This window comes from Microbacterium kyungheense, from assembly GCF_006783905.1.
Lineage (GTDB): Bacteria > Actinomycetota > Actinomycetes > Actinomycetales > Microbacteriaceae > Microbacterium > Microbacterium kyungheense.
Genome location: NZ_VFPE01000008.1, coordinates 1 through 115,343, shown reverse-complemented (window position 1 = coordinate 115,343; position 115,343 = coordinate 1). Strand labels below are relative to the sequence as shown.

Here is a 115,343-nt window from a genome sequence, read left to right as displayed (position 1 = left end):
CCCCGCCCGACTCGGCCCGAGACGATCTCCTCCGCCAGATCCGGCAGACCCTCGACGGACCCGACCGGACCAGCCTCCGAAGGGCGAAGGATGACCGCGCCTACGCCCTGCGCGGGTTCAAGTCCGGGATGGAGCACTCCCAGCGTTGGGTGGCCGATGCCGTGACTCGATATGTGGGCGCGGTCACGGCGGAGGCGGCGGCGAACCGGGTCGAGGCCCGGGAGGTCAGGGCTCTCCTGGCCGCTCTCCTCGCCCTTCACGAGCAGGAGAGCGGGAAACACATGGAGCAAGACACATCGGAGGTTCGAGCATGACGCAACGCACATCCCCGGCGCGGGGTAAGACTCAGACGCAGATCCGGGCGGAGGCGCGCACCAGGGAGTCGAAGGCTCTCGATCTCCGCCTCCTCGGCTACTCGCACGATCGGATCGCACGGGAACTCGGCTACGCCCACCGGAGCGCCGCCAAGAAGGCAATCGATCGGGCTCTCGCGGGGATCCCTCGCGAGGCGGCGAAGCAACTCCGCGACATCGAACTGGAGCGGCTGGATCTCGCCCAGCGTTCCCTGGCAGATGGGATCGTTCGCGGGAACCTCGGCGCGATCGATCGGCTCCTGCGGATCATGGACCACCGCGCGAAGTTGCTCGGGCTGTACGAGCCCCAGGCTGACTCGGGCATCGCTGAGGTCGCGGCGGTCCTCGGCGCGTGGCTCGGGAAGGTCCGCGAGGAGGACGACGCGCTGGACGCCGATCTGCCGGATCGGGAGCCCCAGACCCCCCAGGACCCCCTGGAAGGCGAGAACGCTCGGCAGAGGCGAGCAGGGAGCGTCTGAGATGCATGTACGAGGTTCAGGCGGCAGAGATCCGACGAGATACGTAGATTTATCCACATATCCACAGCCCTATCCACAGATCAGGAGATCATCATGACCACGAACTACCCCGGCGCTTTCAGTCGCCATCAGCAGGAGACACGCTCAGCGATCACGTTCCAGGATCGCAACCTCACGCGGAAGGCTCTCATCGCCCGCCAAATCGGACTGCGCCAGAGCGCGAACGCGAACCTCGCCGCCGTCATCCCGACCGTCCCCGAGATCCCCGGCTCGTCGCGGGCCGAGATCCTCGAAGCCCTCCGCCCGGGAAACGCCGATGAAGTAGCGGTCGCCCTCCACCAGCGGGAGCGCATCCAGGCGGATCTAGACCGTGGTCGTCGCCCCGAGCAGATCGTCGCCTCGGGGGATCTCCGAACGGTCGTCGCTCTCCTCGACTGGCTCCCGTCGATGCCTGGGGTCAAGGACTCGCCGCACCGCGAGGACATCGAGGCTGAGATCGGCGCGCTCGCGTTCGATCGCCTCGCCGCCCTCGGCCATGAGCCCGCCGCCCAGCGGATCCAGGCCGAGCAGGAGAGCGCCGGTCCGGCCGCATGGGCTCGCGTGCTCACTGAGGCTCAAGCGGGCGAGATCAGCACGGGCGCGTGGACGGCTCTCTACCGCGCCGACCCCGAGGGCTACCAGGAGGCCCAGGCGGCAGAGGTTCCCGGGCTCGGGGATGAGGTTCGCCGGTTCGATATCTCGGCGGCTCGGGAGGTCGAGGCGAGCGCGGGCGTCCAGGGCATCCGGTAGTCGTTTGCCTGATCGAGAGCCCTTGTGTCTGCGGATGCCGGGGGCTTTCGACTGCCGGCGCTACTCCTCGGGGGTTCCCCCGTTCTGCACCGCGAGCCTCGACCGGCTCAGGCGCATGGTCACGCTCTCCGGGATCTCCCGATCTCCACACGCGGCGACGTAACGCTCCAGGAATGCGAGTTCATGGGGATAGTCCCGGAGACGGCGAAGGACCACTGAGATCTGCTCGGACGGCCACGGATCCGGAACCTCGCCGGTCACGACGCTCTCGCGCTCTGCGGCGTAGATGCATTGCTCCAGGAGATCTCGGGCCTCCTCGAACCGCTTCTGCCGCTTGAGTTCGGAGATCGAGGGCTTGAGGAGCGGCCAATACTGCCCCTCGACCTCGCCCGCGGTCCGGCGCGCTTCCTTGTGCGCTTCCCGAGCCTCACGCTCTGCGGCCTTGCGTGCTTGCTCGGCCTCGCGCTCGGCGTAGTAGGCGTCGGCCTCTTGACGCTCTGCGGCGTAGTCCTTCTCGCTCTCGGTCTCCCCGGAGAACGCCAGGGTCACGCGGCCACGCCAGGTGCCGTCATCGTTGCGCGCCCAGACTCGGGCCGGGACGGTGGCGACGTTCCCTCTGCCGACTCCCCGGCAAGCCCTCATGACGGAGGCGCTGACCTCCTGGGGGACGTGGCCGACCTGCTCGCCCATGACGACGACACGGACGGCGTTGGGATCGTACTTGTTGTCGGGCTCGGGGATGAGCCACGCGGTTTGCATCGTCACACCACCCTCGGGGCGTCCGAGGCTCCGGAAGATCTTGCCGATGCCGTCGCGGTAGTAGGCCTCTCCGGAGACTTCGAGATCCTCCCCGAAGCCGATCGGGACCTCGCGCCCAGGAGCGGATGCTGGTGATGAGGGCTGGGCGCGCGGAGCGGGTGTGGGCTCCATCTTCGTCTTGTCGCCGCCGAACAGTTTGGACAGGAACCCACCGGCCATTGGTGCCTCTCGTTGGGGGGGATGGAGGTTGACCCCACGAGCCGAGTGTAGTGATCACTAGGGAAGGGACCTCGGCCCTACTGTGGGAAACGTGACGCGACCGTGGAGTAACCGCCAGATGCGGCGTCTGGGTGACGCGCTACGAGACGGGACGCCCATCCCGGACGGGTGCCCCACGTACGACGAAGTCGTGCTGTGGTACGTGGATCTAACTGTGATGATCCAGGATCGGATCAGCCGCATCGACTGGTCACCGCTGCTCGGTCCGGAGACACCGGAGATCACTTCCAGGGTCAAGACGATTGGCACCCTCCAGGACAAGTTGCGTCGAACACCGGAAGCGCCTCTCCAGACGATTCGAGACATCGCTGGTGTTCGTTTCGAGGCCATGATGAGCACAAGTGTTCAGGACGCAGTCGTTCAAGCGATCTGTGGACTGTTCGAAGATGACGCGACCGCTGTCGTGAAAGATATGCGTCGGGACGATCACTTCGGCTACCGGGCCGTGCACATCGAGTTGCGCTTCCATACGATCGCGTGGCGCGCAGAGATTCAAGTCCGGACCGCTTTGCAGGGCCAGTGGGCCAATATGTACGAGATCACGGCTGACATTCTCGGTCGAGAGATCCGCTACGCGAGTCCAGAAGAAGGCACGGTCGCGTACGGCGTCGTCACGGCAATGCGTGGGATCTCGACCGAGACCATCGCTGTAGCCGAGGAACGCTTCGACGCAGTGATCATGCAGGAAATCTTGGTCGAAGATCTGGCTCGGCTTGGCAACTCAGCCCGCCTCCAGATGGAACAACATAAACTAGAACAACTGCGTGGTGAAGCAGAACCGCTTACACTGTCGCTAACGTCGCAACTGGAGCGGATTACTTCGTTGCTTCAAGACATCAGAAAGCCGGGGTCATAGGGTGTCGGGATTCCTCCTCGTCTATCACCGCAAGTCTGGTCGGCTCGAACGACTCGAAGAGTTCAGCGGCCCACAGGGGGCCAGGGATGCGCTTCGCGAGCGCCTCCGTGTTGAGAACGAGAACGTTGACCCCGATGTCGAGGTGGTCTCGCTGAACAGCGACTCTGAGGAGACTCTGCGTCGGACTCACTCGCGTTACTTCGACGCCGCTCTGGTCTGACAGGACGGTCGCATCGCCTCGTGCCAGAGTCGTGCCACTAGGGGGCACAACGTGCCACAACTGGGCGGTATCAACCGACATGACCGAGGCCCAAGATCCCCGTAATTCTGCGGCATCCCGGGCCTGCGGATGAGCCATAGCGCCTGCTTTGCAAGCAGGATGTCAGGAGTTCGAATCTCCTAGGCTCCACAGACATGCGACTTCCGTCACGGGGGTCGCATTCTTCTTGCTGCGAAGCGTCCGGACGATCGATCGGATGCCGCGGACGCACGGTCGGGTGGCCCGGCCGCTCTCGCACGAGGCTGGAACCATGACGACCACTGCCACGATTCCCGTGACCTCCCCGGCGCTGCCGCGCCTGCGCTACGGCGCCCTCATTGCGATGATGGCCATGAGCTTCCTGCTCGTGACGGCGGAGTTCCTGCCGGGCGGCGTGCTCACCGAGATCGCGGCCGATGTCGGCGTGACGCCCGGTCAGGCGGGCCAGATGGTCGCGGTCACCGCCCTGGCGGGACTCATCGTGGCGCCGACGATCGGGCTGGCGCTGCCGAGACTGGACCGGCGGTCGCTGCTGGTGTGGATGGCGATCGGCGCGACGGTGTCGAACGCGATCGTCGCCGTCGCCCCCAGCCTTCCCCTGCTGCTCGTCGGCCGGGTGCTGCTGGGCGCCGCGCTGTCAGGCTTCTGGGCGATGTCGATCACCGTCGCGGCGCGCATCGCCGGACCAGAGCGCCTCGGACGCGCGGTGATGTTCACCTCGGCGGGCACGTCGCTGGCGACCGTGGCCGGAGTGCCCATCGGCGTGATGCTCAGCGAGGTGCTGGACTGGCGGGCGGTGTTCGTGTTCGCCGCCGCCGCGACCGCGGTGCTGGCCGTGCTGCTGCGCATCCTGCTCCCGTCGGTCCCTGCCGAGGCTTCGGCGTCGCTGTCGACCCTCGTCGGCACACTGAAGCTGCCGGGCATCGGACTCGGCGTCGCCGGCCACGTGCTCGTGGTGCTCGGCCACTTCCTCGCCTTCACCTACATCCGCATCGCGCTCGATCGCGTGCACGATGCCGGGCAGCAGATCGACGCGACGGCCGTGATCGTCCTGCTGGCGGTGTTCGGCGTCGGCGGGTTCGTGGGCAACATCCTCATCGGCATGATCATCGACCGCACCTACCGGGTGTTCGCCGTCGTCTCGCCGCTCGTGATGGCGCTCATGACGCTCGCCGTCATCGTGGCCTCGGGTGCACCCGTGCTCGTCGGCGTCGCGGCGTTCGCGTGGGGCTTCTTCTTCGCCTCGTGGCTGCTCATCGTGAACACGTGGGTGGGGCACCGCATGCCGGATCGGCTCGAGGCGGGCGGCAGCATCGTCGTGGTCGGCTTCCAGGCGGCGATCATGCTGGCCGCGGGGGTCGGCGGGCTGCTGGTCGACGGCCTGGGAATCGTGACGGTGTACCTCACGGGAGCCGTGATCCTGGTGCTGGGCGCCGTGCTGTTCGGGCTCTCGAACCGCGCGAGCGCTCGCGCATAGTCGAAGGATGCCGGCGGCGCCTGCCGCCGGCATCCACCCTGCGTCAGGCCGACACCGGCTGATGCGTCGAACGCCACGCCGACGGCGTCGTGCCCACGCTGCGGCGGAATGCGCGGCTGAAGCCCTCGTCCGAGGCGTAGCCGAGTTCGCGCGACACGGTGCTGACGCCCAGGCCGCGCGACAGCAGCTCCTGCGCCGCGCGCATCCGCACGGACGTCACGTAGCCGGCGGGCGACCGGCCGAAGCGGACGCGGAAGCGCTCCGCGAACACGGAGCGCGACATCGCACCGAGCGCGGCCAGTGCGTCGACGGTCCACTCACGACCGGGGTCGGCGTGGATCGCCGCGATCACCCGGTCGAGGAACGGGTCGCCCGCGGCCGCGGGCCAGCCGTCGGGGGCACAGCCGCCCGCGGCCCACGCGCGGATCGCCGAGATCAGCACGGTCGCCGCCATCATGCGGCACACCGCGAGGTCGCCGCCGCGGGTGATGAGCTCGTCGTCGGCGTCGACGCCCATGTAGGGCAGCATGGCCGCGGCCGCCGGCTCCTGGTCAGCGAACGCGTACACGACGGCCGCGTCGGGCAGGAGGCTCGCCAGATGCGCGACCTCGTCGACGAGGTCCAGCTCTGCCAGCAGCAGGCTGACAGGTCCGTGCGCCGTCAGGGTTCCCTGGGCGCGGCCGCTGGTGAGCAGGATGTCGCCTGCGGCCACCGATCCCGGCGCACCCACCGTGAGGCGCGTGCGGACCTCGCCCGACAGGACGTACGCGTAGGTGATCGCGCCCGGGTCGAGCACGACCGGCTGGCCGTCATGCAGGTGGAACCGGCGCTGGCGGCGGATGCGGACGTCCACCGCGGCGAGCAGCCGCTCGAGGGCGTCGTCGTCGGCGACCGCGCGGCTGTGGCCGCGCGCATGCCCGGTCGGATCCATAGGGTGACGAACCGTCCGTCCCGACGCGGTATTCCTCGCGCGGGCACCGTTCTCACACAGGCGGGTGGCGCATTAGGGTGAAGCATGGACCTGCGCGTCGCGGCGTACGCGGTCATCCTGGACGAGGATGACCGGGTGCTGCTGGCGCACTGGAACGAAGGACGCCGCGCTGCGTGGACCATGCCCGGAGGCGGACTGGAGCCCGGCGAGGATCCCGAGCGTGCGGCCAGCCGCGAGGTCCGGGAAGAGACCGGCTATCGCGTCGCGGTGGGCGAGCTGCTCGGCATCCATTCCCGCGTCATCCCCGCGGGACGCCGGCTGACCCCCGGGGTCACCGAGCCCCTGCACACCCTGCGGATCGTCTACCGCGCCCGCATCACCGGCGGGCGCCTGCGCAACGAGACCGACGGCTCGACCGACCGCGCCGAGTGGTTCCCCCTCCGCGACGTGCACGGGCTCCAGCGGGTGAAGCTCGTCGACATCGCCCTCGAGCTCGCCGGCGTCGTGATCCCGACGCCGTGAAGGGTCCGGCCGATCAGCCCAGCGGCTGCGAGATGTCGGCGACGGTCGCGCCGTACGCGGCGATGAGGTCGTCCGCCTCGACGAACATGCTGTACCCGTGCGCGCCCGCGCCCATCGCGACCCGTCGACCGGTGATGTCGGCATCCGCGTAGACCGGCCAGTCGTTCGTGCTGCCGACCGGGACGATGGTGCCGCGCTCATAGCCGGTGGCGGCCAGCGCGCGCTCCTGATCGGGCAGCTGCAGCTTGTTCACGCCGACGACGGCGCGCAGCTTCGGCCACGAGATCGCCCGGTCCCCCGGGATGAGCGCGAACAGGTACGTGTCGTCCGAGCGCTTGACCACCAGGGTCTTCACGATCCCCGACGGGTCGATCCCGAGGATCTCTGCGGCCTCGTTGAGGCTGTTCGCGGCAGGCCGCTGCGTGATCTCGATCTCAAGACCGCGATCGGATGCCGCCTTCCTGACGCGTGCGATGCCCTCCGGTTCAGGCATCCGGGGCGCGCAGCGGGTCGTCGGCGACCCAGAGCTCGTCGTCGGCACGCAGCGTCTGCCATGCGGCGTACAGGACGCCCACCGCAGCGGCGACACCCAGGATGATGGCGATGACGCCGCCGGCGCCCATCCCCTGCTTCTGGGGTGCGACGCGGTCGACACGCGCGGACAGGTACTTGCTCGCCTCGCGGGCGTACTTGTCGGCCTTCTTGCCGTACTTCTTGGTGTCGGGCAGCTCGAAACCGCGCCCGCTCGCCAGGCGGGACCGCTGCTCATTGGCGGCGTCCCACACCGACAGCGCCGATCCGACCACGGCGCCTGCGGCCGGGATCACGGTGCCGTTGAAGACCTGCTTGCCCTTGTCGACGTACGGCGCGGCGTACCGGTCGTAGTTGGCCTGCATCTGCGGGGCGACCCGCTCTCGGCCGTAGTTGCCCAGCTGGCGGCCGGCCTCGCGGGCCACGGTGGCGGCCTCGCCGACCAGCACCTGCTGCGCCTCCCACAGGTTTCCGGCCTGCTTCTGCAGCTTCTCGAGTTCCTTCTTGCGCTTGCGGCTGAGGCTCACGGTGCCCTCCCGTTGTTGGGGATGTCGGTCTCCCCATCTTGCCAGACCGCCGCCGAGACGGGAGGGGTTGCAGGGAACTCTGAGACAATGTAAAAATGCCGCTTCACACCGCAGTCGCAACGATCCACACCAACTACGGCGACATCGTCGTCAACCTGTTCGGCGACCAGGCGCCGCGCACGGTGCAGAACTTCATCGGCCTCTCCGACGGGTCGCAGGCGTGGACCCACCCCGCCACCGGCAAGCCCGGCGAGGGTCCCCTGTACAAGGACGTCATCTTCCACCGCATCATCTCGGGCTTCATGATCCAGGGCGGCGACCCGCTCGGCCAGGGCGTGGGCGGACCCGGCTACAACTTCAACGACGAGATCTCGGGCGAGCTGACCTTCACCGAGCCGTACAAGCTCGCGATGGCCAACGCCGGACTGCGCCGCAACGCCATCACCGGCCAGGCCGAGGGCACCAACGGCTCGCAGTTCTTCATCACGGTCCCCGGTCAGGGCGGCCGCGGACCGGAGTGGCTGCAGGGCAAGCACACGATCTTCGGCGAGGTCGTCGATGACGCGTCCAAGGCCGTGGTCGACACCATCGCCGACGTGCCGACGGCTGCGGGCGACCGTCCGGTCGAGCCGGTGGTCATCGAGTCGATCGACATCGCCGCGGTCTGAGCGCGGCCCGCGTGACCACCGACGACTTCCGCGGCAACGCCGAGAACTTCTGCTACCGGCATCCTGATCGCCAGAGCTTCGTGCTCTGTCAGCGATGCCTGCGCACGATCTGCCCCGAATGCCAGACGCCGGCCGCGGTCGGTGTGATCTGCCCGGAGTGCCTGCGCGATCAGCAGAAGGGGCAGTCGCCTGCCCAGCGCAAGGCGGAGCGCCGGTGGTCACGCCCGCGGGCGGCATCCGTCGTGGCCGACGGCCGGCCGGTCGTGACGTACGCCATCATCGGCGTCACCGCGTTCGTCTATCTGCTGCAGCTGATCCCGGGGTTCGGCAGGACCGTCGAGAACGCCCTCCTGTTCTACGCGCCCATGCTCTACCCCGGGCTCACCGGCATGTTCGAGCCGTGGCGGCTGCTGACCGGTGCCCTGGTGCACTCGAGCTTCTGGCACCTCGCGCTGAACATGCTCGCGCTCTTCATGATCGGACGGACGCTCGAGCCGCTGCTCGGCCGCATCCGGTTCCTCACGCTGTACGTGCTGTGCGCGCTCGGCGGCTCGGTCGCGGTCACGCTGCTCTCGTTCGCCACGCCGGTCGTCGGGGCCTCGGGTGCGATCTTCGGTCTGTTCGGAGCGCTGCTGATCATCGGCCGGCACCTCGGCGCGAACATCGCAGGGATCGCGCTGGTGATCGGCATCAACCTCGTGATCGGCTTCGTCCCGGGCATGAACGTGTCGTGGCAGGCGCACGTGGGCGGTCTGGTGACTGGCCTGCTGGTGGCGTTCATCTTCACCCGCACACGCGCCGTACGGCAGCGCGGACTGCAGACCGGACTGCTCATCGCGGTCGGTGCGGTGCTCGTGGCACTGCTGTTCGTACCGGTCCTCTTCCCCGCCCTGGTGCTCGCCGCCTGATTATCCCCAGGAGTTATCCACAGGTTCATCCACAGCCTGGGGAGAATGACACGGGTGTAATTCACAGCTGTTAACAGATCTGTTAACAACTGCCGGGATGCCTCGGATCGCGGCATCCAGGCACGAAAAAGCCCCGGTCAGCCATGACCGGGGCTCTTCTCGTAGGGTTTATCGCCAGCGCGTCGTCATCAGGAAGCCGACGAAGGCGATGCCGAAACCGATCACCAGGTTCCATGCACCGATGTCGGGAATCGGGAACGCCATACCGCTGAGGTAGAAGACGAGGATCCAGATCAGTCCGACGAGCATGAGGCCGATCATGATCGGCTTGAACCACACCGGGTTGGGTGCGGATTCGCCTTCTGCGCGCTCGACGAGCGAGTCGTCGTCTTTGCCGGGTCGTGCCATGCACAAGAGTCTAACTGCCAGCCGGACCACAACTATGCTGTGCGAGAATCCCCCTGTGGATGAAGCGGTCGCCATGTCCCGGGGCGCCGCCCGGACCAAGGCGCGCCCCCGGCGGCGCGTATCGGTCGCGGGCGTCATCGGCGAGCTTCTCATCACCGCCGGCGTCATCGTCCTGCTGTACGTCGTGTGGCAGCTGTGGGTCGGCGACATGATCTACGGCGCCGAGCGCAACGCGTCCGGAGCCGCGCAGTCCGAGCAGTGGCAGCAGGAGTGGCAGCAGCAGAATCCGCAGGCTGTCGCACCGACGCCCGGAGCCACCGGATCGGATCCGGTGACCGCGCCCCCGCCCGTCATGGCCGAGCCCGGTGACGGCGAGAAGTTCGCCGTCATGCGGATCCCCCGCTTCGGCTCGGACTACGCCGTCGACATGGCCGGCGGCGTCACCCGCCCTCGCACCCTTGACCCGATCGGCATCGGCCACTACCCGGGCACCATGATGCCCGGGCAGCCCGGGAACTTCGCGCTGGCCGCGCATCGCACCACGTGGGGCAAGCCGTTCAACCGCATCGCAGACCTGCACGTCGGCGACGCCATCGTCATCGAGACCGAGGCCGGCTGGTACACCTACCGGTTCCGCACGCTCGAGTACGTGAAGCCGAGCGCCGTCGAGGTGCTGCTGCCGGTGCCGCAGGTGAAGGACGCCCCCGCAGAGACCGCGTACATGACGATGACCAGCTGCAGCCCGATGTACGCGATGACCGAGCGCATCGTGGCCTACAGCGTGTTCGAATCGTTCACCCCCCGCACCGAGGCCGGGCCTCCGGCATCCCTCCAGGCGGTGAGCTGATGTACGGGGCTCTGTGGCGTGGCCTGCCCGGACCCTGGTGGGTCAAGGTGCTGATCCTCATCGTGCTCGTCGCGGCCGTGTTGTACGGCCTGATGTTCTACGTGTTCCCGTGGGCGAGCCAGTTCATCGTGCCGCAGGAGGTCACGGTCGGGCTGCCGCTGCCCGGCGTCGGCACCGTCGCCGGAGCATGACCGCCGCGCGCGCCGCTGCGCCCATCCTCGTCATCGACAACCACGACAGCTTCGTCCACACGCTCATCGGGTACCTGCACGAGCTGGGCGCCGACACCGACCTCGTCGAGGCGGACGCGATCGACGATCCGCACGCCGCGATCGCCGGCAGGAGCGGCGTGCTCGTGTCACCGGGGCCGGGCGCACCCGCCGACGCGGGCGCGTCGATCGCCGTCGTCCGCGCGGCGGCGGCGGCCGGCATCCCACTCCTCGGCGTCTGCCTCGGCCACCAGGCGATCGGCGAGGCGTTCGGCGCGACGGTCGACCCTGCCCCCGAGCTCATGCACGGCATGACGTCGGCGGTGCACCACGACGGCTCGCCGCTGTATGACGGACTCCCCGACCCGTTCACCGCGACGCGCTACCACTCGCTCGCGATCGTGCCCGAGACCCTCCCCCGCGACCTCGTGGTCACCAGTCGCACCGCGGGCGGCGTCATCATGGGCGTCGCGCACCGGACCGCCCCGATCGTCGGCGTGCAGTTCCACCCCGAGAGCGTCCTCACCGAGGGCGGTCACCGACTGCTGGGCAACTGGCTGGCGTCCGTGGGATTCGTGGATGCCGCCACTCGAGGCGCGCGGCTCAGCCCGCGCCGCTGAACCCGACGACCCCCGACGGCAGGGCTCAGGCGCCCGTGCAGACCGTGAGCGAGATCTGGGAGTGCACCGGCACATCGCCTGGCGGCAGCGACTGCGCCGACACGGTGGGCGGATCGGTCGCCTTGCAGCCCGGATCCTCCTGCGTGGTGACGGTGAGCCCGGCATCCTGCAGCTCGCGCGTGGCCGCGTCCGCCGTGTACCCGCGGACGTCCTTGATCGTCACGCGGCCCGATGCCACCACCAGGTTCACGGTCGCGCCCGCGGCGACGCTCGTGCCGTCCTTCGGGTCGGCCGAGATGACCGTCCCCGCGGCGAGATCCTTGTCGTTCTGCGGCGTGATGGTGCCGAGCACGAGTCCCGCGTCGGTGATCGCCTGCGTGGCGGCATCCTGTCCGAGTCCGACGAGCGGCGGCACGTCGGTCATCTGCTGCCCGCTCGAGACGTAGACCTTCACCTGCTGGTCGCGCTCCACCGAGGTGCCCGCCTCGGGGTCCGTGCGGATCACGTTGCCCTCGGCCACGTCGGAGCTCTCTTCATCGACGCGGATCGCCCGCAGATCCTCTGCGGCCAGCGCCTCGTTCGCACTGTCGTACGTGAAGCCGGTGACGTCGGGCACGCTGCGCACGCTCGGCGTCTCGGCCGGCTGGATCGTCAGCACCCAGAACAGCAGAGAGATCAGCAGCACGGCCAGCACCGCGACACCCGCCCAGATCCACGCGACCGGCGGGCCGGCCTGGGTGCGCTTCATGGTCGTGTCGGTGCTCAGCTGGCGCAGCGACCGTGCGGTCTCGGCCGCCTGCCGGGGGTTCGGGCCGTACAGCTCGCTGGTGAGGGCGCCCACCTGACGCTTGCTGGGCTGGCGGCCGTCGACGGTCGCGTCCAGCGCCTCGCGGAAGCTCGCGGCGTCCTGGTAGCGCTGGAACGGATCCTTCGCGAGAGCGCGCAGCGCGACCGTGTCGAGCGTGCGCGGCACGGTCTCGTTGACCTCTGAGGGAGGCACCGGCGCCTCGCTGACGTGCTGGTACGCCACCGCGACGGGCGATTCCCCCCGGAACGGCTGGCGGCCCGTGAGCAGCTCGTACAGGACCACCCCCGTCGAGTACACGTCAGCACGGGCGTCGACGGGCTCGCCCTTGGCCTGCTCGGGCGAGAAGTAGGCGGCGGTGCCGAGGATCTGCGTGGTCTCGGCGACCGTGGACGAGCTGTCCGACACGGCACGGGCGATACCGAAGTCCATGACCTTGACCTGGCCGGCGTCGGTCACCATGACGTTGCCCGGCTTGATGTCGCGGTGGACGACACCCGCGCGATGCGAGTACTCGAGAGCCTCGAGGATGCCGTCGACGTAGCGCACGGCATCCGTCACCGGGACCGGGCCGGCCGAGATGATGTCCTTGAGCAGCCGGCCCTTGACGAGCTCCATCACGATGAACGGCACCGGACGGACGCGCCCGTCGGGGCTCGTGAGCGAGTCCTCCCCCGCGTCGTACACGCGCACGATCGTCGGGTGGGCCATCCGCGACGCGGCCTGCGCTTCGAGGCGGAAGCGCGTGCGGAACGCGTTGTCGTCGGCGAGCTCGCGGTCAAGGATCTTGATCGCGACGTCGCGGCCGAGCGTCAGGTCATAGCCCTTGTAGACGCTCGCCATGCCGCCACGGCCGATGGGCTCGTCGACGCGGTAACGCCCCGAAAGCACATGCGGCTCAGCTGTCACGGTCACTCCTGCCTGGAACAACAGCCAGACTAGCCGAGGCCGAGCGGGTCACGTGTCGCGTGACCCGCTCGGCCGGACTCACGGCGTCGGCGTCGGCGACGGGTTCGGCGCCGGGGCCGCGGTGATCACGCCGCTCGCCTCGGCGGAGGGGCTCGTGCGCTCCTGGCCGTTGCCGTTGCCCGTGCAGGTGACGGTGTAGCTGACGATGAGCGAGGCTCCGGCGGCGCCGGTCACCTGCACCTGGCCGCTGCGCTCGTTCGGACCGAAGGCGGCCGTGGACTGCCCCGTGTTCGGGAAGACGCCCTGCGTCGCGGTGAGGTTGTACGCGCTGACGCTGCCGGTGCCGGACGGGCAGCTGTAGCCGGACCACTGCACGGTGACCGTCTCGCCCTCTTCGATCGGGGTCGACAGCGTGGGCGCAGCGGGCGGGTCCATCGGCACCTGGCCGGCGTACACCGTGAGCTCGATGACCGTGGCCAGCGGGACGTTGCCGGTCGGGGCGACCGCGTAGACCTTGCCTTCGCTCGCCGAGTCCGGTGCGGCGTTGCCCTCGGTGCAGCGTGCCCCGAATCCCAGCTCGTCGAGTGCGGCGGACGCGGTGGTGCAGTCCTGACCGACGTAGTCGGCCGCGACGACGTTGCCCGTGGTCGCGGTCGGCGTCGGCGTGTCTTTGGGCGTCGCCGAGTGCGACGGCGTCGACTTCTCGGGACTCGGCTCGTTCTGGTTCGCCACGACGGCCCAGATCGTGCCGATCAGAACGAGCAGCAGCAGGGCGATCAGCGCGATCAGCGGCCACGTCCACGGGCTGCGCTTCTTCTTCTCGGGCGTCTCTTCGGCGACGGCCTCGCCCGGGGCGGGCATCAGCTTCGTCGCGGCCGAGGTGTCGCTCGCACCGAGCAGCTGCGTGGCGGCCTCGCCGGCGACGGCGCCGCCGGCGATCGCGGGCACTGCCGCGGCGGCTGCCGCGACATCGCCGCGGCGGAGGGCCGTGGCCGCCCGTGCGACTGCTGCGGCGGATGCCGGGCGCTCCTCGGGCTTCTTGGCGATCATCGCCATCACGAGGTTCTGCACGGGCGCCGCGACGGTCGCCGGAAGCGGCGGCGGCTGCTCGTTGATCTGCGCCATCGCGATCGCGACCTGCGACTCGCCCGTGAACGGACGCTTGCCCGCCAGGCACTCGTACGCGACGATGCCGAGCGAGTAGATGTCGGTCGCCGGCGATGCCGGGTGGCCGGACGCCTGCTCGGGCGACAGGTACTGCACGGTCCCCATGACCTGGCCGGTCGCGGTGAGCGGCACCTGGTCCGCGATGCGGGCGATGCCGAAGTCGGTGATCTTGACCCGGCCGTCAGGCGTGATCAGCAGGTTGCCCGGCTTGATGTCGCGGTGCACGAGGCCCGCCGCATGCGCGGCCTGCAGCGCCGCCGAGGTCTGCGCAACGATGTCGAGAGTCTTGTCGGTCGACAGCGACCCGTCCCGTTCGAGGATGGTCGAGAGCGCCTCGCCGGGCACCAGCTCCATCACGAGGAACGCGCTGCCGTTCTCTTCGCCGTAGTCGAACACGCTGGCGATGCCCTCGTGGTTGACCAGGGCCGCGTGGCGGGCCTCGGCGCGGAAGCGCTCCAGGAAGCCCGGATCGCCCATGTACTCGTCTTTGAGGATCTTGATGGCGACGGTGCGGCCGATGACGTGGTCGGTCGCCTCCCAGACCTCGCCCATGCCGCCGATCGCTATGCGCGAGTCGAGTTCGTAACGGCCGCCGAAGGTCACGCCCTGCGTCGGTCTCATTTGCCCAGCACCGCCTCCATGACCTTCTTCGCGATGGGAGCGGCGATCGTGTTGCCGCTGCCCGACTGTCCTTGCCCGCCGCCGTCTTCGACGACCACGGCGACGGCGACCTCGGGGTTGTTCGCGGGAGCGAACCCGGTGAACCAGAGCGTGTACGGCTCGTTGCCCGTGTTCTCCGCCGTTCCCGTCTTTCCGGCCACGTCGACGCCGTCTATTCTTGCACCCGACGCCGCGCCGTCACTGACATTGGCCACCATCATGGCGACGAGCTCGTCGGCCAGGGCGGTGTCGAGGGCGCGACCGAACTCGGTGTCGTCGTACGTCTTCTGCACCGACAGGTCGGGTCCGATCACGCGGTCCACCATGCGGGGGTTCATGACGATGCCTCCGTTCGCGATGCCGGCGGCGACCATCGCCATCTGCAGCGGGGTCGCGGTGACCTGACCCTGGCCGAAGCCGCTGAGCGCCGTCTGCGCGTCGTCCTGGATCGTGCGCGGGTAGCCGGAGGCCGTCGAGGTCAGCGGGATGTCGAAGGACTGGTTGAACCCGTACTTCTCGGCCTCTTCGCGGATCGCGGTGTCGCCGAGCTCGACCGCCAGCTCGGCGAACGGGATGTTGCAGCTCAGGCGCAGCGCATCGGCGAGGGTGACGGTGTCGCCCGGACCGCACGCGCCGCCGCTCGCGTTGTGCACGATGCTGCTGGACTGCGGCAGCTGGTACTGGGCGGGGTTGGGCAGCGTCGACTGCGGCGTGTAGTCGCCCGACGCCAGGGCGGCCGAGGCGACGACGAGCTTGAACGTCGAGCCGGGCGGGTTGAGGTCGCCGGCGATCGCGCGGTCCGACAGCGGCTTGCCGGGATCGGCCACCAGCGCGTCGTATGCCTGGTTGACGGCGTCGGTGTCGTGCGAGGCGAGCACGTTCGTGTCGTAGCTGGGGCTCGTCACGAGCGCCAGCACCCTGCCCGTCGACGGCTCGATCGCGATGATCCCGCCCTGCAGGTCGCCGAGCGCCTCGAAGGCGGCGCGCTGCACGTCCGCGTCGAGCGACAGCACGACGTTCGACCCCCGAGGCGGCTGACCCGTGAAGATCCGCTCGACGCGCGAGAGGAACTGCGAGCCGGCCGTGCCGCTCAGCTCCTGGTTCATGGACTGCTCGATGCCCGTGCCCGCATTAGGGCCGAGCGCGGGGTTGATGTACCCGGTGACGGGCGCCCACATCTCGCCGTCGGTGTACACGCGCTGCCAGCTGTACACGTCGTCCGACGGCACCGATGTGGCGATGGCGGCGCCGCTGGCGATGATCGAGCCGCGCTGCACCTCGAACGAGTCGTACAGCGATCGGCGGTTCGACGGGTTCGCGGCCAGCTCGTCGCTCTGCACCACCTGGATCCAGCTGGCCGAGCCGAACAGCGCGAGGAACATGACCAGCATCAGGATGCTGAGCCGTCGCAGCTCCTTCGTCATCAGCCGATCACCACCCGGGGCCGGCTGCGGACGGCGTCCGAGATCCGCAGCAGCAGCGCCACGATGATCCAGTTCGCGACGAGCGACGAACCACCTGCCGCGAGGAACGGCGTGGTCAGGCCGGTCAGCGGGATGAGGCGCGTGACGCCGCCCACCATGATGAACACCTGCAGCGCGATCGTGAACGACAGCCCGGTCGCGAGCAGCTTGCCGAAGTCGTCCTGGCCGGCCAGGCCGATGCGGATGCCGCGGCTGGTGAACACCATGTACAGGCACAGGATCGCGAACACCCCGATGAGGCCGAGCTCCTCCCCGAGTGCGGGCAGGATGTAGTCGCTCTCGGACACGGGCGTGAGGTACGGCCGGCCCTGGCCGAGCCCGGTGCCCAGCAGCCCGCCGTTGGCCATGCCGAAGATGCCGTTGACCAGCTGATAGCTCGCGCCGTCCATCAGGTCGGGGTTGAAGGCATCCAGCCAGATCGTGAACCTGTTGCCGACGTACGGCAGGAACCGGGATGCCACCCACGCGCCGCCGGCGGCGAGCACGACGCCGATGAGCACCCAGCTCGTCTTGCCGGTGGCGACGTACAGCATCGCGACGAACATGCCGAAGATCAGGAGGCCGGTGCCGAGGTCGCGCTGCATCACGATGATGCCGAGCGAGACCAGCCAGATCACCAGGAGGGGGCCGAGCTCCCGGGCGCGCGGCCAGGTCAGGCCCAGGAAGCGCGAACCCGTCGATGTCAGGCTCTCGCGCGTGCGCACGAGGTAACCCGCGAAGAAGATGCCGAGCGCGATCTTCGCCAGCTCGCCCGGCTGGAACGAGAAGAAGCCGAGCGACACCCACACGTCGGCGTTGGCGTCGGTGCCGAGGCCCGGGATCACCGGCAGGATCAGCAGCACGATGCCGACGAGGCCGAAGATGTATGTGTACCGGAACAGCACGCGGTAGTTGCGCAGGAACATCACCACGAGGATCGCGGCCACCAGGGCGATCGCCGCCCACGCCAGCTGCCGCGTCGAGAACGCGTCCCAGCCGTGCCGGTCGCGGGCGATGTCGATGCGGTAGATCATCGCCAGGCCGATGCCGGTCAGCAGCGTCGCGATCGGCACGACGAAGGGATCGGCATCCCGCGCGCGCAGGCGCAGCAGGATGTGCAGGGCGATCACGAGCGCTGTGAGGCCGCCGCAGTAGACCAGGAACGTCCAGTCGATGGCGCCGAGCGCGCCCAGCTGCACGAGGGCCACCGCCGAGCCGTTGATCACGAACGCGAAGATCAGCAGCGCGAGCTCGCGGTTGCGGTGCGTCTGCGGCACCCGGATGCGCCGCAGCGCACGGATGACGGCGGTGTCGGCCGAGACCGCGTCGGCGGGAGTCGTCACAGGCGCACTCATCCGCTTCCTCCCGCCAGATCACTGATGTCGGCGACGATACGGCGTGCGTCTTCGAGAGAGCTGGCCGAGATCGTCCCCACCACCGTCGCACGGGCGAAGTCCGACAGCGAATCCAGCGGGATCTCGGTGTCTTCGTACGGCGTCGACAGCGAGATCGGGCCGATGTTCTGCTGCACGCCCTGGTAGATGACCACGGTGTCCTCGTCGGCGCCGACGAAGAAGCGCGTCTGCGTCCACTGGTAGCCGAGCCACACGGCGCCCGTGATGAGCACGAGCACGAGGGCCAGGCCCGCGATCCAGCCGATACGGCGCCGGCGGGAGCGCCGCCGGTCCTCCTCGATCAGCTCCTCGAGGAACTCGGGGGCCGGCTCGAAGTGCGTGGGCTCGTTCGCGGCCTGGCGGTTGGGGTGCAGCCAGCTGGCGCGGCGCGGCGCGGCCGCCGGCACCTCGACCCCCGCCGGATTCGAGGCCGACCCGACGATCGTGGCCGTTCCCGAGAACACCGGATGCTGCCCGCCGACGTCGACGATCACCATCGTGACGTTGTCGGGGGCACCGCCGTCGAGGGCCTGCTTCAGCAGGATGTCGGCGGTGCGGCCGGGCGCGAGGCCCATGCCGAGCGCCTTCGCGGTGTGGGCGTCGTCGACGACGCCCGACAGGCCGTCCGAGCACAGCAGCCAGCGGTCGCCGGGCTGCGTCGGCATGATGAACGTGTCGAGCTCGGGGTCGGGGTCCATGTCGCCCAGCACCCGCATGAGCACGGACCGGCGCGGGTGGTAGCGCGCCTCTTCGGGCGTGATGCGGCCGGAGTCCACGAGACGCTGCACGAACGTGTGGTCGGTCGTGATCTGGGTGAGCGTGTCGTCGCGGTACAGGTAGATGCGCGAGTCGCCGATGTGCGCGATGACCGCGTAGTCGTCGACCATGATCAGCGCGCTGACCGTCGTGCCCATGCCGGCGAGCTCGGGCCGGACGTGCACCGTGTCGATCAGGTCGACCGCGGCCTCAGAGATCGCGTCGCGCAGCGCCTTCTCGGCCCCCGCGGTCGTGTCGTAGGGCTTGTCGAGCGCCTCCAGGCGCGCGATCGCGAGGCTCGAGGCGACATCGCCGCCCGCGTGGCCGCCCATGCCGTCGGCGACGACGAACAGGTTGGAACCGGCGTAGCCGGAGTCCTGGTTGTTGGAGCGGACCTTGCCGGTGTGCGAGATCGCAGTGCTCGAGCCCTGGAAGACCATGTGCGCGGGGTCCGCCCGCTACTTCCGCAGCTCGAAGGTCGTCGCGCCCACCTTGATCGGGGCGCCCACCTTGATCGGCACGGGCGAGGCCACCCGGGCGCCGTCGTGCCACGTGCCGTTGGTCGAGTCGAGGTCCTGGATCATCCACTGATCGCCCCACAGCACGAGGCGCGCGTGGTGGCTCGACGTGTAGTCGTCGCGGACGACGAGGCCCGACTCGCTGGAGCGGCCGATCGTCAGCGCCTCGTTGCCGAGCGGCAGCTCGAGGCCGGCCTTGGGGCCGCTCGTGATGACGATGCGCGACACCGTCGAGGTCGTGGCGGGACCGCCGTCAACGTGCGGCGCCGGCGCGGCGGGTGCGGCGACGGGGGCGGTGGCCGCCGAGGCTGCTGCCGCGGGCGCAGCGGCCCCGGGCGCCGCCGCCGCAGCGGCATCCGGCATCCTGCGCACCTTCACGCCGAACAGGTCGGCGCGCAGCGAGTAGACCACCGCGAACACGAAGGCCCACATCAGCACGAGGAAGCCGATGCGCAGCAGCAGAAGGGTGAGCTCGCTCATGCCAGCGGACCGCCTTCGCTGAGGTCGAACCGGCGCGTGGAATCGTCGACGGATGCCGGCGGCCGCGGTGCCGCGGCCTGCGCGACCACGCGGAACACGATGTCGGTCCGGCCGATGCGCACCGTCGAGTCGGGCGGCAGCGCGGCCTCGGTGATCTTGCGTCCGTCGAGCATGGTGCCGTTGGTGGAGTTCATGTCGCGCACCATGGCGCGCTCGCCGTCCCAAAGGATCTCGACGTGCTTGCGGCTCGTGCCGGAGTCCGCCACCGTGATGTCGGCGTCGCTGCCCCGGCCGATGACGGTGCGCGACTTGCTCAACGGGATGCGGCGGCCCTCGACGTCGACGACGCCGCGCCACGCGACGCGTCCGCCCTGCGCGGTCGTCGATTCGACCCGCAGCGTGCCGGTGCTCAGCTGGTCGTCGCGGCGCAGCGCGATCGTGACGGGCCCTGCGAACGAGTAGCCCTGCGCCTTCGCGTGCTTGTGGACGAGCGTGTCGAGCTCGTGCGTCAGGGCGTCACCGAGTGCCGACATCCGCTCGTCGTCGGCCGCCGAGAGGCGCACCGTGAACGTGTTCGGCGCGAGGATGCGGTCGCGGCTGACCACGGCGGCCTTCTTGTCGAGTTCGCTGCGCAGGGCGGACGCGATCTCGACAGGCTGGATGCCGCTGCGGAAGGTCTTCGCGAACGCGCTGTTCACAGCGCGTTCGAGACCTTTCTCGAAGCTGTCAAGTAGTCCCACGGAGCTCCTCTTGAGGGGGGTGCCGGTTGCTACATGCTAATTGCACAGCCTGTCTGCGCGATGGATCGCGTTGCGGATCAGGCGAGTTCGGTGTCAGGGGATTGGCGTGATATCCTCGGGAAGTTGAGTTTCGCGGGTCCTCGGATCCGCGGCTCGCGCGAGTGGCGGAATAGGCAGACGCGCTGGCTTCAGGTGCCAGTGCCCGAAAGGGCGTGGGGGTTCAACTCCCCCCTCGCGCACAGAACGAAGGCCCCCGGGATCCCCGGGGGCCTTCGGCGTTCCCGGGCGAACCATGGCGCGGCCCGGCCGGCGCCGGTTCGCGCCGCCGTCACCGGCATCCGCTGTGGTTCTCGCGGCGACGGCGAGATCCGCGCTGTAGAAAGCAGCACAAGCTGTCGATCTTTTCGATCGCGAATGCCGATTTCGACAGCGCGAAGAGGATGAGGGATGCCGCGCGCAGAGCGGATACCGTTGAATGGTGCGCGAGTTGACGGCTGCCGGTGTCGAGTTCGTCCGGGAGCGGCATCTCGGCACGCTCTCGACGATCTCGAAGCAGGGCGGGATCCATGCGGTTCCGGTCGGCTTCACCTTTCATGACGGGATCGTCCGGGTCATCACGTCCCGCACGTCGCAGAAGGTGCAGAACGTCCTGCGCGACGAGACGGCCACGGTCAGCGTGGTCGACGGCGCGAAGTGGATCGCGTTCCAGGGCGTCGCGTCGGTCCACGACGACCCGGCCGAGGTGGCGCGGGCCGTCGAGCTCTATGCCGAGCGGTACCGTCAGCCGCGCGTGAACCCGCTGCGGGTGGCGATCCACCTCGTCCCGACGCGGATCATGGGCAGCGCTGGCCTCTTGACCTGAGCGTCAGGCGCCGTCCAGGGCGGGCGGGAGGGTGAACACGATCTCTTCGACCTCGCGGCCGAGGCCCGGGGCGAAATCGACGTTGCGCGAGAGCTCGGTGAAGCCGACCTTGCGCAGCACGGCGATGGAACCGCTGTTGTGGACCGCCGCGCGGGCGTAGAGGGGGCGCACCGGCTCGTGCGAGATGAGAAGGCGAAGCGCGGCGGTGGCGACGCCGCGGCCCCACGCATGCCGGGCGATCCAGAAGCTCACCTCGCGATCGCCGTCGACGGTGAAGGCGGCGGCGGTGCCGGCGAACCCGCCGTCTTCGGTGACGACGAGGCACAGCACGTCATCGGAGGCGCGCTGGCGGGCGATCCACGCGTCGAACGCGGCGCGGTCGTCAGGATCCGCGGCCGTGAACGAGGCCATCTCTATCGCCTCGCGGTCGCGCATCATCTCGAAGACCGCGTCGAGGTCGTCGTCGTCGATCGGGCGCAGGTCGATGTGGTGCACGCGACTCACGGTAGCCGCGGCATCCGACGTCGAAAAGGGCGGCAGGGGCGGCGGGGGATCAGGGGAGGCCGTGGATGCCGCGCAGCAGCGCCTCGGCGCGGTCCCCGTCGCGCGCCACGAAGGCCTCGCGGAACTCCTCGTACGCCGCGGTGCGCCCGATGGGGCACTCCAGGAACGGCACCCAGCCGACCATGTCGCGGCGGATCGCGAACTCGTACTCGCGCACGAACTGCAGGAGCGCGTAGTTGCCGGCGGCCCTCGTGATCACGGCGAAGAACGCGTGGCTGGCGTCGGCTAGGGCGACGGCGTCGTCCGCGCGTGACGAGGCGATCACCTCGTCGAGCCGCTCGAGCGCCTGCGCCAGCTCTTCGTCGTCGGCGCGCGCGACGGCCATGCGCACCGCCAGTCCCATGTTGAAGGCGACGAGCTCGGCGGTGTCTGTCTGGCGGTTCGGCTGCGACACCCGCGTGTAGCGGTGCGGCGACACCTCGACGAGTCCGATGCGCTCCAGCCGCTGGAGCGCCTCGCGCACCGGCGTGCGCGATACGCCGAGCCACTCGGCGAGCTCCTGGTCCCGCAGCCGCTCGCCGGGCGCGAGTCGGCCGTCGAGGATCGCCTCGCCGAGGCGCGCGTAAACCTCGTCTCCGAGGACGGCGCCGCGCGGGTCGAGCGGAACGAAGGGGACAGTCATGGGTGGCACCAGTGTACGCCGGAGGATTCACCTGCATAGACCGGGTTTTCGGAGCGGAATTCCGCGGTGATCGCCCCTCGCTCTTGCGCTGATATATCGGTACGATGTGCATGTCCACGCTTCGGCGTGGCCTATCCGGGGGGATCCGTCGACGCCCGGGCTTCGAGCACCGCTCAGCCCGGGCGTACGATGGGCGTACCCGAAACCCTCATCGTCGCGTGCAACGTTTGTGTCACCATCCGACGAGGGTCTCGCCGTGCGCCCGCGAGTTCACTACGTTGGAGTCAATCGCCGCAATCGCGACGAGATCAACGAAGAACGGCAAGTAATGGCAACGCAGGGCACCGTCAAGTGGTTCAACTCCGAGAAGGGATTCGGCTTCATCGCTCCCGATGAAGGCGGCGCAGACGTCTTCGCGCACTACAGCGCCATCGAGTCGAGCGGCTACCGCTCGCTCGAGGAGAACCAGCGAGTCGAGTTCGAGATCGCCCAGGGCCCCAAGGGTCTTCAGGCTGAGAACATCCGCCCGCTCTGAGTCGAGCGGACTGATCGCCTCGCGCGATCAGTGAGCCGCGGCATCCCGACCTCTTCAGATCGTGGGTGCCGCGGCTTCAGCGCGCCCACCGCGAGGTCAGGGCAATCCGGGAGTGGACGCCCCGGCCTCGGTCAGCGGTCGGCTCCGCCATCCGCGTCCTCGCCGCGCACCAGCTCGAGACCGGCGCCCGCGAACTGACGCAGGGTGGCGTCGGGCAGGAACGCACGCGTGAGCGCGCCGCCGATCCGCGTGAGATCCGTCTCGTCGCGATACAGCAGGTACAGCGTCTCGTACCGCGGGTGGAACTTCTCTTTGAACCGGTGCAGCGACCGGAACCCGTACACGGGCTCGAGCGCGTCAGCCAGACGCTCGCTCAGCGCGGCGATCATGCCCGCGTCCGGCGGGTAGTCGTGAGCGAGCGGCGCACCCGAGAGCGACATGATCTCGGCGCCCTCTTCGGCGAAGAGCTTCGCCGAAGACCCGATGAGATACTCCATCACCGGCCCGAAGCCGCCGTCCCGCCGGCGCATCAGGTCGAGCGTCCAGCCGCGGATCCGGCCGTCGCCGCCGAACACGGGAAGCCATGACAGGAAGCCGTCGACGTCGCCGTTCGGCGCGATCGCGAGGGCCAGCCGCACGTCGGGGCTCTCGGCCTCGACGAGCGTGCCGAGGGTGAACCCCATCTCGGGCAGATCCTTCTCGCCGACCCACATCTCCGAGATCGCGCGCAGCTGCGCCTGGACGCCCCACGACTCGTCCTTCAGCCGGGTCATGCGGAACGTCATCTCTTCGCGCCCGGCCCTGTTGAGCGACGAGCGCACCGAGTTCCACCGCTTGCCGGTGAACTCCAGGCCCTCGAGGTCGACGATGGTGTCGTCGGCCACCACGAGGCTCCGCCACGTCGACGGCACGGCCGCCCGGGTGGCCTCGTTCGCGCTGAAGAAGCACGGCACGAGGCCCGCACGCTCGGCGTCGTGGATGAACTCGGCGACGGATGCCGCACGCGACGCCTCGGGGCCGAGCGGATCTGCGAGGGCGAGGGCGACCCCCGCCCGGCGCTGGTAGGCGACGATGCCGTCGACGGTGCGCGCGTAGGTGTTCCCCTCCCACGTCGTCATCCACGAGAGGGTGCCGCCGCCGTCGGAGCGCAGCATGGCGACCGCGTCGTCGACGGTGGGCGACGGCTGGCGTCCGATGCGTGAGCGGCGTCGCGCGCGGAACGCGCCGCGCACCCAGATCAGGTAGACGAACATGAGCAGCCACAGCACGCCGCTCGCCAGCGACAGCTCGGTCTCTCCGTCGATGGTGGCCTCGAGCTGACGCTCGCTGGTGAGGACGATGAGCACGACCACCAGGGCGGCGGTCAGCATGTTGAGCACCGCGAGCACGATCGCGACGATCCACGACCACCGTCGCCCGCGGCGCAGCCCGTTGGCCACGACGAGGATGACCACCGCGTCGAGGGCGACGTCCCAGAACCCGCCGGATGCGGGCGCGGTCGGACCGAAGGGGCCGTCGGTCGGCACGATGAGCGTGACGAGCTCGACGGCGCCCAGCACCAGCACGGCCAGGAAGGCGATGAGCCGCTGTTCGCGGATGGTGGTGCGCTGGATGCGCAGCGACCGGTCGACGAACAGGATCAGCAGCACGGCGACGAGGTGCTCGAGGTCGGCCAGCGCTCCCCAGAACAGCATCGCGACGAACAGGTAGCCGAGCAGCACGAGCCACCCCCGCACGCGCCACGGACTGCGCAGCAGCCCGATCGCGGCGGCGATGCAGGCGAACGTGCCGCCCGAGGCCCCGACGTCGAGGGCTGCTGCCTCTGTGGCTGCCCACGCCCACGGGAACATCGAGAGCAGCCACACAAGGAGGGCGGTCGCGCAGATCGCGAAGAGCTGCCCGACCCAGTAGTACGCCAGCGCCACGCGCGTGCCGCGTCGCCATTCGAGGTAAGCCATGCCCACGAAGGTGGAGAGCGTCAAGGCGTACACCCACGGCTCGTTCACGAAGAACGTGCCCGTGATCGGGGTCCACCAGCGCCCGGCTTCGAAGGCCGGCAGTCCGTACGCCACCGCCTCGAAGACGGGGGAGTCCTCGAAGGGCCGCCACAGCCCCTGCCAGACCACGCCGGCGACGAGGATCAGTCCGATCATCGCCAGCGTGCCGGGGATCCTCGCGACGACGGCGAGGACGCGGTTCGGCGCAGAGGTCGGAGCGTCGCTCATGCGTTCAGGGTAGCGAGCGACGTCGCGGCGGACGGGGTGCGCTGTGAGAAAGCGAGAGCTCAGCGGGCCGACAGCCGGGCGTAGTCGGCCAGTGCCTTCGCGTCCTCGGCGTCGCGCAGCGCGCGGCGGGCGGCGTCGATCGCCGCGACGGGATCGGCGGCCTGCCGCGCCTGGGCCAGTTCGTGCTGCGCCGACAGGAGCCTCGAGCGGGCGTCGGCTCCGGCGCGTGAGCGGGCGACGGACGCCTCCGCCTGGGCGATCGCGCCGCGCGCTGCCGCAAGGGTTCCGGGCAGCGCGGTGCGGGCCCCGCGCAGGCGCTGCTGCGCGGTGCGGGCGTCTCCGAGCGCGAGGTCGAGCCGGCCTCGGAGCCGGGCGATGGCGTCGACGGTGCGCGTCGGCCGGCGGGCGGCATCCGTCTCGACGCGCGTGAGCTCCGCATCGATGGCGTGGAGCTCGGCGCCGAGGCGCTCGGCATCGGCGGGTTCGAGGTTCTGGTGGGTGTGAGAGGCCGACGCGAGCGCGGCACGCGCGGCGGCGATCTCGTCGGGCACCGCCTGCGCGGCCTGCAGCACGAGCCGGTGCGTCTCTTCGAGCGTGCGGGCGTCGTTTCCGGCACGGCGCAGCGCGCGCTCCGCCGCAGCGAGGTCGGGCAGGGCGCTCAGCGAAGGATCCGCGGTTCGCGACGCGGCGGCGTCGAGCAGTCGCTCGGCCTCGGCGACCTCGGCCAGTGCCGCATGGGCCGCGTGCGAGGCATCCCGCCACTCCTCTTCGGCGAATCGCGCCGACAGCTCGGCGACGAGCGCGGCAGGATCACCCATCGTCGCGCGCAGCTCGGCGAGTCTGCGTCGCGCGGACTCGACCTGACCCGCGGCAGACACGTTCGCACGCACCCACGCGCCGTGCTCGGCGCGTGCGGCGGCAACCGTGGCGAGGGCCTCGCGGGTGCGGCGGTCGATGCGGGCGGCGCCCCGGCTGACCTCGGCCGGCGCCACGCCCGGTGCGCTGATCGCGCGGTACTCCTCGAAGGCGTCGTCGCGCACATGCTGCGCGGTCAGTCGTGCGCGACGCAGTGAGGCGGGGGCGTCGCCGCCGTACAGGGCGCCTGACAGGCCCACCTCGAGGTCCAGCTCGCCGACCTCGTCGTCGAGGCGCACGAGCGTCGTTCCGGCGTGGACGCGGGCCTGCTCGGCCGCGGCGCGGGCGCGCGGCGAGCGTCGCGCGCGGCGGACAGCCCAGACGAGCACCGCGACCGCGATCGCCGCGACGCCGAACACGACCACGGCCGGCACCAGCCAGCCGACGAACGTGGCGACGGGATCGGTCATCCCGCGAGACCGGGGCCGTCGTCCGCCCCGGGTCCTTCCGCGGCCGCGTCGAAGATCAGCAGGGCGCGCAGCTGGTCGACGTCGTCGACGACAGCCTGGGCACCCTCGGACTCGTGCGGCCAGCTGAAGCCCCAGCGCACGAAGATCACAGGCACGCCGTGTTCGGCGGCGCCTTCGACGTCGTGATGCCGGTCGCCGACGAGCACCGGCCGGCTCGTGTCGACGCCGGCCGCCTGCAGACGGCGCAGCGCCTCGGCGACGACATCGGACTTGCTGCTGAGGGTCTTCTCGTCGGGCGTGGCACCGACGATGGAGATGAACGACGTCGACAGGTCGAAGTGGTCCATGAGCGCCACGACCTGCACCTCGGGCTTGGAGCTGGCGGTGGCCTGCGGGATGCCGGCGGCCGCGGCATCCCGGATCAGCTCACCCACGCCGGGGAAGAGCTTGGCGCCCGCGGAATACCCTTCGGACTTGTTGAGGCCCCGGTAGAACGTGACGGCCTCGGCCGCCTGCTCGGGCGTCATGCCGACATTGACCTGGAACGACTCGAACATGGGCGGGCCGATCCAGTGCACCAGCTCCGCGCGTGTGGGAGGGCGCCTGCCGAAGTGCTCCAGCGCGATCGTGAGGCGGCGCAGGATCCCCTCGGATGCGTCGACGATCGTGCCGTCGACATCCCACAGGATGCATGTCCACGGTGATCGGGTCGCCATGCCTCCAGCCTAGGGGGAGCCCGCGCGCCGCTCCGCGACGGAGCGGTGCACGCGGGCGAGGCGGGCCATGGTCCGCCTGAGCTCCTCGACCTCGGCGGGCGACCAGTCCGCGAGGACGAGTCGCAGGTTCGCCTCGGCGACGGACATGATGCTCTCGCCGATGGCACGCCCGTTATCGGAGAGCGCCACGAGCACACCGCGATCGTCGTCGGGTGCCGGAACCCGCTGGACGAGGCCCGCCTGCATCAGCCGGCCGACGATCTTGCTCATGTTGGTGGCCGTCATGCCCAGCGCGAGCGACAGCTCGATCGGCCGCATGGCGCCGTTGTACGACAGCTGGTTGACGACGAGGAACATGCCCATGTCGTCGACCGGGAACGCGACCCTCGCCATGACGTCGCGGCGCACCGCCGTGCTGTCCGCCCAGTGCACGATCGACGCGAGCGACAGCCGCAGATCGAGGGGGTCGGCGCCGATCACCGGGCTGAGGTCAGCGGAGGCGTCGGTGTCGAGCTCGCCTCGGGCCATCGTGCTCTCGTTCCTCTCGGTGGTCCTGGCGCGTTCACTCCTCGCGCAGCAGCCGCACCGGTCCGATGAGGCCGTACTCGCGCACGATCGCGTGCTGCATGCGCTCTTCGCCGGTCAGCTGCGCCCCGATGTCGGGGACGCGCTCATAGTAGCCGCGGGCACGAAGGCGGTTGTTCAGCGAGCTCGAGACGCGCACCACCACCTCGTTGCCGCCCGCCCGCAGGTCGGTCGTCACCTCGACGACGGGATGCGCCGTGTCGAAGCCGCGCTCGGGTCCGTCGCCGACGCGCACCGAGCCGAGACCGCCGCACGTCGATCCGAGGTCGAGCACGTAGCGCGCTCCGGCTGCGAGCTCCGGCACGGTGAGGGTGGCCGTGTACCGGCCGACGCCTGAGACCTCGGGACCCACGGCGTCGAGGCGCGACCAGGGCTCCAGCCGCACCTCCCCGGCGTCGATGCGGGTGACGGCCGTCGTCGGACGCACCTCTCTGGTCTCGTAGCCCAGACCGCGGTCCTCGGTCAGCACCTCGGGCTCGCCGGCGTCCCAGCTCTCGACCTCGAGGCGCCACACCTCCGCGCGCGCGACCTCGACCGGCGCCGCCGCGGGGGAGTCCGCGGGTGCCGCCGAACGGTCGAGCACCACGACGGCGACCTCGCCGGGAGAGAGCGTCAGCTCCACGACGGTCCGGTCTCCGTCGGCGGCGGCGCCCCGATGCGGGCGCAGCTCGCCCGTCCACGGATCGAGGCGATGCACCGGCCCCGTGCCGTCGAGGGCGACCCGGACCGTCGTGGGCTCGTCGGTCTCATAGAGGAAGTGGTACGCGTACAGCACGGCCAGCCCGGCGTCCTCGCGCAGGTGCGTGAGGACGTGCTGATCGTCGTCGACGAACCGTGCACGGCCACCGGCGCCGAGGTCGTCGAGGGCGGCGACCACCCCGGACGGCGCCGCGACGCGGACGCCCGGCATCCTCCGCAGCTCCGCCATCGTCGTGGCGAGCTCGTCGTCGCGCCCGTCGAGCCCGGGAGTGGAGGATGCCGCCACCTCGTGGGTCCGGAACCGCCCGGCCAGCAGCGACTCGAGCTCGCGCGCGCCGTCGACGACCACGAGCCGCAGTCCCCGCCGCGCCCACGCGAGCAGGTGCGCGGCGACGTCGGCGTCGAGGGTGCTCTGGTAGACGACGAGGGCGCGGTAGCCGGGGCCGGAGGGCTGCACCTCGTCGCCGTCGAAGACGACGTCGTCGCGCAGCAGCAGCGAGCCGTCGAAGAACTCGTACGTGATGCCGGCATCCTGCATGCCGAGGTCCTGCCACCAGTGGTTCTGGCGGTCGCGCATCCACATCGTGCCATACGCGACCTCGTCGGGGATCCGCTCGCCGTCCGGCCCGATGAGGGCCATGCCGATGAGGTTGTCGGTGAAGTGATCGGTGCGCAGGATCCCGACATCGATGCGCGGGCGCCCGCGGCGCAGCGCGTACTGCAGCCGGCCGATCGCCGCCGTCCACAGGGGGTAGAACTCCGACCCGGGCTGACGCGTGTCGAACCGCTCCGAGAACATCGGCCACATGCCCTCGTGGCCCGGCCACTCGGTGACGCCCTCGGCGCCGGCGGGGCTCGCCCAGCCGTGCAGCACGGTCTTGGTGATGCCCGCGGCGAGCTGCGTCGCGATGATCTGGTCGTAGAACCGGTGGTCGAGCATGTGGTTGCGGGTCGTCGCGCCCGTCTCGGACGAGTACTGCTTGCCGAACAGGTGCGCTGGTCCCGCCATGAGCCGGTAGGCGTCGATCTGGGCGCCGAACTCGAGCGACTCGGTCTCGATGCCGTCGACCTCGGGCCCGGGCCTGGTCAGCTCGAAGGGCAGGCCGTAGCTGATCTCGGCGCGCAGGGTCATGCCCACTCCGTGCAGGAACGCCGCGAACGGGCGCAGCATGTTCTCGATGTACAGGTCGGTGAGCGTGCGGACGTAGTCGAAGCGCACCTTCTCGACGGTGACGCGCGCGGCCTCGTCGGCCGGCTGATGGTCGTACACGGTCGAGACCGCCATGAACGGCGCCTGGCGCGTGAGGAACGGCAGCCACGGCACGATGTCGTACCCGCGGCGCGCGCGGAACTCGTCGGCGACCGTGAAGCCCCAGAACATGCCGCCGGCACCGTACGTCGACAGCTCGAGCGAGTCCATGTACATCTGCGCGCGCGGGTTGCGGGCGATCTCGGCGCGCAGCGCCGGAGTGAGCACGACCTCGTCCCAGTAGGCGATGACGGCGTCCACGCCGTCGCGGTCGAGGTAGTTGACGGTGTAGTTGACGGTCGCCGAGGGGGATGCCGTCTGCCCGGTGCCGTGCACCCAGTACACGAACAGGCGCCACTCACCGTCGGCGGGCTCGGCGGGGGCTGTCCAGTCGAGTGCTTCGCCCGTGACCTTGGCGGTCAGATCGGTGAGGGATGCCGCATCCAGCAGCCCCTCGCCCGTGACGCGTGCCGCGACGACGGCCGCGAGGTGCTGGTCGCGGACCGTGCCGCGATGGCCGGGCAGGGTCGTCGCGGCGATCGGCGCATCGAGGTCGACCCGCGGGAGCGCGCCGGAGCGGGACCGCCCGGCGGCCAGGGTCTCGTGCACGACGTCGAGCTCCTGCGCCGCAGCCCGCTGGTCGGGGTCGATGGTGGGAAGGTTGGCGTTGGACCAGTTGGTGCCCGAGGTGAAGCTCACCGACATACCGCGGCGCGTCGTCTCTTCGACCACCACCTGCGAGTCGTGGACCCACTCCTCCGCGCCCCAGCCGTAGCGTGCGTGGTCGATCGCGCCCTCGTCCATCGCGAGGAACTCCATGCCGCCGAAGCCGAGGCGGTGGGCATCCTCGATCTCGCGTCGCAGCGTGGCATCGGTGTGCAGGCCCTCCGCCAGCCACCAGCGCAGCTCGGGGCGGAACTCGATGGCGGGGTCGGCGATCTCACGCCGGAAGTCGTCGAGCGTCATCGCGCGGCATCCATTCCTCAAAGAACTGTCTCCGCGACAGTATGTATTGTCAGAGGGACAGAACACAAGACCCCGGACGGGGTCGCGTCAGAACAGGCGGGGCGCGCCCGACTCGATGCCCTTCATGCCTTCGTAGTCGAGGGTCACGCAGCGGATGCCGCGGTCCGCGGCCAGCACCTTCGCCTGGGGCTTGATCTCCTGCGCGGCGAACACGCCGGTCACGGGGGCGAGGTGCGGGTCGCGACCGAGCAGCTCGAGGTAGCGCGTGAGCTGCTCGACGCCGTCGATGTCGCCGCGGCGCTTGACCTCGACGGCGATCGTGCCGCCCGCCGGGTCGCGCAGCAGCAGGTCCACCGGCCCGATCGCGGTCGGGAACTCGCGGCGCACGAGCGTCAGGTTCTCGCCGATGACGTCGACCTGCTCGGCGAGCAGGCGCTGCAGGTCGGCCTCGACGCCGTCCTTCTGCAGGCCCGGGTCGATGCCGAGCTCGTGCGAAGAATCGTGCAGCACCTCATAGATGCGCACGAGCAGCGCGTCGCCGGTCTTGGCGTGCGTCACACGCCAGTGCTCGAGCACACCGGCCGAGGCGGACTCCTCGTCGGGCAGTTCCACATCGAGCCGGCACGGCGGGCTCATCCAGTTGAGCGGCTTGTACGACCCGCCGTCCGAGTGCACCAGCAGGGAGCCGTCGCCCTTGTGCACGAGCAGGCGCGTCGCCAGCGGCAGGTGGGCGTTGAGCCGCCCGGTGTAATCGACGGAGCAGCGGGCGATGACGAGACGCACCCGAAGAGCCTAGCCCGCGGCTCGGGCGGCCCGGCCCCTCCGCCGACCTGCCGCCTGTCGGCCGCGCCTCAGCTTGCCCGCAGGCTGGTCGGTTAGCGTGAACCTCCGTGTCGCATGTGCGACGACGGCCGACGCTGCGATCCTGACGGGTCCGGTGCCCGTCACCGCCCGCCGTCTGCTGCGGGCCCCCGAACCCGGCTCATACGCCCCATCGCCCGGAGAGAACCGATGAACTCACGTCTGCCCGACGCGACCGTGCACATCCTGTCCAGCACCGTCGCCGAAGTCCACGTCGGCAGCGAGGTCGCCGAAGTCGTCGCCCCCGACACCCTCGCCCTGCGCGACCGCGTCGTGGAAGAGATCCGCCAGCTCGCGGCATCCTCCGGCGAACCCGCGCACGCCACCCTCGTGGAGGGCACGTCGCGCTGGCCGCTGGTGGTCCACCCCGACGGCACCTTCGCGGAAGAGCTCGAGGCGGCCGCCGTCCCCGCCGATGACGCGGCCGTCACGGTCGCATCGTCTGCCGCTGCGTCGCCGTCGGTCACGGCGCCCACGCCGGTGTCGGCCGCAGCGGCGGCCGTGTCGCCCGCGGCGGCGCCCGCTGCCCCGGCCCCCGAGGTGCGCCCCACCGTGCAGGACCTGCTCGACTCGCGCGGGGGCAGCAGCCGTGCCCGCGCCACCGAAGGCTGGCAGGCCGCGGTGCGACGCGCGACCGGCGGGCTGATCTCTCCGGCGCCCGGGCGCGCGGAACGGTCTCGACTCGACCGCGAGAAGCGGGTCCAGCGCCGGCTGGACGCGCCGCGCACCATCGTCGTGCTGAACCCCAAGGGCGGCGCGCACAAGACGACCAGCACGCTCCTGCTCGCCGCCACGTTCGGCACGATCCGCGGCGGCGCCACCCTGGCGTGGGACAACAACGAGACCCGCGGCACGCTGGGCTGGCGCGCGCAGAACGCTCCGCACCACCGCACCGCCGTCGACCTGCTCGAAGAGCTCGACGAGTCCTCGAACTTCCGCGGCTCGAGCCTGGCCGCCCTGGACCACTACGTGCGCACGCAGGTCGACGCCCGCTTCGACGTCCTCGCCTCGGATGAGGACGCCGCCGCCTCGTCGACCATCGACTCCGCGGCGTTCGACCGCCTCCACGCGCTGCTGCGCCGCTACTACCGGCTGATGATCGTCGACACCGGCAACAACATGCGCGCCTCGAACTGGGTCGCCGCGGTCGCCGCCGCCGACCAGCTCGTCATCGTGTCGACCGTCCGCGAAGACACCGCCGCCAGCGCCGCCTGGCTGCTGGACGGCCTTCGCGAGAAGGGCTTCGGCAGGAAGATCGACGAGGCGGTCACGGTGCTGACGGCGCCGTCCTCGCGCCCCGACCGCCAGCTCGAGGCGCGGCTGTCGCAGCACTTTGAGCAGGTCACGTCGGCGGTCGTGAAGGCGCCGTTCGACCCGTCGCTCGTCGACGGCGGGCCCATCGACTTCGACGCGCTCGCCCCCGAGACGCGCGACGCGTGGCTCACCGTGGCGGCGACGGTGGCCGACCGGCTCTGACCTCCGGCAGCACCTGCGCCGACCGCATCCTGCGCCGACCGCGCGCCTTGCGCCGACCGCATCGCGCGCCGACCGCCCCCTGCGCCGACCGCCCGCTCGCGGAGTCGCCCGGTGCGCCGAGACCGGGGATCCCGGCCGAAGCAGAGGACGTCGCGCTGTGTCTCGCCGCGGATCCCCTGGTTCGGCGGCTCGATCCCCTGTCTCGGGATGCCGGCGGCTTCGGCATCCCGTCGACGAGGGCGTCAGGGTCAGTGGTGGCCGGCGCCGACCTTGGATCCCGCGATCGGCTTGGCGGCGCCCGACGCCAGCCCGGACATCGCGATGAGGGCCACGATGATCCACAGCGTCGGCAGGATGCCGATCTGGTGGCTGATCCAGCCGAGCACCGGCGGCCCGCACAGGAACGCCAGGTACCCGATCGTCGCGGCGGCCGAGACAGAGGCCGCGGCCTTCTTCGGGTCGTCGGCGGCCGCCGACATGCCGAGGGGGAAGCCGAGCGACGCGCCCGCGCCCCACAGCGCGATGCCGATGAACGCCACGGGCAGGTTCGGGGCGAGGATGAACGTGATCAGCCCGACGCCCGCCGCGATCGACAGGACGCGCAGCGTCCAGACGCGGCCGATCCGATCGACCAGCGGGCCGCCGAGGATGCGGAAGACGGTCATCGCCACCGAGAACACGGTGAGGGCGACCGCGCCGGTCGTCTGGGTCTCGCCGTGGCCGTCGACCATCGCGATCGTGAGCCAGTCGTTCGCGCTGCCTTCGGCGAAGGCCATGCCGAGCATGATGGCGCCGATCGCGTAGGTGCGCGGGTCGCGCCAGACCGACAGGAGCTCGGCGAACCGGTCGCGGCGAGAGACCTTCGTGGTCGGGTCGTCGTGCACGATCTCGCGCGTCGGAACCGCGGTGAGCGAGAACAGCCCCGCGAGCAGCACGAGGGCCGCGGCGCCCCACAGGTGCCAGGCGACGCCGACGTTCAGGGCCGCCATCGCGATGCCGATGCCGGCGCCCGCGACAGTGCCCAGGCTGAAGAACGCGTGGAACAGCGGCATGAGCGTCTTCTCGAAGGACTGCTCGACCGCTGCGGCCTCGACGTTCATCATGACGTCGGTGGCGCTCATGCCGATGCCCATCAGCACCATCGCGACGCAGACCACCGCGTACGACTGGAGGAACTGCACGCCGAGCCCCGCCACCAGCCCACCCGCTGCGAACGTGATGATCGTGACGAACATGCCGCGTCGCGCACCCCAGCGCGCCACGATGATGTTGGCGAGCGACAAGCCGACGATGGATGCCGCGCCGCTGACGAACAGCAGGACGCCCAGCTGCAGGTCGTTGATGCCGAGGTCTGCCTTGACCGCCGGAAGACGGGACGCCCACGACGCGAATCCGAGGCCGGTGACGAAGAAGATCGTGAAGATCGCGGCACGCCAGCGCACGAGCTGGGTACGGGTGAGCGCGGTGTCCATCCGCACAGGCTACCGAATCGATTCGACAAGACCTAAACCGGCAATCGGCGCAGGCCGAATCGATTCGGATGGATGCCGCGCACGGGCTACGATCAGGACGACATGAGCCGTCACGACCCCGGCACGCGCCGTGCCACGATCTCGGACGTCGCCCGCGAGGCCGGCGTCTCGCCGTCGACCGCCTCGGTCGTGTTCAGCGGCAAGACCCCGGTGTCGGACGCGACGCGCCGCCGGGTGCTGGACGCCGCAGCCGCCCTCGGCTACACCGGTCCCGACCCTCGGGCCGCGTCGCTCCGCCGCGGACGCTCGGGCATCGTCGGCGTCGTCTTCGAGGAGCACCTCGGTCAGGCGTTCCTCGATCCGGTCAAGACGCTCATGATGGACGGGCTCGCCGACGCCGTGGCTCCGCTCGGCGCCGGACTGCTGCTGCTGCGCGACCACGAGCCCGCCGGGAGCGATGCCGCGCAGGCGGCCGGCCCCTCGCTCACCACGGCGCCGCTCGACGCCGCCGTGCTCATCGGGTGCAGCGGCATGCTGCGCGAGTCGCTCGAGACGGTCAAGGCCCGCGGCATCCCGGTGGTCGTGATCGAGGGCGACGCGGGCGGCGATGTGCCGCGCATCGACCTCGACAACCGCGAGGCGCAGCGCCAGCTCGCCAGCCACCTGCGTGCGCTCGGACATCGTCGTGCCGCCGTCGTCACCCTGCCCGTGCGCGTGGACTGGGAGCGCGGCTGGATCGGGGACGACACCGCGATCACGGTCGACGTGACGCGGGACCGGCTCGCCGGTGCGCTGGACGTCTTCCCCGATGCCCCGGCCTACGCGGCGGCCGGCAGCTTCATCGATGAGGGCCTCGCGGCAGGACGCGAGATCTTCGCCGATCCCGATCGCCGCCCCACGGCCGTGATCGCCCAGAGCGATCTGCTCGCCGCGGGCGTCGTGCGCGCCGCCGAAGAGGCGGGGCTGCGCGTGCCTGAGGACGTCAGCGTCACCGGATTCGACGGCATCGTGGTGGACGGCCTGGCGCCGTACGAACTCACCACCGCGGTGCAGCCCGCGGCCGACAAGGGCCGTGCCGCCGGGGCCGCCGTCGCCGCCATGCTGGAGGGCCGGCCCGCGGCATCCATCCGCTTCACCTGCACATTCCGCGAGGGGAATACCTCGGGGCCCGCCCCGGCGTGACCGACCGCCGGCCGGTCAGGAGCGCAGCGGTCCGATCGGGAGGGCGCGGTCGCCGAAGTCGTAGATCGTGTACCGGCCGCAGGGGACGGGTGCGGCATCCGCCATCGAGACCCCGGAGGGCAGCTCGAACGCGGGGGAGTGGGCGTCGGTCACGAGGAACGACAGCCCGTCCGCAGAGAAGTCGTCGCGATTGACGAGCCATGCGTAGCCGCGCAGCTGGTGGTCGACCTGCACGAGGCCCCGCGGATCGGCGAGATGCGTCTTGGGCAGCCGGACGGTCCAGAACTGGCCGCCACCGACGCGGCCGGAACCTTCGGCCCACTGCACGACGCACTCCAGGTCGCGGTCGGGTGCGGTCGCCGCGGCGACGAGCGGAGGGATGCCGAGTCCCACGGCCGCCGCCACCGCCAGGACTGCCGCACCGATGGCGGCCGGCGCCGCCATGACGGGCAGGGACCGCGGCAGCAGCGTCGGCAGCACCACGAGCCCGAGCAGAGGTGCGAACACGGCCGGCTGCAGGTACCGCGCGGCGTGCGTGCCGAGGACGACGGCCCCGACCGTCACGACCAGCGGCATCATCCACCCGCACGCGGCGACGACGAGGGCTCCCGGGTCGCGCCGGCGGGCCAGCAGCACGGTGGCGACGAGGCTCCACCCCCAGAGCAGCACGACGGCGACGAGGGATGCCGCTCCCCAGGGCGCACCCCATCTGTCGGCGAGCAGCGCACCGTAGTAGTCCAGCGAGGCGTGCCACTGCGAGGAATCGATGTAACCGGCCCCGGTGTTGGCGATGAGGTCGGCGAGCGGGAGGCGCGCGAGGTACCCGACGACGGAGCCTGTGACGAGTGCGCCCGCGAGCCACCACGCGGTGCGCCATCGCACGCCGATCACCGCCAGCACGATGCCGAGCGGGACCGTCGCCCACGCGGCGAACAGGGGATTGGTGAGGACGGAGGCGGCCGCCACCAGCCCCAGTCCGGCGACCGCCACCGCCCGCGCCCGCGTTCCACGTGAAACATCACGGCGGTCGAGCCCGCGACGGGCGAGTCCGACCACGACCACGGCTCCGACGACGGTGGCGCTGTAGTACGTCGTCGTGACGAGCAGCGACGCGAGCTCGAGCGCGTCGCGTGACGGCGACCACTCCGATGCCGCGAGCAGCCCGAAGGCGCCGAGGGCCAGCAGGGCGCCGGCGATCGGTGCGCGCACGGTGCGTGACGACCCGGCCGCGACCCGGAGCGCGCCGTACAGGGCCAGCACATTGACCGCCCCGGCGAGGGCCAGGGCGCCGTTCACGCCCAGACCGAGCTGCGACAGCACCCACAGCACGGCGATCTCGGGCAGGAACAGCACTGAGGACATCGCCCAGTCCTGCGGCTGGCCGATCGCGAGCGAATGCACGACGAGGGTGGTGATCATCGAGTCGCCGTCGCGGAACACCAGCTCGGACCGCGCTGACGAGGAGACCGCAGCCACCACCGCGACCGCGATCGCGGCGGCCACGACGCAGCCGAGCAGCTCCCGCAGCCACCGCGGCGCGGTGCTGCGTCGCGGGGTGTCGTCGGCGCTCACCCTGACACTCTCGCACGGCCGGGTGGCGGCATCCCCTCCCCATCTGAGGATGAGAGCCGGGATGCGGACCCGCCCCGGGCTTCCGAGCCGCAACTCGGCCCCGAACCTCAGCTGAGGATGCCGGTGGTGACGGTCGCCGCCGACGGAGATTCCCGTCCATGCGCCGCCGCGAATGCCTGCCGCCCGTAGAATGGACCGGACACCCCGATCGCCCTGGCCCGCCGTCCTGCCTGGACGCCGTGCGGCCGACGACCCCGAGGAGGCCATGGATGCTCCTCGTGCTCGGCGCGTTCGCGGTCGTCCCGCTTCTGCTTCCGTGGTTCGTATCGCGCATCGGAGCACGGGCCTTCTACATCGCGGCGATCCTGCCGATCGCGGGTTTCGTGCAGGCAGCCGTGCTCACGCCGACCGTACTCGCGGGGGATATTCCGTTCGAGTCATACGCCTGGATCCCTTCGCTGCACATCGATCTGTCGATGCGCATGGACACGCTGTCGTGGTTGATGACGCTCATCGTCACCGGTGTCGGCGCGCTCGTGATGGTCTACTGCCGCTGGTACTTCCGGGGCAAGCGCGAGAACCTCGGCCAGTTCGCCGCCGTGCTGCTGGCGTTCGCGGGGGCGATGTACGGTCTCGTGCTCACCGACGACCTCGTCGTGCTGGTGATGTTCTGGGAGATCACGAGCGTCCTGTCGTACCTGCTCATCGGCTACTACAACAAGCGCGCCGCGAGCCGCCGTGCCGCGCTGCAGGCGCTGCTGGTGACCACCCTCGGCGGTCTGGTGATGCTGATCGGCGTGGTCCTGCTCGTCGTCGCGGCCGACACGTCGAGCATCTCGCAGATCCTCGCCGACGCACCCACGGGCGCCGTCGTCGACGCCGCGCTCGTCATGATCCTGGTCGGGGCGCTGAGCAAGTCCGCCATCTTCCCGTTCCACTTCTGGCTGCCCGGCGCGATGGCCGCACCCACGCCGGTGAGCGCGTATCTGCACGCGGCGGCGATGGTGAAGGCGGGCATCTACCTCATCGCGCGGTTCGCCCCGGTCTTCGCGATCGCCCCGCCGTGGCGGCCGATCGTGGTGGCGCTCGGCGTGTTCACGATGCTGCTCGGCGGCTTCCAGGCGCTGCGCGAGACGGACCTCAAGCGTGTGCTGGCGTTCGGCACGGTCAGCCAGCTCGGCATGCTCACCGTCGTGCTCGGCTTCGGGACGAGGGATGCCGCCCTCGCCGGTCTCGCCCTGCTCCTCAGCCATGCGCTCTTCAAGTCCGCGCTGTTCCTCGTCGTCGGCGTGATCGACCGCCAGCTGTCGACGCGCGATCTGACCGAGCTCTCGGGCGTCGGACGCCAGGCGCCGGTGATGGCGACCTTCTCGATCATCGCCGTCGCCTCGATGGCAGGCGTGATCCCGACGATCGGGTTCGTCGCGAAAGAGGGCGCGCTGGCAGCGCTTCTGCATGAGGCGCTGGGCGGCGACGCCTGGGGGATCGTGGCCGTGTCGGGGATCGCCCTGGGCTCCGTGCTCACGGCGGGCTACGGCATCCGGTTCCTGTGGGGTGCGTTCTCGACGAAGCGCGACACCGCGGGCGACCGCCTCCCCGACACCGAATGGCCCGACCCGCCGATGGGATTCCTCGTGGCGCCCATCGTGCTGTCGGGGCTCACCCTCGTCGCCGGCTTCGCGACGCCGTGGCTCGACAAGGTGTTCTCGCCGTACGCCGACACCGCGCCCGCATCGACGCCGGGGGTCGCACCTGTTGCGCATCCCGCCCATCTCGCGCTGTGGCACGGGTTCGAGCCGGCCCTGTGGATCTCGCTCGGCTCGATCGCGCTCGGCGTCGTGGTGTTCTGGGTGACGCGCGCGTGGCGCCCCGCCAAGCGCCTGCTGCCCTTCACCGCGGCCGATGCCTACAACGGCACGCTGCGCGTCATCGCGCGCCTGTCGGTGGTGACCACCAGCCTCACCCAGCGCGGCTCGCTGCCGGTGTACGTCGGCACGATCTTCGTCGTGTTCGTCGCGGCTGAGGCGACGGCACTGCTCGCCAGCGACGACTGGCGTGCGCAGCTCGACGCGTTCCAGACGCCGATGCAGCTGTTCGTGGCGCCGATCATGATCGCCGCGGGTCTCATCGCGATCCGCGCGCGCAAGCGGTACACGGGGGTCGTGCTGGTGTCGGTCACCGGCCTCGGCATGGTGCTGCTCTTCGCGACGAGCGGCGCGCCCGACCTCGCCCTCACGCAGATCCTCGTCGAGACCGTGACGCTCGTGGCCTTCGCCCTCGTGCTGCGCCGCATCCCGTCGCGCATGGGCGAGCACAACGCCTCGGTGTGGCCGGTGGCGCGCGCGGTGCTGGGGACGGCTGTCGGCATCACGATGGCCCTCGTCGCGATCGTGGCGACCAGCGCGCGTGTCGAGAAGCCGATCTCGGAGCGCTTCCCCGACCTCGCCTACCAGCTCGGCCACGGCAAGAACGTCGTGAACGTCGCCCTCGTCGATCTGCGCGGCTGGGACACCATGGGCGAGCTGTCGGTGCTGATCCTGGCGGCGACGGGTGTGGCATCCCTCGTCTTCGTCACGCATCGTGCCGACACGCTGTCCCGCGCGATCTCGTCACTGCCCACCGGCGCCATCCGCACGCGCCGCCCGCTCGTCGAGACCGAAGAGGGCGTCAAGCCCCGCGGCGCCCGCGGCGGGCCGATGGCATGGCTCGTCGGCGGCCAGCGCGTGCGGCCGGAGAACCGCTCGATCATGCTCGAGGTGATCGTGCGCATCCTCTTCCACACGATCATCATCGTGTCGCTGTACCTGCTCTTCGCCGGCCACAACCTGCCCGGCGGCGGCTTCGCCGGTGGACTCGTCGCCGGAATGGCCCTGGTCATGCGGTACATCGCCGGCGGCCGCTACGAGCTCGGCGCCGCCGCGCCCACTGACGCCGGGCGCCTGCTCGGCACGGGCATGACGATCGCCGTCGCGTGCGCCGTGGTCCCGGTGTTCCTCGGGGACCAGCCGCTGACCAGCTACTTCTGGGAGGCCACGATCCCGGTGCTCGGCCACGTCGAGTTCGTCACGTCGACGCTGTTCGACATCGGCGTGTACCTCGTCGTGATCGGTCTGGTGCTCGACGTCCTCCGCAGCCTCGGCGCCGAGGTCGACCGCCAGGCGCAGGAGCTCCGGGAGGCTCAGGCATCGGGTTCGCCGGAGGAGGTGAGCGTGCCGTGAACGTCTCGCTCATCCTCATCATCGTGATGGCGGTGCTGTTCGCCTGCGGCGTGTACGCGATGCTCGAGCGCAGTCTCACGCGCGTGCTCATCGGGTTCCTGCTGCTGGGCAACGCGACGAACCTGCTGCTGCTGATCGTGATGGGTGCGCCCGGCGTCGCGCCGTTCTTCGGCGCCGCCAAGGACGTCGAAGACATGTCGGACCCACTGCCGCAGGCCCTGACGCTCACCGCCATCGTCATCACCTTCGCGGTCTCGGCGTTCCTGCTCGCCCTCATCTACCGTTCGTGGCAGCTCGGCCAGGCCGACACCGTGACGGACGACGAGGCCGACCTCGAGGTGCGCGTCCGCGGCACGCTCGCCGAGGACGCCATCGACGAAGAGACCGAGATCGAAGACGCCGACGACGAGACCACGACCGACTTCGTGGGCACCGCGACGGCGCCCATCACGATCCTCGGCGCCCGCGACTTCGCCGGGCTCCGCGACGACGCTCCGGTCGATCGCCCCGAGCAGGGCGGGGGCCGGGATGCTTCGTCTCGTTCCTCGCTCAGCACGAGTGCCGCCACCCGGGCGGACGACGCGGCCCGCGGGACCGGCATCCAGACCGACGAGAAGCGCGGCACGGCAGATGACGACAAGGACGGGGGCGACGCATGAACATGACGTCCATCGCCCCGGCGCTCGTCCCGCTGCTGGTGACGCTCCCGCTGCTGGGCGCGGCGATCGCCCTCATCGCCGGCCGGCATCGCCGGACCCAGGTCGTGGTCTCGGTCGTCACGCTCACGGCGGTGCTCGCGATCGCCGCGATCCTGCTGTACGTCGTCGACTCGGGCGACAAGCCGATCGCGGTGTCGGTGGGCGGCTGGCCGATCCCGTTCGGCATCGTGCTGTACGTCGACCGGCTGTCGGCGCTGCTCGTGGTGGTGTCGAGCGTCGTGCTGCTCGCGGTCCTGCTCTTCTCGATCGGTCAGGGCGCGGCCGACGGCGACGACGACACGCCGGTCTCGATCTTCCACCCGTCGTACCTGATCCTCGGCGCCGGCATCTTCAACGCGTTCATCGCGGGCGACCTCTTCAACCTCTATGTCGGGTTCGAGATCCTGCTCGTCGCGTCGTACGTGCTCATCACCCTCGGCTCGACCGAGTCGCGCATCCGCACGGGCGTCGTGTACATCGTCGTGTCCCTGGTGTCGTCGATCCTGTTCCTCGCCGCGATCGCGATGATCTACGGCGCGCTCGGCACGGTCAACATGGTGCAGATCGCCGAACGGATGGGCGAGCTCCCGCAGCAGACGCAGCTCGTGCTGCACCTCATGCTGCTGCTCGCGTTCAGCATCAAGGCCGCCGTGTTCCCGCTGTCGTTCTGGCTGCCGGACTCGTACCCGACCGCGCCCGCGCCGGTCACCGCCGTGTTCGCGGGCCTGCTGACGAAGGTCGGCGTGTACGCGATCATCCGCACCGAGACCGTGATGTTCCTCGACAACGACGTCAACATGCTGCTGATGTTCGTCGCGCTCGCGACGATGATCGTCGGCGTGCTGGGGGCGGTGGCGCAGGCGGAGCTCAAACGCATCCTGTCGTTCACGCTCGTGAGCCACATCGGCTACATGATCTTCGGCCTCGCGATCGCGACGCCCGCCGCGATCGGCGCGACGATCTACTACATGGTCCACCACATCGTGGTGCAGACGACGCTGTTCCTGGCCGTCGGCCTCGTCGAGCGAAGAGCGGGGTCCACCTCGATCCTGCGGGTCAAGGGCCTCATGAAGGCCGCGCCCGTGATCGCCGTGCTCTACTTCATCCCCGCGATCAACCTGGGTGGGCTGCCGCCGTTCTCGGGCTTCATCGGCAAGTACGCGCTGTTCGATGCGGCGGCGCAGGTGGGCACGCCGATCATGATCGTGCTCATGGTGGGCGGCATCGTCACGTCGCTGCTCACGCTGTACGCGCTCATGCGCGCGTGGAACCTGTCGTTCTGGCGCGAGGACGAGGACTCGGCCGAGACCGAGGCGCGGATCTCGTACCTCGGCACCGCACCCGCGGCCGGGGTCGAGACCGAGCGCCGGGTCATCCCGAAGATCATGACCGCCGCGACCACCGGCATGGTGGCCGTCACGGTCGCGCTGACGGTGTTCGCCGGACCCCTCTACGACGTGTGCAACCGCATCGGCGAGGCGCTGCTGCAGCCGGTGTCGCTCACGCAGCTGCAGGATGACTCCACCGGGACGGAGAAGGCGCCGTGAGCCCCGACCTGCCCCAGAGCCGCCTGCGCCGCGCCGCGGTGACCGCGTGGCGTCAGCTGCCGTTCTTCGTGTGGCTCATCGCCCTGTGGATGCTGCTGTGGGGCCAGTTCACCTGGCTCGCGTTCCTCACCGGCCTCATCGCCGCCGTGATCGTCACGAGGGTGTTCCGCCTTCCGCCGGTCGAGCTGTCGGGCCGGGTCAACCTGTGGTGGGGGCTCGTGTTCGTGCTCGAGTTCCTCTTCGCGGTGGTGCAGGGGTCGCTCACGGTGGCGTGGCAGGTGCTCGACGTCCGTCGTCAGCCGGGGACCGCCATCATCGCGGCGCACCTCGTGACCGACGACGATCTGATCATGACGCACGTCGGCGTGACGGCATCCCTCATCCCGGGATCGCTCATCGTCGAGACCGATCGCGACCGCCGGATCCTGTACCTGCACGTCATCGGGGTGCGCGGCGACGCCGACGTCGAGAAGCAGCGCGCCAGCGTGCACCACTGGGAGGAGCGGATCGTCCGCGCCGTCGGCTCGCGCGCCCAGCTGCAGGCGATCAAGGATGCCGCGGCCGCCCGCTCCGCGTCCGTCCGGGGAGGTGCGCGATGAACGTGATGCTGATCGCGATCTATGTCATCTTCGGCGTCGCCGCGCTGCTGACCCTGTGGCGCATCGTCATCGGGCCGTCGATCCTCGACCGGGCCGTGGCATCCGACGTCCTGCTCACCGAGGTGATGTGCGTGCTGGGCGCCGAGATGGCGATCAACCATCACACCCGCACACTGCCGGTGCTGCTCATCATCGCCGCCGTCGGGGTGTTCGGGTCGATCTCGATCGCCCGGTTCGTCGCGAGAAGGGACCAGGAACGCTGATGGATGCCGCACTCGACGTGACTGCGCTGGTCCTGATCCTCATCGGGGCCCTGCTGTGCCTGACGGCCGCCATCGGCGTGCTGCGGTTCCGCGACGTGCCCACGCGCCTTCACGCGGCGACCAAGCCGCAGGTGCTGGGGCTGATCCTGATCTGCCTCGCCATCGCGCTGTCGCTGCGGTCGTGGCCCGTCGTCGCGTTCCTCGTGCCGGTGGTGCTGATCCAGCTGGCGACCGCGCCGCTGTCGGCGCACATGGTGGGGCGCCAGGCGTACCGCAACGGAACGATCGACGAGACGGGGCTCTACGTCGACGAGCTGGCCGAGTCCAAGCGCACGCCTCCCGCCGCGGGGGGCTGAGGATCCCGCCACGGACCGGCCGCGCTCAGTGCGCGTCCGGCCTGGGGATGCGCACGCCCGCGGCGCGCAGTCGCGCCTCGACCAGACCGACCAGGCGTTCGGCCGCGGTCCCCTCGTCCGAACCGAAGTCCCGCACGATGCCGTAGCGGGCGGAGGTGTCGGTACGCGCCTGCAGTCCGGTGACGATCCGCAGGTGCTCGGGGTGAGCGAGGTAGTGGTCCGCCATGGCGGTGGCCAGCTCGGGGATGCGGGGATCGTCGGGCGTCCACGCTGCGGCGCCGGCGCCCCGCCTGCTCAGCGCCACGAACTCCGGATCGAGGACGGCGTTCTCGATCGCCGAGAGGTGGTCGTCGAACTGCTCGGGCACGAGCGCCTTCGCGAGAACCAGGCCCTCGCGTGACGAGGCCGTCTCTTCGGGGCTGAACCCGAGCGCCGGCATCCGCTCGAGCAGTGCCACCGCCCGATCCGGAAGGAGCGCACGGTTGCCGTCGGTGAGCTTGTGCAGGGTGTCGCGGCGCGCCGTCAGCTCGTCGATCTGGGCGTTCAGCCGGGTCTCGACCTCGGCCAGCCCTTCGGCGAACTCCGCGTCCTCTGCGTCGAGCAGGCCGCCGATGTCGGCCAGCGGCACGCCGGCCGCGGCGAGCGTGCGCACCTGCACGAGTCGCAGCAGATCGTCGGCGCTGTAGCGGCGGTAGCCCGAGGTGTCCCTCTCGGGCTCGGGCACCAGATCCAGCTTGTGATAATGCCGCACCGTCTTCACCGTGACGCCGACGAACGCGGCCGCCTGGCCGATGGTGACTCCGCTGCTCATGGTTCCAGCCTGCCCTGCTCTCCGGACGGCGGTCGTCCCGCCGTCCGGAGAGTCACGTGGGGCACGGTCGTCACGCGGTGACGGCGGGCGCGGTGCGGAAGACCGCATCCACCAGCCGCTGCGAGCCCTGCTGGAAGGGAACGGCCAGGGTGAGCGCGGCGTCGTCGATGTAGTTGAGCGTCGCCGTCATCGAGCGGCGGCCGTCGGGGGTGCAGTACACCAGTGCTGCATAGCCCGCGGCGCCGCCGTTGTGCGTGATGACCGTGCCGTGCTCGCCGAGGTCCTGGACGAAGACGCCCAGGCCGTACTCCATGCCGGGGATCGGGGTGGGGGTGGTCGTGCGCATCTCGGTGAGCAGCTGGGCGGGGAGCAGGCGCCCGGTGACGAGCGACGTGAGGAACGTCTGCAGATCCTGCGACGTCGAGATCATGTCGCCGCCGCTGGAGATCCACGACGGGTTGTGCTCGCTCACGTCGACCGTGCGCTCCACACCGTCGTCGTCGTACCGGTAGTACGCGTGCGGATGGGGCTCGGCGATCGCCGTCTCGTACGTCGGCTGGGCGGTGTCGCGCAACCCGAGGGGTGTGAAGATCGCGCGGTCCATCTCCTCCGCGATGGGGCGGCCGGTGACCTTCTCGACGATCAGCCGGACGATGACGTAGTTCGTGTTGGAGTAGCTCCAGTCCGTGCCGGGCTCGAAGCGACCGGGCTTCGACAGCGCCAGGCGCACCAGCTCTTCGGGCGCGTAGCGCGTGAAGCGGCTGTCCACCCACTCCTTGCCCGAGATCGTGGAGGGGATGCCGGCGACCACGGTTCCGTCGGGATAGAACTCGCCGGTGAAGTTGAAGACCCCGCTGGTGTGCTGCAGCAGCATCCGGACGGTGATGCGGGGATCGAGGTCGAACCCGCGCAGGTACCCTGCGGCGCTCGCATCCAGGTCGAGGCGTCCCTCCTCGACGAGGCGGAGTGCGAGGGCCGCCGTGAACGTCTTGGTGTTGCTGCCGACGCGGACGTGGCCGTCGATCGGTGGCAGGGCATCCGAGCCGAGCTCGGCGCGGCCTGCGGCGCCCGTCCAGTCGCCGCGCTCATCGCGGACGCGCAGCGTGATGCCGGTGATGCCGGAGGCCACGATGTCGTCGAGGATCTGCTGCAGCTCCGGGCGGTCCTGCGCCTGGGCCGCGGTCTGGTTCGGGGTGGCGAGAGTCATGTCGTGCTCCTGGATTTCCGTTGTCGGCGACCCGGTTTCGCGTCGCTGCGGCGAGTGTGAACCCTGACCCAAGGTCAAGGTCAAGCAGCCGCGGAGCTTTCTTGTGAGCGCAACGTCGACGCTCGTGCGCTGCGCCCGATGCCGACACAGAGAGACGGCGCGCCGGCCGAAGCCGACGCGCCGTCTCCGGGAGTCACTCCGCGACGATGACCTTCACGTCGTCGACGAAGCCGGTGTTGTCACCCTCGAACGTCGTGGCGACGAACGAGATGGTGTGCTGGCCGGACTCGACGGTGAAGGAGTCCGTCTGATGGAGCTCGTACGCGCCACTGTCGTCCGGTGCCGCGTGGCCGACGAGCTGGTCGTCGACGAACACGTCGAACTCCTGCAGCCCACCGAAGTCGGCGCGGTTCGCGGCGTAGAACGTGATCGCGTACGTGCCTGCCGGGAAGATGACCGTCTGGTCGATCCGGCTGTTCAGGCCCGAGTCGGTCTTCAGGTACGCCGTGCGCTCGCCCTCCGGCGCGGGGAACGCCGGGTTGAAGACGCTGTCGTTGTGCTGGATGCCGGCGCGGGCGCTGAACGTCCAGCCGTTGACCATCGGACCGTTCGCCGTGCCGTTCGTCGCCGGGCTCTCGAAGCCGGCGTTGAAGATCGTGACCACCGGCTCCTCGTCGGGGATCTCGGGGTTCACGAAGCACCGGTTGTCGCCGCCCGGGTTCGGGTCGCCGCCGAACGACACCGCCGTGCAGTCGACGCCGTCGGTGAACGTGCCGAAGCGGAACAGACCCTCCGATCCGAATGCGACGCTCGCCTCGCCGTCGAACTCGCAGGTCCCGCGGTCGGCGTACTGGCAGAACTCGTAGCCGTCGGGGGCGTTCTGCACGTCGAGCACCTTGTAGAGCCGAGACGTCACGCCCGACGGCTCCAGCCCGGGCGCGACCGCGATCGCGCGCAGGTACGTCGTCTGCAGCGGGTTCAGGATGATCTGACCGGTGTAGAGCGTCGATGCGGCTGTCGGGATGCTGCCATCCGTCGTGTACCGGATCTCGGCGCCGGGCGTGCCGGTCGTGATCGTCACGCCCTCGACCGACGGGTACAGCCCGGGTTCGAGGCTGAACACGGGGGCGTCCGCGACGCCGGCACGCGGTGCCGGGGTGACGAGCACCTGTGCGACGCCGTAGGCACCGCTCTTCGTGGTGGCACGGATGGCGACCGACCGCTCGGACTCCACGGCCGGCGCGGTGAAGACGCCGTTCGCGTCCACCGACCCGTTGCCCTCGCCCACCACCGACCACGTCAGCTTTCCGCTGCCGTCGATGATCGAGGCATCCAGGTCGACCTGCGCGCCACCGGCGACCGTCGACTGCGCCGGTGTCATCGCGACCTGGGTCTCGGCCGGTGCCGTCGTGTAGATCGCGAAGGTGTGGGCGGAGCCGATCTCACCGTCGATGAATGCCGACTTCTTGGGCTTGAACTGACCGGTGGTCGCCGGCAGCAGCGCGTTCGCCTCGGGCTGGGCGACCGAGTCGTCGAACACGAAGCGGTTGAAGCGGTCGTTGACGTTGCCCCCGGTGAACTGCACCTTGACGTCCTTCGGGCGCCCTTCGGCCGTCTCCACCAACACGGTCAGCTCGCCGTCGGCGTCGCGGAACGCGGTCGCACGGATGTCGTCGTCCGACACCTCCGTGCCGAGCACCGTGCTGTGGGCTGGGATGTAGCGCATGAGCAACCCGGCCTCGTAGAACGCGGCGGTCGGCTTCAAGCCGAGTACGAGCGAGTCCCACATGTTGAACGAGCCGTTGGTGTCGCCGCGGGGGTCGTCGGTCATGACGCCGTTGAGCTGCCACACGAGGTTCGAGTGCACACCGCCGTTGGCGCTGCGGATGATGTAGTTCGGATACCCGGTCTCCCAGACGCTTGTGCCGGGGTTGGTCCAGCCCATCTCCGACAGGTTCAGCGGGGCGTCGCCGATGGAGGCGCGGCGCTGGTCGATCGCCTGGCTCATGAAGTCGTACGACTCGCCGTAGAGGTGGAACGAGTACTGGTCGAACACGTCGCCCGCGTTCTCGGCCATGTACTTCGTCCAGTCGGGGGCGTTGACCTCTTCGGGGCCCCAGATCTGCACGTCGTCCCGCAGGCCGTCGGCCTGCAGCTGCTCGTGCACCTTGCGCGCCATGTCGGCGTAGTACGCCTTCTGGTCGGCGGGTCCCTCGAAGTCCCAGCTGCCGTTGGGCTCGTTGTAGAACGTCAGGTAGTCGACGTTGTCGTAGCCGCGGTTGTTGATGAGCTCGTTCAGCAGGGCGGAGGCGGAGTGCCCGTACGCCACCAGATCGCCGGGGGCGCTCTCGTACGGCTTCTGCACGCCGGGGTAGAGGAACCAGTCGTGCACGCGCTCGCCGACCTTCCACCCGAAGTTCAGCAGCACCTCGGTGCCCGCCTGCTGGAAGGCGTCGAGGTAGCGGTAGAACGCCTTCATCTCGGGGCTCTCGAAGTCGTACTGTCCCTTCTCGAGCTCCATCCAGTCGATCTGGAACCATACGCGCGCCACCTTGGGCTGCACGGTGAGGATCCGCTCGACGTCGACCTCCCAGTCGGCGTCGTCGTAGCCGTAGGCGGCGGTGTCGCCCATGAGGCTCCACGGGATGACGTTGACCCCGATGCCGAGGTAGTCGTCCTGCACGACCTCGTCGAGGTCGACCGTGACCGTTCGCTGCGCATCCGTGCTCGCCGCGAAAGCGGGCAGTGCGGGCACCAGCGTCCCCACCGCCAAGGCTGTCGCCGCCGCGATCGCGGTGCCGATTCGCCGTCGTCGCATTCCATTTCTCCTATCGACGTCGATAGAGCGCAGCGCCGCCGGTGTGACCACCGATGGTCATCCAGATGTAGTGACACTACGCATATCGTGGTGCGAGCCAGGCTAGAGGGACGCAAATGGGCCGCGCAAGGCCTATTGGAAAGGTAGTGGAGGTAGTGCTGCTACTAACTTGCCGAACTCTCGATGGCGGCCGTCGCGGCCGCCGACAGTGCGCGAACCGTGTCGAAATCGCCCGCAGCGATGGCAGCAGTGGGCACCATCCACGACCCGCTCACGGCGAAGACCGACGGCGAGGCGAGGTACTCCGCGGCGTTGTCGACCGACACGCCGCCCGACGGCAGGAACTTCACGTCGGGGAAGGGGCCGGCGAATGCGCGCACGGCGGCGCCCCCGCCGACGAGCCCCGCCGGGAAGAGCTTCAGATGATGGATGCCGCGGCTCACTGCCCGCTGGATCTCGGTCGCGGTCGCGACACCCGGCACGATCGGGATGCCGCGCTCGGCCGCGCGGGCGATCACGGCGTCGTCGAGCCCGGGCGACACCAGGAACTGCGCTCCCGCGTCGGCGGCGGCATCCACCTGGTCCGGGGTGAGCACGGTGCCCGCCCCCACGACGAAGTCCGAGCGCCCGGCCGTCGCGCGGATGGCGTCGAGGCCGGCGGGCGTGCGCAAGGTGATCTCGGCGCAGCGGATGCCGCCGGCGGCGAGGGCGTCGGCGAGGTCGGGCGCGCGACCGGCATCGTCGATGACGACGACCGGCACGATGCGGTTGGCGCCCAGCACGGTGGGCGCGGAGGTCATACCGGGAACCCCACGCCCGCCGTGAGGAGGACGTTCGCGTATGGGGTGTCCTCGGCGGTGCGCACGGCGAAGCGGGCGGAGACCGCGCGGCGCTTGAGCTCGGAGTGGTCGACGGTGCCGAGCTCGCCGAACCGGCCGGCGATGACCTCGTGCGCCGCGGGGTTGGCGTCGGCGAGTTCCGTCGCCACGAGCGCGTGCTCGACGACGACCTCGTCGGCGATCGCCGTCAGCACGGGGGCGAAAGCGGGCAGGCCGTACACGACCCGAAGGTCGACCACGGGGACGCCCGGCGGTACCGGGAAGCCCGAATCGACGACGAGGAACTGGTCGGTGTGACCGAGCCGGGCCAGGTGCCCGGCGAGTTCGGCGTGGAGGATTCCGCTCTTCTTCATCAGGCGTCCTGCGAGGTGGGTGCCACGACGATCTCGCGGAACGAGATGTGCTGAGGCAGCTGGTACGCGGTGAGGATGGCGCCGGCGATATCGTCGGGCACCAGGCCGCCCCCGATGCTCTTCTTGTAGTCGAGGTAGCCGTCGAGCACGTCGCCCTCGCCGGTGTTGCCGAGCAGGCCGGTGTCGACCATGCCGGGGGCCACCAGCAGCACGCGGACGTTGTGCGCGGCGTTCTCGCGGCGCAGGCCCTCGGTCATGGCGTGGACGGCGTACTTGGTGCCGTTGTAGACGGTGTGGTCGGCGTAGAGCTGCTTGCCGGCGATCGACCCGATGTTGACGATCGTGCCGTGCCGGCGCTCCTGCATGCCCCGCAGCACCAGCTGGCTGTTCTTCATGAGGGCGACGCAGTTGACGTCGAACTGCTCCTGTACGAGTGCCGGGTCCTGCTCGGCGACGGACGACAGCGCCATGAGGCCCGCGTTGTTGATGAGCAGATCGACGGGCCCGAACCGCTCCTCGGCACGGGCGATCGCGGCGGCGACGGCGGGGGTGTCGTTGACGTCGGCGGTCGCCAGTTCAGTGTCGGGCAGGCCGAGCTCCTGCATCGGCTCGAGACGCCGCGCGATGAGCAGCAGCGGGTGGCCGGCGGCCGAGAAGGCGCGCGCGGTGGCGGCGCCGATGCCGGAGCTGGCTCCGGTGATGACGACCAGGGGCTTCGTGGTCATGAGGACTCCAGGTGGTGGGACGGGGCATGAGGGGGCAGGGCGGCGAGGGCAGCCGAGGCGGCGTCGAAGCGCGCGCGTGCGGCGGCATAGGCGGCCTCGCCGTCGTCGGCGGGCAGGACGCGCTCTATCACGGTGTGGGCGTCGTCGACGCGGCCGAAGTCGGTCCACGCGCCCATGCCGACGAACGCGATCGCGGCCGCGCCGAGCGTTGCGGCCTGCTGGTCGACACTCGTGCGCACGAGCGGCGTCTGCAGGATGTCGGCGTAGATGCGGTTCCAGTGCGGCGACCGGCTGCCGCCGCCCGAGATGAGCAGCTCGTCGTCGCTACCGCTGAGCTGCCTCATGAGGCGCAGGCTGCGGTCGAGGGCGAAGGCGATGCCCTCCAGGCACGCGCGCACGAGGTCGGCGGACGTGGTGCCCAGTTCCAGCCCGGCGAGGCCTCCGCGCACGCCCGAGCCGCCCTCCAGCGGCGTGCCGCCCGCGAGCGTCGGCAGCATGACCGCGCCGCCGGCACCGGGGGCGCTCGCCGCGGCACGCTCGACGAAGGTGCCGATGGGCTCGCCGGGTGCGAGCAGGTCCCGCAGCCACCCGATGGTCGTGCCGCTCGAGAAGGTCGACAGCGCGCTCACGTGCAGGCCGGGGATCGCGTGGCGGAAGACGTAGGGCCGGGAGTGCTCGTCGAGCACGGGGCGAGCGCTCGTGACGGTCATCCAACTCGACGATCCGAGCGCGGCGTACAGGCGGCCCTCGGCGGTGCCGCGTGAGCCGAGCGCCATGGCCGCGTTGTCGACGGCACCCGCGAACACCGGGATGCCGGCCGGCAGGCCGAGCGCATCGGCGGCGTCGCGTGTGAGGGCGCCGACGACGTCGGCGGACTCGACGGGTTCGGGAAGGAGCTCGCGCGCGATGCCCGCGGCGGCCAGGATCTCGTCGTCGTAGCCGCCGCGCTCGAGTGAATAGGCGCCCGAGCCCGACGCCATCGAGTGGTCGGTGACGAGGCGTCCGGTCAGCCGCAGGTTGATCCAGTCCTTCGAGCCGACGAGGTGCCGCGTGCGCGCCCATGCCTCCGGTTCTTCGGCGGCGAAGGCAGCGGCCTTGAATACCGGGTAGAGCGCCGCGCCGAACCCGTTGCCGGTGCGCCGGTACCACTCCGGTTCGGGCAGCGCGGCGAACACGCGCGCGGTGCGGCCGCGCGCGTCCGACCAGATCGGCGTCGTGGGCCGCACCAGTTCGAGCGCATCGTCGAGCTGCACGGCGCCCAGGCTCTGGCCCGACAGTGCGATGCCGGCGACGGCCGTCGCGGCATCCGGAATCCGCTCGATGATCTCGCGGGTGGATGCCACGATGGCGCGCCACCAGTCCTCGGGGCGCTGCTCGTTGCGGCCGGGGGCGGGGTGCGTGGTCGCGTACTCGCAGACCGTCTCGGCGAGCATGGTCGCGTGCTCGTCCCACAGCGAGGCCTTGCAGCCTCCGGTGCCGAGGTCGAAGGCCAGCGCGAGTGCGGTCACGGCGTCACCGCGTCGCGAGGGCGAGCTCGCTCAGACGCTCGAACGAAGGCCCCGCGGTGGGGATGTCGATGTGGAACACCTCAGCGATCACCTGCGTCCATCCGTGCACGAAGTAGATCCAACCATCCTCCACCTGCAGGGCGTGCGCGTCCTCCTGAGCGCGCGCCTGATCGAGGAAGACGAGGTCGCCGCGGTAGTTGAGGTCCCACGCGATGGCGCGCTCGGGAAAGACGCCGGCATCCGTCAGCGGCGAGCCCGGGGCATCCTTGCCGAGGCCGGTCGCGTTGACCACGAGCGACCCGGGCGCGAGCCCCGCCATGACGCGGTCGTTGTCGGCGGAGGTCGGCGTGAGCACGTACTCGAACGCGGTGTCGGTGTCGAGCTGCGCGTGGATCTCGCGGATGTGCTCGAGGCGCTGCGGCGATCGGTTCGTCACGATGATGCGGCCGGGGCGCTCGGCGCCGGACTCGAGGCGCGAGAGGTACCAGCTGATGGCGATGGTCGAGCCGCCGGCCCCCATGCACAGCGCGTCGGCGCCGGTGCGGCTCCAGTGGCCGTCGGGGATGAAGGTGTCTAGAGCCAGGCCGCTCGAGATCGGGTCCTTGGCGTGGCAGATCAGCTTGCCGTCGCGCTTGGAGATGCAGCTCGTCTCGCCCATGAGCCGGGCGAACGGGTCGATCTCGTCGAAGAGATCGCGGCACGCGGTGAAGAGGTCGATCTTGTGCGTCGTGACGAGCGCGCCGAGACTCAGCGGGTCGGCGGCGATGAACTCGACCACGCGGCGGTAGTCGTCCGCCGGCGCGCGCAGCGGCAGGTCGATGCCCTGCAGTACAGCCCCCTCGAGCCCCAGCTGCTCGGCCCAGCGGGGGAAGACGTACTGGATCGACGAGCGCCCGGTCGTCACACCGATGAAGTAGAGCGTCGGCGTCTCCGCCGGCCGCAGGTCGTGGGCGTTCATGGTGGGAAAGGTCATGCTTCACTCCTGGATGCCGCGGCCACCGCCGCGACGGCGGCATCGGCGTTCATTCCGAATCGGGTGACGCCCAGGCGCGCCATCTCGCGCACCGTGGCGAGATCGCGCACGCCGCCCGCCGCCTTGAGTGCCGCGCGGCCGGCTGCCTGGTCGGCGATCACGCGGATGTGGTCGACGGTGGTCGAGATGCCGGACCAGCCCGTGCCGGTCTTGATCCACGGCACACCCGCCGCGATCGCGGCGTCGACGCCCGCGCGGAGCTGGTCGTTGTCGAGGTAGCCGACCTCGAGGATCGCGCGAAGGGGAACGCGGTCGCCCACGACCTCCACGACGGCGGCGAGCTCGCGCGTGACATAGTCCGTCTCGCCCGAGCGCAGCCTGCCGATCGCGACGACGACGTCGAGCTCCTGCGCGCCGAGGTCGAGCAGTTCACGGGCCTCGGCGACCTTGGTGGCCGTCGTGGCGCCGCCGCTCGGGAAGCCGACCGGCGACCCGGCGAGCACCGTCGAGCCGTCGAGCAGTTCGCGCATGACGGGCAGCCAGTTCGGCAGCACGTGGGCGCTCACGAAGCCGCCGGCTATGGCGCGCTGCGCGAGCTCTTCGAGGTCGGCGCGGTTGTGGCGCGCCTGCACGCAGCTGATGTCGATGTGCGCCGCGAGGTCGGCGAGGACGTCCTGCTCAGGCAACGTAGCCTCCGTGGTCGGGGTTCGGCCGGGTGGTCCAGCCGCCGTCGCCGTCGGTGACGACGAGCTGCTGCATCCCTCCTGCCCGCTCGATGATGCCGTAGTCCTGGCCTGCCTCGGTCGCGTACGCGAAGAGCGTCACGAGCTTGTCGGCGCCGACATTGACACTGCGGTGCACCCAGCCCCCGGGCACGTGCACGGCGACGCCGGGTGTGATGGGCACCGCGCGGGACTCGCCGGCCACGCTCTCGAGCAGCATGACGCCGCTGCCGGCGATGCCGTAGTACAGCTCGGCGAACTCGGCCTGGGCATGCAGGTGGCCGCGGGTCATCGCGAACTCGTCGCCGATGCGGCCCGGCTGCAGCACGCTGAGCCCGATGGTCAGGGCGCCGCGGCCTTCTTCGGGCGTGCTGCTCTCGACCCAGTACACCGGCTCGCCGTCGTGGGCGGCCAGCGCCGCGTCGAACGCCGCGGTGTCGCGGTACAGCCCGCCGAGGTCGGCGAGGTGCTTCTCATAGCGCTCCGATCGCCCCGAGAAGAGGCCGTTCAACGGGTCGACCTGGAGCGAGGCAGGTTCCGCGACGCGTGCAGCGGCGCACATAGGCGTCCCTTCTTCGGTGAGCATCAGGGTAGTAAGACTACATCACGCGCGGCCCAGGACGAGAATCGGATGCCGAAACCCTGCGAATCCGCCAGTTTCGGGTAGTCGCGCTACGTGTCGGGCCGCGAGCCTGTGCTACTCCTAGGGGTATGACTTTGCGTGAGCTTCACGACGGCTGGACCCTGCGGCACAGCGGTGGCGGCATCCCTCCCGCCTTCGCCGGCGTCGCGGCCGAGCCGGTTCCGGCGACGGTCCCCGGTGTGGTGCACACCGACCTGCTCGCCGCCGGGCTCATCCCCGATCCGTATGTCGACGACAACGAGTCGCTGCTGTCGTGGATCGGGCGGTGCGACTGGACGTACGAGCTGACCTTCGACGCACCGGCCGACGGCGCCGACAACCACGACCTCGTCGCAGAGGGCCTCGACACCGTGGCCCGCGTCGTGCTCAACGGCGTCGAGGTCGCGACCACCCGCAACCAGCACCGCACCTACCGCTGGCCGGTCGGCGCGCTGCTGCGGCCCGAGGGCAATCGGCTCGAGGTGACGTTCCGCTCGCCCATCGCCTACGCCGAGGAGCGCGAGGCGGTGCTGGGGGAGCGTCCGCACGGCTACGTGCACCCGTACAACGCGATCCGCAAGACGGCCTGCAACTTCGGCTGGGACTGGGGTCCCGCGCTCGTGACGAGCGGCATCTGGCGTCGCATCGGCATCGAGAGCTGGAGCGGCGCGCGCATCGCGTCCGTCCGTCCGGTGGTCGGCGTCGACGGCGATGCCCGCCGCGTCGACGTGCACGTCGAGCTGGAGTGGAGCGACGACGCCACCGATCTCGAGGTCGTCGCACACGTGGCCGGCGAACGCGCGGCGGTTGCGGCATCCATCGGCACTTCTTCTGTCGTGCTGTCGATCACCGCGCCCGACGTCGAACTCTGGTGGCCGCGGGGGCATGGCGCGCAGCCGCTGTACGAGCTGACCGTGCAGGCGGGTGAGGCGGAGTGGAGCCGGCGCATCGGCTTCCGCTCCGCCGAGATCGACGTCGAGGCCGATGCCGACGGCAGCCCGTTCACCGTGATCGTCAACGGCAAGCCCATCTACATCCGCGGGGCGAACTGGATTCCCGAAGACACCTTCTTCGCGCGCATCACGCGCGAGCGGCTGGCAGAGCGGTTCACCGACGCCGAGGAGTCGGGCATGAACCTGCTGCGGGTGTGGGGCGGCGGCATCTACGAGTCCGAGGACTTCTACGAGCTCGCCGACGAGCGCGGCGTGCTGGTGTGGCAGGACTTCCTGCTGGCGTGCGCCGCCTACAGCGAGGACGCCGAGCTGTGGGACGAGTTCGAGGCCGAGGCCCGCGACAACGTCACGCGCCTGTCTTCGCACCCGAGCCTGGTGGTGTGGAACGGCGGCAACGAGAACATCTGGGGCTGGGTCGACTGGGGCTGGCGCCCGCGCCTCAAGGGCGCGACGTGGGGCGAGGGCTACTACCTCGACCTGTTCCCGCGCGTCATCGGCGAGCTCGCGCCCACGACGCCGTACTCGGCCGGAAGCCCGTACGGCTTCAGCCGCTTCGTGCACCCGAACGACCCGAAGCACGGCACCGTGCACATCTGGGACGTCTGGAACCAGGTCGACTACGACGTCTATCGCACCTACCGGCCGCGGTTCGTGTCGGAGTTCGGCTTCCAGGGGCCGGCGGCGTGGTCAACGCTGTTCTCGGTCGTGCACGACGAGCCCGCCGACCCGTATGGCCCGCTCATGCTCGTGCACCAGAAGGCGAACGACGGCAACGGCAAGCTCGAGCGCGGCCTCGGCGCGCACATCGCCGAGCCGCAGTCGATCGACGACTGGCACTGGGCCACGCAGCTCAACCAGGCCCGCGCGGTGCGCTTCGGCATCGAGCACTTCCGTTCGCTCCACCCCCTCAACCAGGGCTCGATCGTGTGGCAGCTCAACGACTGCTGGCCCGTGATCTCGTGGGCCGCGGTCGACGGTCACGGCATCCGCAAGCCGCTCTGGTACGCGCTGCGCGACGTCTACGCCGACCGCTTCGCGACCATCCAGCCCCGCGACGGCGGCCTGGCGCTCGTGCTGCACAACGACTCGGACTCACCGTGGGAGGCCTCGGTGTCGGTGCGGGTGCTCACGTTCGCGGGTGACGAGCGGACGTCGATGGATGCCTCGGCCTCGGTGCCCGCGCGCTCGGCGGTGTCGGTGGCCCTGGACGTGTCATCGGACGACCCGACGGGGGAGTTCGTGGTCGCCGAGCTGTCGACGGGCGAGCGGGCGTTCTGGTACTTCGACGAGGACCCCGCGCTGCGGTTGTCGCCGTCGCCGGTGGTCGCATCGGCTTCGGCGGTCGAGGGTGGCTACGAGGTGCGGGTGCGGGCGACATCGCTCGCGAAGGACGTAACGCTGCTGGTGGACCGAGCGGATGCCGCCGCACGGGTCGACCGGGGGATGGTGACGTTGCTGCCTGGCGACGAGGCTTCGTTCCGGGTGACGGCGCCCGCGGGGCTGGATGCGGAGGTGTTCGCGGGCGCGCTGGTGGTGCGGTCGGCGAACGATCTGGTGCCGGTGACCGTGGGTGTCTGACGCGGGGTTATGGCGATTGGCAGGGGCGTGCGGTTAGCGGACCCGAACGTGCGATTTCAGCGGGCTGGGTATACGGGCACTTGCCTCGCGTCGGGGAGAGAAGCGGAGCAAACGTTCGTTGACGCGCGCTCAAGGACCGGCGCTCGTGCACTCCACGACCACCTCGCGGGCGCGCGTTGGCGAGCACTCCTATACAGGCTTGAAGTCCTGCTTGGGCAGGCCAGCGGCAAGTACTATCCACTCCTCGTCCGCGATCGTCTCGCCAAACGTCGTCCAGACTCTCGCGCTCGAGTCGCGGTCGACCACACGCAGGTCGGTAGCCCCGTCAAGGGTCGAATCGAGCGTATGCGCTGGCACTACGAAGGAGGGACCGATGCTGTCCTCCGCCTTAAGATCAGTCAGCCGCGGCCAGGAGCCTGCATGGAACTCCGGTGACGTTGTGCAGGTGACGGTCTGACCATCGCGAGTGACTGCGGTCACCTGGCGCATCATTCCTTCGCTGGCGGAGACTCCCAACGGTGCGCTAGGCCTCGATGCGAGCTTCGTCCGCACTCGCCGGACTGTTTCCTCGCGGGCCCGCAACAGTCGGTCAGTCGTGAATCGCTCAATAGCATTCGGTCCATCAAAGACTTCGATCTCGACCTCAGCCGAGGGAGGCAAGACGTTTCGTACTCTTTGAACGACAGTATCGGGGTAGAGATCACAAACGGTGATCCGGATGTGTGATCGTCTGGAGAGAGATTCTCGAAGTAGGCCGAGAGTCGTGAGGTCGGTGGTTGGTACGGAATAGCCCATGAGCACGATCTCGGCTGCTTCCCCTATCGCGTGGCTTGCTGACTGCCAGAGGTGCGAAGTGATCGGGCCGCCGTAGAACGCGGACTTCAGCGCAACGGGCGGGACGATGTACGGCTCCTTACCCGGTAGCCACCGTGCCGGCGCAAAGTTTCGCTCTTCTTCGCGCTCACCGTCGAAGAGAGGTACGCGCTCGAGCGTCGCGCTACTGTCGTCGCCGGGAACCCAGTACCAATTGATAGATCCGTGCAGCTTGAGTAGGTCGAACGACGTCCAGGTTGCGTCGCGCCCGTCCTCACCGAACGTTCGACCTGCACTGCCCGACGGGGCGAAGTTGATGACTGTGGGCCATGGGACGATGAGTCTGCTGTTCGCGTCGTACAGGCAGGCTCGTCGGACCGCTAACTCGACGAGTGTGTCGTAGTTGAAGGTGCTGACCGATGCGCGGGTGGCGTGCCAGAGCTCGACCAAGTCCAGCAGCCAGCCTGGAAGCGGGCGGCTTGATGCCGTGATCACTTCGTCGCGAAGGATCGCGCTGATCTCTCGAGTCGCTCGCAGATAGAGGCCCTTCGCTTCGAGGTTTTCGGCCCGGTCGCGATAGGGCTGCGGAGTCGATGCCTGCGACATCCAAGACTCAAACGCCTCGATCTCGTGTGCGCTAACTCTGTTCGCGATCTCCTCGTCGCCGTCCCTCACGCGGAGGCCTAGCTCGGTCAGCAACGGCATCGAGGACGAGACAGCGCGAGAGAAACCTGCGCCGAGGATGTAGCTGGAGCCCATTGGCCCATTCTCGTGCCCAGCGTCGAACACCTGAATCTGCAAGCCATTGCGGCGAGCGCATGACGACCACTCTCCGTCCAGCGAGTCTAGTGACGGCGGTACCCCTAAGCTTGCGCCGTGAGTGTTGACCGCCGCGCTGTGATCCAAGACATCTCTTTCGGCGGACGTACCGCCGAGGACGAGAGCGACCATCTTGCTCGATACTTCGTCGAGACCGAGCAGTGGCGGAAAGTCTGGTCCGACGAGGTCGACATCGTGTTCGCCCCGAAGGGGGGCGGGAAGAGCGCCATCTACAGCATGCTGGTGTCGCGTGAAGAGGCGCTCTTTAGCCGCAACGTCATACTCGTGCCTGGCGAGAACCCGACCGGTGCGACAGCATTCGCGTCGATTCAAACTGCGCCACCGACTACGGAGACGGAGTTTGTCCGGATTTGGCAGCTGTACTTCCTCGTCCTAATCGTGGAAGAACTCGAGCGGTACGGCGTTACCTCGGAGAAGCTCAAGGAAGTCCGTCGAGCCCTCGGATCGATTGGGCTCACTGACGCCATCAAGGTGAGGCGGACGATTGTCACACGAGTGCGCGACGTAATCAGCCGGTTGTTCAACCCTGAGAGCATCGAAACCTCGATGACCGTCGTTGACCCATCGACGGGTTCTCCGATCGATTTCGCAGCAAAGATCACTTTCGACGAACCGAATGCTGCGCAGTCAGCGGCAGGCGTGGTTTCGGTTGACCAGCTTTACGAGGATGTGAATGAGGTTCTCGAGGGGCAGGTCTTCAAGGTTTGGCTCATGCTCGATCGACTCGATGTCGCCTTCACGGCCTCACCCGAACTCGAAGCCAATGCACTGCGCGCATTGTTTCGCGTGTACAAGCTCGTGGAGCCTCTGAAGAACATTCGGATGAAGATCTTCTTGCGCACCGATATCTGGGCCGAGATCACTGCTGGCGGCTTTCGCGAGACCAGCCATATTACGCGGGACATGACTCTGCAATGGAGCAAGGCCAATCTCCTCCAGCTGATCACGCAACGCTTGATCCAGAGCTCGAAGCTATCCGCCGCGCTGGGTGTTGACCCCGACGCCGCGGTCGCAACCGCTGTCGCACAGCAGGAGTTGTTCCACAGAGTGTTTCCAAAGCAGGTGGACGCCGGAACGCGCAAGCCAGCGACATTCGACTGGTGCATGTCTCGCACGGAAGATGGAAAGAGCACGGCGGCGCCGCGCGAACTCATCCATCTGTTTACCGTCGTGAGGGATCGACAGCTCGGACGGTTCGATACCGGCGAGGCGTCGCTCCCGGATGACCTCTACTTCGAGGCGCAGAGTTTTCGAGAAGCGCACCCCGAGGTGTCCGAGACTCGACTACAGAAGACGATCTACCCGGAGTACCCCTGGCTGCGAGATTGGCTTGAAGCGCTTCGTGGCCAACGGACACTTCACGACCTAGCGAGTCTCCAGGCGTTGTGGGGTTGCGAGAGGTCAGTCGCCGAGGAGCGTGTTCGCCGTCTCGTCGATATCGGCTTCTTCGAATCCCTGGGACCCGTCGCCAGCCGTACATATAAGGTGCCCTTCCTCTATCGCCCCGCCTTGGAGATGATCCAGGGTGCGGCCGAGGGCGTGAAGGCGCGATCTGGCGAGGACGACGAGGAGGCTCTGTTCGAGGACGCTACGGAGGTCGAAGCGCTCCCTGAGATGGGAACGTGACGCAGGCTGCAAAGTTCGATTGGTCTACTCATTCGTCCGGCGAGAGGAGACTGCCCGGTTAGGGATCGAAGCACGCAGTCGATCTCGCTCCGCCGAATAGAGAAGCAGCTGAGGACACGTTGATTGCGGAGATCCCGGCGTCGCCGTGCGCATTGTGCAACGCGCGTTCGGGCACTCCCCGATCGTGTGGGGCGATTGGCGGCCGGGCGGTTTGCGCATAGGTGAACTGGCGGGATCGACCGGCTGAGCGGATCCCGGCATTCGCGCGCGGGTGGAACGCTCGGGTCGCGATTGTTAATGCGAGCGGTGACCGCGGCATCATCGTGAGCACTGTGGTGTGGCGCAACGCGGTCACGCTGCGCAGGGACTAACTGGATTTGCCCCCGAAGTACCTCTTCCGAATCTGCGTGAACCGCGATGCCCAAACCGTCCGCCGCTGAGAGCGGTGGGCCGCCATTGCCGCGTCGTTTTGGGCGCGAACGGTGTTCCGAAGATTGTGAGCACTCCGGATCGCGTTCATGTTTCTCACGTGACCGCCTCTGCCAAGCAGGTACATCAACGCGCCGATTATGAGCGTGCCGATGCCAACCAATGTCATGGCTGCCGCGATGGCGCCGATATTGGATGCCCACTCGGGATAGGTCTTGGTCGAGACGCCTGAAGGGAACTGCAGCGTTACGGCGACGGCTACTCCCAGAACGCCGGCAAGCCCACCAACAGACAGGAGCGACCCGAAGACAATGAGTGGGCGCGCTGCGGTGATGAGTTCGTCGTAGGAATGATCCGCCTGTCTAAGAGCCCACTCCACGACGAGGTCGTCATGGACGTCACGCACGAGTCGCTGCTCGGCCGAACCTTTGGTCATGGACTCAAGCCCCGCCGACAGGTTCTTGGCTTGCTGGAGCTGTCGAGGAAGGCGTCGCCGCGAGGTTCCAATGAGAGCCCCGAGTGCCCCAAGTCCCGCGGCGAGAACCACCGCTCCTGCCGAAACAAGCGCGACGACCAGTTCCGTATCCAATCGACGCCTCTCTCGCCCGAACATGGGAACGTGCAACGATCATAGCGACGCCCTGAACGCCATCCGTTGCATCGACCGGCTATCCCGGCTGTGACGCATCGGGCGCCGCTCACCGCGTCGGGATAGAACGCGACATTGCGACAACGCACGAGGATTCTGCGGGCCGACCCGGCCCCGCACTTCCCCCACGACGTCGGCATCGCCGGCGAATTCAGCACGGACCGGAACCGCGTGCGTGCATTGCCCGCATAGGGATCGATCCCGGTTGGGATGCTTGGATGAGCCGGGTCTCCGGTGACAACTACCGCGACTGATCCTCGGCTACCGTCTCATCGGTGTTGTTGATCCAGTCCCGGAGATTCTTCGGAAGCCCGGAATGGAGTTTGAATAGTTCGGAGCAACCAGCGGTGAACTTCTCGAACGCTGCGTGATCAAACCGTCTGGTATCCAGATGCGCGGGCGCCTCACCCTCTCCCTTTCGATTCATCCAGATGATCGTCGGGTGCCAGGTGACGCCATCACTCTGGTCGGCGTAGGAACCGTGGAAGATGGAGTTCCGTTCGTCATTGAGGGCACTGCACTTCTTGAGCCAACCGTTGATGGCGTCCGCTTCCTGCCCGCCATATCCCTTACCGGCGATCTTGAGAGCCTCGATCAATTGCGCGGTTGATAGTCGGCGCGCCAGGTAGGCGCTCAATGGCGGGGGACTCTCGAGAGCGGCCCGGAATGTCATCGCGATGAGAAACTCAGCGCGGGACCACATCACGACGGCCTTGCCGATGGTGGCCTCGATGGCTCGCCAGCGAGCCTCGTAGTCGTCGCTTGCGTTCTCGCTGCTGTTCGAGGGTTCGACCGTCACTGGCCGACCGTACCAGCGGATCGCGCAAGTTCGCCGACGTCAAAGGCGGCACCATCGAATGGGAGGCCGTCGAGCCTGAGGAATCGCGACTGCCCGGCGAAAACGACTCCTTCGGCGCCCGAACGAGGATGCCTGGACAAACGCGCGCGAGCCAGCTGCTCGAGGCTCGGCGCTGAACGGAGGCGACCGGTGAAGACGAACATGTTCACTACCATCGGGCCATGGCTAACCCAGCGAAACTAGGCCGTGGCTCGTACAGATTCCCCCGGGCTGTCGTCTTCGCCGTTTCGCTTGTTGTCGTCGGGGCTTTCGTTCTCGCGACCTATCTGACACTCGATCAACCGAAGTCTCGCGAGTTCGACGGGTACATCACACTACTCGGGCCGGTTGCACAGGAGCAGGAAGCCTTCATCTCGGTGCAGATGCGCGACGATGGCGCAAGCGACGATCCGCTTGTGCGGGTTTCGGTCGCGATATGCGGCGAGGGGTCCTTCTCAGGCGTACTCCTGTTCGGCGGCGACGCGGTGCTTGACGATCTCGCCGCCACGATCCCCGGAGAGTCCGTTCCGACGACGAAGACTTACACGGGTGAACTCTCGAGCGCCGGCCAATCGCAGGGCAACATCGACGAGGTCCAATCGCTCGACGTCATCGAAGCAGAGTTACCTCCGTGCATACCCCTCGAATCCGGCGCCATTTGGCCGATCGCCTTACAGGTCGAGGGGCGGTTCCAGTCTGCAATCTCATCGACCACATCGATCCTTGGGATGACATCCCCCAGAACTGGGTACGCGTTTCCGCTGATTGGCGCGTTCCCCCCTCCGACTTCAAGTGCACTGCTCGGCATATTCAGCTTGCCTGGAGATTCCCGCGATCTTGCCCGGCCCACGCATCTCACCGCGAGCGTTAGCGGACCCGCACTCGACATCGGTGACGTCGTCGAGACCAGCGACCCGGTCGTCGCCGACCCTGAATCGCTTGGTTGGGATGCGCCGGCACCGCTCGCCGCATCCGCGACCACCCTTGACCGCGATGCGCAGGCGGTTTGGCTTCAGATCAATGCGTATCTCGGCATAGCATTCGGCATCGCCGGATCGGTCTCCGCAGCGATCGCGCTCGACTGGCTGGCGCCGCAGCGAGAGCCCTCTCCCGTCCCGCAGATGAGGCGTCGCGAATCATCAACTCGTTCATCCGCTACTGGATTGATGGCAGTGCTCGGCATTGGGATTGCCATGCTTGCGCTAGCCCGCGTACGCCGAGCGCGGCGATAGTGGGAGATGCGAGGCGGACCGGCGGTTTCGACCCGCCGGTCATCAACGTCCTCTCGTCGATCGGAGCCAAGGGCCCGTCACGGTTCCCTGTCCGCGCATCGCCCGAATGAGGATCCGTTTCGAGCATCGGCACGGATGGGCATTATCTCGGCACGGCGCCGATCTGCTCCCGTGGTGCGCTGTTACTGCTAACCAGTTGCTGTGGTTGAGAGTCAGGCGGCGCGTACAGCCCCGGCCGGCGAGTCCCCACGCGGAAAGCGCCACCGTTGAATGAAGGCTAGGGGAGCATCCCGTCAGGTAGTGCGAAGCGCTGCTGGAGTGTGCGGAAGTCGCCCTCGTCGATGTTCGCGCCGACGTCGGCGAACTCAACGACGAGGACATCGCGGTGCTCAACGAGCGCAGCAGCAGCCGCAGCGTCGCCGCGCGCGGCGGCGTCAGCGGTCGCGCAGAGCCAGTCGTAGACGACCGTCCGCGGCGCGCTTTCCACGCTGGCTATTCGCTCCGTCGCAGTGGGCCACGTGTAGCCAGTCGGCAGCGAACGCCCCCACGCGGCGACGGCGGCATCGTAGGCGGCGACGAGTGCGGCGGAGCGCTCAGCCCAGTCTTCCGTGGTCGGGCGCAGCACGAGGACATCCCCGGGCTGGATCACCTTCGGGCCGTTGCGGCCGTTGTAGCTCGCCAGCGAGAGGAAGTCGATGCAGAAGCGGTTACCGATCGACTCGCCGGCATCGCCGGGCTGCACCGTATAGGTCGCGATCTGTCCTTCGGCGTCGTAGCCGACCTGCCCGTCGGCGAGCTCCGTCGGGCCGTTGTCGACCAGCGTGCCGACTAGCGCTGGGAACTCGCTCTGCATCCAAGGAATGCGGGCGCGGGAGGCGCACTGTGCTTCGTCAGCGACGACCGCGGAGTCCGGCCCGGCGGCCACGACGCTCGTCTTGTTCTTCGTCCCGTTGTCGTCGATCGAGTCGCCGGCCCCGGTTGCGTCCGGTGCGAAGCCGATGCCCGACGTGGCGGCCGCTGCGGCGAAACCGATCCCCACGACGGCCGCTGCGCTCGCGACGACGACCGTGGTGACCTTGGCTGCTCGGTTCATGCTCGTGAATCTAGCGGGTATGACGGATTGACCACACGACGAGGCCCCTCCACTGGACGGTGCCCGTCACGGATCCGCTCGCGAACGTTGGTTCCGTACGAAAGGCCAGGCGGTGGCCGTCCTCGGTGCCGCCGATTGTGCGCCAGTCGCTGCGCTTTCGTGCTGCGCCGGAAGACTCGCGTCCCGCGAACGCGCTGTTCCCGCCGTTGGTAGCGTCACTCACGATGGATGCCGCAAGCACACCCCCGTACGCGAGCCCGATGGAGGACTCGCCGGCCGCGCGCGGCGCCGCTGTCTGGGTTGTCATCGGTAGTGGACTCGCCGCGCTGATCCTTGGCTCAGGTGCGATTGCACTCGTGCGCGAGCAGTTGCACATCGCCTGCAGCATGGGAGCGCCGGGTTCGGAGGGGGCTGACGTGTGGACCTGCAGCGACGGCGTCGGCTATCTCAGTGTTGCCGTGACCCTCGGTGGGATGTGGTTCCTCACGGTTCTGCTCGGCACCTTCGCCGCGGGGGTGGTCCGGCGCGATGCAACCGCACGCACGGTGCTCGTGCTGCTCGCCGGCTTGTCGACGGCGTGGGTTCTAGGCTTCACGTGGTACGGCTCAAGCGAACTCGTCCTCGACGAGTACGCACCGATGAGCGGTCAGGAGTATTGGCAGGCGGCTGTCGGGCGGGCCGCGATCGCGTGCGGTGCCGGCATGGCCGCTGCGATCGGAGGTCTCTTCCTTCGGGGACGCCTCATCCGCGTCGCGAACGTCGCCGCTGCTCTCGGTGTCGTCGTCGCCACCGCCCTGCAGCCGGGACTCAGCATCAACACGATCCCCGCCGCGGGCTTGCTCGTTGCAGCCGCGGTACGGGCCACAATCCGCCCGGCCCAGCCTGATGCGATCGCCTCTGCGATCTGACCCTCTTCGCCGCCGGCCGACGGGCGCATCAGCTTGGTCGGTTTGCGCGTGACGCCGCGCGCTCGTGGACCTCACGCATCTCGGCGTCGAACGGTGCCACGGGCGCGATCACGATGGCGTCCGGCACGACGTCCGTGATCGGCGTCGGCGCCACCGGCCCGGCAGGCAACCCCCACGACGCCCGCCACTCGGCGAGCTGTGCCGCCGAGGCTGCCGCGACCACGCGTCCGAGCCCCGCCCACCCGTGCGCGGCAGCGCACATCGGGCAGTGCTCGCCTGACGTGTACACCGTGGAGGTCGCCCGCTGCCCCGGCGTCAGGTGTGCGATCGCCCAGCGCACGAGCGCGAGCTCGGGGTGCGCGGTCGGGTCGCGATCGGACTGCTCGCGATTCATCTCCTCGGCCAGCACGGCGCCGCCCGCGTCGACGAGCACCGACCCGAACGGGTCGTCGCCGTTCTCGAGCGCCTGCTTCGCCAGTTCGACGCATCGCCGTAGGTGGCCCGCGTCGGAGCGGGAGATCTCGCTGCTCATCCTCGTCCTCCCGTCCGTGAAGGCTTCTCGCGACTGCGCATCGCCGCCGATCCACCCGGGGCGACGGCATCCATCCCTGCCACTTCGCTGCGGTACACGCTAGACGCTCGCCCGTTGGGCGCCGAGCAGTTCGGCAACCAGCGATCCAGAAGGTTGCCGAACTCAGCCGAACCGGCAAGTGGACTGCACGGAGCCGGCATCGATCTCACCGAGGATGGACCCATCGCCCCGACCACTTCGAAGACGACGTCCCTCCGATCGTCGCCCCGCCGACCGGCGCCCCGTCTGGACGAACGCTCACGTTCGCCGACCCCGACGGCACTGGCTACGCTGACGTCACGATGGACGACTACGCGCTCGTAGCGCCGCGCCGCGGGGGCTTCGGTCCGCGCCGCCGGGCTCCTATCCTGTGAGCATGGCGCCCGACCCCGACCGAAAGCGCATCGTCACCTGGGATGATCCGAAACCGCCGCTCGCGGCATCCCGCGAACTCGATGGGCTGGCGTTTCTCCGCGCAATGATCGCGGGAGACCACCCACCGCCTCCCATCTCGCGGCTGATGAACTTCTGGCTCGTGTCTGCGGACCCGGGTGAGGCGGTGTTCGAGTGCGATCCGGGCGAGTACCACGACAACCCGCTCGGGATGGTTCACGGCGGCCTCGCTTGCACGCTGCTGGACTCGGCCGTGGGTTGCGCCGCACACACCACTCTCGCCCAGGGCGTCGGTTACACGTCGATCGACCTGAACGTCTCGTATCTGCGCCCTGTCCTGTCGACCACGGGTGTGCTCCGCGCACGCGGACGCGTCGTCAAGGGCGGCCAGCGCGTGATCTTCGCTGAGGGAGTGTTGGAGGATGCCGCCGGTCGCGCACTCGCGACGGCGACGAGTTCCCTGCTCGTGCTGCGGCCGTAGGCTCCGGTCGAGCATGGATCGGCGAGGTGATGAGCCGCCGCCAGTGGATGGGTGGGCGACGGGCCCGCGCCAAGCGGTATCGGGAGAGGATCAGAACATGAGCACGACCGACAGTCCTAACGTCTTCGACGCCCTTCTGGCGGAGATCGCCCACAACAATCCTCGCGGGCGCATCGTCGTCGCCGTCGACGGTGCGCAGGCCGCGTCGACGGCGCGGTTCGCGGACGCCCTCGCCGCCGCGGCGCGAGCACAGGGCAAGACGACGTTCCGGGAGAGCGCCCCTGGTCCCCAGCTGTACAGCAGCAAAGACGACGCCCCGCAGCTCCGCTCAGTGCTGGCCGGCTTCCGGGAGGGGGCGCTGGAACAGGACGGCGCGAGTGCTGCGGTGCCGGCCGACGCACTCCTGATCGTGGACGGACGATTCCTTTTGAGCCCCGCGTTGCGCGGAGCGTGGCATTTTCGCGTGTGGCTGGAGGAGGACGCGACGCTCGACCAGGACGCGTACGAGCAGCGCCTGCGCTACGTCCGCGATGAGGAGCCGCGCGGTGCTGCCGACGCGATCTACGACGTCTCCCGTCCCGACGCGCCGAAGCGGATCTTCTCCGACTCGTGCTGAGTTCGCCGCCGGCTCTCGTCGGCTCCGATCTGCACGATCACACTCGCCAGGTGAGCCATTCCGCCGGGTTGCGGCGCAGCACCGCGTCGGCGAGGTCGGCACCGCCCTGGGTCACGAGGCGCGGGACGAAGCGCTCGCCGAGGTAGCGCAGCCCCGGCATGCCGCCGTAGGCGACGTACCGGGTGCGGCGAGCGACGTCGCCACCGAGCAGGATGCGGCGCGGTCCGCCGGCCTCGGCCGTCGCGATGAGGCAGTCCAGCAGCATCGAGTCGGGCCAATCCTTCGCGCGAGCCGCTCCGTCGTAGCCGAGGAACGCACCGGCCGCCGCCAGCTCGGCGTGCAGGCCGGGGTCAGGATTGCGGTCGATGTGCGCCAGGGCCACGCGATGCGCCGGCACCCCGGCCGCGGCGAGGGCCTCGAGCGCTTCGAAGGCCGCGGTTCCGTGTTCGAGATGCACCATCACCGGCGCGCCGGTCTCGCGATGCGCGGCGCCGATCGCCTCGATCGTGCGGGCGGCGGCGTCGTCGATGCGCCAGTAGCCCAGTCCGGCTTTGAGCACCCCGGCCCGCGGCGGCACAGAGGCTTCCGACCCTGCCGTGGCCCCGGCATCCGTCTCTGCGAACTCCGCGGCACCCTCCGTGAGGTCGCGCAGAAAAGCGGCCGCCAGCTGCTCGGCGCTCGCCTCGAGCAGCGGATGCCCCGTCGCGTAGTGCTCGCGCCGGTGCACCCCTGTGGTCATGACGACCCGCAGGCCGGTCGCCTGTGAAATGCGGGCGATCGCGCCGGGGCGACGGCCGAGACCCAGGGGCGTGGCATCGACCATCGCTTCGAAGCCCGACGCACGCAGCTGCGCGGCCTCGCCGGCGCTCGCCGACTCGTCGTCGAGGTCGTCACCGGGCAGCAGCGGCGACACCTGGAACAGGTGCTCGTGGTAGTCGACGCGTCCGAGCTCGGCCGGATCGATGTCGCCGGTGACGGTGCGGACGAAGCCGGTCACGGCACGGGCACCGGGTTCACGGGCGGCTCGCCCGACAGCACGGCGAGCAGGTTCTCGGTCGCCATGCCGCCCATGCCGTCCACGCCCTCGCGCGTCTGCGCGGCCAGGTGCGGGGTGACGATCACGCGGTCGGCGAGGTCGTCGGCCAGCAGCGGCGACGCTCCCTCGCCGTGGTTCTCGGTCGCGAGCGTGTCGGCCGCGTAGGCCAGCACACGCCCGCGGCGCAGCGCCGCAGCGACGGCGGCCTCGTCGATGAGATCGGCGCGCGCCGTGTTGACGAGAAGGACGGGACGATCGGATGCCGCCAGCCAGCGCTCGTCGACGACGGTCTGGCCGCCGGGGGCATGCAGCGTGACGACGTCGCACTCGGTCGCGAACGCGTCGGCGTCGGAGCGCTCGAGACGGTCGAACAGCGGGTCGTCGGCGGGCACCCACGGGTCGGCGCCCAGCACACGCGGCCCGAAGCCGGCGAGCCGGTCGATCACCGAGCGCCCGATGCGACCGAGGCCGACGACGCCGACGGTGAGGGCCGACACCTCGCGGGTGTACCAGGCCGACCAGTCGCCGCGCCGGACGCGGCGGTCCGCCGCCGGGATGCCGCGGAGTGCGGCCAGCAGCAGTGCGACAGTGTGCTCGGCGACCGCCGACGTGTTGGCACCCGGGGTGTTGGTCACGACGATGCCACGGCGCGCGGCGGCATCGACGTCGACCTTGTCGTAGCCGACGCCGTAGCGCGCGACGACCCGCAGATGCGGGGCGAGCGACAGGTGGCGCTCGGTGACCGGACCGGTCCCCGCGATCCATCCGACCGCGTCTCCGAGCACCGGGCCCAGCTCGTCGAGCTCGTGCGCCGCGCCGGCGCGCACGACGTGGAACCCCGCGTCTGAGATGCGGCGTTCGAGGTCGAGCCCTCCCGAGCCGAACGACCGGGAGGTGACGAGGACGGTGCCGCTCACGACACCGGTTCCTCGGGCGAGCCGGCGGGCTCCGCCGCCTCCACAGCGACCGCCACGCCCTGGCGCATGCTGGCCAGCTCGCTCTTCATGCGCCGCACGGCGGCCGTGTGCTCGGGGGTGCGGCGAAGTGCCACGCCGGTGGCGAGGACGTCCACCACGACCAGGCCCGCCAGCCGGCTGGTGGACGGCGTGTAGACGTCCGTGTCTTCGAACGTGCGCGCGACCAGCGCGATGTCGGCGAGCTCCGACAGCGGGCTCGTGCGGCCGGTGAGCGAGATCACCGTCGCGCCGGCCTTCTTGGCCGCCTCGGCGACGATGAGCGTCTGCTCGGTGTGCCCGGTGTTCGAGATCGCCACGGTGACGCTGCGCGGCCCGCTCATGGTCGCGGCGATGAACTGCTGGTGGAAGTCCTCGGGCGCCTGGCACGGCACTCCGAACAGCGGGAACTTCTGCTGCGCGTCCTGGGCGATGATGCCGCTCGCGCCGAATCCCACGAACAGGATGTCGCTCGAACCGAGGAGCGCCGTGATCGCGTGCTCGACGGCGTCGGCGTCAAGGGTGCGGCGCGCGCGGTCGAGGCTCGAGATGGTGTGGTCGAAGATCTTCTCGGCGAGGTCGGCGCTCGAATCCTCGGCGCTGATCGACGAATGCGTCACGGGCAGCCCGAGAGCGAGGGTCTGCGCGAGCTGGATCTTGAAGTCCTGGAAGCCCTCGCACCCGACCGACGCGCAGAAGCGCATGACGGTCGGCTCGCTCACCTCGGCGGCCTCGGCCAGCCCCGCCATCGTGAAGTGCACGGCGCCGACGGGGTTGTCGAGCACGATCGCCGCGACCCGCTGCTCGGACCGGCGCAGATGCGGCAGCTGCCGCGTGATGCGTTCCAGCAGCGTGTCGGTCGAGTCCTCGGTGCCGGATTCGGCCTGCTCCACCTCGAGCGTCATGGTCGACTCCCTCCATGTAGTATCGCTACAAACCATAGCGCACGCCCCGCGGAAGGATCCTCGATGTACCGAGAACTGCTCGATCTGACCGGCAGGATCGCCGTCGTGACCGGGGGATCGCGAGGCATCGGACTCGCTGTCGTCACCGCCCTGGAGGAGTTCGGCGCCCACGTCGTGATCGCAGACCTCCTCGACGATGCGGGCGCGGCGGCTGCGGCATCCTTCCCCAGCGGTCGCGTCGAATACGCCCACCTCGACGTCACCGACGCCGCCTCGGTCGAGCAGACGTTCGCCGGCATCGCCGAGCGCCACGGCGCCGTCGACATCCTGGTCACCTCGGCGGGGATCGCCAATCACCAGCCGTCGCTCGAGCTCGAGCGCGAGACATGGGACCGCGTGCTCGCGGTCAACGCGACCGGCACGTTCTGGTGCGCCCGCGAGGCCGCGCGGCACATGGGGTCGCGCGGCGGCTCGATCGTCGCGATCGGCTCGATGTCGGGCGAGCTGGCGAACGCGCCGCAGCGTCAGGCCGCGTACAACGCGTCGAAGGGCGCCGTGCACCTGGCCGTGAAGTCGCTGGCGATCGAGTTCGCCGAGCAGAACATCCGCGTCAACGCCGTCGCCCCCGGCTACGTGGGCACCGAACTCACCAAGGACGGCGTGCCGTCCGACTGGTGGGACGACTGGGTACGCCGCACGCCGATGGCGCGCCTGGGCCGCCCCGAAGAGATCGCGTCGCTCGTCGCGTTCCTCGCCTCGGACGCCGCGTCGTACATGACCGGCTCGATCGTGCTGGTCGACGGCGGCTACTCGGCCTGGTGAGCCGGCGACCGCACCTCGTGCGCGCCTGAGCCGAGCGTCGTGCGCACGCCCGGCAGGTCGACGTCCGCGGTGACCCCGACCGGCACGCGGCAGGCGAGCACGACCTCGTCCCCGTCGAGGCGCCAGGCCGTTGCGAGCTCTCCGTAAGGAGTCACGACGGATGCCGCGGCCCGCTCGATCCCGTGCCCCGTGACGCGCGGCGCGATGCGCGCCCGCCGCCAACCCGGCGCCGTCGGCTGGATCCCCGCGACATGCGAGAACAGCCAGTCATCGATCGTCCCGAGGAAGTAGTGCCCACGCGAGCGCGACTCGGGCTTCCAGTGCTCCCACAGCGACGTCGCGCCCTGCTGGACCCAGTACCCCCAGCTCGGGAACGTCGTCTGCAGCGCCACGGCCGCAGCACGGTCGGCGTGGCCCCACTCGGTGAGCACCGGCAGCAGGTACTTCGTCGCCAGCGCGCCGGTGCTCAGGTGGTCGCCCCGCTCGGCGACGTCTCGCGCCAGGCGATCCGCGGCGGACTGACGCGCCGCCTCCGGCAGCACGTCGAACGCCAGTGCCAGCACGGTGTGCGCCTGGCGGTAGCCCTCGTCGAGCTCGCCGCGCACCTCGGCCGACGCCTCGTGCCAGAACCGCTCCACGAACGCGGCGCGGCCGCGGGCCGCGGCATCCGTCCACTCCCTCACCGGTTCGCCCAGCACGCCCGCCATGGCGGCAGCCGCGTCGCACATCGCGATGACGAACGCGGTCGCAGCGACGCGCCGGTCTTCGGGGGCGTTGCCGCCGCCGGGATCGGTCTCGGGACTCACCCAGTCGCCCAGCGTCGTGTCGGCGATGCCGTCGACCGTGCGGGCGAGCTCGAAACGCAGGTAGTCGCGGGCGTCGGGCCAGATGTCGCGCAGCACGCGCTCATCACGCCGCTGCAGGTACAGCTCCCACGGCACGAGCAGCAGCGCAGAGTGCCACGTCGGCGCCGGCGACCAGTCCATCAACCAGCCGCCGTGCGGGGCGATGACCTCCGGTGCGCCCGCGCCGTGCCGCGAGGCGGCGATGTCGGCGGACCACTTCGCCAGCAGCTCGTGCGTGTCGAAGTTCTGCAGCATGAGCCTCGCGCCCAGCATCCCGTCGCCGGTCCAGCCGTTCTTCTCGTACTTGGGGGTGTCGGTCGGGATGCCGTGCAGGTTGTTGAGCACCGTGCGCACCGTCAGCTCGTGGACGGTGTCGAGCAGTCGCGACGACGACGAGAACGCGCCGGTGCGAGGTGCGCGGGTGTGGACGACATGCGCACGGATGCCGGGCAGCCGCGCCGCGCGCACCTCGACGTGCTGGAACCCGTGCCACGTGAACCGGGGATGCCACGTCACCGGGTCGCCGGCGAGCGTCAGCGTATCGGTCTGGAAGCGGCCGTCGAAGTACCCCTTCTCGTCGACGCAGTTCGGCGTGCCGTCGTCGCGGAGAGTCTCGCCGAAGCGCAGCTCGACGACGTCCCCGGCTTCGCCGTCCGCGTCGATCTCGACCCAGCCGGCGATGACGCGCTCGAACGAGACCACCCAGCGACCGGCGTCGAGCTCGGTCACGGCGACCGGCTCCAGCACCGCGGAGATCTCGATCGGCGGCTGCCGCTGCGCCACGGCGGTGCCACGCGGTCCGGTGACGGCGACGGCGCCCGTCCACCCGCCGTCGTCGAACCCGGGGCTGCTCCATCCCGGTTGCGCCAGGCGCGCGTCGTGGTCTTCACCGGCGTACAGGTCATCGAACGTCGTCGGGCCGTCGGCGATGCGCCAGTCGGCGGCGCTGACGACGGTGCGCACGCCCTCCCCGGTGCGCATGACCAGCACGACCCGGGCGCAGGGGTCGGCGTGCCAGGGCGCCGTCTCCCAGTTCCAGGTGTTCCGGCCCCGCATGCCGAAGAAGCCGCGGCCGAGCTCGAGTCCGAGGGCGTGGGGCCCCGGCGTCAGCCGCTCGGTGACGTCGACGACGGTGTACTGCGCGGTCACGTCGTAGTCGGTGAAGCCGGGCGTCAGCACGCCGGGCCCTGTCGCGACGCCGTCGAGCTCCACGTGAGCGTAGCCTCCGGCGCCGACGACGAGATACGCCTCGGTGACCGCCTCTTCGACCGTGAACGCCGTCCGCAGCAACGGTGCGGCGGCGGTAGGGGCGGGCGCGCCGATCCAGGCGGCGCCGTGCCAGTCGCCGTCGAGCACGCCGGTGACGAAGGTGCCTGCGCCCGTCGCCGGCCCCGCCGTCGTCTCGACCTCGACGCTCCAGCGGTAGCGGCGCAGCGACTCCAACGCCGGGCCGGCGTACTCGATGTCGACGCAGCGCTCGTCCTCGGCCTCCGCCGTCCAGATCTCCCCCGCGACGCCGGTGACGGTGAGGCGCCAGGACCTCTGGGTCGTGCCGACGACGTCGCTCACGACGTTCCATCCGAAGCGTGGCGTCACATCGATGCCGACCGCGTCCGCTCGGTGCTCGACGGTGAGTGCGACGAGAGCGATCATGCGAGGCCTCGCAGACGCGCGAGTTCGGGCGCCGCGCTGTACCGCTCCGCGAGGGACGCGTCGACGTCCGAGTGTGCGGTGAGGAACCGGCCGAGAGGCACCGGCTCGTCCTGCGGCCGGGTGCGCTTCTGATTGATCTCGCCCAGGAGGCTCCATCGGCGATCGCCGAGTTCGACGGGCTCGCGCGCCCCGGCGCTATACGCGGTGAAGTCGAACACCTCCGCCCGCCCCTCCGCCTCGACGACGCCCAGCCGGAAGTCGGTCGTCATGAACCACGTCACCGTCTCGCCCGCGCGCGAGGCCTGGACGCCGCTGCCCTCCTGCTGCAGCAGATAGGCGAGGTCTTCGTTGTCGGCGTGGATGCCGCGCCACTGCTCGCCGAACTCGCCGATGGTGGGCACCTCGAGGTCGGCCCACTCTGCCGCGAGCCATCGGAGCCACCCGGCCCAGGCATCCAGCATCCCGGCGTCCGTCTCAAGGCCGCGGGCGACCTCGCTGATCTCGTAGTTGACCGTCAGCCACCCCAGACCGTTGCGCTCGACGTTGCGGTCGTTCAGGTGCGCGGCGCTAGTCGCCTTCAGCTCGCGCAGTGCGTCCGCGCGCGGAAGGCGGTGCAGGGTCTCGATCGGGCCGAGACCGAGGCGTGAGTTGTAGTCCGACGACATGCCGGCGCTCCGGGCCGCCACGAGGTCGACCGTCCAGCCGTCCAGCTGCACGGCATCCACTCGGTCCTCGCGCCGCCCGGGCACGAGGAAGTGGTGCCGTGAGGGGTAGTAGGGGTACGCGAGCGAGCCGTCGCCGTCCTGCAGGTCGATGTCGAACTGGCTCCAGATGTTGCCCTGCACCGTGCGGATGCCCTGCTCGCGCGCGCGTGCGATGTTGTCGGCCGACAGGAATCCGGCCACCAGCGACCGCGGCGACACGCCCATCTCGTCGGCGACCCGCTCCACTGCGTCGGAGATGTCGGCGGCCACTTCGTCGCGGGTGCCGTAGAGGTTGGCGAAGAAGCCTCCCGGCACGAAGGTCACGTCGTCGCCGGTCTCGCGCACGATCTCGGCGAGCAGGCGCCGGATGTCGCGGTAGCGCGGCGACTCGTCGGTCAGAGCGCCCCACGACAGGGCCCAGGTGAGACGCGCGCCGGGGATCGCCTCGCGCACGGCGCGGGAGAATCGTTCCACCAGCTGCGCCGAGTGCAGCTCGGACTCGTCGTCCCACAGCGAGCGGGTGCGGGTGGCCTCGATCTGATGGCGGCGGACGACGGTGTTGATCGTGAGGCGCCGGCCCAGGGCGGGAGGCTCGAATGAGGAGGTCACCCGGTCGAATGTACCGGTGTCGACGGCGGAAAAAGTAGTCGCACTAGCGAGATCGGCGGAAAAGCGGTCCAGAAGTCGACATGCGAGTGGTATTTCGAGGGAATCTGTGTAGTATCGCTACAGCATCACATTCCCGAGTCACGGCGCACCTCCGTGACCATCGACGGAGATAGGAGAGGCCATGAAGAAGTGGCTCAAGGGCACGGCAGCCGCCGGGGCCGCGATCGTCACGATCGGCGCGCTGTCGGCATGCTCGGGCGGCGCCGGCGACGGCACGACCGAGATCAGCTTCATGATGTGGGGCGACGGTGGTGACACGCAGACGGCGTACGAAGACGTCATCGCCGCGTTCGAGGAAGAGAACCCCGACATCTCGGTGAACGCGGAGTTCTTCAACACGAACGACTACGACAACATCCTCAAGACGCGCCTGTCGGGCGGCGCGGGCCCCGACGTCTACGGCTTCGACCTGGGCAACATCGAGAGCTTCGTGGCCGACGGCTTCGCCGCGGACCTGTCCGACGGCGGCGAGAGCTACCTGAAGAAGCTCACCCCCGAGGCCGCAGAAGACAGCCAGCGCGAGGGCGGCACCTACAACCTGCCCATCTCGCTCTCGGGCAACGGCATCATCTACAACAAGGCGCTGTTCGAGAAGGCCGGCATCACCGAAGAGCCCACCACCTACAGCGAGCTCCTCGAGGACGCTCAGAAACTGTCCGACTCGGGCACGATCCCGTTCGCGATGAGCGCGCAGGACAACTGGTGGCCGCAGTTCATCGTGTACTACCCGCTCGCCGAGCACGGCGCGAACGAGGAGCTCGGCGCCGAGATGGCCGCGGGCGAGGCCACGTTCTCGGACAGCAAGCCGTGGAAGGAGTCGCTCGACATCGTCCACGAGCTCACTCCGTACTACATGCCCAACCCGGTCGGCACGAGCCAGACGGCCGCGCAGTCCGCCTTCCTCGCCGGGCAGTCCGCGATGTTCCCCGCGACCTGGATCCTGTCGGATGCCCGCGACGCGGGCCTCGACGTCGGTTACATGAACTTCCCGACGACCGACGGGCCCACGGATGCGATCTGGGGCACGTACCAGGTGCGTTTCGGCGTCAACCCGAACAACGGAGACGCGAAGCTCGCGGCATCGCAGAAGTTCCTGGACTTCTTCATGCAGGACGACGTCTACGCGGACTTCCTGGGCAAGGTGAAGCTCTTCCCGACCACGACCACCGTGCAGATCGGCGAGGACGTCGACCCGCTGTTCCCCGACATGCAGCAGTCGTGGGAGGGCAAGCAGTTCATCGCCGCGTTCTCGCCGACGGACCCCAGCATCCAGGACGCCCTGCTCGTCGGCCTGCAGAACGTCATCAGCGGGCAGAAGACGACGGAGCAGGTCCTCGCCGACCTCGACCTCGCGCTCGACCAGTACATCGCCAACAACAAGTAGGACGACTCACGCTCGCCCCGCCGGAGGTCGTCTTCCGGCGGGGCGTGCGCGTTCCCGCACCGAAGAGGACCGCCGCATGCCCCGCTCGATCACCATTGCCGACGACCGGATCTCGGTCGCGTTCGACGCCGACACGGGCGGCATCGTCGCCGTGTCGCAGGAGGGGGTCGGGCCGTGGCTGCGATCCCCTGCGGGCGGGTCGCTGTTCGTGTTCGAGGTGCCTCGCCACGGCGACCGCACGGTGGTCGTCGAGACGGCCGGCCAGACGCTCAGCGCGAGCACGGTATCGCCGGACGGACGGACCGCACAGCTGACGTGGGATGGGCTCACGACGTCCACGGGGGAGCGCTTGGGCGGTCGCATCGAGGTGCGCGCCGCCGTCGAAAACGGAGCGCTCGAGCTGACGCTGCGCTTCGCCATCCTGGATGCCGACGTCGAGGCCGTCCGCTTCCCCGCGATCCGCGGGATCAGCCCCGCGCACGGCGCGCTCGAGTACCGCGGCGTGGACTACTCGACCGGCACGCGCGTGCGGCTGCTGCCGGTGTTCGACAACAACTCCCCGTACTGGGGCACCACCTTCCCCGATCACGCGAGCGGCAACCTGCGGCCCGAGGTCATCGCGAATCCCACCTCGCCGTTCGTGGTGCTGGCCGGTGACGAGGCCGGCCTGACAGTGCTCCCGGCGGCACCCACCCTGGAGTTCATCGGGTGGCGCACCTCGCTCGAGCCGGGATACCTCGACAGCCTCTCCCGCACGACGGCGCCGGATGCCACCGTGACCTTCGAGGCCATCCACTTCCCGACGCCGGCCGCGCAGGAGGGCGAACTGCCGGCGATGCGGGTGGCGCCCTACCGCGGCGAGTGGACCGCCGGCACCGACGTCTACCGTGCCACGCAGGGGCCGACCCGGCGCTCGCGTGCCGCGTGGCTCGCCGAACCGCGGTCGTGGCTGCAGGTGCAGCTCATGTCGACCGAGGGTGAGCCGAGATACGACTTCGACGCGCTCGTCGACATCATCGAGGAGTGCGCCGCGACCGGTATCGGCGCCATCCAGATCACGGGCTGGAACGAGGGGGGTCAGGACGGCCTCGTCCCCGTGCATCGCCCGTCCGAGAAGCTCGGCGGGCTCGCGGGACTGCGCCGGGCGCTGGAGCGCGCCCGGGAGCTCGACGTCAAGACCGTGCTCTACGTCAAGTACGTGTGGGTCGAGAAGCCCGGCCCGTACTGGGCCGAGTTCGAGGCATCCGTCGCCCGCGATCCGAACGGTCAGCCGTACGCGCAGCCCGGGCCCGTGTACCACTCGTCGCGCAAGCGGTACGGAATCAGCACGCCGTGGTACGTGCCGCTGTGCTTCGGGGTCGAAGCCGTGCGCGACCGCTTCGCTCGCGAGGTCGCCGAGCTGCAGTCGTGGGGGGCGGACGGCGTGCTCGCCGACGAGTCGCTGTACCACGGGCGGTCGCTGATGTGCTTCGCCGAAGACCACGGGCATGAGCCGGGAGCGAGCTCGTTCCTGTGGGACGGCCAGTTCGTCGAAGACCTCCGCCGGGCGATCGGCGAGGGAGCCGACGAGTTCGTCATCGCCGCCGAAGGCGCCTACGACGAGCAGTTCGAGCACTACGACGTGTCGTACTTCCGCAGCTTCTCGGCGACCCATGTGCCGCTGGGAAGGATGCTGCGCCCCGATGCCCGCATCGTCACCGCCCTCATCGGGTCCGATGATCGCAACATGGTGAACCAGAGTCTGCTGTACGGCTACGCCCTGAGCTTCGAGCCGTTCAACTTCAAGGGACGACCGGGCGACATGCCCGCGACCGTCGCCTACGGCACCGCGACGGACGCGCTGCGCACCGAGCTCGCGCAGTGGCTCTGGAGCGGGAGCCTGACCGCGGGGGACGGCATCGATGCGCGGGTCGTGGACGGCGACGGAGACCTCCGCACCGCGGTCTGGCGCGACGCGGCCGGCACGCCGTGCCTCGTCGTCGCGAACTACGCCGAGGAGGCCTGCACGGTCGCCGTCACGGGGCTCACCGAAGCGGTCGACGTGCACCGTCCTGACGGTGCCGCGGCATCCGCGCCCGCCTCCAGAATCACGCTGCCCGCACGGTCCGCGGCGGTGGTCAAGTAGCGAAACTAGCGTCTGACGTGGCTGGGAGTGGGCTACCTCCGCTACATCGGCGCCTGGAAGCGCCGCGATTCGTCCTTACAGACCTGATCGTGTAGTATCGCTACACAACCCCGGTCGAGGACGATAGGACGATGCCATGACGCGGTGGCCCGCAGACGAACGGAATCGAACATGAGCACACGCGTAGACGACGTTCGCGTACTCGCGGTCGACGATCCCGGCACCACGCGCTCGCTGAAGCGCCGGCTCTGGACCGACCGCAGCTCGGCCGGCAAGTTCTGGATCGCCGTCTCTCCGGCGCTGATCCTCTACCTGCTGTTCACGGTCTACCCCATGATCCAGGTCGTGGTGGCGAGCTTCACCGACGCGCGGGGCTTCAATCAGCCCTGGGAGTTCGTCGGCCTCGACAACTTCGTGCGGATCTTCTCGGGCGACCCGGTGCTGATGGAGGCCGTCGGCAACACCGCGATCTATGCCTTCTTCAAGATCGTGGTGCAGACGGTCCTGGCGTTCCTCATCGCCGTGCTGCTGCACCGCCAGCTGATGCTCGGCAACATCTACCGCGCGATCTTCTTCGCACCCATGGTGATCAGCCCGGTCGCGATCGTCTTCACGTGGAGCTTCATGTACGACCCCACGTCGGGGACGTTCAACACGATCCTTCGCAACATCGGGCTGGGCGCCCTGGCACAGGACTGGCTCGGCAGCTACGACCTGGCGCTGTACAGCGTCATCCTCGTCGACCTGTGGAGCGGCCTCGGCTTCAACATCGTGATCTTCCTCGCCGGGCTCAGCACCATCCCGTCCGAGATCCTCGAAGCCGCTCGCGTCGACGGCGCCCGCGGGTGGAAGACGCTGCGCTACATCACCCTGCCGCTCATGATCCCGTCGATCGGCCTCGTACTGGTGCTGGCGATCAACGGCGCGCTGCGCGCGTTCGACACCGTCTACCTCATGACGAAGGGCGGGCCGGGCAACTCCACGCAGCTCTATATGACGCAGGTCTTCCAGGAGGGGCTCGTCAACAACAACTTCGGCTACGCGTCGGCGATGGCGGTGCTCGTGCTGATCGTGCTGATCGCGATCGCCGCCGTGCAGAACAAGCTGAACAACAAGATCGCGGAGGATGACCGATGACCAGCCGCAACGTGCTTCGGGTGGCGCGGCGGGTGCCGGTCAACCTGCTGCTGATCGTGCTCAGCATCCTGATGATCTACCCGATCGTCATCATCGTCATCACGGCGTTCAAGCCGAACCTCGAGGTGCTGACCAACCCGACCGGCCTGCCGCAGCAGCCGACGTTCGACAACTTCGTCACGTCGTGGGTCGAGGCCGACTTCACCAACCTGTTCGCCAACTCGATCCTGCTGACCGTGGTGAGCATGACGATCGCGACGATCGTCGCCGCCCTCGCGTCGTACGCCATCGTCCGTGCGGCCACGCGCATCGGCTCCGGTGTCTACCTGCTCATCGCGGCGGGCATCTTCCTGCCCATGCAGCTCGCCCTCGTGCCGCAGTTCCGCGTCGTGCGCGACCTCGGTCTCATCAACAACTACGCCGGTGTCATCCTCATCTACATCGCCGGGGCGATCCCGTTCGGCGTCTTCCTGATGGCCGCGTTCATGCGCCAGGTGCCGAAAGAGATCGTCGAGGCGGCCACCATCGACGGCGCCGGCTACTTCCAGCTGTTCTGGAAGATCTTCCTGCCGCTGGCCCGTCCGGCGATCGCGACGTTCTGGGTGCTCCAGGGAGTCGGGGTCTGGAACGACTATCTCGTCCCGCAGCTGTTCCTCACCGACCCCGGCAAGCGCACGCTGACGACGGGCGTGCTGTACTTCAAGGCGCAGTACCTCGCCGATTGGGGCAACATCATGGCGGCCGTGCTCATCATGAGCCTGCCGATCCTGTTGATCTTCATCTTCGCTCAGCGCTACTTCGTCAGCGGCCTGTACGCGGGTGCGGTGAAGTAGCGCGTGGCCTCGTCACTCGACGATGTCGAACGGCGGCGCTGGCTCGACTCGCCCCTCTTCGGCGACCGCTTCACTGACGTCCACGCCGCCGTCCCGCCCCGTCGCGCCCGCGCCGCGTCCCGCGACGGAGGGAGCGGCCCGTCGCCGGTGACGGATGCGCCACGAGAGACGCTGTCGCTCGACGGAGAGTGGCTACTCGCCGGCGCCGATCCCGGCCGCGAGTTCTCGATCGACCGGTGGGCGGGCGACCGCTCGGAAGCGGCACGACGCGAGCCCGTCGGCTGGCACCGCGAAGGCACCGATCGCTCCACCTGGGTCGCGGCGACCGTCCCCGGCACCGTACAGGGCGCCCTCGTCGCGGCCGGGGCGATCGCCGACCCGCTGCTCGACGACGCGACGCACGCCGAGCTCGTCGAGCACGGCGCGCCCTCCGAGTGGCCGTGGTTCTTCCGCCGCACGCGGATCGAGCAGCAGGAGTGGTGGTACGCCCGCAGGTTCACCGTGCCGGCGCACTGGGCCGGGCGTGGCATCCGTCTCGCGTTCGACGGCATCGACTACGCGGCCTCGGTGTACCTCAACGGCCAGCCGGTCGCGCGGCACACCGGCATGTACGGCGGACCCGAGGTCGACGTGACAGCGCTCGTGCGCATCGACGCCGAGAACGAGGTCGTGGTGCGCATCGACCCGCCGCCGCGGGACTGGCACGGCGTGATGAAGCCGTCGCCCGGCTGGGGCTGGCACTACGGGCACCTCATCTCGATCGGGATCTGGCGCGGCGTGCGTCTGGAGACCGTCCCCGGGATCGAGCTGGCCGATCCGTTCGTGACCACGCGCGAGCTGACGGATGCCGCAGCCTGTGTCGGCGTGCAATGGGACGTCGTGCGCCACGACGAGGGCGACGGCGATCTGCCGCTGCGTGTCGTCGTGCGCGATCCTGCGGGTGTCGTCGTGGCCGACGTGGATGTCGAGGTGGCGGCTCGCGCGCCGTTCACACGCCATGAGGTCGAGCTCGACATCCCCTCGCCGCAGCCGTGGTGGCCGTTCGGCTACGGCGAACAGCCGCTGTACTCCGTCGAGATCTCGGGCGCCGGGCAGTCCGTCGACACCGCGTTCGGCATCCGCACGGTCCACATGCGCGCGCTCGCCGGGCGAAGCGGTGCCGACACGTACGACTGGCGGTTCGTCGTCAACGGCCGCGAGCTGTTCCTCAAGGGCGCGAACTGGTGCTGGACCGACCCCATGGCCCGGCGGGAGTTCGACGTGGACCGGCACATCCTCGACCTGGTCGTGCGCGCGAACCTGCAGATGCTGCGCGCGTGGGGCGGCGGCACGGTCGAGAGCGACGAGTTCTACGAGGAGTGCGATCGGCGCGGCATCCTCGTGCTGCAGGAGTTCCCTCTCACGTTCGGGCTCGACTCCACCGGCGCCGACCTCGCGACGATCGATGAGCAGGCCGGACGCATCGTGCGCCGGCTGCGCAACCACCCCTCGCTCGTGATGTGGGGCGGCGGCAACGAGCAGCCCGCCACCATCACCTCGGACGACCTGCTCACGGTGATCGGGCGCCGCGTGTCGCAGTACGACCCCTCGCGGCCGTTCCACCGGACCGACCCGTGGGGCGGGAGCGAGCATTTCTACGGCGTGTACCACGAGGGGATGCCGGTCGAGGCGTATCGCGATCACGTGCCGCCCGTCTTCGGCGAGTACGGCCTGTCAAGTCAGTGCGATCTCACGAGCATGCACCGGTTCCTCGACGGGGCGCTGCTCGAGCAGTGGCCGCCGCCGCCCGAGCACGGCGCGATCCTGCAGCACCAGGCGCAATTCTCGCTCTTCGACCTGTTCAAGCAGGCGCGGTACGCGCACTACGGGCCGATCCGGGACTGGCCGACCTTCATCGAGTACTCGCAGTTGGCGCAGGGCGACGCGCTGCGGTTCGCGTCCGAACGCATCCGCGCCCACAGCGGCACCGAGACGTCGGCGTACTGGTTCTATAAGGTCGGCGAGGCGTTCCCCGGTGCGTCGTGGGCGGTCATCGACTACTACGGGGTGCCGAAGCTCTCGTACTACCGCGCGAAGCAGTTCGGGGCCCCGGTGTCCGCCTACGCGGTGTACGACCGGCTCGACTGGGCGGCCGGCGACACCTTCCGTGCCGGCATCCATGTGTCCAATGACACCCCCGCCGAGGCGCACGGTCTGCGGCTGGAGGTCCGGCTGTACGACGGCGACCTGCAGGTGGTCGCGACGCGCGCGGAGCGGGTCGACATCGGCGCCGACGGCCGGGTGGACGCCTTCGAGCTCGCCGTCGGACTCGCGGGCGTGCGTCTTGATCCCCTCGTGCTGTCGGTGGAGCTGACCGCGGCCGACGGAACCTTCGTCTCGTCGGCCTGGTACCCGTTCAACCACCGCCCGAACAGCGCCGCGGCACGGGAGCTCGAGGCGCTGCCGCTCGACAGTCTCGCCGACCGGCCGGTCGCGGAGCTGCTTGCGCCGTACGCTGACGGCGTCTCCCCGCTGCGGGACCTGCCGCGCACGCGGCTCGCCGCGCGGATCGAGGGCGACGAGCTCGTGGTGAGCAACGTCGGCCCTCATCCGGCGCCGCTCGTGCTCATCGACGGCTTTCCGCACGACGTCGGGCGCGTACTCGACGACAACGCGTTCGGTCTCGCCGCCGGCGCGTCGCGGCGCGTGGCCTTCGACGCGGGCGGAGCGTCGGTCGAGGGCCTCTCGGTGCGTGCCTGGAACGCCGACGCGGTGCGGCCGTCATGACCGAGCGGCGGATCCTGGCCACGTGCGGCGGCTGGAGCGCCGCCCGCTGGGGAGATGTCGAATTCAGCCCGCTGCAGCGCCATGCGCTCGAACTGACCGGCGTCAGCGGGCGCCGCATCCGCGTGGCGTTCGTCAACACGGCCTCGGGCGACCAGCGCGTCGACGAGGGGCGCGAGCTCGCCGCCGCGGCGCGGGCGAGAGTGGATGCCGTCCATGTCCGGCTCTTCGGGCGCAATCAACCGGACCTGCGCGAGGCCGTGCTCGGCAGCGATCTGGTCTGGGTGGGCGGCGGCAGCGCCGCGAATCTGCTGGCCGTGTGGCGCACGCACGGGCTCGACGAGGTGATGCGCGAGGCGTGGGAGTCGGGGATCCTCCTCGCCGGCACGTCTGCGGGTGCGCTCTGCTGGCACGTCGGCGGGCCGACGTCGACCTTCGGCCCCGTCTCCGTCATCGACGACGGGCTTGCTCTGGTGCCGTACGCGCTCGGTGTCCACTACGACTCGCAGCCCGATCGCCGACCGGCTCTGCAGCGGGCAGTCGCCTCGGGTGCCCTGCCCAGCGGTTTCGGCCTCGAAGAGGGCACGGCCGTCCTGTACGCAGGTGCGGACCCCGTCGAGTTCCTGACCGAGATCGACGGTGCCGCCGTGCACCGCGTCCAGCGAGAGGGTGCCGACGTCGACGAACAGCGCGTCGACGCCCGGCTCGTGGGATGAGGGGTCCGCAGCACATGTCTCAGGTCGCACTGGCTGTCGACATCGGGGGCACGAAGGTCGAGGCGGCCCTCGTCGACGCGACGGGTGCGTTCCTCGACGGGTCGCGGCACCGTCGCGGCACGGGTCGTGCGGCGACGCGCGAAGAGCTGCTCGCCGCGATCCGCGAGGCCGCCGCGGCAGCCGTCGGCAGCACGCCGGCCGCGGTGATCACCGGCGTCGGCGCAGGATCCGCCGGGCCGGTGGACGCGATCGCCGGCACCACTTCGCCGCTCAATCTGCCCGGTGGTGCGCACCTCGATGTGGTGGGCGCCCTTCGGCGCGTGGTGCCGGGGGTGCCGGTGCGGCTCGCGCTCGACGGGGCGTGCCTGATGATGGCGGAGCACTGGCTGGGGGCGGCGCAGGGAGCGCGCAACGCGCTGGCGATGGTGGTGTCGACGGGCGTCGGCGGGGGACTGCTGCTGGACGGTGGCGTCGTCACCGGCCGCACCGGCAACGCGGGACACGTGGGCCAGATACGTCTGCGCGTGCCGGGCGACGATGTGCTCGACGGGACGCTGGAGGCGCTCGCTTCCGGTCCGTCGACGGTCGAGTGGGCTCGCTCGCAGGGGTGGGCGGGCCGCAGCGGAGAGGAGCTCGCCGTGTCGTACTCCGCCGGCGACGCCGTCGCCCGCGCTGCCGTTCATCGGTCCGCGTCTGCGGTCGGCGAAGGCATCGCCAGCACCGCGGCGCTCCTCGACCTCGAAGTGGCCGTGGTCGCCGGTGGGTTCGTCAACGTCGCGGCGGACTACATCGACATCGTCCGTGCGAGTGTGCGGCGGCACGCGCCGTTGCCGCATGCCGCGGAGGTGAACGTGCTGGCCTCGCCGCTGGACGGCCGGGCGCCCCTCCTCGGAGCGGCCTATCTCGTCCACGGGGGTCTGATCCCCGAGCGGACGGCGCTGCGTGAGGCGGACGCCGACCGTAGGCTGTCGGCGTGACGCAACCGCTGGACGAGGGGCCGTTCTTCCACGGCACGAAGGCCGATCTGCACGAGGGCGACCTCCTGACCGCGGGGTTCCGCTCGAACTACCGGCCCGAGGTCGTGATGAACCACATCTACTTCACCGCCCTCCGCGACGGCGCCGGGCTGGCCGCCGAACTCGCGGCCGGCGACGGTGAGCCGCGGGTCTACATCGTGGAGCCGACGGGGTCGTTCGAGGACGACCCGAACGTGACCGACAAGAAGTTCCCGGGCAATCCGACGCGCTCGTTCCGGAGCACCGAGCCGCTGCGGATCGTCGGAGAGGTCCTCGACTGGACGCGGCTGACGCCGGAGGCGTTGCAGCAATGGCGGGACCGCCTGGCCGAGCTGGCGGCCGACGAGCGCGGCGAGATCATCAACTGACCCGGGCGGCAGACGGCCTCAGACAGGCAGTGCGTCGCGTCGCTGCGTGAGGAACGCGACTTCGGCCGTGTTCTCGGCCAGGGCGATGGCGGTGTCGTACGCGCGGCGCGATTCGGACGCCCGCCCGGCCTGTCGCAGCAAGTCGGCACGTGCCGCGTGGAAGGCGTGATACCCGCCGAGCGCCTGCTCCAGCTCGTCGATCAGCGAAAGCCCCAGGTCGGGTCCGTCGCACTGCCCGACCGCGATCGCCCGGTCCAGTAGCACCAGCGGTGAGCCGTCGATGCGCGAGAGCTGGTCGTAAAGGGCGACGACCTGCGTCCAGTCCGGCCGGTCGCCGTCGGTGTGCACGGCGTTGATCGCCGCCATCAGCTGATAGCGGCCGGGCGCCTGGCCGGATGCCAGCCGCTCGCGCACCAGGGCATGACCCTCGGCGATCTGTGCGGCATCCCATCGCCGACGATCCTGCTCGCCGAGCGGGACGAGTTCGCCGCCCTGCGCCACGCGGGCCGCGCGGCGGGCGTCGATCAGCAGCATGAGGGCGAGCAGCCCGGTGGTCTCGCCGTCGTCGGGCAGCAGCCGGTGCACCAGCCGTGCGAGCCGGATGGCCTCGCCGGTGAGGTCCTCGCGCACGGGCGCCGTCTCGGCGCCGGAGGCGAGGTACCCCTCGTTGAAGATCAGGAACAGGACCGTCAGCACCCCGGCCACCCTCCGGGGCAGGTCCGCGGCATCGGGGACGCGGAAGGGGATGCCGGCGGCCGAGATCTTCGCCTTCGCACGGGTGATGCGCGCGCCCATCGTGGTGTCCTGCACGAGGAACGCGCGGGCGATCTCGGGCACGGTCAATCCGCCCACCATCCGCAGGGTCAGTGCCACGCGCGCCTCCATCGACAGCGCCGGATGGCAGCACACGAAGAACAGCCGGAGCCGGTCGTCGTCGATGATGCCGACCGGCTCGGGTCCGGTGTCGTACACGAGCAGCGCCTCCCGGTGCCGTGCGTCCCGGCTGCTCTCGCGCCGGAGATGGTCGATCGCCTTGCGAGTGGCGGTGGTCGTCAGCCACGCTCCCGGGGACGGCGGGATGCCGTCGTCCGGCCACCGCTCGGCTGCCGTCGCGAACGCTTCGGCCGCAGCATCCTCCGCCACCTCGAGGCTGCCGAACCGCTTGGCGACCGTCGCCACCACCCGTGCCCAGTCGTCTCGCTGGGCGCGGGCGAGGGCCTCGTACGCCGTCGTCACTCCCACAGGAGCGGACGCACCTCGAGCCGGCGGTTGCAGGCCTTCGACCCCTCGCTCATGAGGGCCAGCGCCGCGTCGAGGTCGGGGGCGTCGATGATCCAGAAGCCCGCGGCCCACTCCTTGGCCTCGAGGAACGGGCCATCGGTGAACACCGGCTCGTCGCCACGGCCGTCCACCACGGTCGAGGCGCCCGGGTCGGCGAGGCCGGCGGCGAACACCCAGTTGCCGCCTGCCCGGAGCTTGTCGTTGAAGGCATCGATCGCGATCATCTCTTCGGCAGTGCCGGAGTTGCTGCGGCTGTCGATGACGTTGACGAGGTACTGCATGCCCATATCCTTCCGTCCCTGTCGGCTGCCCGACAGCCCTCAGCCGGCGTTCCGTCGCTGCGGCCCGACACCCTCGGGGATCTCGCCGTGCAGCTTCGGGGCGTAGACGAGCTTCTGCGTGCGGCCGTCGAGAACCGTGGACTCCAGGAGCTCCAGGTCGAGCTCGGCCGCGTCGTGCAAGAGCGCCGACCCTCCCGCGCGGCCGGTCACAGCGGGGAAGATCGTGACCTCGAGGCGGTCGACGAGGCCGGCCGCGAGCAGAGCGCGATTCAGCGTGATGCTGCCGTGGGAGCGCATCGGCACGTCGGTCGTGCGCTTCAGCCGCTCGATGGCCGACACGGCGTCCTCTCGGATGACGGTCGAGTTCTGCCAGCCCAGCGGCTCCTGCAGCGTGCGGGAGAAGACGATCTTCGGCGCCGCGTCGAGGCTGCCGTAGTACGGCTCGTCGTACTCGCGGATGAACCGGCGGAACTCGCGGAACGTGGTCGCCCCGTACACCAGCACCTGCTCCTGCGCGTAGGTGCGCTCGAGGTCCGCGAGCAGCTCGGGGCCCTCTTTGCCCCAGTAGCCCGGCCAGCCGCGGGCCATCCCGTACCCGTCCAGCGTGCAGAAGAAGTTGACGGTGAAGGTGGTGCTCATGATGGTGCTCCCTCGCGTGTGCGTTCGCATCCTCCGGGGCCGTTCCGGTCCCGCTGTCACCCTCGTTACGAACGGGCGCCCGCCGTTTCGACAGGATCGCGAGATCTTCTCGCCGACGTGGGGGAGGATGCGGTCGCGCCGGGCGCGACCGCTCCGTCAGGACCGCCGCTCGGTGAGGTGGATGTCGACGTCGTCCCCGTCGGTCTTGCCGATGGCCCGGCGGATCGCGGAGGCGATCGGCAGCTTGTGGGTGCCGTCGCCCAGGGCCATGAACGCGCCCTCGAACGGCTGCCCGTCGACGGTGCCGGCGACCTTCACGAGTCCGCGGGTGCTGAAGATCGCCGCCGAGTCCGGCAGCTGCACGCAGGTCCAGGTGTCGCCTTCACGCACCTTGCCGAGCGTGGCGGTGAAGCGGATGTCGAGCGGTCCGGTCGTACGAGCCATGGTGTCCTCCGTGGTGCGTCCCGTCCCGAGTATCTCTCCGGCGGTGCCTCAACGCGATGACGATCGGGCGGCGCCGGGATCGACATCCGCGAGCCTCATCGTCGCGGAGGCCGCCGCCGCGAGGTCCGCGGCCGTCCGCGCGATGGTGCGCTGCAGCACCCGCACGGCCGAGGTCGGGGCGATGTCGGCCGGCCGGGCGATGCTGATCGTGCGGGTGAGCGTCGGCTCGCGCAGCCGCACCGAACGCAGCCCGGGGCGCTCGACGAGCACCATGGCCGGCACGATCGCGACGCCGAGCCCCCGCTCGACGAAGCGCAGGACGGCATCCATCTCGGCCCCTTCGACGACCACGTTCGGGGTGATCCCGGCGTTGTCGAAGGCCGCGTCGGTGGTCGCGCGCAGGTCATAGGTCGCGCTGAACACGATCTGGGGGAGACCCGCCACCGCTGCGAGCGGGAGCGTGTCGCGGTCGGTGACGGGCGGGGCGCCGGCCGCCGAGATCAGCACGAGCTCCTCGACCAGCAGAGGCGCGACGATGAAGCGGTCGGCGGCGTCGCCGCGCGACGTCGTGACCAGGGCGAGGTCGAGCTCGCCGGCGCCGAGCTCTTCGAGCAGCCGGCGCGAGCCGTTCTCAGAGAGATGCAGCTCGATGCCCGGGTGCGCGGCGTGGAACGCGGCGAACACCTCGGCGACGAGGCTGACGCACAGCGTCGGCGTCGCCCCGAGGCGCACGCGCCCGCGCCGCAGGCCCGCGAGCTCGTCGAGCTCGCGACGGACCGAGTCCGCGTCGGCGAGCATGCGACGCGCCAGCGGCAGCAGGGACTCGCCCGCCACGGTGAGGGTGCTGCCCGAGCGCGCCCGGTGGAACAGTTCGGCGCCGAGGTCCTGTTCGAGCGTCGTGATCTGGCGGCTCAGCGACGGCTGCGCCAGGTGCAGGCGCTCAGCGGCCCGGGTGAAGTTGCCGACCTGCGCCACCTCGACGAACGCCTTCAACTGTTCGAGGTTCACAGTCAATAGCGTATCGCTATTGATTCAAGCCGGATTATGCATTGGAGTAATCGAAGCCGCGTGCTTACCGTCTTATGCGTGAAGACTTCAGAACGCCAGCTTTCCACCACCGTCCTCGTCATCGGCACCGGGGGCTCGGGCCTGCGCGCGGCCATCGAGCTCGCCGAGGCGGGCGTCGACGTGCTCGCGCTCGGCAAGCGCCCCAAGTCCGACGCGCACACGTCCCTCGCCGCCGGCGGCATCAACGCGTCGCTGGCGACGATGGACCCCGAGGACACGTGGCAGCAGCACGCCGCCGACACCCTGAAAGAGAGTTACCTGCTCGCCAACCCCGAGACCGTCGAGGTCGTCACGAAGGGCGCGGCCCGGGGCATCGACGACCTCGAGCGCTACGGCATGCCGTTCGCCCGCGAAGAGGATGGCCGCATCTCTCAGCGCTTCTTCGGCGCGCACACCTACCGCCGCACGGCGTTCGCGGGCGACTACACCGGGCTGGAGATCCAGCGCACCCTCATCAACCGCGCCGCACAGCTGCAGGTGCCGATCCTCGACACGGTCTACGTCACGCGCATCCTCGTGAACGACGACGGCGCCGTGTTCGGCGCGTACGGGTTCGACCTCGAAGACGGCACGCGCTACCTGATCCACGCGGATGCCGTCATCCTGGCCGCGGGTGGCCACAACCGCATCTGGCGCCGCACGTCGTCGCGCCGCGACGAGAACACCGGCGACTCGTTCCGACTGGCCGTCGAGGCCGGAGGCCGGCTGCGCGACCCCGAGCTCGTGCAGTTCCACCCGAGCGGAATCATCGAGCCCGAGAACGCCGCGGGCACGCTCATCTCGGAGGCCGCGCGCGGCGAGGGCGGCATCCTGCGCAACGGCCTGGGCGAGCGGTTCATGCACAAGTACGACCCCGAGCGACTGGAACTGTCGACCCGCGACCGCGTCGCGCTGGCCTGCTACACCGAGATCAAGGAGGGCCGCGGCACCCCGAACGGCGGCGTGTGGCTCGACGTGTCGCACCTGCCGCGCGAGGTCATCATGACCCGCCTGCCCCGGGTGTACCAGACGATGCTCGAGCTGCAGATGCTCGACATCACGAAGGAGCCGATCGAGATCGCGCCGACCGCGCACTACTCGATGGGCGGCGTGTGGGTCCGCTCGTCGGATCACTCGACCGACGTGCCCGGCCTGTACGCGATCGGCGAGGCGTCGTCGGGCCTGCACGGCGCGAACCGCCTCGGCGGCAACTCGCTCATCGAGCTGCTGGTCTTCGGCCGCATCGTCGGCCGGGCCGCTGCCGCGTACTCGGCAGCGCTGCCGGCCCAGCAGCGCTCCGCCGCCTTGGTCGAGACGGCGCGGGCCGAGATCGCGGAGCTGCTGGCGGCATCCGGAACCGAGAACGTCCGTGCTCTGCAGCGCGCGATCCGCGACGTCATGACCGAGTACGCCGGTGTCGTGCGCGACGAGGAGGGGCTGCGCCATGGCCTCGCCGAGCTCGACGCCATCGAGGCGCGCATGGCCGACATCGGCGTGCACCCCGACATCGCCGGGTACCACGACCTCGCGCACGCGTTCGATCTCAAGTCCGCGGCGCTCGCCGCGCGTGCGACCCTCGAAGCCGCTCTCGAGCGCCGTGAGACCCGTGGATGCCACAACCGCAGCGACTACCCGGACCTGGATCCCGAGCTCCAGGTGAACCTCGTGTGGTCGCCCGAGACGGGTGTCGTGCGGGAGCAGATCCCGCCGATTCCGGATGAGATCGCCGCGCTCATGCGCGAGGTGTCGGTGGTGGGCAAGCTCGTCGAGTAGGGGTCGATCGAACGTTCTTGGCCTGAGGTGTCCCAAATCGGAAGGTGCCGGACACTACTTAGCAGGGGCGTCGATTCGCATGACGCCCAAGACCGTACAAAGGAGTTCGGGTGCTGAAGACCGTTGTAGGAAGCGTGGCAGGAATCGGGCTGGCGCTGAGCCTCGTGGCCTCGAGTGCGGGAGCGCAAGAGCCGCGACCCGAACCGTTGACCCCTGTCGTCGCCGAGCCATCTGACGGCGGTGCCCAGCTTGAGGACCTCGCGACGTTCGCCAAGGAGCGAAACCTCCCTGTCGACCAAGTTGTCGAGCAGTACGCCGGCCAGGAGGACTTCTCTCGGCTCGTAGCACAGATCGACTCCATCGACGCGAATGCTCTCGTGGAGGCCCGTTGGAACCCCGACTCGAAGCCCCACGGAGAATTTGTGCTCACCAAGACTGCCGACGCTGCGGCTGCGGCACGGCTGTCCAAGTCCGCGGATGTTCAGGTACAGATCGCGGACGTGCCATCGCGCCTCCAGCGCGAGGCCGCGGTGGAAAGTGCCTATCAAGCCGTGTGGAATTCACGCGAGGTCACCAGTGCAGTTGGCTGGAGCGACTCTGAGACAGGCAAGGTCGTCATCGAGTACGTCGGCAGCCTCGATGAGTCACTGCAGATGGACCGCCGGGCGGGTGACTACGCCGGGTCGATCGAACTGCGTTCAGTCGGGTCGTTGGATAGTGGTCTCGCGTACCGCGGCGGAATGATCACCGGCAGCTGCACGGCCGCATTCGTCGTTCGCTCAGGGTCGACGTACGGAATCACCGGAGCTGCACACTGCCCTGCGATCTCGATCTACGACGGTGCTAATTTCAGCCCGGTCGCTGTGCTTGCTTCGGGTAACGGAGACCTCCGATGGTCTGCGGCCACGTCGGGGTCGCCCTCCAACGCCTTTCAATACAGCTCTGGGGCGTTTCGATACGCGGACAGCGGCCTCAACCCTGGAGTAGGTACGGTGGTTTGCAAGTACGGGCGGACCACCGGCTATAACTGCAGCACGGTGTACGGCACCGGTTACTGCAATGCGGGCTGTTGCGGCCTCTACGCATCGACAGAAAACATTGTTGCCTCAGGCGACAGCGGTGGACCGTGGTTCTACGGGAACGGCGCGAAGGGCATCTCAAATGGTTACGGCCCTGTCGGTGGCGCCACCCGGTCCTTCTTTACGAGAATTGGTGCTGTGAACCTACTGAACACGGTGGTCTTCACAGGGTGACCATGCGGCCGTGGGGTGCGCTCGTCCTGCTGCTTGCGGCAGGTGCCTTGACGTCCTGCGCTGGCTCCCCGGAATTTCTCGACAACGGAGCCGTGCAGGTAGCGGTGTATCCGGCACCTCAAGGCATTCTGGCGATCGCTCAACCAGCAGATGTCATCGATCTCGGCGACGGCTGCGTCGGAGTTGAGCTACCCGGGTACGACGAATCGCCCATGATTCTCGCTGTGCCGTTAGGGAGCACGCTTGATGCGGATGGCAACATCTCGGTCGTCACCCCTGACATTCTCGAACTCGACGAACCAACGTTCGCGGTCGGCGACCAGATCCATATGCAGGCCGCGCACATTTACAGGAAGGGCGAACACGTGCCCGACGACGTGCTCATACCTGACGCCTGTCCGAGCGTTGGAGTGTGGTTGATGCTGCCGTACTCGACAGACCTCGGCGGGTGAGAACCCGTCGACTCCACGGGCGCCATGGTGCAGCCGTAGGCTCCGACGTGCACCCCCGCACGACGAGCACAGGAGGCCGCGCCATGGCGCCGATCACCACCTTCGACCATGTCGGCGTGACGGTCCGCGACCTCGATGCGGCCACGGCGTTCTTCGTCGCGCTGGGCCTCGAGGTCGAGGGCCGCACGTTCGTCGAGGGGGAGTTCATCGACACGGTGTGCGGCATCCCGGACTCGCGCACCGAGATCGTGATGCTGCACCCGCCCGGCGGGGGCACGAGCGTCGAGCTGTCGAGCTTCGTGCGCCCCGAACCGGTCGAGGGGTCGCCCGCCGCCATGGCGAACGAGCTCGGGCTGCGCAGCATCGCGTTCCAGGTCGACGACCTGCGCGCCGAGGTCGCGCGCCTGGCCGATGAGGGCTACGGGCTCGTCGGCGGCATCGGCGAGTACGAGGGCATGTGGCTCATGGCCTACGTCCGCGGACCCGAGGGGATCACCGTCGCGCTCGCCGAGCGTCTGCGCTGAGGGAGACCCGGGTCAGGACGCGTCGGCCTTGCGGCGCTCGCGGTAGGCCTTCGCCTTCATGCGGCTGCCGCAGGTCGCCATCGAGCACCACTCGCGCCGGTGCCCTCGGGAGGTGTCGAGGTAGACCTGCGTGCACTCCGGGCGAGAGCACTCGCGCAGCAGGGCGGCCTCTTCGCCGCCGACGATCTCGACGGCCTCGCGCGCGAGGTGCGACAGCGCCTGCCGGGGCGTCCCCGAACGCGCCCAGCCGTCGGGCGTCAGCGCGGCGGCCAGCGGGGGCTCCGCGGCGACCGCGTTCAGGGTCGAGACGGCGTCGGCCGGAAGATCCTGTCCGTGCAGGCGAGCCCACACGAGCGCGTAGATCGCCTCGCGCACCTCCACAGCGGCGTCGAGGTCGGCGGCGACGGATGCCTCGGCCCGAGGCACGAGCCCCGACTCGATGAACCACGCATCGAGGTCGGTCGGCACCGCGAGCTTCTCGGTCGGCTCGTCGTTGCGTCGCGCACGCAGCGTGCCCACGAAGTCGAGGGCGAGCGTGCCGCAGGGGAAGGCGTGAATCACATCACCATTCTGACAGGTGACACGCCGGAAGGGGGCCGAAATGCGTCACCTATTTGACAGGTGACGGGAATGCGTGCAGAGTAGTCACCGTTCAGACCGGTGACGCACTGGTCGCACACTGAGGAGAGATCATGGACCTGAAGCTCGAAGTCGTCGTCATCCCCGTCTCGGACGTCGATCGTTCGAAGGCCTTCTATGAGGCGCTCGGCTTCCGCCCGGACGCCGACTTCCGCTCCGACCGCGGGCTTCGCGTCGTGCAGGTGACGCCTCCCGGGTCGGCGGCATCCATCATCTTCGGCGACAAGCTCACGACCGCCGAGCCGGGATCGACGCAGGGACTGCACCTCATCACGACCGACATCGCCGCCGCGCGCGCCGAGCTTATCGCCGGCGGGGCCGAGGTCAGCGAGCTGTGGCACGACGCCGACGGCATCTTCCACTGGGCCGGCACCGACAACCGCGTCGCCGGTCCGCACCCCGCCACCGACAGCTACGGCACGTACGCCTCGTTCGCCGACCCCGACGGGAACGGCTGGGTGCTGCAGCAGATCGTCACGCGGGCTCCGGGCCGCTGATCGCAGAGCGGGGCATGAGATGTCGAACCAGATGCCGGTCGACGAGACCAAGGACTTCCTGCGCGAACTGCTGATCCGCACCGCCGCCGCACACGGCGAGCACGAGCGCGACGACCTGGGCGGCGTGTACGACGAGGACTGGCCGCGCTGGTACGCCGCCTTCATGGCCGACGCCCTGGCCGACGGCGGTCACACCATCGTGCGGAGCGCGTCGTGAGCGCCGGACGCCGCGTCGATCTCGCCGACGAGGCCGCCCTCGCCCGCTACCTCGTCGCGATGCGCGACAGCGGCCCGGGCCTCACCCCCGAGCTCGCCGCGGCCTTCGACGAACTGACCCCGGCCCAGCTCGACGTGCTCGTCGGCCTGCTCGTCGACGGTGCGGCGCAGGGCACGGGCGAAGCCCGGCCCGACGCCCCCGCATCGGCGACGCCCGCGAAGACCACCGCGAGTCACGTGGATGCCGCGCCGCCGGCCGACCGCGCGCCCTGGTCGCTGCGCGCCTGGGCGGCGCTGCTGGTCGGCGCGTCGCTGGTCACCGGCGCACTCGTGTGGGCCGCGACCGTGGCGATCGACGGCCCGTCGCCGCAGGACAGCACGAGCGTGGTCGCCGAACGGGGCGAGGCCCCCGTGGACCCCGGCGACCTCGGCATCGACGTGACCGGACTCGACGCCTGGGACTGGTGACCCCGTGCCGGCCGGTTCGCCCGGCTGCCGGCATCCCGAGACCGAGGATCTGCTCGCCGAGACCGTGGGGCCGCGCCGAAACCCGTGGTGGGGCCCCCGGTCTGACGCAGAAACCCCGGTCTCGACGAGACCGGGGTTTCGGCGCGACAGGCGTCAGGGCTTCAGGATCAGCGTGTCGGTCGTCGCGGCCGTGACCGCCTTCGACGAGTACGCCCACGGCGTGAGCTCGGCCTTCTGCCACGACGCCACCTGGTCGGTGTAGTTCGTGTGGAACGCGTGGCCGCTCTCGCCGGTCAGCTGGTTCCAGCGCGAGTGATCGAAGTCGTCGAGGTTCACGATCATGCGCATGGACGGCACGGTGATCGTCGAGAAGTCGCCCGAGCCGAGGTCCCAGCCCGTGGCGTTCACGACCGACGAGCCGCCGCCGACCGGGAACGGGCCGCGGTTGAAGAACCACTCGATGGGCGCGATGCCCGACTCGCCGAAGGTGCCGCTGGTGAGGGGCAGTGCGTGCAGCGACCCCCAGTTCCAGCGCGACTGGTTGTCGCCCTGCTCCTTCGCGAGCCGCTCGTAGGCGTCGATGGCCGAGCGCTTGAGCATCTCGCGCATGCCGTCGACCCCGAGTTCGTCGTTGGTCCACCACGGCGACGAGTCGTCCGCCAGCAGGTTGTCCATCACGAGGAACAGGCGTCCCTGGCCCGTGAGCGGTGCCGGGTTCTCGCGGCCCTTCGCGAACACGTTCTGCGCGAGGGTGTCCCACAGCACGCTCGCGTATGCGGCGGCCGCCGAGTCGGCGCTCGCCTGGGCGTCCCACTCCTGCAGCAGGTCGAGCGCGGCATCGGTGCGGCTGTCACCGGTCTCGATGTCGGCGTACGCGGCGGTCAGTCGCATGCCCATGTACGAGTAGTTGTCGGCCTGGATCGCGTTGAGGTCGTCGGCGGTGACCGGTCCCTTCGCGATCGCGCGCTCGATGAGCTCGGTGATGCGCGCGGCGCGCCAGCCGTAGTCCCAGTCGTTCGTGAGGAAGTACGGGTAGTCCTGCCCGACGATCGCGTTGTTGGCGGTGACGATGTATCCCTCATCGGGGTTGTACGACACGGGCAGCGACTCGAACGGGATGAAGCCCTGCCACGCGTACTCCGAGCTCCAGCCCGGCTGCGGCATCGAGCCGTCGCCCGCGCCGCGGATCGGCAGCTTGCCGGGCGTCTGGTACCCGATGTTGCCGTCGACGTCCGCGTAGATGAGGTTCTGCGCGGGCACGTCGAACAGCGCCGCCGCGCCGCGGAAGTCGTCGAAGTCCTTGGCCGTGTTCAGGGCGAAGATGGCGGATGCCGTCGTCCCCGGCTGCAGGGCGGTCCAGCGCAGGCTCACGGCGTACTCGCCCTCGGGAGCATCGGCCGGAGGCTCGGTGACGGTGCCGCCGGTGCCCACGTACGGGTGCTCGGCGATCTCGGTGAAGTCGTCGGTGAGACCCGACACGATGGGCCCGTTCGCGGTGGAGCGGACGTCGAGCTCGACGTCCGGGCCGCCGGCGACCTTGAAGGTCTCGGTGTGCGTCTGCAGCGGCACGAGCGCGCCGTCGTACCAGTACGAGTCGCCCTGGATCTTCTCCAGGTACAGGTCGGTGACGTCGGTCGTGAGGTTGGTGAAGCCCCAGGCCACCCGCTCGTTGTGGCCGATGACGACGCCCGGCAGCCCCGAGAACGAGAAGCCGGCGACGTCGAAGGGGCACTCGTCGGTGACGTCCGAGCACTTCAGCTGGATCTGGTGCCAGACGCTCGGCAGGGATGCCCCGAGGTGCGGGTCGTTGGCCAGCAGCGGCTTTCCCGTGTCGGTGTTCGCGCTCGAGACGACCCACGAGTTCGAGCCGATGCCCTCGCCGGCGTCGCCGACCAGCTCGCCGACGGCCTCGATGACGCTGTCGACCTGGGTCCACTCGATCGCCGACGTGTCGGCATCCGTCTCGCCCTCGCCCTCGGCGGTGGCGTCCGGCGCGGTGCCGACCGCCGGCACCGTCGAGATCTTGGGCACGATGACGGGGTTCCGGTCGAACGGGTACCCCGGGTAGAGCTCGTCGATCTGCTCCTGCGTGAAGTCCGACGCGAGCACGGCCCGCTCGGTCTCGCTCTCGATGTTGCTGCGGAGGTCCCAGGCCATCGCCTCCAGCCAGGCCACCGAGTCGGCGGGCGTCCACGGCTCGATCTTGTAGTCCGGGTTCTGCAGTCCGAGCACGGCGTACTCGAACGAGGCGTCGGCGCCCTGGTGCTCGGCGAGATAGGCGTTGACGCCGTCGGCGTACGCGTCGTAGTACGCCCGCTCGGTGTCGTTGAGGGCCTCGACCTCCTGCTCGGCGATCTCGTGCCAGCCGAGCGTGCGCAGGAACTTGTCGGTGCCCAGCTGCGACTCGCCGAACAGCTCCGACAGGCGGCCGCTCGTGACGTGGCGGCGGAAGTCCATCTCCCAGAAGCGGTCCTGCGCCTGCACGTACCCCTGTGCGAAGAAGAGGTCGTGCGACGAGTCGGCCGTGATGGTCGGGATGCCGAGGGCATCGCGCTGCACGGTCACCTCGTCGTCGAGCCCCGTGACGGTCACCTCGCCGCTCAGCTGCGGGAACGACCGCTGCACGGTGTACGTGACGAATCCGATGGCGACGAGCGCGATGACCACGACGATCGCGACGATCGTGAACAGCGTGATGCCGATCGCGCGTCCGACCGAGCGGCGCTGCACGGTGTCGTCGGTGGCATAGGGCGAGGCGGGGGGCTTCGACATTGAGAGCTTTCCGGGCTGGGGTGGGGGGCACGCGGTGCCAGGCGCCGCGAGACGGGGTGCCACATGCGTTCGGGTCGCACCGGCACTGTTTCGCATCGTAACCCCGACCGGTGTCCCGAGCCGAATCGCGCTCGCTTTTCGGTACGCGACCGGCCTCTCTCCACCGTGACTTGGCGTATATGTACGCGACACACCGGTGTGTCGCGTACATATACGCCAAGTCAACGGAAATGGGTGGATGCCGCGGGCCGCGGCATCCCGATCCCCGGCGTGTCAGCCGATCACGCTCGGCTGCAGGTCGCGCAGCGTGCGGAAGTGGGTCATGCGGGTCACCCCGATGGCCGCGATCACGCCTGCCCCGACGAGCCAGGCCACCAGCACGGTCAGGTCGAGCCACACGCGGTCCGCGCTGCCGCCGTACATGACCTGGCGCATCGCGTCGACGACGTACCCCATCGGCAGCACGTGGTGCAGCGCGGCCAGCGGCGCGGGCAGTGTCTGCCACGGGAACGTGCCGCCCGCCGTGACGAGCTGCAGCACCATGAGGACGAGTCCGAGGAACTGGCCGACCGATCCCAGCCAGACGTTCAGCGCCAGCACGATCGCGGCGTACGTGGCCGAGGCCAGCAGCAGGATGCCGAGGGTCGCCAGCGGATGCGCGAACGAGAACCCGAGCGCGAGTGAGAGCACGCCGAACAGGCCGAGCATCTGCACGCCGCCGAGGAGCGCCGGCGTCGCCCAGCCCGCGAGCGTGATGCGGATCGGCGAGTGCAGCGCCGTGACCGCGCGCTTGGACACCGGCTTGACGATGAGGAACAGGGCGTAGATGCCGATCCACCCAGCCAGCGCGGCGAAGAACGGTGCCAGGCCCGCACCGTAGTTCTGGGCCTCGGTGAGCGACGAGCGCTCGACGTCGACGGGCGTGGCGAGCGTGTCGGCCTGCTTCGCGCGGGTGTCGGCGTCGTACGACGGCAGCTGCGCCGCGCCGGCGCTGAGGCCGTCGCGCAGCTGCGTCGCGCCGTCCTCGAGCTGGGTCAGCCCGCCGCCCAGTGCCGTCGCCCCATCCCGCAGCCGGCCGGCGCCGTCCTGCAGCTGGGCTGCGCCGTCGGCGGCCGTCGCGGCACCGTCGGCGAGAGTCGCGGCGCCGCCGGACACCTGCTGTGCGCCGTCGTTGAGCCGGTCGATCTGCGCGACGGCGCCCTGGACGCGCTCGTCCACGGCCGTGAGCCGGGCGCCCACGGGGTCGAGCGTCGCCAGCACCTCGTCGATCTGCGCCTGGTCGAGCCCCGCCTCCGCGAGCTTCGCCGCGATGTCGGAGCGTGCCTGCGGGAGTGCGGCGATCGCCGTCGAGGACGCCGCGCCGACGCGATCGGCGATGCCGTCGAGCTGTGCGGTGCCGTCCGCGACCTGCGCCGCTCCCGCCGACAGCTGTGCCGCGCCGTCGCGCAGCTGCGCGGTGCCGGCCGCGAGCTGTGTCGCGCCGTCCGTGAGCTGCGTCGCACCGTCGGTCAGCTGGTCCGCGCCGTCGCCCGCCTGCGCCAGGCCGTCGACGAGCTGCCCCGCGCCTGAGGCGGCGTCCGTCAGCTGCACGCGGATGGTGTCGAGCGCATCGAGCATCGTGAGACCGGCTTCGGCCACGACCTTCTCGGTCACGGTGGTCTTGATCTTCTCGACCGCCTGCGTGCCGATCGTCGAGGCGAGGTAGTTGTTGGCATCGCTCGTGTGCAGCACGATGTCGGCCGGATGCGGATCGCCCGACGTGATCGACGCGATGGAGGCCGTGAAGTCGGCGGGCAGCTCGACGCCGAAGTCGTAGGTGCCGTCGTCCAGGCCGGCGGTCATCCCGGCGTCGGTGGTGAGATGCCAGTCGAACGAGCCGTCCTCGATGAGCTCCTGGGCGACCTCGTCGCCGAGGTTGCGGTCGGTGCCGTTCAGCTGCGCGCCGGTGTCGGCGACGACGAGGGCCACCGGCACCTGGTCGAGCTGCCCGTACGGGTCGCGGTTGGCCCACAGGTAGAGCCCGCCGTAGAGGATCGGCACCGCCATCAGCGCGATGAGCGCGATCAGCGACATGCGCGTCGAACCGAGTCGCCGCAGCTCGGCGAGGATCATCTGGGGGACCTTCATGCCCGGCCTCCTCTCGTGCGCACGGTGAGCCTGCGCAGGCGCGGGCCCCTGCTCCCGGTCGTTGAGCGAGCGAGGAACGAGCGAGACGAAACGCCTCGGCCGACAGTCGGGTCGTCGTCGAGTTCGGCTCGCGACGTTTCGTCTCGCTTCGCTCGCTCAACGACCGGGAGGGTGGCGACCGGTCGCTCGGCGACCCGCTGCGACGCCTGCCCGGCGATCACGAGCACGGCGAAGCCGCGGGCGGCGAACTCTTCGGCGATCGCCCACCAGGCCTCCGGCTCGCCGCCGTGGCGGTCGGGCGAGACCAGCACGAACGCCTCGACGCCTCTGCGCAGCACCGCCAGCTCGCACAGCGCGCGCACGCGATCGGCGGGATCGACGTTCGAGACGGGGAGGGATGCCGCCTCGGCCAGTCCGTTGTCGGCCAGCCAGTTCTGCACGGCGATGGGGTGAGAGCGGCGTCCGGCGAACATGAGCTCCTCTGCCACGACGCCCGCGAGCGTGACGTTCGGCTCGGGCTCGGACACCTCGGGTGCATCGACCAGGGCGACCCTACGGCGCAGGGCCGAGGCATCCACCCTTCCGTCGAGCTCGACGCGCCCCGTGTCAGGACGCATGCGGCCCGAGGCGATGAGGCCGAGGACGGTGGGGCGCTGCTCGGTCTCGGCGGCGACCAGCGTCGCGGTACCCGACGCGAAGGCGGTCGAGGTGACCGGCAGCGCGTGGTCGCGGCGGCCCTTGCCGACCGCGTCGAGCACGACCCTCATGCGCTCGCCGTCCCGGCGTCGCTGAGGATCTCGGGATGGGTGTCGAGCAGCGCTTCTGCCTGGCGCCACGACAGACCGGCGATGCTGAGCACCGCGCGCACGGCCAGCGTGCGCGCCTCGGGCGACGAGGCGTCGATGCGGGTGATCACGGTGCGCGCCGTCTCTTCGACCAGGCGCGCGAGCGTGGGGGCGGCGACGTCGGTGCGCAGGACGTCGGCCTCCTGGCCCTCGCGGACGATGCGCACGACGGTGCGGCGCAGCGGTGCGAGGGCCGTCGCGGTTTCTTCGAGGTGCGCCTCGTCGAGTGCGATCGCGGCGAGCACCTGCACGTGCGCGGCCTCGTTCCACAGTGCGGCGGCCAGGCGCGCCAGCGCCACTCGGGCGTCGGTGTCGTCGATGGTGGCGGCGACAGCGTTGAACCGGGCGGCGCCCTGCGCGACGAGCTCGCTCACGAGCGCGTCGCGGTCGTCGAAGTGTCCGTACAGGGCACGGCGCGAGAGGCCGGCCTGGCGGGCGATCGCGTCGACCGAGGCACGGGGGTCGTGCGCGAGGGCGACGTGGGCCGCGGCGAGGATGCCGGCGCGGTTCTCGCGGGCATCACGCCGCGGCTGGCGCAGCTGCGTCGTGTCTGACATGACACCAGTGTACATAACATGCACACTGGTGTGCAAGATAATCAGGCGGTCTGCACCTCGACCACAACCTTTCCCCGCGCACGCCCCTCGCCGTGACGCACCAGCGCCGCGGCCACCTCGTCCAGCGGGAACCGGCTGTCGATCCGGACCTGGACCTCGCCGTCGACGATCCTGTCCGCCATCGGCGCGAAGTGCTCCGGACCCTCGCGCACGACGAGCACGCGCAGCCTGGTTCCGCTGAGCGCGCCGACGATGGTGCCGAGCGTGAGCACCCGCAGCAGCGCCCGCAGCGTGCCGCCGACCACGTAGTAGCGGCCGCCTGGCGCGAGCGCGCGCCGGTATGCGAAGACCGAGCGATGAGCGACGAAGTCCACGATGAGGTCGTAGGGGCCGCTCCGCGTGAAGTCCCGTCGCACCGGGTCCTCCGCGCGGTAGTCGATCACCCGGTCGGCCCCGAGCTCGCTCATGAAGTCGAGCTTCGCCGCGTTGTCGACGCCGGTGACCTGCATCCCGGCGGCCACCGCGAGCTGGATCGCGAGCGCGCCGGATCCGCCGCCGGCGCCGTTGATCAGAATGCGCTCACCCGCTCTGCCGCGCGCGACCGCCTGCAGCGCGATCGCACCGGCCTGCGGGATCGCGCTCGCCTCGGCGAAGGTGAGACCGGCGGGTTTGCAGGCCAGCGCCGTCTCGGGCGCGACCGCGAACTGAGCGAACCCGCCTTTGCGCTCCAGGTTGTCGCCGTAGACCTCGTCGCCGACGCCGAAGCGCGTGACCCCGTCGCCGACGGCCGCCACCCGGCCCGCGATGTCGGATCCGAGGATGCGCTGCCGCGGGCGCCGCAGCCCGCCGGCGATCCTCGCGTACGCGGGCGATCCGCGCAGACCCTCCCAGTCCGAGAGGTTGATCGAGGTCGCGACCACCTCGACGAGCACCTCACCCGCGCCTGGCATCGGGACCGGCACCTCCTCGAGGCGGAGCTGCTCGATCCCGCCGTAGCGGTCGTACACGGCGGCGCGCATCGTCGCGGCGATCCCCGGGCTCACGCCCGCCAGCGTAGGCGGGGCGCGCGATCACCGCCACCGAGGCGTCGGGCGCCGCGTGCGGGCGAGACTCCTCGGCTCAGTCGGTGCCGAGGTCGAAGGCGGATGCCTCGTTGGCGGCATCCGTCGCGTCCGCGAGCTCCTCGCCCGCGGCCGAGAGCGGCGTCGCGCTCTCGGTGATCTCGCCCGCCTCGCCCTGCGACAGGTGGCCGACGAGCTCGCCGGTCGCGCCGCCGATGATGCCGGCCGCGGCGTAGTGCTCGAGGCGCACGCGCGAGTCGGCGATGTCGAGGTTGCGCATCGTGAGCTGGCCGATGCGGTCGGTGGGGCCGAACGCGGCGTCGCCGACGCGCTCCATCGACAGCTTCTCGGGGTGGTACGACAGGCGGGGGCCGTCGGTGTCGAGGATCGTGTAGTCCTCGCCGCGGCGCAGGCGCAGCGTGACGGAGCCGGTGATGGTCGAACCCACCCACTTCTGGATCGACTCGCGCAGCATGAGCGACTGCGGCTCGAGCCAGCGGCCCTCGTACATGAGGCGGCCCAGGCGCCGGCCCTGCTCGTGGTAGGTCGCGAGGGTGTCCTCGTTGAGGATGCCGTTGACGAGGCGCTCGTACGCCGTGAACAGCAGGGCCATGCCGGGCGCCTCGTAGATGCCGCGCGACTTCGCCTCGATGATGCGATTCTCGATCTGGTCGCTCATGCCGAGGCCGTGGCGGCCGCCGATGCGGTTCGCCTCGAAGACGAGCTCGACCGGGTCGGTGAACTCGACGCCGTTGAGGGCGACGGGGCGGCCGGCCTCGAACGTGACGGTGACGTCCTCGGTCTCGATCTCGACCGACGGGTCCCAGAAGCGCACGCCCATGATGGGCTCGACGGTCTCGAGCGAGACGTCCAGGTGCTCCAGGGTCTTCGCCTCGTGCGTGGCACCCCAGATGTTCGCGTCGGTGGAGTAGGCCTTCTCAGCCGAGTCACGGTACGGGAAGCCGTGCTCGACGAGCCACTCGCTCATCTCTTTGCGGCCACCCAGCTGCGTGACGAAGTCGGCGTCGAGCCACGGCTTGTAGATGCGCAGCGCCGGGTTGGCGAGCAGGCCGTAGCGGTAGAACCGCTCGATGTCGTTGCCCTTGTAGGTGGAGCCGTCGCCCCAGATGTCGACGCCGTCCTCTTTCATGGCGCGCACGAGCAGCGTGCCGGTGACGGCGCGGCCGATGGGCGTCGTGTTGAAGTAGGTGCGGCCGCCCGAGCGGATGTGGAACGCGCCGCAGGCGAGGGCGCCGAAGCCCTCCTCGACGAGCGCGGGCTTGCAGTCCACGAGCCGCGACAGCTCGGCACCGTACTCGAGCGCCCGGTTCGGGATCGCGTCGATGTCGTCCTCGTCCGGCTGGCCCAGGTCGCCGGTGTACGTGCAGGGGATCGCGCCCTTGTCGCGCATCCACGCGACGGCCACGGAGGTGTCAAGGCCCCCCGAGAAGGCGATGCCGACGCGCTCGCCGACGGGCAGGGACTGGAGGACCTTCGACATAGTCCCCCAGCTTACCGAGGGGCGAGTGGATGCCGTGGGCCGAGGCATCCGGTCGGTCACAGCAATCACTCCTTTCACTCGCGAAGCCTAGAAATGGCCTGTGAACAGGTCCTAGGCTGAGGCCCGTTACGTGCGGAATCGGGGGGTCGACGAGTATGGGACGCCGGAGAGGCTTCATCGCAGGGCTGACAGCGGTGGTGCTGGCGGCGGCCACCGTCTTCGTCGGAGCAGCACCCGCGGCCTTCGCCGTGGCGGCGTTCTCGATCCAGAAATCCGTCGTGGAGCCGGGACCGTTCAGCCCCGGCGACACGGTCACCTACCAGATCGTGGTCAACTGCTCGTCGACGAACGACGCCGGATGCTTCAACACGGTGCTCACCGACACCCTGCCTGAACCGCTCGAGCTGAACCCGTCCAACCCTGACCCCGTGACCGTCGTGCTCACCGCTCCCGGCGGTGCCGACCCCGGTGTGTTCGACCTTCAGGTCGACCCGGCGACGAACAGCTTCACGGTCGAGCCGGGCAACGACCTCACGGCGGATCCGGTGCTCTGGCCGGCCGGCAACAGCATGACGATCACCGTCAATGCGATCGTCAGCCCGGATGCGCCGGGCACGTGGGACGGCCAGACGGTGACCAACACCGCCACCGTGGCCGCCGACAACGCGACCACGGCGAACGGCACGGCCGACGTCACGCTCTCGGTGGACACGACGCTGCTGCCCGGTATCGACAAGTCCGTCACGCCGACGACCACGATTCCCGCCGTGCCCGGCCAGCCCGTGGACTGGACCGTGACACCCGGGAACGGATCGAACCAGAACGTCGACACGATCGTCGTCCAGGACCCGATCGAGCCGCCCGCCGACTACGGCTACCTCGACGTGACGGGATACGACGTCACCGCTCCACCCGGGACGACCGGCACCACGACCGAGTACTACGTCGACGGCGACTGGACCACGGTCGCGCCCGATCCGATCAGCGAGTCCGGTGGCATCCGCGTCACCTTCGCCGGGACGTTCGCGCCCGGTGCGACAGGCAACGTCGTCGTGCACACCGTCACGAACGACACCGTGACGACCATTCCCGACCAGACGGACGTTACCGTCACGAACGACGCGTCGTCCACCGTCACCAAGGGCACGGACACCAGCGACCCCGTCACCGACGACGCGAGCATCACGATCGCCCAGCGCGATCCCGACGTCTCGGTCGAGAAGACGTTCGGCGACGACACCCTCGTGAGCGGCCAGAGCACGACGGCGAACATCACGGCCACCGTCGGCCAGCAGAACGTCCAGACGCTCACCATCACCGAGCCCTCGGCAGGGACCTCCACGTTCACCGAGCAGGGCCTGACCTTCGACGGCTTCGCAGACGGCGTCGCATGGCCGATCGCGGCGACCGCCGCCGAGATCACCTACACCTACAGCGACTGCGCCGACAGCACGGCGTCGACGACAACGATCGACACGCTTCCCGATCCCACCGCGGGCTGCACCGTCGAAGGCTTCACCGTGGTGTTCTCCGCGGACGGCGACGACATCGTGTCGGGCGCCTACGCGACGCTGCCCCTCGATGTCACGGCGATCTCGACCGACACCGCCGTGTCGAGCACGAACGCCGTCGACACCCAGGTCGAGAACAGCAACGGCCAGACCGGTCAGGACGACGCCGAGGCGCCGTTCACGATCGACCCGCTGCTGCTGGACACGACGGTGACCAAGGCCATCAGCCCCGACACGATCTGGGGCGTGCCCGGCACCTCGGCCAACGTGACGCTCACCGGCAACGTCACGCCCGAGTCCAACACCGGCTCCGACAGGCTTGTCATCTCGGACCCGCAGTTCCCCGGTGTCCAGACCGAGTTCTGGGACAGCTTCACCGCCACCGAGATCAACAACACCGACATTCCCGAGTGCACGACACTCACCGTCCGGTACTGGCCGAAGTCCACCAACGGCGACTGGACCGACCTGCCCGGCGCGACCGGCATCGCGGGCCCGCAGGAGCTGTGGTCCTACCAGATCCCGGCGGATCTGCAGGACGACATCGGCGGCATCCAGCTGGAGTACGACCCCACCGACGCGGCAGGGTGCCCCGGCCAGCTGCAGCCCGGATTCACGGTGGCGACCAACATCGCCGTCGAGCTGACGGACGAGCAGGACGAACCCGTCACGTTCACCAACTTCGCCGAATCGCTCGTCGACAACCCCGACGCGGGCGGCGAGCACACCGACGACACGTCCGACACGATCGACGTCAACCCGATCGACGGCGGCGAAGGCGCGGACTTCCTGGACAAGACATGGCTGCAGGACACCGTGCCCGCCATGTCGGGTGAGACCCGCACCGCGCGCCTGCTGTGGTCGACGGACGGGCTCAACATCAGCCAGATGACGCTCACCGACATCTCCGAGACGGCAGACCCGGCCGACACCGCGGCCTCGGTGTACGACGCGTGGGACCTCGTGCGCATCGACCCGATCACGACCGCGACCGATCCGCTCATCTCCGACGCCGTGATCACCGAGGTGTCGCTCTACTCCGACGACGCCGACGACTGGGTCGACATCACCGCCCAGGCGTGCGCGAGCGGCTGCGACGGCCAGTTCGGCGGATACACCCTGACGGACGAGCAGGCATCCGACACCCTGTCGGTGCGCGTCGTGCTCACTGAACGCGTGGCGGGCGCCGGCATCGGCAACTCGTACGAGCGCCGGCCGTTCGACCTCGACTTCCAGGTGCGCGACACCCTGCGCAGCAACCCCGGGCAGTACGTGCTCGGCAACTTCCACACCTACACCTACAACACGGACGAACCGGGCCTGGTCGACAACACCGCCAGTGCGCACGGCGTCAACACCACCACGGGCGTCGACAGCACGGACGTCGCCGACGACACGATCCTCATCGTCGACCAGCCGATCAACGCCGACATCACCAAGACGTTCGATCAGGATGCGCTCGGCCTGCCCGACCCGACCCTCGGCGTCGATCCGGCCGACTACCCGCTGATCAGCGCGACCATCGTGGCGACGAACCTCTCGGCGGCCCGCGTGACCGGCATGGTGATCGATGATCCGACCGATGGCGAAGCCCTGCCCGACACCGTGTTCGACTCGCTCAACCTGTACGACATCGACGCGATCCAGGTGCCCCAGGGCATCACCACCGACGAGGTGGCGGTCACGCTGACCGTGGGCGGCGGCCCGGTCGCGTACACGTACGACGAGGCGCTGGCCCTCGGACCGGACGACCTGATCGCGGCGACCGGCATCGAGGTCGCCTTCCGCTCTGCGGACGGCAGCGCCGTGATCCCCTCGCAGGCGCAGGGCGGGGTGACCCTCACGTGGCAGCTGCGCGAGACGCTCCGGTCGGACGAGAGCCCCGTCACGGTCACCCCCGCAGGGGAGTCTCTGGTCAACGACACGCACGTCCAGCTCGAGAGCCCCGTCCTCGTCGAGTGCGCCGACAACCAGTGCGGCACCGGCGCCGACGACGCGAACGACAGCTTCGTGATCGTGGCCGCGAACTACGCGATCACGACGACCAAGTCGATCACGCCTGAATCGGTCTACGAGGACCAGTCCAACAGCTACGTCACCCAGCTCGGCGGCCGGCCCAACGGCACGGCCCGCACGACGTTCTTCAGCCTGACCGACACGACGCCCACGTTCTGGAACACCATGGACTACCTCGGGGCGCAGATCAACGTCCCCGCGCCGGTCAACCAGGTCGCGATGGACGTGCTGGTCGATGACGACGCCGGCAGCGACGTCGAGTACACCGTCAACGGAGGCGTGCTCGAGGCCACGTGCAACGGCGCACCGATCACCGACACCTCGCCCTGCTGGGTCGACGGCGAGTGGGAGGATGCGCCCGCCGGCGGCATCCACAGCTTCACGCTGCCCGCGGGCGTCCCCGCGGAGACGGTGGTCGGCGTGCGTTTCCGCGCGCAGGAGGTCGACGGCGACGGGAACGTGCTGCAGTGGGAGCGTCCCTACAACCCGCAGCTGACGTTCTCGATGACCACAGAACGCCGCGACTACCTGCGCAGCGACCCGACGGTGCTGGTCGGCACGACCCGGCCGGATCTGCAGCCGAACCCGGGCGAGACCGACCTCGGCGTGATCAGCGACGACGTGCAGTCCTACAGCACCGCCCAGTTCGGCGCCCAGACGTTCGAACAGTCGGGCTCCGCCGCCGACACCACCATCGTGCTGCACCGGCCCAACTCGGTGAAGGTCACCAAGACCCGCGGCACTGCGGCTCTCATCGGGCAGACCGCGACCATCCCGTACGTGATCACCGCGACCAACACCGGCCAGTGGAACATGACCGGGTTCACGATCGTCGACCAGGTGGCGACCGACGCGAACGGCTCGCTGCTGGTCGAGCCCACTCCACCCGCCTACACCTTCGAGTTGAGCGGCAGCGGGGGCCAGACGGGCGACCCGGGTTTCTCGGCATCCCTCGATCCGGCGACAGGGCTGCTCACGATCACTCCGCCGGACGGCTTCGTCTTCAATGCGGGATCCATCCTCACCGTGCACGCCCCGCTGAAGTTCCGCAGCGACGTGACCCCCGACACGATCGTCACCAACGAGGTGACGGTGAGCTCGGACCGCCTGTTCGAGACGTGCGAGGGCACCACGACCGACCTCGTGCCCAAGCCGGTCGAGAACACTCCACCCGGCGTGCCCGACTGCTCGGCCGACACGTCGATCGCTCCGCTCGCGATCGCCACCATCGCCTCCAAGAAGTACGTGAAGGGCACCGAGGCCGGTGACCCCAACGTCGCGGGAGACGACGACCTCGGCGTGCTCAACGTCGACGGCGATGCCGCCGGATGCGACCCGAGTGTGCCGGGGGTGACGAACAACGGGTTCTACTCCTACCCCTGCACCCCGATCACGCGTCCGGGCGGTCTCGAGACGTGGCGCGTGGACTTCACCAACACCGGGAACACCAGCGCGCGTGTCGTCGCGTCCCTCGACACCCTTCCGACGGTCGGCGATCAGGGCGTCATCGTCGAGGGTGACCGCGACTCTCAGTTCCCGGTCACGCTCATCGGCAATCTGACGGCGAACTTCGGCGAGCTCACCTCCGGTGAAGCCGGCGCCAGCTACGGCATCTACCTTTCGAAGGTCCAGCTGAGCCAGTCCTGCAACACCAACGCGATCAAGGTCTGGACCGAGGGTGAGACGCCCGATCCGAGCTGCCCCTTCGACTGGCAGCTCGTGGATGCATCGACGACGCAGGCCGACCGGGAGGCGGCGCGCAGCATCCTGCTGGCCCTGCAGTACGGAGCGGGCGACGGTGAAGGCCCCGCGCCCGGCCTGGAGCCCGGCGAGACGCTGACGATGACGTACGACACGCAGACGCCGTACATCCTGCCGGCCAACTCCGCCGTGCCGGACGGACTGCCGGTCGCGTGGAACTCGTTCGCGACGGCATCCCGCTCCGCTGCGACCGTGACGCAGCCGGAGCGCGCCTCTCTCGTCGTCGAGCCGCAGAAGGTCGGCGTCGCCGGCGCGACCGGTCAGCTCGAGATGCAGAAGGAGGTCACCGCGCCCGACTTCGCGGTGCCGATCGACCTGCCCGACAGCTATCCGCTGCTGGTGACCTGCTTCTCGGGCGACGAGCAGAGCACGCTGCTGCATGCCGACGGCTCCGACGCGAGCCGGCCGTCGGTGCCCGCCGACGGCACGGTGTTCGTCTACGACAGCGCCACCGGCCCGGTGAACCTGCCGCTGTTCTCGGACTGCTCGGTCATCGAAGACCCGGTGACGCCGGGCGTCGAGTGGAGCGTCGATCCCGAGTCGGTGATCGCGGATCGCGACTACAGCGAGGACCCGCGGGTGTGGGATCCGTACTCGGGCGACACCGCGAGCACGCTCTTCCAGATCTCGAACGAGTACTTCGCCGGCGGCTTCACGGTTGAGAAGTCCGTCGACAACGGCGGGGCAGTGGATCAGGACGGCGGCGACATCGTCTACGACCGGACCTACTCGTTCACCGCGAGCTGCATCTACCTCGAGCAGGAGACGATCCCCGAGGCCGACCGCACCTTCACGCTCGCGGACGGCGAGTCGAAGACGTTCGACAGCATCCCCGCCGGCGCCGAGTGCACCGTGACCGAGACGGACTCCGGTGGTGCCGCGAGCACCGACATCACCCTCACCGAGGGCGATGCCGATCCGGTGACCGTGGACGAGGCATCCTTCACGATCCTCCCGTACGCCGACGGAACAACCACCGCCCTGACGACCGTCGCGTTCGAGAACGTCTACACGGTGGGCTCGGTGTCGGTTGTGAAGACGATCGTCGATCCCGGCGGGTGGGCGACCGCCCCGTTCACGGTCGAGATGACCTGCACACTCGAGGGCGCGACCCCCGACCCGGTGTTCCAGGACACGCACACGCTGACGCCGCCCGACGACCTGACCTGGACGGTCGATGACCTGCCGACCGGCGCGTCGTGCACCGTGACCGAGCCCGACACGGGCGGCGCGAACGACTCGACGCCCAGCGTGACCGTGACGGTCGGCGACGACCCCGAGGTGCCGGTCGAGGCCGACATCACGAACACCTTCACGGTCGGCGCGCTCGAGGTGCAGAAGGAGCTCGACGGCACCCCGGCGAACGCGCTCGACCCGGCGACCACCGATACCTACACCGTGAGCCTGGCGTGCACGCGCGAGGTCAACGGCGAGACGGTCGACGTGACGATCCCCGGCGGCGCGACCCGCACGATCACGGGTGCGGGCACGGCGCTCTATCAAGGCCTGCCCACGGGCGCCGAGTGCACCGTGACCGAGACCGATCAGGGCTTCGCGACGGGCACGCCGGTGATCACCCCCACCCCCGTGACGGTCGGCGAGGGCGATACACCGGTCGTCGTGACGGTGACCAACGTGTTCGAGAACGGCTTGATCTCGGTCGAGAAGACCGTGGACGCCCCCGAGGGCTTCCCGGTGCCGGAGTCGTTCACCGCCACCGTTTCGTGCACCTGGCAGGGCGCCGACGTGCCGCTCGCGGACGGCGGCGTCGTGACGATCGTCCCGGGTGAGGATCCGGTCGTGATCCCCGACGTGCCGGTCGGCTCCATCTGCACCGTCGCGGAGGACGACGCGGGCCAGACCGGCACCACGGTATCGCCGGAGTCGATCACGGTCACGGATGCCGACCAGACGTTCGGGTTCGAGGTGGAGAACACGTATGAGTGGGCCTCGCTCCAGGTCGGCAAGCTCGTCGAGTCCGAGAGCCCGAACGTTCCGACGCAGTTCGAGTTCCACGTCGTCTGCACGTACCAGGGTGCGACCGTCGTCGATGAGACCTTCACGCTGGATGCGGGAGAGACCGAGACGATCACCGAGATTCCCGCACGGTCCGAGTGCACCGTGACCGAGACGGACGACCGTGAGGCCGACAGCACGATCACCGAGGCGGATGTGCCGGGCGCCGAGGGCGATCTCGCCCCGGTCATCGATCAGGACACCCGCACGGTGGTCATCCCCGAGCTGCAGCCCGACAGCACCGCGGTGGTGAACACCGTGACCTACACGAACCTGTATGACGCGACCGCCATGGTGCTCGTGAAGGAGTTCGAGGGTGCAGGCGCCGACCAGTTCGGCCTCGACCAGACGTTCACCTTCACCGTCACCTGCACGTTCGCGGGCGAGACCGTGCTCGACACGCAGGTGGAGCTGAACGCCGAGAACGGCTTCACCACGTCGATCCACCAGGTCGTTCCCGGTTCGGTCTGCACGGTGGTGGAGGACGACCTCAACGGCGCCGACGCCGTCGTCATCACCCCGAACGACGGCGAGGACACCTCCATCGGCACCGGGACGGTCCCCGAACAGGGCGGCCTCGTCACGGTGACCGCCACGAACTGGTACCTCACCGGCTCACTCGAGGTGACCAAGACGTTCGCGGGCGACGGCGCCGAGAAGTTCGGCACCTCCGCCTACGAGTTGAGCCTCACCTGTGTGCGCGACGGAGAGATCGTCGACATCCCCGAGGGCCGCATCCGCGTCGTGAGCGCCGATTCGCCCACCGCGCTGTGGGAGAACCTGCCGACCGGCGCGGAGTGCCGTCTCATCGAGGTGGATGCCGGCGGCGCGAACTCGACCGAGATCCTCGACGCCGACGGCAACGTGGTCGCGGGCGACGGTGAGGGCTACACGTTCACGGTCGAGACCGACCCGACGATCCTGAGCGTGGACGATCAGCCGCAGCCGTCGTTGACGGTGCAGAACACGTTCAACCTCGCGCAGGTGTCTGTGACCAAGACCGTCGACAACGGCGGCGCCATCGACATCAACGGCGATCCCGTCGAGTACGGTCCGTTCGAGGTGCAGCTCGCCTGCATCTGGGACGAGCAGCAGGTCACTGCGGCCGAGCCCATGACGCAGACGATCGCCGACGGCGAGACCTTCACGTGGACGGAGCTGCCCGAGGGCGCCGAATGCACCATCACCGAGACCGACACCATGGATGCGCTTGCCACGACGGTGACGATCACCGAGGGCGGCACGACCGGCGATCCGGTCGCCGGACCTGTCGCCGAGCTTCAACCGCTGCCGAACGTGGACGCCGAGGATCAGACGTCGGTGGCGCTGTTCAACCAGTACGGCGATCCGCCGATCACCGTGAGGAAGGTCGTCGACGGCGGGGCGGCCGCCGACTTCGCGGGCCGCTCGTTCAGCTTCGCGGTGCGGTGCGTGCTCATCGACGCGTCGCATCCCGCACCGGGTCTGCTGCTGCGTGACGCGACGTACCAGGTCGGCGGTCCGATCGGTCCGCTCGTGACGACCCTGCCCACGGGTGCGCAGTGCTCGATCACCGAGGTCGACACGGGCGGCGCCGATCAGACGACGATCACGATCGACGGCGTCCCGCTGACCGGCACCACCACCGTCGCGGTCATCGGCACGGTCGCCATGGACATCGTCGTCACGAACACGTTCAACCCGCCGTTGCCGGCAACCGGCCTGGACGGCCGTGCGACGGTGCTCGCGCTGTTGGCCGGGTTCGCCGTCCTGGCCGGGGGCGTGGCGCTCATACTGGTCGCCCGCCGCCGCCGCCGTCAGCTGAGCTGAGCTGAGCCGCACGACAGAGAGGGGACGGGATGCCGAGCCACCGGCATCCCGTCCCCTCGCGGTCGCTCAAGGCGGCACTGCTCAGACCGGCAGGGCGCCGCGGGCAGCCGGCGAGCCGTGGCGGGTCGCGCGGCGGTCGCGGTAGCGCCCGATGATGATGATCATCGTGCCGATCGCCAGGAACGCCGCCATGATCGCGCCGATGTAGACGAATGCCGCGCTGTACCCGCCCGCACCGTGCGGGTCGAGGAAGGGGTACGGGTACCACCACGGCGTCGTCCCGTCGGGGTTCGCGACGCGCTCGCCGCGGACCATCGTGTAGCCCGTCCAGGCCAGCGGGTAGCCGACGAACACGGCGAGCGACCACCACGGCAGTCCGCGACGTCGCGGGGCCAGCAGCAGGTCGAGGATGAAGTACAGCGGCAGCGCGACATGCAGCACCTCGACCGCGTACTGGTCGAGCATCGCGATGCCCGCCGTGTCGCCGAGCGCGACGGGCGAGGGGAGGTCGCGCAGCAGCGCGTTGTAGACGACCCCCAGCAGCAGCACCGGTCCGGTGACCGCTCCCATGGCGAGCGCGATGCCGAGCGGCTCGCGCGTGGAACCCGGGTGCCGCATCGTCCATGACGCGGCCGCGACCAGGGTGCCGATGCTCAGGAGCGTCGACACGATCGTGAAGAGGCTGAAGTAGTTGGCGAGCACGTCGCCCAGCCCCTGGCCCTGCCGTGCGGCGCGATCGACGTTCACGATGAAGCCGGCGACGACTCCCGAGAACCCGGCGATCGCGGCCGCGATCCGAAACCATGCCCAGTACATGACACCACCCCCAGATATGCGGCGACCCGCGGAGTGCGAGTCGGTGTTCACGAGGTCGAGGGTGCTCTCGCAATACGCGGTGATGCGAAAAGTTGGCACGCGACGGATCGGAAAGCGCGCGTCGGATGCCGCACCTTGTGTGTGATCTACAACGTGTCGGCCGTTTGGGGACAGATGCCACAACCGCTCGATCGGCGGTGCGACGACCCCACCAGACGACGAAGGAACCGACGGCGATGATGGCGATGGCGATGCCGACGACGTAGAGGATGACCGACGGCCACCCGCCCGGGTTGTTCGGGTTCATGAACGGATACGGGTACCAGAACGGGTCGCCGCTGACCGGGTTGATCACGAGCGGACCGCGCACCATCGTGTACACGACCCACACGATCGGGAACGCCACGATCGTCCAGAGCGATCGCCACGACAGCGCGCGGCGCAGCGGCGCGAAGAGCACGTCCGCGAGGAGGAAGAGCGGGCCCACGAGGTGCAGCACCTCGTTCGACCACCACACCGGCTCGCTGCCCTGGGGAAGCTCGATGCCCCGCAGCAGGGTGTTGTAGACGATGCCGGTGATGATCATGTACGTGCTGACGGACGCCAGCGCGACGGCGAGACCGGCCGGTTCGACGTCGGCGCGGCGGCCGCGTGTCCAGAACCACACCGCAGCCCACAGCAGCACCACGGCCGCCGCCGCGTTGGAGAGGATCGTGAAGAAGCTGAAGAAGTTCGCGACCGTCGTGGCGACGTCGCGTCCGAGCTCGATCGACGTCCCGACCGACTTCACGAGTTGCGCGACGATCGCCGCCACCGTCAGTGCGGCCATGGCCGCCCGCGCGATCGTCCAGCCCTGTGCCCACCCCGGCGTACGCGTCATGGCCACACGATATCGGCCGGTCACGGGTCCCTTGGATAGGATGGGGTGTAACCGTCCAATAAACGGGGGAGTAGCCCATGCCAGGCATCGTGATCGTCGGAGTCCAGTGGGGGGACGAGGGCAAGGGCAAGGCCACCGACCTCCTCGGTGAGCGCACCGACTGGGTGGTCAAGTTCAACGGCGGCAACAACGCCGGTCACACGGTCGTGATCGGCGACGAGAAGTACGCCCTGCACCTGCTGCCCTCGGGCATCCTGTCTCCGGGCGTCAACCCGTGATCGGCAACGGCGTCGTCGTCGACCTGGAGGTGCTCTTCGCAGAGCTCGAGGCGCTGAAGTCCCGCGGTGTCGACACGTCGCGTCTGAAGGTGAGCGCCAACGCGCACATCATCACGCAGTACCACCGGACGCTCGACAAGGTCACCGAGCGGTTCCTCGGCAAGCGCATGATCGGCACGACCGGCCGGGGCATCGGTCCCGCGTACGCCGACAAGATCAACCGCGTCGGCATCCGCGTGCAGGACCTGTTCGGACGAGAACATCCTGCGTCAGAAGGTCGAGGGCGCCCTCGACCAGAAGAACCACCTGCTGGTCAAGGTCTTCAACCGCCGCGCCATCACGTGCGACGAGATCGTCGACGACCTGCTGTCGTACGCCGACCGGCTGCGGCCCATGGTCGACGACACCGCGCTGCTGCTGAACCAGGCGCTCGACGCCGGCGACGT

At 69.7% G+C, this 115,343-nt stretch carries 100 protein-coding genes, 2 tRNA genes and 2 pseudogenes (1 of these 104 running past the window's edge); 48 read left to right on the top strand and 56 right to left on the bottom strand.

The window, feature by feature from the left end; all coding sequences use genetic code 11:
* The 3 genes from FB391_RS18905 to FB391_RS18895 form a co-directional block, all read left to right on the top strand.
* On the top strand, positions 1–314 hold the 3' portion of the coding sequence (locus FB391_RS18905) for a hypothetical protein (RefSeq protein ID WP_141896754.1). The gene continues 79 nt to the left of window position 1, outside the view; 314 of the gene's 393 nt are visible here — the last part of the coding sequence; its start codon lies beyond the left edge, outside the window; the stop codon is at positions 312–314.
* Positions 311–832, top strand: coding sequence for a hypothetical protein (locus FB391_RS18900; RefSeq protein ID WP_141896753.1), 522 nt, complete (start codon positions 311–313; stop codon positions 830–832). The genes FB391_RS18905 and FB391_RS18900 overlap by 4 nt, the downstream gene beginning before the upstream one ends.
* 93 nt (positions 833–925) lie before the next feature.
* Entirely contained in the window at positions 926–1,621 is a 696-nt protein-coding gene (locus FB391_RS18895) for a hypothetical protein (protein ID WP_141896750.1), read from the top strand.
* A gap of 60 nt (positions 1,622–1,681) precedes the next feature.
* On the opposite strand, the gene FB391_RS18890 is transcribed toward FB391_RS18895, so the two are convergent.
* Positions 1,682–2,599, bottom strand: a complete 918-nt coding sequence (locus FB391_RS18890; protein WP_141896749.1) for an HIRAN domain-containing protein — start codon at positions 2,597–2,599, stop codon at positions 1,682–1,684.
* Between the two features lie 217 nt (positions 2,600–2,816).
* On the opposite strand from FB391_RS18890, the gene FB391_RS18885 reads away from it, so the two are divergent.
* From FB391_RS18885 to FB391_RS18870, 4 genes are all read left to right on the top strand, one after another.
* The gene (locus FB391_RS18885) at positions 2,817–3,515 is read left to right on the top strand and encodes a hypothetical protein (RefSeq protein WP_246093625.1); all 699 of its coding nucleotides are present in this window, start codon (positions 2,817–2,819) and stop codon (positions 3,513–3,515) included.
* A 1-nt stretch (position 3,516) separates the two neighbouring features.
* Positions 3,517–3,735 (top strand): hypothetical protein, encoded by a 219-nt coding sequence (locus FB391_RS18880; protein ID WP_141896745.1) that lies wholly within the window; start codon positions 3,517–3,519, stop codon positions 3,733–3,735.
* 120 nt (positions 3,736–3,855) lie between these two features.
* Positions 3,856–3,924, top strand: a tRNA-Ala gene (locus FB391_RS18875).
* 121 nt (positions 3,925–4,045) lie between these two features.
* Complete coding sequence (locus FB391_RS18870) at positions 4,046–5,251, top strand: MFS transporter (RefSeq protein ID WP_141896744.1); 1,206 nt, start codon at positions 4,046–4,048, stop codon at positions 5,249–5,251.
* A 43-nt stretch (positions 5,252–5,294) separates the two neighbouring features.
* Here FB391_RS18870 and FB391_RS18865 read toward each other — a convergent pair whose 3' ends face one another.
* Positions 5,295–6,182 carry a helix-turn-helix transcriptional regulator gene (locus FB391_RS18865; protein WP_141896742.1) on the bottom strand — a complete coding sequence of 296 codons (888 nt, stop codon included), beginning with the start codon at positions 6,180–6,182 and terminating at the stop codon, positions 5,295–5,297.
* Between the two features lie 84 nt (positions 6,183–6,266).
* On the opposite strand from FB391_RS18865, the gene FB391_RS18860 reads away from it, so the two are divergent.
* Positions 6,267–6,704, top strand: coding sequence for an NUDIX hydrolase (locus FB391_RS18860; protein ID WP_141896740.1), 438 nt, complete (start codon positions 6,267–6,269; stop codon positions 6,702–6,704).
* A gap of 13 nt (positions 6,705–6,717) precedes the next feature.
* On the opposite strand, the gene FB391_RS18855 is transcribed toward FB391_RS18860, so the two are convergent.
* On the bottom strand, positions 6,718–7,197 hold the full coding sequence (locus FB391_RS18855; RefSeq protein WP_141896738.1) for an aminoacyl-tRNA deacylase: 480 nt from the start codon (positions 7,195–7,197) through the stop codon (positions 6,718–6,720).
* Positions 7,190–7,762: a DNA helicase gene (locus tag FB391_RS18850; protein WP_141896736.1), complete on the bottom strand. Its 573-nt coding sequence runs from the start codon at positions 7,760–7,762 to the stop codon at positions 7,190–7,192. Before FB391_RS18850 ends, FB391_RS18855 begins: the two co-directional genes overlap by 8 nt.
* A gap of 95 nt (positions 7,763–7,857) precedes the next feature.
* Between FB391_RS18850 and FB391_RS18845 the strand changes: the two genes are divergently transcribed.
* Together FB391_RS18845 and FB391_RS18840 are read left to right on the top strand one after the other, a co-directional pair.
* On the top strand, positions 7,858–8,430 hold the full coding sequence (locus tag FB391_RS18845) for a peptidylprolyl isomerase (protein WP_141896734.1): 573 nt from the start codon (positions 7,858–7,860) through the stop codon (positions 8,428–8,430).
* A gap of 11 nt (positions 8,431–8,441) precedes the next feature.
* Positions 8,442–9,338, top strand: coding sequence for a rhomboid family intramembrane serine protease (locus FB391_RS18840; protein ID WP_141896732.1), 897 nt, complete (start codon positions 8,442–8,444; stop codon positions 9,336–9,338).
* A 168-nt stretch (positions 9,339–9,506) separates the two neighbouring features.
* Here the strand turns inward: FB391_RS18840 and FB391_RS18835 are convergent, their stop codons facing one another.
* A complete protein-coding gene (locus FB391_RS18835; protein ID WP_141896730.1) occupies positions 9,507–9,746 on the bottom strand; it encodes a cell division protein CrgA in 240 nt (79 codons plus the stop codon).
* A gap of 73 nt (positions 9,747–9,819) precedes the next feature.
* Here FB391_RS18835 and FB391_RS18830 point away from each other — a divergent pair, with 73 nt between their 5' ends.
* Genes FB391_RS18830 through FB391_RS18820 form a run of 3 tightly spaced genes read left to right on the top strand, consistent with a single transcriptional unit; the run spans position 9,820 to position 11,422 of the window.
* Positions 9,820–10,593 carry a class E sortase gene (locus FB391_RS18830; RefSeq protein WP_141896804.1) on the top strand — a complete coding sequence of 258 codons (774 nt, stop codon included), beginning with the start codon at positions 9,820–9,822 and terminating at the stop codon, positions 10,591–10,593.
* Positions 10,593–10,784 (top strand): hypothetical protein, encoded by a 192-nt coding sequence (locus FB391_RS18825; protein ID WP_141896728.1) that lies wholly within the window; start codon positions 10,593–10,595, stop codon positions 10,782–10,784. The genes FB391_RS18830 and FB391_RS18825 overlap by 1 nt, the downstream gene beginning before the upstream one ends.
* Complete coding sequence (locus tag FB391_RS18820) at positions 10,781–11,422, top strand: anthranilate synthase component II (protein ID WP_141896726.1); 642 nt, start codon at positions 10,781–10,783, stop codon at positions 11,420–11,422. Before FB391_RS18825 ends, FB391_RS18820 begins: the two co-directional genes overlap by 4 nt.
* Before the next feature lie 25 nt (positions 11,423–11,447).
* Here the strand turns inward: FB391_RS18820 and pknB are convergent, their stop codons facing one another.
* The 7 genes from pknB to FB391_RS18785 form a co-directional block, all read right to left on the bottom strand.
* On the bottom strand, positions 11,448–13,136 hold the full coding sequence (gene pknB / locus FB391_RS18815) for a Stk1 family PASTA domain-containing Ser/Thr kinase (protein ID WP_141896723.1): 1,689 nt from the start codon (positions 13,134–13,136) through the stop codon (positions 11,448–11,450).
* A 78-nt stretch (positions 13,137–13,214) separates the two neighbouring features.
* Positions 13,215–14,924 (bottom strand): serine/threonine-protein kinase, encoded by a 1,710-nt coding sequence (locus tag FB391_RS18810; protein WP_141896722.1) that lies wholly within the window; start codon positions 14,922–14,924, stop codon positions 13,215–13,217.
* Positions 14,921–16,387: a peptidoglycan D,D-transpeptidase FtsI family protein gene (locus FB391_RS18805; protein ID WP_141896720.1), complete on the bottom strand. Its 1,467-nt coding sequence runs from the start codon at positions 16,385–16,387 to the stop codon at positions 14,921–14,923. Before FB391_RS18805 ends, FB391_RS18810 begins: the two co-directional genes overlap by 4 nt.
* Complete coding sequence (locus FB391_RS18800; RefSeq protein WP_141896718.1) at positions 16,387–17,781, bottom strand: FtsW/RodA/SpoVE family cell cycle protein; 1,395 nt, start codon at positions 17,779–17,781, stop codon at positions 16,387–16,389. The genes FB391_RS18805 and FB391_RS18800 overlap by 1 nt, the downstream gene beginning before the upstream one ends.
* On the bottom strand, positions 17,778–19,016 hold the full coding sequence (locus FB391_RS18795; RefSeq protein ID WP_141896716.1) for a PP2C family protein-serine/threonine phosphatase: 1,239 nt from the start codon (positions 19,014–19,016) through the stop codon (positions 17,778–17,780). Before FB391_RS18795 ends, FB391_RS18800 begins: the two co-directional genes overlap by 4 nt.
* Before the next feature lie 18 nt (positions 19,017–19,034).
* Complete coding sequence (locus tag FB391_RS18790) at positions 19,035–19,574, bottom strand: FHA domain-containing protein FhaB/FipA (protein ID WP_141896714.1); 540 nt, start codon at positions 19,572–19,574, stop codon at positions 19,035–19,037.
* On the bottom strand, positions 19,571–20,314 hold the full coding sequence (locus tag FB391_RS18785; RefSeq protein WP_141896712.1) for an FHA domain-containing protein: 744 nt from the start codon (positions 20,312–20,314) through the stop codon (positions 19,571–19,573). Before FB391_RS18785 ends, FB391_RS18790 begins: the two co-directional genes overlap by 4 nt.
* 155 nt (positions 20,315–20,469) lie before the next feature.
* Here FB391_RS18785 and FB391_RS18780 point away from each other — a divergent pair.
* A tRNA-Leu gene (locus FB391_RS18780) sits at positions 20,470–20,553 on the top strand.
* Positions 20,554–20,792: 239 nt separating this feature from the next.
* Positions 20,793–21,176, top strand: a complete 384-nt coding sequence (locus tag FB391_RS18775; protein WP_221886327.1) for a PPOX class F420-dependent oxidoreductase — start codon at positions 20,793–20,795, stop codon at positions 21,174–21,176.
* Between the two features lie 3 nt (positions 21,177–21,179).
* Here FB391_RS18775 and FB391_RS18770 read toward each other — a convergent pair whose 3' ends face one another.
* Together FB391_RS18770 and FB391_RS18765 are read right to left on the bottom strand one after the other, a co-directional pair.
* Positions 21,180–21,671, bottom strand: a complete 492-nt coding sequence (locus FB391_RS18770) for a GNAT family N-acetyltransferase (RefSeq protein WP_141896709.1) — start codon at positions 21,669–21,671, stop codon at positions 21,180–21,182.
* A 58-nt stretch (positions 21,672–21,729) separates the two neighbouring features.
* Positions 21,730–22,362 (bottom strand): GntR family transcriptional regulator, encoded by a 633-nt coding sequence (locus FB391_RS18765; RefSeq protein WP_141896708.1) that lies wholly within the window; start codon positions 22,360–22,362, stop codon positions 21,730–21,732.
* A gap of 328 nt (positions 22,363–22,690) precedes the next feature.
* Between FB391_RS18765 and FB391_RS18760 the strand changes: the two genes are divergently transcribed.
* Entirely contained in the window at positions 22,691–22,897 is a 207-nt protein-coding gene (locus tag FB391_RS18760) for a cold-shock protein (RefSeq protein ID WP_018173742.1), read from the top strand.
* 131 nt (positions 22,898–23,028) lie between these two features.
* Here the strand turns inward: FB391_RS18760 and FB391_RS18755 are convergent, their stop codons facing one another.
* The 6 genes from FB391_RS18755 to nucS form a co-directional block, all read right to left on the bottom strand.
* Complete coding sequence (locus tag FB391_RS18755) at positions 23,029–25,122, bottom strand: bifunctional lysylphosphatidylglycerol flippase/synthetase MprF (RefSeq protein WP_141896707.1); 2,094 nt, start codon at positions 25,120–25,122, stop codon at positions 23,029–23,031.
* 59 nt (positions 25,123–25,181) lie between these two features.
* Positions 25,182–26,447 (bottom strand): hypothetical protein, encoded by a 1,266-nt coding sequence (locus FB391_RS18750; protein WP_141896706.1) that lies wholly within the window; start codon positions 26,445–26,447, stop codon positions 25,182–25,184.
* Positions 26,444–27,163: an HAD hydrolase-like protein gene (locus FB391_RS18745; RefSeq protein ID WP_141896705.1), complete on the bottom strand. Its 720-nt coding sequence runs from the start codon at positions 27,161–27,163 to the stop codon at positions 26,444–26,446. The genes FB391_RS18750 and FB391_RS18745 overlap by 4 nt, the downstream gene beginning before the upstream one ends.
* Before the next feature lie 9 nt (positions 27,164–27,172).
* Entirely contained in the window at positions 27,173–27,691 is a 519-nt protein-coding gene (locus FB391_RS18740; protein ID WP_141896704.1) for a MarR family winged helix-turn-helix transcriptional regulator, read from the bottom strand.
* Positions 27,692–27,725: 34 nt separating this feature from the next.
* The gene (locus FB391_RS18735) at positions 27,726–30,662 is read right to left on the bottom strand and encodes a glycosyl hydrolase (RefSeq protein WP_141896703.1); all 2,937 of its coding nucleotides are present in this window, start codon (positions 30,660–30,662) and stop codon (positions 27,726–27,728) included.
* An 87-nt stretch (positions 30,663–30,749) separates the two neighbouring features.
* Positions 30,750–31,445, bottom strand: coding sequence for an endonuclease NucS (nucS, locus tag FB391_RS18730; RefSeq protein WP_141896701.1), 696 nt, complete (start codon positions 31,443–31,445; stop codon positions 30,750–30,752).
* Positions 31,446–31,673: 228 nt separating this feature from the next.
* On the opposite strand from nucS, the gene FB391_RS18725 reads away from it, so the two are divergent.
* Entirely contained in the window at positions 31,674–32,999 is a 1,326-nt protein-coding gene (locus FB391_RS18725) for a MinD/ParA family ATP-binding protein (RefSeq protein ID WP_141896699.1), read from the top strand.
* 248 nt (positions 33,000–33,247) lie between these two features.
* Here the strand turns inward: FB391_RS18725 and FB391_RS18720 are convergent, their stop codons facing one another.
* Entirely contained in the window at positions 33,248–34,471 is a 1,224-nt protein-coding gene (locus tag FB391_RS18720) for an MFS transporter (protein WP_141896697.1), read from the bottom strand.
* 102 nt (positions 34,472–34,573) lie between these two features.
* On the opposite strand from FB391_RS18720, the gene FB391_RS18715 reads away from it, so the two are divergent.
* On the top strand, positions 34,574–35,653 hold the full coding sequence (locus FB391_RS18715) for a LacI family DNA-binding transcriptional regulator (protein WP_141896695.1): 1,080 nt from the start codon (positions 34,574–34,576) through the stop codon (positions 35,651–35,653).
* Between the two features lie 15 nt (positions 35,654–35,668).
* Here FB391_RS18715 and FB391_RS18710 read toward each other — a convergent pair whose 3' ends face one another.
* Positions 35,669–37,225, bottom strand: a complete 1,557-nt coding sequence (locus tag FB391_RS18710; protein WP_246093620.1) for a hypothetical protein — start codon at positions 37,223–37,225, stop codon at positions 35,669–35,671.
* Positions 37,226–37,494: 269 nt separating this feature from the next.
* Between FB391_RS18710 and FB391_RS18705 the strand changes: the two genes are divergently transcribed.
* Genes FB391_RS18705 through mnhG form a run of 6 tightly spaced genes read left to right on the top strand, consistent with a single transcriptional unit; the run spans position 37,495 to position 43,906 of the window.
* Positions 37,495–40,443, top strand: a complete 2,949-nt coding sequence (locus FB391_RS18705) for a Na+/H+ antiporter subunit A (protein ID WP_141896692.1) — start codon at positions 37,495–37,497, stop codon at positions 40,441–40,443.
* Positions 40,440–41,102 (top strand): Na(+)/H(+) antiporter subunit C, encoded by a 663-nt coding sequence (locus tag FB391_RS18700; protein WP_246093619.1) that lies wholly within the window; start codon positions 40,440–40,442, stop codon positions 41,100–41,102. The genes FB391_RS18705 and FB391_RS18700 overlap by 4 nt, the downstream gene beginning before the upstream one ends.
* A gap of 2 nt (positions 41,103–41,104) precedes the next feature.
* Positions 41,105–42,688, top strand: coding sequence for a Na+/H+ antiporter subunit D (locus FB391_RS18695; RefSeq protein ID WP_141896690.1), 1,584 nt, complete (start codon positions 41,105–41,107; stop codon positions 42,686–42,688).
* On the top strand, positions 42,685–43,287 hold the full coding sequence (locus FB391_RS18690) for a Na+/H+ antiporter subunit E (RefSeq protein ID WP_141896688.1): 603 nt from the start codon (positions 42,685–42,687) through the stop codon (positions 43,285–43,287). The genes FB391_RS18695 and FB391_RS18690 overlap by 4 nt, the downstream gene beginning before the upstream one ends.
* A complete protein-coding gene (locus FB391_RS18685) occupies positions 43,284–43,550 on the top strand; it encodes an MrpF/PhaF family protein (RefSeq protein ID WP_141896686.1) in 267 nt (88 codons plus the stop codon). The genes FB391_RS18690 and FB391_RS18685 overlap by 4 nt, the downstream gene beginning before the upstream one ends.
* Positions 43,550–43,906, top strand: coding sequence for a monovalent cation/H(+) antiporter subunit G (gene mnhG / locus FB391_RS18680; protein WP_141896684.1), 357 nt, complete (start codon positions 43,550–43,552; stop codon positions 43,904–43,906). The genes FB391_RS18685 and mnhG overlap by 1 nt, the downstream gene beginning before the upstream one ends.
* 25 nt (positions 43,907–43,931) lie before the next feature.
* Here mnhG and FB391_RS18675 read toward each other — a convergent pair whose 3' ends face one another.
* The 10 genes from FB391_RS18675 to FB391_RS18630 form a co-directional block, all read right to left on the bottom strand.
* Entirely contained in the window at positions 43,932–44,717 is a 786-nt protein-coding gene (locus tag FB391_RS18675) for a MerR family transcriptional regulator (protein WP_141896682.1), read from the bottom strand.
* 70 nt (positions 44,718–44,787) lie between these two features.
* Complete coding sequence (locus FB391_RS18670; RefSeq protein WP_141896680.1) at positions 44,788–45,924, bottom strand: serine hydrolase domain-containing protein; 1,137 nt, start codon at positions 45,922–45,924, stop codon at positions 44,788–44,790.
* Between the two features lie 193 nt (positions 45,925–46,117).
* The gene (locus tag FB391_RS18665; RefSeq protein ID WP_141896678.1) at positions 46,118–48,742 is read right to left on the bottom strand and encodes a chitobiase/beta-hexosaminidase C-terminal domain-containing protein; all 2,625 of its coding nucleotides are present in this window, start codon (positions 48,740–48,742) and stop codon (positions 46,118–46,120) included.
* 164 nt (positions 48,743–48,906) lie between these two features.
* Positions 48,907–49,542 carry a bifunctional 4-hydroxy-2-oxoglutarate aldolase/2-dehydro-3-deoxy-phosphogluconate aldolase gene (eda, locus tag FB391_RS18660; protein WP_141896676.1) on the bottom strand — a complete coding sequence of 212 codons (636 nt, stop codon included), beginning with the start codon at positions 49,540–49,542 and terminating at the stop codon, positions 48,907–48,909.
* Positions 49,539–49,934, bottom strand: coding sequence for a D-ribose pyranase (rbsD, locus tag FB391_RS18655; protein ID WP_141896674.1), 396 nt, complete (start codon positions 49,932–49,934; stop codon positions 49,539–49,541). The genes eda and rbsD overlap by 4 nt, the downstream gene beginning before the upstream one ends.
* Entirely contained in the window at positions 49,934–50,659 is a 726-nt protein-coding gene (locus FB391_RS18650; RefSeq protein ID WP_141896672.1) for an SDR family oxidoreductase, read from the bottom strand. The genes rbsD and FB391_RS18650 overlap by 1 nt, the downstream gene beginning before the upstream one ends.
* The gene (locus FB391_RS18645) at positions 50,656–52,167 is read right to left on the bottom strand and encodes a xylulokinase (RefSeq protein ID WP_141896670.1); all 1,512 of its coding nucleotides are present in this window, start codon (positions 52,165–52,167) and stop codon (positions 50,656–50,658) included. The genes FB391_RS18650 and FB391_RS18645 overlap by 4 nt, the downstream gene beginning before the upstream one ends.
* 4 nt (positions 52,168–52,171) lie before the next feature.
* Positions 52,172–53,140 carry a shikimate dehydrogenase family protein gene (locus tag FB391_RS18640; RefSeq protein WP_141896668.1) on the bottom strand — a complete coding sequence of 323 codons (969 nt, stop codon included), beginning with the start codon at positions 53,138–53,140 and terminating at the stop codon, positions 52,172–52,174.
* Complete coding sequence (gene deoC, locus FB391_RS18635; protein WP_141896667.1) at positions 53,137–53,826, bottom strand: deoxyribose-phosphate aldolase; 690 nt, start codon at positions 53,824–53,826, stop codon at positions 53,137–53,139. Before deoC ends, FB391_RS18640 begins: the two co-directional genes overlap by 4 nt.
* Positions 53,819–54,424, bottom strand: a complete 606-nt coding sequence (locus tag FB391_RS18630; RefSeq protein WP_185843167.1) for a glucose-6-phosphate isomerase family protein — start codon at positions 54,422–54,424, stop codon at positions 53,819–53,821. Before FB391_RS18630 ends, deoC begins: the two co-directional genes overlap by 8 nt.
* Positions 54,425–54,573: 149 nt before the next feature.
* On the opposite strand from FB391_RS18630, the gene FB391_RS18625 reads away from it, so the two are divergent.
* A complete protein-coding gene (locus FB391_RS18625) occupies positions 54,574–57,015 on the top strand; it encodes a glycoside hydrolase family 2 protein (protein WP_141896663.1) in 2,442 nt (813 codons plus the stop codon).
* Between the two features lie 189 nt (positions 57,016–57,204).
* Here FB391_RS18625 and FB391_RS18620 read toward each other — a convergent pair whose 3' ends face one another.
* Positions 57,205–58,587 (bottom strand): peptidase associated/transthyretin-like domain-containing protein, encoded by a 1,383-nt coding sequence (locus FB391_RS18620; protein ID WP_141896661.1) that lies wholly within the window; start codon positions 58,585–58,587, stop codon positions 57,205–57,207.
* Between the two features lie 117 nt (positions 58,588–58,704).
* Here FB391_RS18620 and FB391_RS18615 point away from each other — a divergent pair, with 117 nt between their 5' ends.
* Positions 58,705–60,294 carry a P-loop ATPase, Sll1717 family gene (locus FB391_RS18615; RefSeq protein ID WP_141896659.1) on the top strand — a complete coding sequence of 530 codons (1,590 nt, stop codon included), beginning with the start codon at positions 58,705–58,707 and terminating at the stop codon, positions 60,292–60,294.
* Between the two features lie 367 nt (positions 60,295–60,661).
* Here the strand turns inward: FB391_RS18615 and FB391_RS18610 are convergent, their stop codons facing one another.
* Positions 60,662–61,312, bottom strand: a complete 651-nt coding sequence (locus tag FB391_RS18610; RefSeq protein WP_141896657.1) for a hypothetical protein — start codon at positions 61,310–61,312, stop codon at positions 60,662–60,664.
* 301 nt (positions 61,313–61,613) lie between these two features.
* Positions 61,614–62,171, bottom strand: a complete 558-nt coding sequence (locus FB391_RS18605) for a hypothetical protein (RefSeq protein ID WP_141896656.1) — start codon at positions 62,169–62,171, stop codon at positions 61,614–61,616.
* A 221-nt stretch (positions 62,172–62,392) separates the two neighbouring features.
* On the opposite strand from FB391_RS18605, the gene FB391_RS18600 reads away from it, so the two are divergent.
* Positions 62,393–63,442, top strand: a complete 1,050-nt coding sequence (locus tag FB391_RS18600) for a hypothetical protein (RefSeq protein ID WP_141896654.1) — start codon at positions 62,393–62,395, stop codon at positions 63,440–63,442.
* A gap of 277 nt (positions 63,443–63,719) precedes the next feature.
* Here FB391_RS18600 and FB391_RS18595 read toward each other — a convergent pair whose 3' ends face one another.
* On the bottom strand, positions 63,720–64,535 hold the full coding sequence (locus FB391_RS18595) for a LysM peptidoglycan-binding domain-containing protein (protein WP_141896652.1): 816 nt from the start codon (positions 64,533–64,535) through the stop codon (positions 63,720–63,722).
* A gap of 224 nt (positions 64,536–64,759) precedes the next feature.
* On the opposite strand from FB391_RS18595, the gene FB391_RS18590 reads away from it, so the two are divergent.
* On the top strand, positions 64,760–65,443 hold the full coding sequence (locus FB391_RS18590; protein WP_141896651.1) for a hypothetical protein: 684 nt from the start codon (positions 64,760–64,762) through the stop codon (positions 65,441–65,443).
* Positions 65,444–65,471: 28 nt separating this feature from the next.
* Here FB391_RS18590 and FB391_RS18585 read toward each other — a convergent pair whose 3' ends face one another.
* Positions 65,472–65,975, bottom strand: coding sequence for a nucleoside deaminase (locus FB391_RS18585; protein ID WP_141896649.1), 504 nt, complete (start codon positions 65,973–65,975; stop codon positions 65,472–65,474).
* A gap of 415 nt (positions 65,976–66,390) precedes the next feature.
* On the opposite strand from FB391_RS18585, the gene FB391_RS18580 reads away from it, so the two are divergent.
* Complete coding sequence (locus tag FB391_RS18580) at positions 66,391–66,888, top strand: PaaI family thioesterase (protein WP_141896648.1); 498 nt, start codon at positions 66,391–66,393, stop codon at positions 66,886–66,888.
* 97 nt (positions 66,889–66,985) lie between these two features.
* Complete coding sequence (locus FB391_RS18575; RefSeq protein ID WP_141896646.1) at positions 66,986–67,504, top strand: nucleoside/nucleotide kinase family protein; 519 nt, start codon at positions 66,986–66,988, stop codon at positions 67,502–67,504.
* Positions 67,505–67,541: 37 nt separating this feature from the next.
* Here the strand turns inward: FB391_RS18575 and FB391_RS18570 are convergent, their stop codons facing one another.
* Genes FB391_RS18570 through FB391_RS18560 form a run of 3 tightly spaced genes read right to left on the bottom strand, consistent with a single transcriptional unit; the run spans position 67,542 to position 70,398 of the window.
* A complete protein-coding gene (locus FB391_RS18570) occupies positions 67,542–68,501 on the bottom strand; it encodes a phosphotriesterase family protein (RefSeq protein WP_141896644.1) in 960 nt (319 codons plus the stop codon).
* Complete coding sequence (locus FB391_RS18565; RefSeq protein WP_141896642.1) at positions 68,498–69,457, bottom strand: NAD(P)-dependent oxidoreductase; 960 nt, start codon at positions 69,455–69,457, stop codon at positions 68,498–68,500. Before FB391_RS18565 ends, FB391_RS18570 begins: the two co-directional genes overlap by 4 nt.
* Positions 69,454–70,398, bottom strand: coding sequence for an SIS domain-containing protein (locus FB391_RS18560; RefSeq protein WP_141896640.1), 945 nt, complete (start codon positions 70,396–70,398; stop codon positions 69,454–69,456). The genes FB391_RS18565 and FB391_RS18560 overlap by 4 nt, the downstream gene beginning before the upstream one ends.
* Before the next feature lie 63 nt (positions 70,399–70,461).
* On the opposite strand from FB391_RS18560, the gene FB391_RS18555 reads away from it, so the two are divergent.
* On the top strand, positions 70,462–71,220 hold the full coding sequence (locus FB391_RS18555; protein ID WP_141896639.1) for an SDR family NAD(P)-dependent oxidoreductase: 759 nt from the start codon (positions 70,462–70,464) through the stop codon (positions 71,218–71,220).
* Here FB391_RS18555 and FB391_RS18550 read toward each other — a convergent pair.
* Both FB391_RS18550 and FB391_RS18545 read right to left on the bottom strand, forming a co-directional pair.
* Positions 71,205–73,718 (bottom strand): family 78 glycoside hydrolase catalytic domain, encoded by a 2,514-nt coding sequence (locus tag FB391_RS18550; protein ID WP_185843165.1) that lies wholly within the window; start codon positions 73,716–73,718, stop codon positions 71,205–71,207. The two genes, FB391_RS18555 and FB391_RS18550, sit on opposite strands and share 16 nt — an antisense overlap.
* A complete protein-coding gene (locus tag FB391_RS18545; RefSeq protein ID WP_141896635.1) occupies positions 73,715–75,031 on the bottom strand; it encodes a DUF3863 domain-containing protein in 1,317 nt (438 codons plus the stop codon). The genes FB391_RS18550 and FB391_RS18545 overlap by 4 nt, the downstream gene beginning before the upstream one ends.
* 181 nt (positions 75,032–75,212) lie before the next feature.
* On the opposite strand from FB391_RS18545, the gene FB391_RS18540 reads away from it, so the two are divergent.
* The 8 genes from FB391_RS18540 to arr all read left to right on the top strand — a co-directional run bounded on the left by FB391_RS18540 (position 75,213) and on the right by arr (position 85,433).
* The gene (locus FB391_RS18540; protein ID WP_141896633.1) at positions 75,213–76,475 is read left to right on the top strand and encodes an ABC transporter substrate-binding protein; all 1,263 of its coding nucleotides are present in this window, start codon (positions 75,213–75,215) and stop codon (positions 76,473–76,475) included.
* A gap of 76 nt (positions 76,476–76,551) precedes the next feature.
* On the top strand, positions 76,552–78,600 hold the full coding sequence (locus FB391_RS18535; RefSeq protein WP_141896631.1) for a DUF6259 domain-containing protein: 2,049 nt from the start codon (positions 76,552–76,554) through the stop codon (positions 78,598–78,600).
* A gap of 171 nt (positions 78,601–78,771) precedes the next feature.
* Positions 78,772–79,737, top strand: a complete 966-nt coding sequence (locus tag FB391_RS18530; protein ID WP_141896629.1) for a carbohydrate ABC transporter permease — start codon at positions 78,772–78,774, stop codon at positions 79,735–79,737.
* A complete protein-coding gene (locus tag FB391_RS18525) occupies positions 79,734–80,570 on the top strand; it encodes a carbohydrate ABC transporter permease (protein WP_141896628.1) in 837 nt (278 codons plus the stop codon). Before FB391_RS18530 ends, FB391_RS18525 begins: the two co-directional genes overlap by 4 nt.
* Before the next feature lie 3 nt (positions 80,571–80,573).
* A complete protein-coding gene (locus FB391_RS18520; RefSeq protein WP_141896626.1) occupies positions 80,574–83,336 on the top strand; it encodes a beta-mannosidase in 2,763 nt (920 codons plus the stop codon).
* On the top strand, positions 83,333–84,049 hold the full coding sequence (locus tag FB391_RS18515; RefSeq protein WP_141896624.1) for a Type 1 glutamine amidotransferase-like domain-containing protein: 717 nt from the start codon (positions 83,333–83,335) through the stop codon (positions 84,047–84,049). The genes FB391_RS18520 and FB391_RS18515 overlap by 4 nt, the downstream gene beginning before the upstream one ends.
* A 14-nt stretch (positions 84,050–84,063) precedes the next feature.
* Entirely contained in the window at positions 84,064–85,026 is a 963-nt protein-coding gene (locus tag FB391_RS18510) for an ROK family protein (protein ID WP_141896622.1), read from the top strand.
* Positions 85,023–85,433: an NAD(+)--rifampin ADP-ribosyltransferase gene (gene arr, locus FB391_RS18505; RefSeq protein WP_141896621.1), complete on the top strand. Its 411-nt coding sequence runs from the start codon at positions 85,023–85,025 to the stop codon at positions 85,431–85,433. The genes FB391_RS18510 and arr overlap by 4 nt, the downstream gene beginning before the upstream one ends.
* An 18-nt stretch (positions 85,434–85,451) precedes the next feature.
* Here arr and FB391_RS18500 read toward each other — a convergent pair whose 3' ends face one another.
* From FB391_RS18500 to FB391_RS18480, 5 genes are all read right to left on the bottom strand, one after another.
* A complete protein-coding gene (locus tag FB391_RS18500; RefSeq protein WP_141896619.1) occupies positions 85,452–86,669 on the bottom strand; it encodes an RNA polymerase sigma factor in 1,218 nt (405 codons plus the stop codon).
* Entirely contained in the window at positions 86,666–86,995 is a 330-nt protein-coding gene (locus FB391_RS18495) for a YciI family protein (protein ID WP_141896617.1), read from the bottom strand. The genes FB391_RS18500 and FB391_RS18495 overlap by 4 nt, the downstream gene beginning before the upstream one ends.
* Before the next feature lie 39 nt (positions 86,996–87,034).
* Positions 87,035–87,634: a dihydrofolate reductase family protein gene (locus FB391_RS18490; protein WP_141896615.1), complete on the bottom strand. Its 600-nt coding sequence runs from the start codon at positions 87,632–87,634 to the stop codon at positions 87,035–87,037.
* A 156-nt stretch (positions 87,635–87,790) separates the two neighbouring features.
* Positions 87,791–88,078 (bottom strand): DUF1905 domain-containing protein, encoded by a 288-nt coding sequence (locus FB391_RS18485; RefSeq protein ID WP_141896613.1) that lies wholly within the window; start codon positions 88,076–88,078, stop codon positions 87,791–87,793.
* 48 nt (positions 88,079–88,126) lie between these two features.
* Entirely contained in the window at positions 88,127–89,092 is a 966-nt protein-coding gene (locus FB391_RS18480) for a LysR family transcriptional regulator (RefSeq protein ID WP_141896611.1), read from the bottom strand.
* Between the two features lie 72 nt (positions 89,093–89,164).
* Here FB391_RS18480 and FB391_RS18475 point away from each other — a divergent pair, with 72 nt between their 5' ends.
* From FB391_RS18475 to FB391_RS18460, 4 genes are all read left to right on the top strand, one after another.
* Positions 89,165–90,898 carry an L-aspartate oxidase gene (locus FB391_RS18475; protein WP_141896610.1) on the top strand — a complete coding sequence of 578 codons (1,734 nt, stop codon included), beginning with the start codon at positions 89,165–89,167 and terminating at the stop codon, positions 90,896–90,898.
* 110 nt (positions 90,899–91,008) lie between these two features.
* Complete coding sequence (locus tag FB391_RS18470) at positions 91,009–92,151, top strand: chymotrypsin family serine protease (protein ID WP_141896608.1); 1,143 nt, start codon at positions 91,009–91,011, stop codon at positions 92,149–92,151.
* Positions 92,148–92,603, top strand: coding sequence for a hypothetical protein (locus FB391_RS18465; protein ID WP_141896606.1), 456 nt, complete (start codon positions 92,148–92,150; stop codon positions 92,601–92,603). The genes FB391_RS18470 and FB391_RS18465 overlap by 4 nt, the downstream gene beginning before the upstream one ends.
* An 83-nt stretch (positions 92,604–92,686) precedes the next feature.
* Complete coding sequence (locus FB391_RS18460) at positions 92,687–93,127, top strand: VOC family protein (protein WP_141896604.1); 441 nt, start codon at positions 92,687–92,689, stop codon at positions 93,125–93,127.
* Positions 93,128–93,139: 12 nt separating this feature from the next.
* On the opposite strand, the gene FB391_RS18455 is transcribed toward FB391_RS18460, so the two are convergent.
* Positions 93,140–93,688 carry a CGNR zinc finger domain-containing protein gene (locus FB391_RS18455; RefSeq protein ID WP_141896602.1) on the bottom strand — a complete coding sequence of 183 codons (549 nt, stop codon included), beginning with the start codon at positions 93,686–93,688 and terminating at the stop codon, positions 93,140–93,142.
* A 131-nt stretch (positions 93,689–93,819) separates the two neighbouring features.
* Between FB391_RS18455 and FB391_RS18450 the strand changes: the two genes are divergently transcribed.
* Genes FB391_RS18450 through FB391_RS18440 form a run of 3 tightly spaced genes read left to right on the top strand, consistent with a single transcriptional unit; the run spans position 93,820 to position 94,947 of the window.
* Positions 93,820–94,263 carry a VOC family protein gene (locus FB391_RS18450; protein WP_141896600.1) on the top strand — a complete coding sequence of 148 codons (444 nt, stop codon included), beginning with the start codon at positions 93,820–93,822 and terminating at the stop codon, positions 94,261–94,263.
* 19 nt (positions 94,264–94,282) lie between these two features.
* Positions 94,283–94,480 (top strand): hypothetical protein, encoded by a 198-nt coding sequence (locus FB391_RS18445; RefSeq protein WP_141896599.1) that lies wholly within the window; start codon positions 94,283–94,285, stop codon positions 94,478–94,480.
* Complete coding sequence (locus FB391_RS18440) at positions 94,477–94,947, top strand: hypothetical protein (protein ID WP_141896597.1); 471 nt, start codon at positions 94,477–94,479, stop codon at positions 94,945–94,947. Before FB391_RS18445 ends, FB391_RS18440 begins: the two co-directional genes overlap by 4 nt.
* Positions 94,948–95,100: 153 nt before the next feature.
* On the opposite strand, the gene FB391_RS18435 is transcribed toward FB391_RS18440, so the two are convergent.
* The 6 genes from FB391_RS18435 to argG all read right to left on the bottom strand — a co-directional run bounded on the left by FB391_RS18435 (position 95,101) and on the right by argG (position 103,810).
* On the bottom strand, positions 95,101–97,719 hold the full coding sequence (locus FB391_RS18435; RefSeq protein ID WP_141896595.1) for a penicillin acylase family protein: 2,619 nt from the start codon (positions 97,717–97,719) through the stop codon (positions 95,101–95,103).
* Between the two features lie 273 nt (positions 97,720–97,992).
* Positions 97,993–99,846, bottom strand: a complete 1,854-nt coding sequence (locus tag FB391_RS18430) for a YhgE/Pip domain-containing protein (protein WP_141896594.1) — start codon at positions 99,844–99,846, stop codon at positions 97,993–97,995.
* The gene (locus FB391_RS18425) at positions 99,843–100,613 is read right to left on the bottom strand and encodes a hypothetical protein (RefSeq protein ID WP_246093618.1); all 771 of its coding nucleotides are present in this window, start codon (positions 100,611–100,613) and stop codon (positions 99,843–99,845) included. Before FB391_RS18425 ends, FB391_RS18430 begins: the two co-directional genes overlap by 4 nt.
* Entirely contained in the window at positions 100,610–101,248 is a 639-nt protein-coding gene (locus tag FB391_RS18420; RefSeq protein ID WP_141896592.1) for a TetR/AcrR family transcriptional regulator, read from the bottom strand. Before FB391_RS18420 ends, FB391_RS18425 begins: the two co-directional genes overlap by 4 nt.
* A 41-nt stretch (positions 101,249–101,289) precedes the next feature.
* Positions 101,290–102,291: an NAD(P)-dependent alcohol dehydrogenase gene (locus FB391_RS18415; protein WP_246093617.1), complete on the bottom strand. Its 1,002-nt coding sequence runs from the start codon at positions 102,289–102,291 to the stop codon at positions 101,290–101,292.
* A gap of 76 nt (positions 102,292–102,367) precedes the next feature.
* Positions 102,368–103,810 (bottom strand): argininosuccinate synthase, encoded by a 1,443-nt coding sequence (argG, locus tag FB391_RS18410; protein WP_141896590.1) that lies wholly within the window; start codon positions 103,808–103,810, stop codon positions 102,368–102,370.
* Between the two features lie 155 nt (positions 103,811–103,965).
* On the opposite strand from argG, the gene FB391_RS18405 reads away from it, so the two are divergent.
* Positions 103,966–112,923, top strand: coding sequence for a DUF5979 domain-containing protein (locus FB391_RS18405; RefSeq protein WP_141896588.1), 8,958 nt, complete (start codon positions 103,966–103,968; stop codon positions 112,921–112,923).
* Between the two features lie 81 nt (positions 112,924–113,004).
* Here FB391_RS18405 and FB391_RS18400 read toward each other — a convergent pair whose 3' ends face one another.
* A complete protein-coding gene (locus tag FB391_RS18400) occupies positions 113,005–113,739 on the bottom strand; it encodes a Pr6Pr family membrane protein (protein WP_141895650.1) in 735 nt (244 codons plus the stop codon).
* A gap of 262 nt (positions 113,740–114,001) precedes the next feature.
* Positions 114,002–114,568 (bottom strand): annotated as a pseudogene (locus FB391_RS18395) (Pr6Pr family membrane protein); the annotation flags it as partial.
* 128 nt (positions 114,569–114,696) lie between these two features.
* On the opposite strand from FB391_RS18395, the pseudogene FB391_RS18390 reads away from it, so the two are divergent.
* A pseudogene (locus tag FB391_RS18390) lies at positions 114,697–115,343 on the top strand (adenylosuccinate synthetase); the annotation flags it as partial.

Coding starts and splice junctions, on each gene's coding strand:
- FB391_RS18750 (WP_141896706.1), bottom strand. CDS start 26,447: ATGACCGATCCCGTCGCCACGTTCGTCGGCTGGCTGGTGCCGGCCGTG.
- FB391_RS18735 (WP_141896703.1), bottom strand. CDS start 30,662: ATGACGCTCGACGACTTCCGGCGTGAGATCGCCGACCCCGCCATCGAG.
- FB391_RS18650 (WP_141896672.1), bottom strand. CDS start 50,659: ATGACCACGAAGCCCCTGGTCGTCATCACCGGAGCCAGCTCCGGCATC.
- FB391_RS18790 (WP_141896714.1), bottom strand. CDS start 19,574: ATGAGCGAGCTCACCCTTCTGCTGCTGCGCATCGGCTTCCTCGTGCTG.
- FB391_RS18530 (WP_141896629.1), top strand. CDS start 78,772: ATGAGCACACGCGTAGACGACGTTCGCGTACTCGCGGTCGACGATCCC.
- eda (WP_141896676.1), bottom strand. CDS start 49,542: ATGACCTCCGCGCCCACCGTGCTGGGCGCCAACCGCATCGTGCCGGTC.
- FB391_RS18400 (WP_141895650.1), bottom strand. CDS start 113,739: ATGTACTGGGCATGGTTTCGGATCGCGGCCGCGATCGCCGGGTTCTCG.
- FB391_RS18580 (WP_141896648.1), top strand. CDS start 66,391: ATGGCGCCCGACCCCGACCGAAAGCGCATCGTCACCTGGGATGATCCG.
- FB391_RS18435 (WP_141896595.1), bottom strand. CDS start 97,719: ATGTCGAAGCCCCCCGCCTCGCCCTATGCCACCGACGACACCGTGCAG.
- FB391_RS18900 (WP_141896753.1), top strand. CDS start 311: ATGACGCAACGCACATCCCCGGCGCGGGGTAAGACTCAGACGCAGATC.
- FB391_RS18855 (WP_141896738.1), bottom strand. CDS start 7,197: ATGCCTGAACCGGAGGGCATCGCACGCGTCAGGAAGGCGGCATCCGAT.
- FB391_RS18495 (WP_141896617.1), bottom strand. CDS start 86,995: ATGCAGTACCTCGTCAACGTCATCGACAGCCGCAGCAACTCCGGCACT.
- FB391_RS18445 (WP_141896599.1), top strand. CDS start 94,283: ATGTCGAACCAGATGCCGGTCGACGAGACCAAGGACTTCCTGCGCGAA.
- FB391_RS18490 (WP_141896615.1), bottom strand. CDS start 87,634: ATGAGCACCACCTTCACCGTCAACTTCTTCTGCACGCTGGACGGGTAC.
- FB391_RS18715 (WP_141896695.1), top strand. CDS start 34,574: ATGAGCCGTCACGACCCCGGCACGCGCCGTGCCACGATCTCGGACGTC.
- FB391_RS18585 (WP_141896649.1), bottom strand. CDS start 65,975: ATGAGCAGCGAGATCTCCCGCTCCGACGCGGGCCACCTACGGCGATGC.
- FB391_RS18755 (WP_141896707.1), bottom strand. CDS start 25,122: ATGAGCGACGCTCCGACCTCTGCGCCGAACCGCGTCCTCGCCGTCGTC.
- FB391_RS18745 (WP_141896705.1), bottom strand. CDS start 27,163: ATGGCGACCCGATCACCGTGGACATGCATCCTGTGGGATGTCGACGGC.
- FB391_RS18685 (WP_141896686.1), top strand. CDS start 43,284: ATGAACGTGATGCTGATCGCGATCTATGTCATCTTCGGCGTCGCCGCG.
- FB391_RS18595 (WP_141896652.1), bottom strand. CDS start 64,535: ATGAACCGAGCAGCCAAGGTCACCACGGTCGTCGTCGCGAGCGCAGCG.
- FB391_RS18830 (WP_141896804.1), top strand. CDS start 9,820: ATGTCCCGGGGCGCCGCCCGGACCAAGGCGCGCCCCCGGCGGCGCGTA.
- FB391_RS18670 (WP_141896680.1), bottom strand. CDS start 45,924: ATGACTCTCGCCACCCCGAACCAGACCGCGGCCCAGGCGCAGGACCGC.
- FB391_RS18460 (WP_141896604.1), top strand. CDS start 92,687: ATGGCGCCGATCACCACCTTCGACCATGTCGGCGTGACGGTCCGCGAC.
- FB391_RS18895 (WP_141896750.1), top strand. CDS start 926: ATGACCACGAACTACCCCGGCGCTTTCAGTCGCCATCAGCAGGAGACA.
- FB391_RS18760 (WP_018173742.1), top strand. CDS start 22,691: ATGGCAACGCAGGGCACCGTCAAGTGGTTCAACTCCGAGAAGGGATTC.
- FB391_RS18665 (WP_141896678.1), bottom strand. CDS start 48,742: ATGCGACGACGGCGAATCGGCACCGCGATCGCGGCGGCGACAGCCTTG.
- FB391_RS18420 (WP_141896592.1), bottom strand. CDS start 101,248: ATGTCAGACACGACGCAGCTGCGCCAGCCGCGGCGTGATGCCCGCGAG.
- FB391_RS18675 (WP_141896682.1), bottom strand. CDS start 44,717: ATGAGCAGCGGAGTCACCATCGGCCAGGCGGCCGCGTTCGTCGGCGTC.
- mnhG (WP_141896684.1), top strand. CDS start 43,550: ATGGATGCCGCACTCGACGTGACTGCGCTGGTCCTGATCCTCATCGGG.
- FB391_RS18640 (WP_141896668.1), bottom strand. CDS start 53,140: ATGACCTTTCCCACCATGAACGCCCACGACCTGCGGCCGGCGGAGACG.
- FB391_RS18430 (WP_141896594.1), bottom strand. CDS start 99,846: ATGAAGGTCCCCCAGATGATCCTCGCCGAGCTGCGGCGACTCGGTTCG.
- FB391_RS18835 (WP_141896730.1), bottom strand. CDS start 9,746: ATGGCACGACCCGGCAAAGACGACGACTCGCTCGTCGAGCGCGCAGAA.
- FB391_RS18695 (WP_141896690.1), top strand. CDS start 41,105: ATGACGTCCATCGCCCCGGCGCTCGTCCCGCTGCTGGTGACGCTCCCG.
- FB391_RS18705 (WP_141896692.1), top strand. CDS start 37,495: ATGCTCCTCGTGCTCGGCGCGTTCGCGGTCGTCCCGCTTCTGCTTCCG.
- FB391_RS18630 (WP_185843167.1), bottom strand. CDS start 54,424: ATGTGCGCCGCTGCACGCGTCGCGGAACCTGCCTCGCTCCAGGTCGAC.
- FB391_RS18405 (WP_141896588.1), top strand. CDS start 103,966: ATGGGACGCCGGAGAGGCTTCATCGCAGGGCTGACAGCGGTGGTGCTG.
- FB391_RS18600 (WP_141896654.1), top strand. CDS start 62,393: ATGGCTAACCCAGCGAAACTAGGCCGTGGCTCGTACAGATTCCCCCGG.
- FB391_RS18575 (WP_141896646.1), top strand. CDS start 66,986: ATGAGCACGACCGACAGTCCTAACGTCTTCGACGCCCTTCTGGCGGAG.
- FB391_RS18515 (WP_141896624.1), top strand. CDS start 83,333: ATGACCGAGCGGCGGATCCTGGCCACGTGCGGCGGCTGGAGCGCCGCC.
- FB391_RS18425 (WP_246093618.1), bottom strand. CDS start 100,613: ATGAGGGTCGTGCTCGACGCGGTCGGCAAGGGCCGCCGCGACCACGCG.
- FB391_RS18725 (WP_141896699.1), top strand. CDS start 31,674: ATGAACTCACGTCTGCCCGACGCGACCGTGCACATCCTGTCCAGCACC.
- argG (WP_141896590.1), bottom strand. CDS start 103,810: ATGTCGAAGGTCCTCCAGTCCCTGCCCGTCGGCGAGCGCGTCGGCATC.
- FB391_RS18620 (WP_141896661.1), bottom strand. CDS start 58,587: ATGGGCTCCAGCTACATCCTCGGCGCAGGTTTCTCTCGCGCTGTCTCG.
- FB391_RS18625 (WP_141896663.1), top strand. CDS start 54,574: ATGACTTTGCGTGAGCTTCACGACGGCTGGACCCTGCGGCACAGCGGT.
- rbsD (WP_141896674.1), bottom strand. CDS start 49,934: ATGAAGAAGAGCGGAATCCTCCACGCCGAACTCGCCGGGCACCTGGCC.
- FB391_RS18860 (WP_141896740.1), top strand. CDS start 6,267: ATGGACCTGCGCGTCGCGGCGTACGCGGTCATCCTGGACGAGGATGAC.
- FB391_RS18865 (WP_141896742.1), bottom strand. CDS start 6,182: ATGGATCCGACCGGGCATGCGCGCGGCCACAGCCGCGCGGTCGCCGAC.
- FB391_RS18525 (WP_141896628.1), top strand. CDS start 79,734: ATGACCAGCCGCAACGTGCTTCGGGTGGCGCGGCGGGTGCCGGTCAAC.
- FB391_RS18485 (WP_141896613.1), bottom strand. CDS start 88,078: ATGGCTCGTACGACCGGACCGCTCGACATCCGCTTCACCGCCACGCTC.
- FB391_RS18590 (WP_141896651.1), top strand. CDS start 64,760: ATGGATGCCGCAAGCACACCCCCGTACGCGAGCCCGATGGAGGACTCG.
- FB391_RS18535 (WP_141896631.1), top strand. CDS start 76,552: ATGCCCCGCTCGATCACCATTGCCGACGACCGGATCTCGGTCGCGTTC.
- FB391_RS18890 (WP_141896749.1), bottom strand. CDS start 2,599: ATGGCCGGTGGGTTCCTGTCCAAACTGTTCGGCGGCGACAAGACGAAG.
- FB391_RS18800 (WP_141896718.1), bottom strand. CDS start 17,781: ATGAGTGCGCCTGTGACGACTCCCGCCGACGCGGTCTCGGCCGACACC.
- FB391_RS18765 (WP_141896708.1), bottom strand. CDS start 22,362: ATGACTGTCCCCTTCGTTCCGCTCGACCCGCGCGGCGCCGTCCTCGGA.
- FB391_RS18550 (WP_185843165.1), bottom strand. CDS start 73,718: ATGATCGCTCTCGTCGCACTCACCGTCGAGCACCGAGCGGACGCGGTC.
- FB391_RS18555 (WP_141896639.1), top strand. CDS start 70,462: ATGTACCGAGAACTGCTCGATCTGACCGGCAGGATCGCCGTCGTGACC.
- FB391_RS18720 (WP_141896697.1), bottom strand. CDS start 34,471: ATGGACACCGCGCTCACCCGTACCCAGCTCGTGCGCTGGCGTGCCGCG.
- FB391_RS18795 (WP_141896716.1), bottom strand. CDS start 19,016: ATGGTCTTCCAGGGCTCGAGCACTGCGATCTCGCACACCGGCAAGGTC.
- FB391_RS18805 (WP_141896720.1), bottom strand. CDS start 16,387: ATGACGAAGGAGCTGCGACGGCTCAGCATCCTGATGCTGGTCATGTTC.
- FB391_RS18825 (WP_141896728.1), top strand. CDS start 10,593: ATGTACGGGGCTCTGTGGCGTGGCCTGCCCGGACCCTGGTGGGTCAAG.
- FB391_RS18810 (WP_141896722.1), bottom strand. CDS start 14,924: ATGAGACCGACGCAGGGCGTGACCTTCGGCGGCCGTTACGAACTCGAC.
- FB391_RS18885 (WP_246093625.1), top strand. CDS start 2,817: ATGATCCAGGATCGGATCAGCCGCATCGACTGGTCACCGCTGCTCGGT.
- FB391_RS18510 (WP_141896622.1), top strand. CDS start 84,064: ATGTCTCAGGTCGCACTGGCTGTCGACATCGGGGGCACGAAGGTCGAG.
- FB391_RS18740 (WP_141896704.1), bottom strand. CDS start 27,691: ATGGCCCGAGGCGAGCTCGACACCGACGCCTCCGCTGACCTCAGCCCG.
- FB391_RS18540 (WP_141896633.1), top strand. CDS start 75,213: ATGAAGAAGTGGCTCAAGGGCACGGCAGCCGCCGGGGCCGCGATCGTC.
- FB391_RS18820 (WP_141896726.1), top strand. CDS start 10,781: ATGACCGCCGCGCGCGCCGCTGCGCCCATCCTCGTCATCGACAACCAC.
- FB391_RS18560 (WP_141896640.1), bottom strand. CDS start 70,398: ATGACGCTCGAGGTGGAGCAGGCCGAATCCGGCACCGAGGACTCGACC.
- FB391_RS18870 (WP_141896744.1), top strand. CDS start 4,046: ATGACGACCACTGCCACGATTCCCGTGACCTCCCCGGCGCTGCCGCGC.
- FB391_RS18845 (WP_141896734.1), top strand. CDS start 7,858: ATGCCGCTTCACACCGCAGTCGCAACGATCCACACCAACTACGGCGAC.
- FB391_RS18450 (WP_141896600.1), top strand. CDS start 93,820: ATGGACCTGAAGCTCGAAGTCGTCGTCATCCCCGTCTCGGACGTCGAT.